Origin of the sequence: Variovorax sp. VaC1 (assembly GCF_043658315.1) — a bacterium.
In the GTDB taxonomy this organism is placed as follows: Bacteria; Pseudomonadota; Gammaproteobacteria; order Burkholderiales; family Burkholderiaceae_C; genus Variovorax.
Genome location: NZ_JBIGLT010000010.1, coordinates 1 through 85,168, shown reverse-complemented (window position 1 = coordinate 85,168; position 85,168 = coordinate 1). Strand labels below are relative to the sequence as shown.

Genomic DNA, 85,168 nt, shown 5'->3' with positions numbered 1-85,168 from the left:
CGTCGCGGTGCTCAGGCCCGTAGACGTCGAGGTCGACAGGCTGCTGATCCCCGTGGAAGTCGAGGTCGACAAGCTGCCGATGCTGCTCGTCGCCGTGCTCAGGCCCGTCGATGTCGAAGTCGACAGGCTGCTGATGCTGCTGGTCGCAGTGCTCAGGCCCGTGGAAGTCGAAGTCGACAGGCTGCCGATGCTGCTGGTCGCTGTACTCAGACCGGTCGAGGTCGAAGTCGACAGGCTCCTGATGCTGCTGGTCGCGGTGCTCAGGCCCGTAGACGTCGAGGTCGACAGGCTGCTGATCCCGGTGGAAGTCGAGGTCGACAAACTGCTGATGTTGCTCGTCGTCGTGCTCGCCACGGAGTACAGCTGGCTGCCGTTGATCGCGTCGGTGCTGCTGGCACCAACCAGGCCGGCGGCGACGTTCTGAATGCGGCGCTCCGCACCCGGGCCGCCGACACTCACCACGCCTGCGGACGAGCTGGCGCCTGCAAAGCCGCCGAACGTCGTGCCACCGATGGTTGCGCTGCTGACAGTCGTGGTGCCACCGGTGGCAGCCGTGGCGGCGCCGGTGGTTGTCGCGCCCTGCCCAAGGGCAACCGATCCGGCGACGCTGGCGTTGGACCCGAGACCGATCGCGACACCCGAAGTGGCACCCGACGTGACCACGGATTGCCCGCCAATCGCGATCGCGTCGCTTGCGGCGGCCGAAGCGCCACCACTGCTGTTCGTACCGATCGCCGTGGCGCCATTGCCGGTGGCGGTTGCCGTCCGACCCAGAGCAGAAGAAAAATCGCCGGCCGCGGTGGCTCCGGAGCCGATGGCCACCGAGCGATTTCCGTTCGCGACTGCGGCCGTGCCAAGTGCCAGGGCATTCGCGGCGCCAGCCTGCGCAGCGTAGCCAAACGCCGCGGAAGTCTTTCCTGCGGCGTTGGAGAGGGTGCCGAATGCCGTAGAACCACCACCGCTGGCATTTGCAAGGTTGCCGAAGGCCGTTGAAGGTGCCAGGCCACTTGGATCACCAACCGCCGTTGCGCCGGTGCCGAAGGCCATGTCATTGCTGAAGGCAGCGTTGGCGTTGTTGCCGAACGCTGTTGCTCCTCCGCCATTTGCCCGGGCACCGCTGCCGACCGCGGTGGTATTTGCGCCGTTGGCAAAGGCGTTCAAGCCCGTGGCGATTGCACCGCTTGACGCAGCGTTCGCGCCGGTGCCAATCGCAACCGCGTCATCGCCAGCGGCCGTCGTTGCCGTTGTGCCGCCACCGATGGCCAGCGCACGCTGACCGGAAGAAGCGGCCAAGGTCGAGCTGCTGCCGATGCGCATGGAACCGTTGTTGGACGTGCCGCCGCCCAAGCCCAGGTTGCCGCTGTTCACGTACAGCTCTCCGCCCAGCGTCAGCGAGTTCGATCCGGTGGCGCTCGACGGGTTGTAGAAAAGCGCCCGGTTTGTTTGGGTTGCCTTGTCTGTCGGGGCACACATCGACGAAGGAGAGCCCAGTTGGGCGAGGGTGGGTACTGGCGTGCCCGATCCCAATCCCCCGAGAGACATCGAATTGGCGCCTGTCGGCGTGGGATTGCTGCCGCCATAGTTGCCCATGACGGACACGCCCGCGGTATCGAACGTCCAGGTACAGGCGGTGTCCGAACCGTCGTTGATGAAGATGCCGTAACCGGCCACTGCGGGCAGGCTCGCCCATCCGAGGCATACCGCGACGACGGCGCCGCTGACGCTCGCCACCCGGAATCGCTTTCGACCCTGGCTGTTGCCGCTCTGCTGGCTGGCACTCGGCTTGCCACGCGCGCTGAAGATTTCTGCGACAGCCACCCAGGCGCCAAGCGATTCGTTCCAGATGGAGCGGTAAGTTTTATTCATAGCCAGTTCTCTTTGAGTAATTTCCAACTCGCATCTGCTCGATGCCGGATTCGCCTGTCCCGCTCTCCATCGCGCGCCGGTTCGATGACATGCCATCGCCAGTTGCGGGCTCGACCTGCAGCAACCCCCGTGGCTGCAATCGATTGATGCCCGCAAACGGCTGAAATCGTCTCGATCCAGCTCGCGTCGTCGTGTTAACTTTTGTTATCTATTTTTTGAAAAGCGCGAGTCTAAAAGCCCTTGATTGCTTATGGGTGTTAACTATTTCTCAAGGTCTTCAGCGACTTTTGACAACTGCCCTGGTTTGTTAAATGACGGGTTGTTTGTGTGCGATTTGTCGCGCTCGGCGAACCGGGTCAATCGTCAGCTTCCACTCAGGATTCGCTGAATTTCTGTATGCGGAGCGATGGGTCTCACTCCCTCGATGCGGCCAAAGTTTTCGGCGACCGGCGGATTTATTTCGCCCGTTGCATCCAATCCAATGAGTTCCGTCGCGTTCTGAAACGATGTACTGAAAAAGGGCTCGTCAATTTGGACGCCGCCGGCTCAGATTGATGACATATGTGAACAATTTCCCAAGATGGCAGGCACGCCGGCGCATGCGCACGAGTGCAATCCCGACGTCTGTCCGGGCCGCGATGGGGCTTGAGCAATGACATTCATTGACATTCGTCCAGGCCCTGCCAAAGACCTCGCGGTTGGCAACTGAAGGAACCGCCTTCACATTCCGCAGGGTTGCGGTGCTTCGACGGCGGTTCGCCAAGACCCATGCGAGGCGCGGTGGCGATCGCCACTCTGGCGATAACAAATTCGGTTAGAAGTCGATTCGCCCCGCATCACTCCGGCCACACCATGCACACGCCAGACTCCTTGAAGGAAACGACGCTTCCGCGGCCCGGACAGCCCGAGCGCGACCCGCTTTCAGACCTGCTGGACCTTGTCCGTATCCGCGGCGAGATGGCGCTCACCTGCACGCCCGAGGTTCCTTTCGCGCTGTCGTTTCCCGCCAATACCGCCTGCATGCATGCGGTGACGCGTGGCACGGTGACCGTGCACGTTGAAGGCGTGGAGGCGCCCATCGAACTGAATCCCGGTGAGCTGGTCCTGCTGCCGCATGGCACGGCGCACGTCATGAAGGCCGGCCACGCGCGAACGATCGTCGGAATCGATGAGGCATTGCAAACGAGCTTCGACCGCCGCCGCGTCGTGTTCGGCGATGGCACCTCGACGACATGGTTCTGGGGCAGCTTCACTTTCGACGACGCCATGTCGCGGCGCCTGCTCGACACGCTGCCCACCGCGATCACCCTGCGCGACCTCAACGAACGGCCTCTCGAGTGGTTTCAGTTGTGCTGGGAAATCATGGTCGACGAATCAAGGCGGCGGCTGCCCGGCGGCAGCGTGATGGTGTCGCGATTGCTCGACATCGTGTTCGTGAAGATCATCCGCCGCTGGGCCGAGCAGGATGCCGCTGCGCCGCACTGGTTGACGGCGGCACTCGATCCGCGAATCGCGAAGGTGCTGTCTGCCATTCACGCCGCGCCTGCGCGTCCCTGGCAGGTCGCCGATCTCGCGGAGATCGCGGGGATGTCCAGGTCGTCGTTCGCCGCTCACTTCGAGTCGCTGCTCGAACAGTCGCCCGGCGCCTATCTGACCGCGTGGCGGCTCGACAAGGCGTCCGAGCGCCTTGGCAACACGTCCAAGCCGATCCGGTGGATCGCGGAGGATGTGGGGTACGAATCGGATGCGGCCTTCAGCCGCGCATTCCGGGAGCGCTTCGGCCTGTCGCCGTCACAGTGGCGCAAGCAGGCGTCGGCAACCAAGCTCTGAGCGCGCCGCCAGAGGCCGCCGGCCCGTTGGCGTTTGCGCAAATTTCTTTGGAGCCTGAATCATTTCAGCCTGAACCCGGCCTCCAATAATGGCCGCTCTCTGACCTGGCTTCATGTGCCGGCAGGCCGGGTCGCGCAGTTGTTGCCGGTGCGCAATTTCAATCAAGGAGAGCCATATCGTGAGCAAGACAACGAGCGTTATTCTGGTCCACGGTTTCTGGGGCGGCGCGGCACATTGGAACGGTGTCATCGCCGAACTTCTGCGCAAGGGCTACACCTCGCTGCACGCGGTCGAACTGCCGCTGACCTCGCTGGCCGACGATGCCGAACGCCTGCGCAAGATGGTCGTGCAACAGCAGGGCCCGGTGCTGCTGGTCGGCCATTCGTATGGCGGCGCGGTGATCACGCAGGCCGGCGACCTGCCGAACGTGACCGGGCTGGTCTACATCGCGGCCTTTGCGCCCGACGCGGGTGAAAGCCCTGGCGGCATCACGCAGGAACACCCGCCAGTGGCGGCCGCCAACCTCGCACCCGACAGCGATGGCTACCTGTGGGTGGTGCCCGAGAAGTTCCACGAGAGCTTCTGCCAGGACCTGACCGCCGAAGAAGGCCGCGTGATGGGCGTGACGCAGAAGGCACCGCTGGCCAGCACCTTCGGCGATGCGATCACGGCACCGGCATGGAAGAAGAAGCCGTCGTGGTACCAGATCTCGAGCGAAGACCGCATGATCGCGCCGGCCAACCAGGAGCGCATGTCTGCCCGGCTCGGCGCAAGGAAGGTCATCACGCTGGCGGCCAGCCATGCATCGCTGGCGTCGAAGCCGGTTGAAGTGGCCGCGCTGATCGACGAGGCTGCAAGCAGCTAGGTGCCACCGGAGCCTTGCGAAAGGCTCCGAACTCTTGCTGCGTTTTCAATGCAGTCGAGTCCGATGGACCACCGGCGAGTGGCAAAGCGGGCAGGCCATCTGCCGAGAGCGAGCCGTCGGACCCGCTCACGCCCGCACACCGGTTCGGCCGCTCGCTGGTGATGTGCGCGTCGGTTGTTGCTGCTACAGCCGCACGAATCAGCGCGGCTGTTGCTGCGTCGTGCAGTGAATGCCACCGCCACCCGCGGCAATGGCATCGATGTCGAGCTGCACCACTTCGCGTTTCGGAAACAGGTCGCGCAGCAGCGCACGAGCATTGGCATCGGCGCGCGCGTCGCCGAATTGCGGGCCGATGACGGCGCCGTTGCAGACGTAGAAGTTGATGTAGCCGGCCGCGAACTCGTCCGTCTCGAGTGCTTCGCGCACCGTTTCCGGTCCCGTGAGCACTTCCACGCGCAGGCGTTGCCCGCGCGCGTCGGTGGCCTGCCGCAAGATTTCCAGGTGGCGGCGCGTCACCGCGTAGTCGTAGGAGTCGGGGTCTTCATCGAGGCCCGCGACCACCACTCCCGGTGCGGCAAAGCGTGCATAGAAGTCGGTGTGCCCATCGGTGATGTCGCGGCCCGCGATACCGGGCAGCCAGATGATCTTGCTCAGGCCCAGCAAGCGCTTGAGCTCCGCCTCGCAGGCGTCCTTGCGCAAGCCGGGGTTGCGGTTGGGGTTGAGCACGCAGCTCTCGGTGATGATTGCCGTGCCTTGCCCGTCGACCTCGATGCCGCCGCCCTCCAGCACGAGCCTGGTGGCCAGGGGCTGCGCCTTGGCGGCGCCGGTGACGTACCCGGCCACCTCGGCGTCGCGCGCATGGGCCTGCTTGCCGCCCCAGCCGTTGAAGTTGAAATCCACGCCCGCCCATCGGCCCTCGGCATTGCGCACGAACACCGGCCCGGTGTCGCGCATCCAGAGGTCGTCGACCGGCTGCACTTCGAGCTGCACGCGGTTGCCGCACAGCCGGGCGGCGATGTCGTACTCCTGCTCGCGCACGAGCATGTGCACCGGCTCGAAGGCCGCGATGGTGCGGGCGATGTTGGCCAGGTTCTCGCGCGCGGGCTTCAGCAAGCGCCGGCCCCAGACTTTTTCGCTGGGCCCGAAGGACATCCAGGTGGCGCGGTGCGGCTCGCCCTCGTCGGGCATGCGCCAGGTCTCGGGTGCGGCAGCCATCGAAGGCGTGGTCCAGTTCATGGTCAGAGGGGCGAGGCTCAGTCCGCGCAGCAGATGGCGTCGGGTCAGGGGAAGGGACATGTCGGTCTCCGGAAGAGGCGCCGGATCAAACCGGCTCCTGTTGTGTCGTGCAGTGGATGCCGCCACCGCCCGCGGCGATGGCGTCGATGTTCAGCTGCACGATCTGATGGCTCGGCAACTGCGCCGCCAGCGCCGCGCGGGCGGCCTGGTCGGCTGCGGCATCGCCGAATTCGGGCAGGAACAGCGCCTTGTCGGTGATCAGGAAATTCACATAGCCGGCGGCGAAATCCTTGCGTGCATAAGCGGGCCGCACCTGGGTCGGCGTTTCCAGCGTGACGATCTGCAATGCGCGGCCGCGCGCATCGGTGGCCGTTCGCAGCAGTTCCAGATGGCGCCGCGTCACGTCGTAATCGGGGGTGTTGTTGTTCTCCAGCGCCGCGACGATCACGCCGGGCTTGAGAAAGCGCGCATAGAAGTCGGTGTGGCCGTCCGTGATGTCGCCGGGCTGCACGATGCCCGGCAGCCAGATGATCTTCTCGATGCCCAGCAGCCGCTGGAGTTCAGCCTCTACCTCGGCCTTGCCGACGCCCGGGTTGCGGTTTTTATTGAGCACGCAGCTCTCGGTGATGATCGCCGTGCCTTGCCCATCGACCTCGATGCCGCCGCCCTCCAGCACCAGGCGGCTGCGCAGCAAGGGCACACCGGCCAGCTCGGCCATGCGGGCCGCCACCGTGGCGTCGCGCGCATGCGGCTGCTTGTTGCCCCAGCCGTTGAAGTTGAAGCTCACGGCGGCCCGCGCGCCGCGGGCATCGCGCACGAAGACACAGCCCGTGTCGCGCGCCCAGAGGTCGTCGATGGCGTGTTCGATCAGTTGCACGTTGGAGCCGCAAAGCTGGCGGGCTGTGGCGAGGTCTTCGGCATTGACCAGCATCTTGACCGGCTCATAGACGCTGATGGCATTGGCAATGCGGGCCAGTGCCTGCTGCACGGGCTGGCGCATTTCGCTGGTCCAGATGGACTCGCGTGCCGCGAAGGCCATCCAGATTGCGCGATGGGCACCACCTTCGTCGGGCATCCGCCAGGAAGCATTGGGTGCGGTCGTGGGCGCTGGGGAAGGGGCAGGCGAGGGAGCCGGGGCCGGGGTCGGCGCAGGCATGGGCGGAAGGCCCAGTGCGCCGCTGCCACCGCCACCTCCGCCGCAGGCGCTCAGGAGGCCGCCCATCAGTCCGAGGCCGCTCAGGCCCAGGAGGGTACGTCGAGTTGTCATGAGAAATAAGGGTTACTACCAAGAGCCCCGAATTCTGGCGAGCTTCACCTATTTGCATAACTGATGTTTTTTGCCTCGATCAATCAATATGGCTCATGACAGGCGCGTCGGTCTGCGAAAAATGCAGCAGGCTGTCGAACACGTTGCGCACCAGTGGCAGGCGCGACGGGCCGTCGGTGCGCGATATCCACACCGTCCCCAGGCTCAGTCTCGGGCTGGCCGCCAGGTGCTGAAGGCTGCCATTGCGCAAGGCATCGTCGGCCAGCAGGCTCGACACCAGCGCGATGCCCCGGCTCCGCAGCGCCGCGTCGAGCAGGAGGCGCGGATCGTCGTAGATGGCGACCTTGCGCAGGTGGGCGAAGTGCGCCCGGATGAACGGGCCGACCCGATCGCTCGTGAGATCCCCTTCGAGGCACAGCAGCCCGGTGTCCGCACGCTCGGCCAGCCCGGGGACGCAAACGGCCACCAGTTCGTCGACCAGCAGCGGCACCTCGAACACGCCCTGCTGCCGGAGCGGTTCGCGCGTGATCGCGATGTCCACGTCCAGCTCGTCGATGTAGCGGGCGGTCTCGTCGATCGAAATGATCGGACACAGCGCGGGGTACGCCTGCAGCAGCCGCTCCACGCGGGGCTGCAGCCAGCCGCTGGCGACGGGGGCCGGGCAGACCAGCGTGACGAGGTTGTCGTCCATGTAGGTCTCGATGCGGTTGAGCCCGTTGCGAATCTGCTCGAGCGACTTGCTCACGCTGTCCAGCAGCAGGCGCCCCGCCACCGTCAGCTCCACGCCGCGCCCCCGGCGCCGGAACAGCGGCTGGCCGACCTGTTGCTCCAGCTGTGCGATCTGGTGGCTGACGGCGGACTGCGAGATGAAAAGCTCGTCTGCCGCGCGCGAGTAATTGCCCAGGCGCGCGGCCGCTTCGAAGCCGATCAGGAATTTGAAGGACGGCAGTCTGGCGTTCGACATATGAATTTCTTGGATGGGTAGACGCAAGAAATGTCGCTTTTTTATTAACTGGCTTCAAGTCAAAGTCGTCGTTCCTGAAATACCTTCCAAAAGGACACCTTGATCTCGAACGATTTCGACGCCCGCCGTGCCGGGCTGCGCATGCCCGCCGAATGGGAGCCGATGGCCGCTACCTGGCTGGGCTGGCCCGTGCTGGACAACCGCGAAGAACTCTGGGGCGCGCACTACGACGAGGTCTGCCGCGCGTTCGGGCTGCTGGCCCGCACGATCGCCCGCTACCAGCGCTGCATCGTGGCGGCGCACGCGCCGCTGGCGGCCATGGCCCGTGAAATCTGCGGCCCGCAGGTCACCGTCGTGCCCATGGCTGTCGAGGACAACTGGCTGCGCGACTGCGGCCCCGTGTTCCTCGTCGACGAAAACCGCCTCACCCAGACGGCGGTGGGTTTTCGCTTCAATGCATGGGGCGAGAAGTACCACCCTTACGACGGCTGCCGGCGCGCCGCCGCGGACATCGCGGCGCTGGCCCAGGTGCCGCTGGTGCAGTCGGACATGGTGCTCGAAGGCGGTGCTTTCTACGTGGACGGGCAGGGCACGCTGCTGACCACCGAAAGCTGCCTGCTGCACGACAACCGCAACCCTGGCATGTGCAAGGCGGACATCGAGGCCGAGCTGCGGCGCATGCTCGGCGTGCAGAAGATCGTCTGGCTGCCGGGCAACCCGGCCGAAGTCGAGACCGACGGCCACGTGGACGGCATCGCCTCCTTCATCGCGCCGGGCAGGGTTCTCTTCAATGCGGCCGACCCTGACCAGGGCGATTACTACCGCGCGATGCAGGAAAACCGCCGCGCCCTCGAACTGGCCACCGACGTGCAGGGCCGCCGTTTCGAGATCCTCGATCTGCCCGTGCCGCGCGGGGCGCAGAACCACGGCAGCGCGCGTTTCTGCGACATCTATGCGAACTACATCCTCGTGAATGGCGCGGTGATTTCCACCGCCTTCGACGTGCCCCAGGACGAACAGGCGCGCGAGGTGTTCGCCCGCGCCTTCCCGGACCGCCGGATCGAGCTGCTGCCGATCGGCGCGATCTCGCTGGGCGGCGGCGCCACGCATTGCGCTACGCAGCAGCAGCCGATGCTGGGGAGCCGGTTGGCTGTTTGCGAGCTGGCGGCGGCGCCATGCGCCTGATGTTGAGCGGGCCGCCGCGTCGCCGCGCTATGCCCGCCTACCTGCTCACAACTGGTCGGTAGGCACGAACCAGGAAAAGAGCAGCAGCTGCAGCCGGGTCAGCATGCTCGAATCGGGCTCGCTGTCGAGTACCTCGTTGTTGACGTCGCCGGTGCCGATCCACTGCACGTTCTGGCCATCGGGCTTGAGCACGACGCGGTAGACGCCCTCGATGTCGTCCAGCTGGTAGGCGAACAGCAGCGCCTGAGCAAGGTCGAAGCTGCGCACGCGCACGCCGAACTCGGTGTTCAGCCGGGCCGAGCGCGGGTCGAGGTTCATGGAGCCGAGCAGCACCCACTGGCGGTCGATCAGTGCCAGCTTGGCGTGCAGCCGGCCGCGCGCCTTCTTGAGCAGGTCGCGGAACTGCCCGCTGCGCTTGAGCTGCTGGGTGCTCACCTCGTACAGGTTCACACCCAGCTTGAGCATGTCGACGCGGTAGCGGTTGTAGTTGATGTTGACCAGCGGCTCGTCGCTGTCGGCCAGCGAGTTGGTGATCACGGTGATGTTCACGCCATGCTCGCGCCCCATGCGGATGCGCTCCATGCCCTCGTCGCCCGGAATGAAGTAGGGCGAGATCACCACCACGTTCGACTGCGCGGTGGCCGTCATCTCGTGAAAGCGCTGCGCCAGCGATTCGGTGGGGTGCGTCATGACGCCCAGCGCCTTGTTGGGGCTGTCGGCGGTGGCATGCGCTTCGGCGCGCATCCACTTCACCTCGTCGATGTTCGCAAGCTGCGCGCCCAGGGGCAGGTCGCCCAGCAGGTCGGTGATGGGGAGCGGGTCGGGCGCTGGCGCGTGGGCGGGGGAGGTGGCGCTGTCGAAGTCGGTCTTGAGCCGTTCCGGCGTCAGGCTGGTGCTGGCCACCCGTTGCAGGGGGTAGACCACGTCGCTGTTCCAGTAGGTGTCGAAGATGGCCGCCGCCTCGGGAACCACCGGGCCGGCCATGAGCAGTTCGAAGTCGATGAAATTCGCGCTTTCGCTGCGCAGGAAATACTCGTCGGCCAGGTTGCGTCCGCCCGCGATGACCATCGCGCCATCGGCCACGAACAGCTTGTTGTGCATGCGGTGGTTGAGCCGGCGGAAGTCGCCGAAGAATTCAAGCCAGCGTCCGGACGAGTGATCGCGCGCATTGACGAAGGGATTGAACAGGCGGACTTCGGCATTGGGCTCCGCCGCCAGGCCGAGCAGCAGGCGGTCCATGCCCGCCGTGTAGAAATCGTCGAGCAGCAACCGCACGCGCACGCCGCGCCGGGCGGCGTTGCGCAGCTCGCGCAGGATCAGCCGGCCGGTCTTGTCGTTGCCGAGCTGGTAGGTCTGGACGTCGAGCGACGACTGGGCGCGGCGCATCAGTTCCAGCCGCGCATCGAGCGCATAGGACGCCTCGATCAACGGCCGCATGCTGGTCAGCCCATCGGGCGGCGAGTTCAGGCTTTCGGCCGCGTGGCCGAGCGCCGTGGCGGGCGATGCCGCGATCGCCAGCGACGGTGGCTCGGGCGTCCTGGGCGGAAGGCCGGCGCAGCCCACCAATGCGAAGGCAATCAGCAGCAGAGCCGGACCGCGCAGCGCGGGAAAAAGAAAGGCAATGAGCTTGTGCATGAGGGCTGTCGATACACGGAGAAGCCCGTGCGGGCGGCATCGTAGCCGCTTCGCCCGTGATCGAGGACGCAATTTCGCAACGCAACGCCCCGCGCCAAAGGTGGAATTGGCCGGATTGAGACTTTGTGGCTACTAAAATGAGAATGGTTCTTAATTGTGTTGTTGGGGTGGCGCAGAACCGCTTCTTCGCGCGCCAGTGCGAAAGCGCCCGGGAAGGCCGGGTCTTCGACACCCTCGACATCTGCCGCCTTGTATCGGGGCACGTCGACCTGCCCGAGTGCATCGCCCGCCCGCCCTGACGTTTTCAACATTCATCCGCCAAGCACAGTCACGACATGAACAGCCGAAAGATCAAGACCTGGGCCTGGGTGCACAAGTGGAGCAGCCTCGTCTGCACGCTGTTCATGCTGCTGCTGTGCATCACGGGGCTGCCGCTGATCTTCACCCACGAGATCCGCCACCTGCTGGGCACCGAAGTCGAGGCACCGAAGATGGCGCCGGGCACGCCGCACATCAGCCTGGACCGCGTGCTCGAGATCGCGAAGGCCAGGCACCCCGACCGCGTGGTGCAGTTCGCCTCGCAGGCCGATGACGACGACAACCTGTGGTTCGTCACGCTCACGCACACGCCCGAGCCGACCGACGACTTCAAGTCGGTGGCGGTCGATGCGCGCACGGGTGTCGTGCTGGCGCAGCCGAAGTTCGACGAGGGCTTCATGTACGTGATGTACAAGCTGCACGTCGACCTCTTTGCCGGGCTGCCCGGCAAGCTCTTCCTGGGCTTCATGGGGCTGCTGCTGCTGCTGGCCATCGTCTCGGGCGTGGTGCTGTACTCGCCCTTCATGCGCAAGCTCGACTTCGGGACCGTGCGCCGCGACAAGCGGCCCCGCCTGAAGTGGCTTGACCTGCACAACCTGCTGGGCGTCGTCACGCTGGTGTGGCTCTTCGTGGTGGGCTCCACCGGCATGATCAACACGTGGGCCGACCTGCTCATCAAGTACTGGCAGCACGACCAGCTCAGCGCGCTGCTCGCGCCCTACAAGGGCGAGCCGACGGTGCCGGTGGCCGAGCGCGGCTCTGTGCAGCGTTCGATGGAAGCCGCCATGCAGCGCGCCCCCGACACCAAGCTGTCGTTCATCGCCTTCCCGGGCACCTCGTTCTCGAGTCCGCACCACACCACCTTCTTCCTGCGCGGCAACGAGCCCTTCACCTCGAAGCTGTACCAGCCGGTGCTGGTCGATGCGAAAACGGCCGAGGTCACCGCGGCGCCCAAGCTGCCCTGGTACCTCACGGCGCTCTTGGTGTCGCAGCCGCTGCACTTCGGCGACTACGGCGGCATGCCGATGCAGATCATCTGGGCGCTGCTCGACATCGCGACCATCATCGTGCTGGGCAGCGGGCTGTACCTCTGGCTCAAGCGAGGCAACCCCGTGCCTGCTTCCCCCAAGGCAGCGGCGCATGAAAAGCCCGCGCCCGACGCGTCGTCGCAACCCGAGCCTGCACCGGCGATGAAGGCACAGGCATGAAACAGCATCAGAGCTTCTGGCGCATGTGGCGCTGGCCGATCGTGCTCGGCCTGCTCACGACCTTCGGCCTGATCTCCGCGCTCTTCAGCGATGGCGGGCTGGGCGACATCCTGGCGTGGTTCGCTCTGGGCATCCCCGTGGTCGTGTGTGGGTGGTATGGCTGGCGCCGTCCTTCGCGCTAGCTAGCTAACCAGCGGGGTGTTTCCCGCCTCTGAGCGGGTTCTCGCTAGGCAGGCCGCCCGGCGCACCGAAGCAGAATCGGTGCGATGAATGTTGCCTTCGCCACCGCTGCCCGGCTGCTGATGCTGGGCGTTCCATTCGCCGCGCAGGCACAGCAGGAACCGCAGGCCGATGCGGCGGCGGGCCGGCTGCGCGAAGTGACCGTCTCTACTCCGCGCGGCGAAGTCACGCCTTTCAACGTTCCCGGCTCGGTGGACCGGATCGACGGCGATGAAATGCGCGACAGCCGCCTGCAGGTCAACCTCTCCGAAGGCCTGGGTGCCGTGCCGGGGCTGCAGGTGCAGAACCGGCTGAACTACGCGCAAGACCTGCAGCTGTCCATTCGCGGCTTCGGCGCACGCTCTACCTTCGGCGTGCGCGGTGTGCGCCTGTATGTCGATGGCATTCCCGCCACCTTGCCCGACGGCCAGGGCCAGACCTCGAACATCGACATCGGTTCGGTCGATCGCATCGAGGTGCTGCGCGGGCCGTTCTCCGCGCTCTATGGCAATTCTTCCGGCGGCGTGGTGCAGGCGTTCACCGCTTCGGGCGAGGGCGCGCCGCGCCTTTCGTATTCGCTCGCAGGCGGCAGCTTCGGCACCTGGCGGCAGTCGCTGCAACTCAGCGGCTCGCGGGGCGCTGTCGACTACCTGCTCGATGCGAGCCGCTTCCACACCGACGGCTGGCGCGAGCACAGCGCCGCGCGGCGCGACATCGCCAACGGCAAGCTCGGCATCGCGCTGGACAACGGCGACAAGCTCACGCTGATCCTCAACAGCGTGCGCATCGACGCGCAAGACCCGCTCGGCCTTACTGCGGACCAGTACGCGCTGGCGCCGCGCAACGCGCCGCTCGCCAACCAGTACAACACCCGCAAGACGGTCGAGCAGACGCAGGTCGGCCTGCTCTACGAGCGGCGCATCGACACCACCCAGGCGTTGCGCCTCATGGTCTACGGCGGCGAGCGCAAGACCACGCAGTACCAGTCGATTCCGGTGTCCGCCCAGCAGAACCCGTTGCACGCAGGCGGCGTGATCGATCTTTCGCGGCAGTACGGCGGCATCGACCTGCGCTGGAGCGCCGCATTGCAACTGGCCGACCGACCGCTCGACGTGGTCGCGGGCCTGGGCTACGACAGCCTGCGCGAGCAGCGCCGCGGCTACGAGAACTACCTGGGGCCCGTCGCGGCACCGCTGCTCGGCGTGCAGGGGCGACTGCGCCGCAACGAGCGCAACACTGTCTGGAACCTCGACCCCTACGCGCAAGCCACGTGGCGCTTCACCGACCGATGGACGCTCGAGGCCGGCGTGCGCCGCAGCAGCGTGCACTTCGACTCGCAGGACTATTACATCGTCGGCACCAACCGCGACGACAGCGGCAACGCGCGCTACAGCCGCACGCTGCCCGTGGCGTCGCTGCGCTACCAGGCCACGCCGGATCTGGCGCTGTACGGTTCCATCGGGCGAGGCTTCGAGACGCCGACGCTCAACGAGCTTTCATACCGCGCGAACGGCGCCAGCGGCCTGAACTTCGCGCTGCGGCCCTCGGTCAACGACAGCATCGAAGTCGGCGCGAAGGCCCGCCTTGCGGGTGGCCTGCTGACCGCCGCGTTGTTCCAGACCCGCACGCGCGACGAGATCGTGACCGACACCAACATCGGCGGTCGCGCGACTTTCCAGAACGCCGGGCGCACGCGGCGCAATGGCTTCGAGCTGGGCTGGCAGCACGAGACGGCCAACCATTGGCGAACGCAGCTGGCCTACACGTGGCTGGATGCGACCTACCGCGACGCCTTCTGCTCGCCATCGCCTTGCGGCGCCGCGAACACCGTGGCCGCTGGCAACCGCATTCCGGGGATCGCGCGCCAGTCGTTGTTCGCATCGCTGGGCTGGGTGCCTCCCGAAGGCTGGCGCACGGGTGTGGAGATGCGCGCGCTGGGCCGCATCCAGGCCAACGATGTCAACACCGCCGTCGCGGCGGGCTATGCGGTGGTGGCCGCCTATGCGGGCTATCTGAAGAAGTGGGAGCGCTGGGAGTTCAACGCCTTCGCGCGCATCGACAACCTGTTCGACCGGCGCTATGTGGGCTCGGTGATCGTCAATGAAGGCAATGGCCGGTACTACGAGCCGGCACCGGGGCGAAATTGGACCGTGGGGTTGAGTGGCGCCTACCGGTTCTGAACCGAGGTGTTGTGTTGCGGGTCGTTGTTCAGGGCGGCGCTCACGCTGACGGGGTGCCTTGCTCCGCGAATGTCCCCCGGCCTGCGGCCTCCTCCTTTATTTCGCTGCGCAAGGCACCCCGCCAGCGTGAGCGTTGTTCAGAGCAGTCGTTGATCGACCAGCACAACGACCGCGCTTCTTGTGCGCAGGGCATCGGGTGCTCCCCGCAGCGAAATAAAGGAGGAGGGGCGAAGCCCCGGGGGACATTCGCGGAGGGGAGTACCCGGTGTCCTGTGCACACATCCCGAATCGCGGCCCCAAAAGAAAAACGGCGGGTGGTGCCCGCCGTTCGTCAGTCGTCTCAACGCGTCGTCTTCAGAACGCAGCAGGCCGCCACTTCAACAGCCGCTTCTCAAGCGAACTCAGCAAGAAGTCCGCAGCAAGCGCCACCACAGCAAGAACGATCATCGCCGCGAACACGCCGCTCGCATTGAACGCGCCTTGTGCCGTCGAGATCAGCAGGCCGATGCCTTCCTTGGCGCCGAGAAACTCGCCGACCACCGCACCGACCAGCGCGAAGCCGAAGCTCACGTGCAGGCTGGCAAGAATCCACGACATGGCCGACGGGATCACCACCGACATCGTCACCTGACGCGGCGAGGCGCCCAGAATCTGCGCGTTCGCGATCATGTACTTGTCGGCTTCGCGCACACCCTGGAAGGCATTGCCGAAGACCACGAAGAACACCATCACCACGGCCAGCGCCACCTTCGACGCCATGCCCAGGCCCAGCGCGATCACGAAGATCGAACCCAGCACCACGCGCGGGATCGAGTTGGCGATCTGGATGTAGAGGCTGAACACGTCCGACAGCAGCTTGTTGCGGCCCAGGATGATGCCGCACAGCACGCCGGCCACCGAGCCGATCAGGAAGCCGATCACCGTTTCCTCGAGCGTCACCGCGACCTGCATCCACAGCGAGCCTTGCGACGTGCCGTCGCGCATCCACTCCACGAGCTGGTCGTAGATCATCGAAGGCATCGAATAGAAGAAGGGGTCGATCCACTTCAGGCGCGCCGCGATCTCCCAGCCGCCGAGCGCGACCACCAGCACGATCAGCCGCAGCGCGATGATCATGCGGCGACGGCCGCGAATGGCCGCCTGCGCAATTTCAGACTCGCGTGCCAGCGCGGCGTCGCTGAGCGAAGAGGGCAGCACGGCGGCCGCGGGGGTGGTGGAGGGCGTCATGGTCTTCGTTGTTGTCGTGATGGTTGCGGTGTTCATTGAATGACCACCTCCTCGCGCAGGTCGTCCCAGATGTGCTTCGAGAGTTCGATGAACTGCTTGTCGTAGCGCACCTCCGACATGACGCGCGGGCGCGGCAGGTCGATCTCGTACACCCGCTTGAGCGTGGCGGGGCGCGCCGACAGCACGAACACGCGGTCGGCCAGCGCAATGGCTTCTTCCAGGTCGTGCGTCACGAACACCACACTGCCGCCGTTGCCCGACCACAGCTGTAGCAGCTCGTCCTGCATCAGCGTGCGCGTCTGCATGTCGAGCGCCGAGAAGGGCTCGTCCATCAGCAGGATCTCGGGGTTGTTGATGAAGGTCTGCGCCAGCGCCACGCGCTTGCGCATGCCGCCCGACAGCTGGTGCGGGTAGTGCTTGCCGAACTTGGAAAGCCCCACGCGGTGGATCCACTCCTGCGCCAGTTCCATCGCCTCTTTCTTCGGCTTGCCGCGGAACACCGGGCCGGCGGCCACGTTGTCTTCCACGCTGCGCCACGGGAACACCGCGTCGGCCTGGAACACGAAGCCGATGCGCGGATCGACGCCGTTCACTGGCTGGCCCATCACCTTCACGTCGCCCACGGTGGGCTTGAGCAGGCCGGTGATCATGTTCAGCGTGGTCGACTTGCCGCAGCCCGTGGGCCCGACGATGGCGACGAACTCGCCGCGCGCCACCGACATGCTGAAGTTGCGCAGCGCCACGGTGGCGTTGCCGTCCTGCGAGATGAAGCGCAGCGACACGTCGTTGAAGTCGATGGCCGAGGTCACGGCGGTGCTGCTGCTGTTGCTGGAAGGGGTTCCGTTGCGCATGGTCACTTCGCCGCCGCTGCTGCCAGGTAGGCGTTGCTGTAGGTCTTGGACAGGTCGATGTTCTTGCTCTTGACCAGCGGCTTGTAGGTGGCGAGCACCTTCAGCACGTTCTCGGGGCCACCGGCCGGCATCTTCGCGTCGGTCGTGAACATCGGCAGCGAGGCCTTCAGTGCCTCGATGTACAGCGCCTTGTCGTTGCCGTAGTAGTCGCGCGGCATCTTCTCGGCGATTTCTTCGGCGCTGTGGGTGCTGATGTATTGCATGGTGCGCGCGAAGGCGCGGGCCAGCTTGGTGGCTTCGGCCTTGTGCGACTCGGCCCAGGTGTTCTGTACGTACAGGCTGGCCGCAGGGTAGAGGCCGCCCAGGGCCTTGACGGTGTCGGGCTCGGTGCGCAGGTCGACCAGAATCTTGGCGTCGCCGGTCTTGAGCATCTGCGACACGGTCGGCTCGGTGGTCATGCCGGCCTGGATGCGGTCCTGCTTCATGGCCGCGATGAAGGTGTTGCCGGCGCCCACGGGCAGCAGCGAGTATTCCTTCGAGGCCACGCCGGCGCGGTCGGCCAGGTAGCGGGTGAGGAAGTCGGTCGACGAGCCCAGGCCCGTCACGCCCAGCGTCTTGCCGCCCTTGGCATCGGCCATGCTCTTGAAGCCCGCGGCCGCAGCCTTGGTCGAGACCAGTTCCACTTCGCCCGGCACCTTGCAGAACACGGCGATGGCCTGGATCTCCTTGCCCTTGCTCTGCAGATCGATGGTGTGGTCGTAGAAGCCCACCACGCCCTGCACGGCGCCGGCGATCAACTGGTTCTCGGCGTCGACGCCGGCCGGCTGCGACTGCAGCTCGACGTTCAGGCCCTCGTCCTTGAAGTGGCCCAGCACCTCGGTGAGCTTGGCCGGCAGGTAGATGATCTTGTTGATGCCGCCCACCATGATGGTGATCGGCGCATCGGCGGCCTGCGCGAGCGGCGCGGCGGCGGCGAGGGCGGTGCACAGGGCGGCAGCCAGCAGGGTGCGGCGGGTGGCGAACGTCGACAGGGACATGGTGTCTCTCCGTGTTGGTATTGAATTGGAAGTCGGTCCGCGCACATCTGCCGCAGGACGGGGCCAGTCTAGAAAGCGGCATCCTTCGGCCAGCTTTCGGCGGCCCGCATGATTTGTCATGGTTATCCCTAGGGCCGCGCGATGCTTCCTAGAATCCACCGCCACCACCCCGCCCCTAATGAAGCTGCTGCTCATCGAAGACAACCCGCAACTCGCGCACTGGCTCGCGAGCCTGCTGCGCGAGCAGGACTTCGTGGTCGACCACGTGGACAACGGCGACGCGGCCGACCGCCTGCTGCTGCAGACGGCCTACGACGTGGTGCTGCTGGACCTGAACATCCCGCAGCTATCGGGCAAGGCGGTGTTGCGGCGGCTGCGCGAGCGGGGCGATGCGGTGCCGGTGATCATCCTCACGGCCACGGCATCGCTCGACCAGAAGGTGCTGTGCCTGGAGATCGGCGCCGACGACTACCTCGTGAAGCCCTTCGAGATCCGCGAGCTGGTCGCGCGCATCAAGGTGCTGGTGCGCCGCCAGATGCCGGGCAAGACCAACGACATCGCCTGCGGCGACCTGCAGTACGACCTGCGCACGCGGCAGTTCACGCTGGCGGGCGAAGAGCTGGCGCTGCCGCCGCGCGAGCGCACGCTGCTCGAAACGCTCATGCTCAAGGCGGGAAGCACCGTCTCCAAGCAGGCGCTGATCGACGCGATCTTCGGGCTGGACGACGAGCCGAGTGCCGATGCGGTCGACATCTACATCCACCGCCTGCGCAAGAAGCTCGAAGCCAGCCAGGCGACCATCATCACCTTGCGCGGCGTGGGCTACCTGCTGCGCACGCGCCAGGAAGACTGAGGGCGCACGGATGAAGCGCGCCAGCCTGCGCCTGCGCCTTGCGCTGTGGCTGCTGCTGCCGATGTCGGTGTTCGTCGCGATCTGCGGCTGGCTCAATTGGCGCAATGCCGCGGAGGTGGCCGACTACGTGCAGGACCACGACCTGCTGTCGTCCGCCAAGGTGCTGTCGGACCGGCTGATCTGGGAAGACGATGACATCAAGGCCAGCGTGCCGCCTTCGGCGCTGAGCCTGTTCGTGTCGTCCGACCGCGACCACGTGTTCCTCAGTGTGATGGGGTCCGACGGCGAGGTGCTGGCCGGCTCGGCCAACTTTCCGCTGCCCAAGGTGCGCAAGCCCGAGGGCACCGACCGCGCGCAGTGGTACGACACGCACTTCGCCGGCTGGCCGTTGCGCGCGGTGGTCACCACGCGCTCGATGTACGAGGCCGGCGGCGCGCGCGACATCACCATCGCCGTGGGCAAGACCGAGCGCAGCCGCGACCACATGTTGCGCACCTTGTGGTGGCCTTCGATGCAGTACCTGCTGATCGCGCTGGTGCTCGCCATCGCGCTGGCCGTGGCGGCGCTGACGCTGGAGCTGCGCCCGATCGTGCGGCTGAGCCAGCAGCTCGCGCAGCGCGATCCCCTGCACCTCGACCTCACGGTGGACCCGCAGGCACTGCACACCGAGCTGCGGCCGGTGGCCGACACCATCAACCGCTTCGTGGGCCAGCTCAAGGCGCACTCCGAAGCGCAGCGCCGCTTCATCGCCGATGCGGCGCATCAGTTGCGCACACCGCTGGCGATGCAGGCCTCGCAGATCGAGTTCGCGCGCTACACGCGGCAGCATCGCGGCGAATGGGACACGCGCCGCGCCGACATGGACGCGATGTGGCTGGCGATGCAGACCAGCAACCGCCGGCTGGTCGACGTGACCAACAAGCTCCTGCTGCTGGCGCAGGCCGAGCACGGCGACGCGCACACGCGGCTGGAGCGGGTCGATCTGGCGGCGGTGGCGTTGCGCTGCGTCGAGCAACTGGCCGCGCTGGCCGACCGGCGCGGCATCGACCTGGGGCTGGAGGCGGATGTGGGGCCGCAAGGCGCGTTCGTGCGGGCGCAGCCGGCGCTGCTCGATGCGTTGGTGACGAACCTGCTCGACAACGCGCTGCGCTACACGCAGGAGGGCGGTCGCGTGACCGTCGGCGTGCGGCAGGCGGAAGGTGCTGTCGTGGTGTTGACGGTGGAGGACAACGGCCCCGGCATTCCCGCCGAGGTGCGCGAACGCGTGTTCGAGCGCTTCTACCGGGTGTCGCAGGACACCGAGGGAACGGGGCTGGGGCTGGCCATCGTGCGCGAGATTGCGCGGGCCTTCGATGCGAACGTAGACCTGGCAGCCAACCCGCGCGAGGCGCAGGGGCTGCTGGTCACGGTGCAGTTTCCGCCGGTCGTCGCCTGAGGCGGCGACCGGGGATCAACCTTCTCGGGTCAGAGGCCGGCGGCTGCGCGCAGTGCGGCGGCCTGGTTCGTCGCTTCCCAGGTGAACTCGGGCTCTTCGCGGCCGAAGTGGCCGTAGGCGGCGGTCTTCTGGTAGATCGGACGCAGCAGGTCGAGCATCTGGATGATGCCCTTCGGACGCAGGTCGAAGTGCTCGCGCACGAGGGCCGCGATCTTCTCGTCGGGGATGAGGCCCGTGCCTTCGGTGTAGACCGTGATGTTCATCGGCTCGGCCACGCCGATCGCGTAGGCCACCTGGATCTGGCACTGGCGCGCGATGCCGGCGGCCACGATGTTCTTGGCCACGTAGCGTGCGGCGTAGGCGGCCGAGCGGTCGACCTTCGACGGGTCCTTGCCCGAGAAGGCGCCGCCACCGTGCGGGCAGGCGCCGCCGTAGGTGTCGACGATGATCTTGCGGCCAGTCAGGCCGCAATCGCCTTGCGGGCCGCCGATGACGAAGCGGCCGGTCGGGTTGATCAGGTAGCGCGTTTCCTTGAGCCACTCCTTGGGCAGCACCGGCTTGATGATCTCCTCGATGATGGCTTCGTTGAACGAGGCCTTCATCTTGGTCGAGGTTTCGCTCTGGTCGGGGCTGTGCTGCGTCGAGAGCACCACGGTGTCGATGCTGTGCGGCTTGCCGTCGACGTAGCGCATCGTGACCTGGCTCTTGGCGTCCGGGCGCAGGAAGGGCAGGCGGCCGTCCTTGCGCAGTTGGGCCTGGCGCTCCACGAGGCGGTGCGCGTAGTAGATCGGCGCGGGCATCAGTTCGGGCGTTTCGTCGCAGGCGTAGCCGAACATCAGGCCCTGGTCGCCGGCGCCGGTGTTCAGGTGGTCATCCGACGCGTGGTCCACGCCCTGGGCGATGTCGTTGGACTGCTTGTCGTAGCAGACCATCACGGCACAACCCTTGTAGTCGATGCCGTAGTCGGTGTTGTCGTAGCCGATGCGCTTGATGGTGTCGCGTGCGACCTGGATGTAGTCGACGTGCGCGTTGGTCGTGATCTCGCCGGCGAGCACCACGAGGCCGGTGTTGGTCAGCGTCTCGGCGGCCACGCGGCTGCGGGGGTCCTGCTCGAAGATCGCGTCCAGGATGGCATCCGAGATCTGGTCGGCGACCTTGTCGGGGTGGCCTTCGGAAACCGATTCGGAAGTGAAGAGGAAGTCGTTCGCCATTTGTTCAAAGCTCCTGTAAGTGACTTGGCGCGTTGCCAACTCTGCGGAGCCCTGGCGAACGCTTTAGCAGAATGCCGATGAATCGGCGGGGCACAATCGCTTTGCGCTTGTGTTTGTCGCCCTGCAAGTTGTTCCGTAACTCGGCGACAATTTGCATTCTATTCGAGCCGCGCAATACCATGCGCGCGCGTCCGCTTTTTGACCCCTCCCGTTTTCAATGATCACCCTGTTCCGCCTGCTTGCCCGCGTGCCGATGCCGTTGATGCATCGCCTCGGCGCCATGCTGGGCTGGCTGGTCTGGTGGTGCGCGCCCGACTACCGCCGCCGCTTCAAGGCCCACGCCGAGCGCGCGGGCTTCGCGCCCGACCAATACCGTCCTGCCATCTCCGCCGCTGGCAAGATGGCTTCCGAACTGCCCTGGCTCTGGCTGCGCCCGCAGGGCGAGACCGTGCTGCCGCGCGTGGTGCGCTGGGAGGGCGTCGAAGCCTTCGAAGCCGCCATGCAGGCAAAAAAGGGCGTGATCCTGGTGGCGCCGCACCTGGGCAGCTGGGAAATGTGCGGCCAGGCTATCGGCGAGCGCTTCCTGGCGGCCTATGGCCCGATCACGGCGCTGTTCCGCCCGGCACGCAAGAAATGGATGGCCAACCTGATCGCCGCGGGCTCGCGCGACCGGCCCGGCCTGCAGACATTGCCGACCAACAACAGCGGCGTGCGCGGCCTGATCCGCACGCTGCGCGGTGGCGGCTACACCGGCATTCTTCCTGACCAGGTGCCGCCGCTGGGGCAGGGCGTCTGGGCGCCGTTCCTGGGACGGCCGGCCTACACCATGACCTTGCTTCCGCGCCTGGCGCAACAAACCGGCGCCGCCTGCTTCCTGAGCGTGTGCGAGCGCCTGCCGCGCGGCGCGGGCTACGTGATCCGCTTCGAGCCGATCGTGGGCACCGCGTTGACCGATCCGAAGGCCTCCATCGAGGAAGCCACCGCCGCCATGAACGACGCCATCGGACGGCTGATCCACAGCCTGCCCGGCCAGTACGTGTGGGACTACGCGCGCTACAAGGAGCCGCGCGCCGAACGCGTGGCGGCCGCCACCGCCGGGGAGACGCCATGAGCCTCGGTTCCCAACTCGGCATCGGCTTCATGCGGGCGATCGCGCCGCTGCCCCTGCCGCTGGTGCGTGGCTTCGGCGCGTTCCTTGGCCGCATCCTGCACACCGTCGCGGTGCCCCGCCGGCGTGTGGTCGACACCAACCTGGCCGTCTGCTTTCCCGAGAAATCGGAAGCCGAGCGCCGCGCCATCGCACGCGAGACCTTCGTCTTCGTCGCGCAGTCGTGGCTGGACCGCAGCTGGCTCTGGCATGCGCCCGAGAAGGTGGTGGCGAGCCGGCTCAAGGTGATCGGCGCGGCCTCGGAGATCCACGAGATCGCCGAAGGCGATGCGCCCATGATCCTGTTCGCGCCGCATTTCTACGGCCTGGACGCGGCGGCCACCGCGCTGACCATGCACACGGCCCGGCCCTCGGCCACCATCTACACGACCCAGCGCGATCCGATGGTCGACGCCTGGATTCGCGAGGGCCGCACGCGCTTCGGCGACGTGGCGGCGCTGAACCGGGTGGACGGCATCAAGCCGGTGCTGTCGGGCCTGCGCAAGGGCGGCCTGCTGTACCTGTTGCCCGACATGGATTTCGGCCGCGACCAGACCATCTTCGTACCGTTCTACGGCGTGCAGGCCGCGACCGTGCCCTCGCTCTCGCGCTTCGCGCGGCTGGGCAAGGCCAAGGTGGTGCCGATTGTGTCGAAGCTCACGCCGGGCGGCTATGAGATCCAGGTGCTGCCGACCTGGCAGAACTTCCCGACCGACAACGTCGAGGCCGACACCGCGCTCATGAACAAGCGCCTGCAGGGCTACATCGACACGATGCCCTCCCAGTACTACTGGGTGCATCGCCGCTTCAAGACCCGCCCCGAAGGCGAGCCGCCCATTTACTGAGTGCGCTGCAGGAAGGCCTCGATCTCGCGGGCCACCAGCTGCGGTTGCTCGTGCACGATCCAGTGGGTCGCGTTGGGCACTTTCTTGATCTCGAGCCGGGGCACGTAGTCGTCGAGCCCTTCGAGCAGGCCGGGCAGCAGCGCCGCATCGTCGAGCGCCCAGAACACGAAGGTCGGCACGTTCACCGTGAGCCGTTCGCGCGGCAGCACCGGGATGCCGTCGATGCTCTGGCCCGGCAGCGGCGGCTTCATCGGCGTCACGCGGTACAGGTTGCACGCGCCCGTGAGGCCCGCGCCCCAGACCTCGCGGTACTTCTGCTTCACTTCTTCAGTGAGCCAGCCGTAGCCATCGGGGCCGGCCTTCATCAGCAGGAAGAAGGGCCACATGCGCTTGAAGTCGTCGGCCGCGAGCAGCGCCTCGGCGTCGGGGCGCGCGAGGAAATTCATGTACGCGCTGGCCTGCTGCTGCGCCGGGCTGTTGCGCAATTCGCGCGTGAAGGTGCCCGGATGCGGCGAGTTGATGATGACCAGCTTGCCGACCTGCGCCGGAAACGCATTGGCATAGCCCCAGCCGAAAGCGCCGCCCCAGTCGTGAGCGACCAGCGCGGCCATGGTGCCGTCGGCGCTTTCGGTGGCAACGAGCTGCTGGATGTCCTGGATCAGCAGGTGCGGCTTGTAGGCGGCCACGTCGGTCGGCGCGCTCGATTTCTCGAAGCCGCGCAGGTTGGGCGCGACACAGCGGTAGCCGCCGTGGGCGGGGTCCGAGAAGTGGTCGAGCAGCTCGTCCCAGATGAACGCGGCTTCGGGAAAACCGTGCAGGAACACCATCAGCGGCTGCCCCGGCTTGCCGGCGGCGCGGCAGCTCAGGGTGGTGCCGTTGGGCAGGCTGCGTTGGAAGGTCTCGATCATGCTTTTTTGTCTCCTTGGGTTGACTGTCGCTATTTTTTTGATAGTGAGCTTCGCAGATGGGACGGTCGATGCAGCCTGTTGGGTGTCAGGCCTCTTCCGGTTCCGCCGGGGGCTCCGGTGGCGCCGCCGGTGCGGCCGCTCCGTCGGGATGCACCCAGCGCCACAACAGTTCGGCGGCCTCGCCGACGCCCTGTTTCTTCAAAGCCGAGAACAGTTTCACCTCGCCGCCGCCGGCGTTCAGTCGCGTAATCGACAGCACCTTGGCGGCTTCGCTGCGGGTGAGCTTGTCGGACTTGGTCAGCAGCACGAGGAATTTGAGCCCTTGCTCCACCCGCGGGCGGATCACGTCGAGCAGGATCTCGTCGAGCTCGGTCAGTCCGTGCCGCGGGTCGCACATCAGCACCACGCCGCGCAGGCTTTCGCGCGTCATCAGGTAATTGCCCATCACGCGCTGCCAGCGCAGCTTGGCCTCTTTCGGCACGGCCGCGTAGCCGTAGCCGGGAAGATCGGCCAGCACGGCGTCGTCGACCTTCTGCTTGCCGATGCCGAACAGGTTGATGTGCTGCGTGCGGCCCGGCGTCTTGGAGGCGAAGGCCAGGCGCGTCTGCTGCGTGAGGGTGTTGATGGCGGTCGATTTGCCCGCGTTGGAGCGTCCCACGAAGGCGATCTCGGGCAGGTCGACGGGGGGTAGATGTTCCAGCTGGGGAGCGCTGGTCAGGAAGTGGGCGGTGTGCAACCAACCCAGTGCCACGCGTTCGCGCTCGGCGACCTGGGGGTCCGCGGCAGGCGCCGCGCGGGGAGGATAGGCAGCGGGCTTGGCGCGCGGGGAGGGCATCTACGGACTTTCGAAACTAGACCCACATTGTAGAATCGTGAGGTTTTGCGCCATAAATTCGAAGCCCCCGATATGAAGTTGTTTGCCAATATTCTGCTTGCAGCCCTCGTGGGCATCGCATCCAGCGTGAGTTTTGCAGCCGATGAGCATGCAGCGGCCTCGGCCGCCGCAGAGCCCGCGAAGCCGGCCAAGCCCGACCCCGCCAAGGGCGATGCGGTGTTCAATGCAACGCCGGCGAACAGCCAGAGCTGCGCTTCGTGCCACAACGCAGACGGCAATTCGGCCATTGCGGCGAATCCGAAGCTGGCGCAACAGCATCCCGAATACATCCTCAAGCAGCTTCAGGACTTCAAGTCCGGCAAGCGCAAGAGCGCGATCATGAAGCCGCTGGCCTCGGCGCTGTCCGATGAAGACATGCGCAACATCGCATGGTTCGTGGGCTCGAAGAAGGTCAAGCCAGGCTTCTCGAAGGACAAGGACACCGTCGCCCTGGGCGAGAAGATCTACCGCGGCGGCATCGGCGAGCGCCAGATCCCGGCCTGCGCCGGCTGCCACAGCCCCAACGGCGCTGGCATTCCGGCCCAGTACCCGCGCCTGGGTGGCCAGAACGCCGACTACACCGTGGCCCAGCTGACTGCTTTCCGCGACAACGTGCGGCTGAACAGCCTGCCCATGACCGGCGTCGCCGCCAAGCTGAACGACCGCGAAATCAAGGCTGTGGCCGACTACATCGCCGGCCTGCGCTGAAGATGGCGCGCTTTCGAGCGTGATGAACTAACCGCCGATAACAACCCCAAACAAAGGGCGGGCCGATCCAGGAGGATGGCCCGCCCTTTTGTTTTTTCCTCCATTCCTCTTCTTTTCCCCATCCGATGTCAGTTTCCACCCATGGCCTTCGCGTTCATCGCGGCCCGCAGGTGCTTCGCGCCACGGTGGAGCTGTTTTCGTCGATGCGCTTCGCGATCGCGCTGCTCACCATCATCTGCATCGCCTCGATCATCGGCACGGTGATCAAGCAGCACGAGCCGATCAACAACTACATCAACCAGTTCGGCCCGTTCTGGGCCGAGCTTTTCCGGGCGGCCCGGCTCGACTCGATCTACAGCGCCTGGTGGTTCCTGCTGATCCTGCTGTTCCTTGTGATCAGCACCACGCTGTGCATCGTGCGCAACACGCCGCGCATCTTGGTCGACCTCAAGACCTTCAAGGAAGACATCCGTGCGCAGAGCCTCAAGGCCTTCGGCCAGCGCGCCGAGGCCCGGCTCGATGAAGCGCCCGACGCGGCGGCCAACCGCATCGGCCAGTTGCTGGTCAGCGGCGGCTGGAAGGTCAAGCTGCAGCAGCGCGAAGCCACGGGCGACGGCAAGTCCGCCAGCGGCTGGATGGTTGCGGCGCGTGCCGGCGGCGCCCACAAGCTGGGCTACATCGCGGCCCACAGCGCGATCGTGCTGGTGTGCATCGGCGGCCTGCTCGATGGCGACCTGGTGGTGCGCGCCCAGACCTGGTTCAACGGCAAGAGCGTGTTCACCGGCGGCGGCATGATCGCCGACGTGGCGCCCGAGCACCGCCTGTCGGCCAGCAACCCGACCTTCCGCGGCAACATCCTCGTGCCCGAAGGCGGGCAGGGCAGCGTGGCCATCCTGAATCAGGCCGATGGCGTGCTGCTGCAAGAGCTGCCGTTTTCCATCGAGCTGAAGAAATTCATCGTCGACTACTACTCGACCGGCATGCCCAAGCTCTTCGCGAGCGAGGTGGTGCTGCATGACCGCGAGACCGGCGAGCAGGTGCCGGCGCGCATCGAGGTCAACCACCCGGCCAGCTACAAGGGCGTGGAGATCTACCAGTCGAGCTTCGACGACGGTGGCTCCAGGGTGAAGCTCAAGGCGGTGCCGATGGCGGCAGCGGCCAAGCCCTTCGAGGTCGAAGGCATCATCGGCGGCCCGAGCACCGAGATCACCAACGGCAAGGAAAAGCTCACGCTCGAATACGCCGCGCTGCGCGTGATCAACGTCGAGAACTTCGCCGATGCCGGCGCCATGAGCAGCGGCGCCGACGTGCGCAAGGTCGACCTGCGGCACGACATCGAATCGCGGCTGGGTGCTGCCAACAAGGTGAACAAGCCCAAGGTGCTGCGCAACATCGGCCCCAGCATCGGCTACAAGCTGCGCGACGCCGCGGGCCAGGCGCGGGAGTACCAGAACTACATGGTGCCGGTCGACACCGGCGACGGCCAACCCGTCTTCCTGCTCGGCATGCGCGAGAAACCCGAAGACCCGTTCCGCTACCTGCGCGTGCCGGCCGACGAGCAGGGCTCGATGGACGGTTTCGTGCGCATGCGCGCCGCGCTCGGCGATGCCGACACCCGCGCGCGCGCCATCGAGCGCTACATCGCCAAGGCGACCGATCCCAAGCGCCCCGAGATGGCCGAGCAGCTGCGCGTGTCGGCCACGCGGGCACTGGCGCTGTTCGCGGGCAGCGAGCGCGCCAAGGCCGACGCCACCACCGCGGGCGGCTGGCAGGCGATTGCCGAGTTCATGGAAGTCAACGTGCCCGAGGCCGAGCGCGAGCGGGCCGGCGGCGTGCTGGTGCGCATCCTCAACGACGTGCTGTTCGAAGTGCTCAACCTGAGCCGCGAAGGCGCCGGCCTGCCTGCCCTGCCGAACGACGAGAAATCGCAGGCCTACCTGACGCAGGCCGTGCTGGCGATCAGCGACGCGCACTTCTACCCGGCCCCCGTCGCGATGATGATGACCGACTTCACTCAGGTGCAGGCCAGCGTGTTCCAGGTGGCGCGTGCCCCTGGCAAGAGCGTCGTCTATCTGGGGTGCCTGTTGCTGATCGTCGGGATTTTTGCCATGCTGTACGTCCGCGAGCGCCGGTTGTGGGTGTGGCTGACACCCCAGGGCGCCGGTTCCGCAGACAACGAAAACAACAGCGCGACGGCCGCCACGATGGCGTTCTCGGTCAACCGCAAGACGATCGACAGCGATCGCGAATTCGAGCATCTCAAGCACAAGCTGCTCGCACTGAACAAAGAAGACCCGGCGACAAAATGAACACCACGACCCTCACCCTCAATGAAAGCTGGCTCTCGCGCCGCAACCTGTTCGACTGGGTGTTCGCGGCGCTGGTGCTGGCGGGCGGCATGTTCGCCTTCGCGCGCTATGCGGGGTCGATGGACTACTACGAGAAGCCGATCCTGGCCGCGGCGGTGATTGCGATGATCTCCATCGGCTGGTTCTGGCGTCCGCTGCGCGTGCTTGCCATCGTGGTGGCCGCGGCGTCGCTGCTGGCCATCAGCTCCTACCAGGGTGACCTGGCGCGTGCCGATTCGGTGTTCTGGCTCAAGTATTTCCTGTCGAGCCAGTCGGCCATCCTCTGGATGAGCGTGCTGTTCTTCATGAGCACGCTGTTCTACTGGCTCGGCTTCTTCGGTGGCAAGCAGTCCGACACCTTCGACGTGATCGGCTCGCGCCTGGCCTGGGCCGCCGTCACGATGGCGCTGATCGGCACCATGGTGCGCTGGTACGAGAGCCACCAGCTCGGCCCGGACATCGGCCACATCCCGGTCAGCAACCTGTACGAAGTGTTCGTGCTGTTCTGCTGGCTGACGGCTGCGTTCTATCTGTACTTTGAAGAGCGCTACAACACGCGCGCGCTCGGCGCCTTCGTGATGCTGGTGGTCAGCGCGGCGGTCGGCTTCCTGCTCTGGTACACGATCGTGCGCGAGGCGCACGAGATCCAGCCGCTGGTGCCGGCGCTGCAGAGCTGGTGGATGAAGCTGCACGTGCCGGCCAACTTCATCGGCTATGGCACCTTCTCGCTCGCGGCGATGGTGGCTTTTGCCTACCTCATCAAGGAGCAGGCCAACGAAACGCGCTGGTACAAGCTCACGCCGATCTGGTTGCTGGGCGTGGCGCTGTGCTTCGTGCCGGTGGCCTTCCGCCAGCGCGTGCAGGAAGCCGGCGGCAGTTACTGGGTGGTCTATGCAGGCATTTCCGCGCTCATCGCGGCGGGCATCCTGCTCGGGCGCAAGCGTATCGCGGCCCGCCTGCCGGCCAACGAGGTGCTCGACGACGTGATGTACAAGTCGATCACCGTCGGCTTTGCTTTCTTCACCATCGCCACCGTGCTCGGCGCCCTGTGGGCCGCCGATGCCTGGGGTGGCTACTGGAGCTGGGACCCGAAGGAGACCTGGGCGCTGATCGTCTGGCTCAACTACGCGGCATGGCTGCACATGCGGCTCGTGAAGGGGCTGCGCGGCACCGTGGCGGCCTGGTGGGCACTGGGTGGGTTGGCGGTGACCACCTTCGCCTTCCTCGGCGTCAACATGTTCCTGAGCGGCCTGCACAGCTACGGTACCTTGTAGGCACGGGCTCCGGGCTTTCGGCTTTTTGCGAAGAATTGAAACCGCGCGCTGCGATGGCGCGTAACCAAATCGGGGTGTGTCACGAACTACCCTGAGCACAACGATTCACGCGAAAGGCCTGTCATGTCGTTCCATTCCCGTCCGCAACGTCGTTCCACGGACAGCGGCTTCATCCATCCGCTGTCGAGTGAGATCACATCGCGCGCCGCGTACGAAAGTCGCCGCGACCTGCTCAAGCTGATGGCCGGTGGCGCGGCGGGCGCTGCACTGGCGGGTTTTGCATCGCGCGAGGCGCACGCCCAGACGCCGCGCCCCAACAAGCTCGCGCCGCTGCCGGGTGCCAAGTCGGCCGTGCCGGGCGCGATGTCGATGGACAAGCTCAGCGACTACAAGGACGCGACGAGCTACAACAATTTCTACGAGTTCGGCACCGACAAGGCCGACCCGGCCAAGAACGCCGGCACACTGAAGACGCGGCCATGGACCGTGGAGGTCGAAGGGCTGGTCAAGAAGCCGGGCAAGTACGGCATCGAAGACCTGCTCAAGCTCAGCGCGCAAGAAGAACGCATCTACCGCCTGCGCTGCGTTGAAGGCTGGTCGATGGTCATTCCGTGGGTGGGCTATTCGCTGGCCGAGCTGATCAAGAAGGTCGAGCCGCAGGGCAATGCCAAGTTCGTCGAGTTCGTGACGCTGGCCGACCCCAAGACCATGCCCTTCGTCGGCTCGCACGTGCTCGACTGGCCTTACACCGAAGGCCTGCGCATGGACGAAGCGATGCATCCGCTCACGCTGCTGGCCTTCGGCATGTACGGCGAAGTGCTGCCCAACCAGAACGGCGCGCCGGTGCGTCTCGTGGTGCCATGGAAGTACGGCTTCAAGTCGGCCAAGTCGATCGTCAAGATCCGCTTCGTCGAGAAGGAACCGAGCACGGCATGGAACAAGGCGGCGGCCAATGAATACGGCTTCTATTCGAACGTGAACCCGAACGTCGACCATCCGCGCTGGAGCCAAGCCACCGAGCGCCGCATCGGCGACGGCGGCGGCCTGTTCGCCAAGCGTCGCAAGACCGAGATGTTCAATGGCTACGAAGCCCAGGTCGGCCAGCTCTATGCGGGCATGGACCTGAAGAAGAACTACTGAGCCGGCCCCTTCGTCACACGGCCATCGCCCCATGAACAAGCTGCTCATGCACCCGGCGACCAAGCCGGTCATCTTTTTGCTGTGCCTGCTGCCGTTCGCTCGGCTGGGCTACGGCGCTTTCACCGACGGGCTCGGCGCCAATCCTGCCGAGTTCCTGATCCGCGCCACCGGCGACTGGACGTTGCGCTTCATCTGCATCGTGCTGGCGGTGACGCCGCTGCGCGTCATCGGCAAGTGGAACGCGCTGGCGCGCTATCGCCGCATGCTGGGGCTGTTCGCGTACTTCTACGTGGTGCTGCACCTGCTGTGCTACAGCTGGTTCGACATGGGCTTCGAGTGGGGCGACATCGCCAAGGACATCGCGAAGCGGCCGTTCATCCTGGTGGGTTTCTCGGCCTTCGTGCTGCTGACGCCGCTGGCCGCCACCTCGTTCAATCGCGCCATCAAGGCGATGGGCGCCAAGCGCTGGCAGATGCTGCACAAGCTGGCCTACGTGATCGCGGGGCTCGGGCTGCTGCATTTCTTCTGGATGCGCGCGGGCAAGAACAACTTTGCCGAGGTGTTCATCTACGTCGCGATCATCGCGGTGCTGCTCGGCTGGCGCGTGTGGAATTTCGCGAGCAAGCGAAAGGCGAAGCAGCCAGTGGGTGCGGCGCGTGGCGGCGAGAAGCCGCTGCGGAGCACCACAACCGGTTGAGCCTGCCCAGGCCGGCCGTTCAGCCGTCGATCTGCTCGTTGCGCAGCTGGTCTTCCATCGTCTCGCGACGGCGGATCAGCTTGGCGCTGGCACCGCTCACCAACACTTCGGCCGCACGGGCTCGGGTGTTGTAGTTGCTGGCCATGCTCATGCAGTACGCACCCGCCGACAGCACGGCCAGCAGGTCGCCGGCCACCACGTTGAGCGCGCGGTCGCGGCCGATCCAGTCGCCGCTTTCGCAGACCGGGCCGACCACGTCGTAGGTCGGCGCATCGCCCGCGCGGGTGCGCAGCGGAACGATGTTGTGGAAGGCCTGGTACATCGCGGGACGCGGCAGGTCGTTCATGGCTGCGTCGACGATGCAGAAATTCTTGTCTTCGCCGGGCTTGGTGTAGAGCACCTCGGTTACGCACACGCCTGCGTTGCCGACCAGCGAGCGGCCCGGCTCGATGACGAGCTTGCGCTGGCCGAAGCCGCGGGCATCGAGCCGCGCGAGCAACTGCTGCCAGAGCGCATCGGCCTTGGGCGGGGTTTCGCCGTTGTAGTCGATGCCCAGGCCACCGCCGAAGTCGAGATGGTGGATCGGCACGCCCGCGGCCTCGATGGCTTCGACCACGTCGAGCACGCGCTCGCAGGCGTCGAGATAGGGCGAGGCTTCCGTGATCTGCGAGCCGATGTGGCAGTCGATACCGACCACCTGGAGACCCGGCAGCCGTGCGGCGTGCAGGTAGGCCTCGACCGCGCGGTCATGGGCGATGCCGAACTTGTTGCCCTTCAGGCCGGTGGAAATGTAGGGGTGCGTCTTCGGATCGACGTTGGGATTGATCCGGATGCTGATGGGCGCGCGGCGGCCTTCGGCCAGCGCCACTTCGTTGAGCACGTCGAGTTCCGCTTCGCTCTCGACGTTGAAGCATGCGATGTTGGCCGCGAGGGCTTGCCGCATTTCCGCGCGGGTCTTGCCCACGCCCGAGAAGATGATCTTCTGCGGATCGGCGCCCACGGCCAGCACGCGCGCCAGTTCGCCGCCCGACACGATATCGAAGCCGCAGCCGGCTTCGGCGAACACGCGCAGAACGCCGAGCGACGAGTTGGCCTTCATCGCGTAGCAGATCAGGGTCTGACGGCCTTCGAAGCCACGCTGGTAAGCAGCGAGCGCATCCAGCATCCATTGCTTTGAATAGACGAAGAGAGGAGTGCCGTGCTCGCGGGCCAGCGCGTCGAGTGCGAGGCCTTCGATGTGAAGTGCGCCATCGCGCTCTGCGATGTGCGGGTGGCCGGGCAGGACGGAGGGGGATGCGTTGCTCGCCATCACTTGCGCGCTCCGTTGTCGGTGGTGGCCGCAGCGGGGGCGCTGCTGGCTGCGGCCGGTGCTGGAGCCGCTTCGGTCGAGGAGGGGGTTGAGTTCAACAAGCCGCCCGGTGTCAGGAGCTGCGGCAGCGTGGCGCGCTGGGCAGCGGCCGGATCGTTCGGCAGGTACAAGGCACCCTTCTGGCCGCAGGCGGCCAAAGTGGCTGTCCCAACGGCGAGGCAGACCATGAACGCAGTGCGGGCGCGAGCGCTCACTAGAATTTGGCGGAGATTCAACATGACGAAATTGTAATGACCGACACCGAGTACATGGACCGCGCCGAAGCCGCACTTGCCGCCATCGAGCAGGGCTGCGATCGCATCAACGACGCGACCGACGCAGACATCGACAACCAGAGGGTGGGCGGGATGATCACGATTTCATTCCCGAATGGCAGCCAGCTGATCGTGAATCTGCAGAAGCCCCTGCAGGAGATCTGGCTCGCCGCGCGCTCGGGCGGCTACCACTACAGACACGATGGCCGGGCCTGGATCGACACCAAGACCGGCGAGGAGCTCTTTGGCAACCTGTCGCGCGAGGCGACCCTGCAGGCAGGACAGCCGCTGTCGTTCGCGGCTGCCTGATCGCCATCGTCAGTTCCTGAAGAGATCGAGGATGCGGTTGCGCTCCTCGGGCGGCGCGGGCGGGCTCACTGGTGCGCCGACGGAGGACTCTGCAGGCGCGGCAGGTGTCGATTCGACGCCCAGGCTCGCGACGCCGCGGCCCGGTGCGTAGTCGTCGTAGTACCACTCGCCGCCCACATTCACGATGCCTGAAGGCGGCGTGGCAGACAGTTCCGTCACTGGCACGCCCTTGATGGCGGTTTCCATGTAGTTGATCCAGATCGGCAGGCTCAGGCCGCCGCCGGTTTCGCGGTCGCCCAGGTTGCGCGGTGTGTCGTAGCCGATCCACGAGATGGCTGTCATCGTCGGCTGGAAGCCCGCGAACCAGGCGTCGAGCGAGTCGTTGGTGGTGCCGGTCTTGCCGTAGAGATCGGGCCGCTTGAGCATCGCCTGCGCCTTGGCGGCAGTGCCGGCGCGCGCCACGGAATTGAGCAGCGTGTCCATGATGAAGGCGTTGCGCTGGGGGATGACGCGGTTGGCGTCGTTCAGCAGCGGCGGCTGCTTGTCGACCAGCACCTTGTCCTTGTGGTCGGTGATGCGGGTCACAAGGTAAGGACTGACGCGGTAGCCGCCATTGGCGAACACCGAGTAGCCCACCGCCATCTGCATCGGCGTGACCGAGCCCGCACCGAGCGCCATCGGCAGGTAGGCCGGGTGCTTGTCCTTGTCGAAGCCGAAGTTGGTGATCCAGTCTTGCGCGTAGTGCGTGCCGATGGATTGCAGGATGCGGATCGACACCAGGTTCTTCGACTTCATCAGCGCGGTGCGCATCGACATCGGGCCGTCGTAGCCGCCGCCGTAGTTCTTCGGTTCCCAGGGCTGGCCGCCGGTGGTGCCGGCATCGAAGAAGAGCGGGCCGTCGTTGATGACGGTGGCGGGGGTGAAGCCCTTTTCGAGGGCTGCCGAGTAGATGAAGGGCTTGAAGCTCGAGCCCGGCTGGCGCCACGCCTGCGTGACGTGGTTGAACTTGTTCTTGCCGAAATCGAAGCCGCCGACCAAGGCCTTGATGGCACCGTCGCGCGGGTCCATGGCAACGAAGGCGCCTTCGACTTCGGGCAACTGCGTGATTTCCCAGGTGTTCTTGGGCGTCTTCACCACGCGGATCACCGCGCCGCGACGGATCTTGATGTTGGGTGGCGCCTTGTCGGACAGGCCGGACTGTGCGGGCTTGAGGCCTTCGCCGGTGATCTGCACCGGGTCGCCGTTGCCACGCACGGCATCGATCTGCTTGGGCGTGGCCTTGAGCACCACTGCTGCCATCACGTCGCCGTTATCGGGGTGGTCGCTGAGCGCGTCGTCCACCGCTTCGTCGAGTTCCTTCGGGTCGTTGGGCAGGTCGACGAACTTCTCGGGGCCGCGGTAGATCTGGCGGCGCTCGTAATCCATGATGCCCTTGCGCAGCGCCTTGTAGGCGGCAGCCTGGTCGGCCGCGACCAGCGAGGTATAGACCTTGAGGCCGCGCGTGTAGGTGCTGTCACCGTACTGTGCGTACATCAGCTGCCGCACGGTTTCGGCGACGTACTCGGCGTGCAGGCGATTGGGGTCGGCGGCATCGCGCAGGTGCAGCTCTTCCTTCTTGGCTTCGGCAGCCTGCTCGGCGGTGATGAAGCCGGCCTCCTGCATGCGGTCGATCACATAGAACTGGCGGCCGCGCGCGCGTTGCGGGTTGTTGACCGGGTTGTTGGCGCCCGGCGCCTTCGGCAGGCCGGCCAGCATCGCGGCTTGCGCGATCGTGAGTTCCTGCAGGGGCTTGCCGAAGTAAGCCTCGGACGCCGCGGCAAAACCGTAGGCGCGGTTGCCCAGGTAGATCTGGTTCAGGTAGATCTCGAAGATCTGGTCCTTGCTGAGCAGGTGCTCCAGCTTGAAGGTCAGCAGCACTTCGTAGATCTTGCGGGTCAGCGTCTTTTCCGAACTCAGATAGACGTTGCGTGCCACCTGCATGGTGATGGTCGAGGCGCCCTGGCTCTTCACGCGGTTCAGGTTGGCCAGGCCGGCGCGGACCATGCCCTTGTAGTCGACTCCGCCATGATCGTAGAAGCGGGCGTCTTCGGCTGCGAGCACCGCGTCTTTCACCACCTTGGGGATCGCCGCGATCGGCGTGAGGTTGCGGCGCTCTTCACCGAATTCGCCGATCAACGTGCCTTCGGCCGAGAAGACCCGCAGCGGCAGCTTGGGCCGGTAATCGGAGAGCTCGGTGATGTCCGGCAGGTTGGGGTAGGCCACCGCGAGCGCCACGGCGACCACGCAAAGGACAGACAGCACACCGGCCGCGGCAATACCGAACCCCCAGAAAAAGAAGCGCAGCAGCCATCTCAGCCAGGCTGGGCGTGCGGGAGGAGGGGTCTTGGCTGGCCCTTTGGGGCTTGAAGTTTCTTGCATGGAGGGCCGGAGAGTCACCGGACATTATAAAAAGCCGCCCTCTTCGCACGATCCGATCTTTGCTGCCGTTGCGACGCCCTAATCCAAAAGTTACAGAATGCGGCTTTGACGTCAGGTTTTGACAACGATTGGCAGTTTTGCCCCCCGGCGCTGCTTGGTCGACGCTACGCCTGCTGCTAGCATGCAACCGAACGCAATTTTTTCCATTGGTTACAAATACAGGGGAAGAGGAACCTAGCTTGGCTGCTCTTGGATCATTGTTTCGTCGTCAGAATGCTCCCCTGCTGGGACTGGATGTCAGCTCGTCCAGCGTGAAGCTGGTCGAGCTCGGCCGTGAGGCCAGCGGCAAGCTGGTTCTGGAGCGCTGCGCCATCGAACCCCTGGAACGTGGCTGGATCACTGACGGTAACGTCGAGAAGTTCGACGAAGTCGCGGAGGCTGTCCGGCGCGTTATCCGCAAGAGCGGCACACGCACGCGCAATGTCGCGTTGGCGCTGCCGCCATCGGCCGTCATCACCAAGAAGATCATTCTTCCGGGTGGCATGAGCGAGCAGGAACTCGAGATCCAGGTCGAGTCCGAAGCCAATCAATACATCCCTTTCTCGCTGGACGAAGTCAGCCTTGACTTCTGCGTCACCGGGCCGAGCACCACGTCCGCCGGCGACGTCGAAGTCCTGATTGCCGCTTCCCGCAAGGAAAAGGTCCAGGACCGCGAAGGCCTGGCAGAGGCCGCCGGCCTGAAGGCCATGATCCTCGACGTCGAGTCCTATGCGTCCCGTCTTGCAACGGCCCGCCTGATCGAGCAATTGCCCGGCAAGGGCGTGGATTCGATCGTGGCGCTTTTCGAAGTCGGCGCTTTCACGACCAGCATGCAGGTGCTGCGCAACCAGGAAGTGCTGTACGACCGCGACCAGGCCTTCGGCGGCGCGCAACTGACCCAGTTGATCGTGCGCCAGTACGGTTTTTCGGCCGAAGAAGCCGAAGCCAAGAAGCGCAGCGGCGACCTGCCGGACGACTACGGCTCCGGCGTGCTCAAGCCCTTCGTGGAAAGCATTGCCCAGGAAATCGCGCGCGCATTGCAGTTCTTCTTTACGAGCACGCCGCACAACCGCGTGGACTACGTGCTGCTGGCCGGCGGCTCGTCGTCGCTGCCAGGGCTGACCAATGCCGTGACGCGCCAGACCTCGTTCGCCTGCTCGCTCGTGAATCCTTTCGACGGCATGGACTTCGGCCCCAACATCCGCGAGAAAAAGGTCCGGCGTGAGGCGCCCTCCTACCTGACCTCGTGCGGCCTGGCCATGCGGAGGTTTCTGCAGTGATCCTGATCAATCTGCTTCCGCACCGCGAAGCTGCGCGCAAGCGCCGGCGCGAGGCTTTCTATGGAACGCTGGGCGCTGCGGCAATCCTGGGCGTGCTGATCGCCGGTCTGGGCTACCTCTGGTTCGAGGCCCAGATTTCCTCGCAGCAATCCAAGAACAGCTTTCTTCAGGCCGAGATCAAGAAGCTCGAGGTCGAGATCAAGGAAATTTCGACGCTGCAGGAAGAAATCGCGGCACTGCGTGCGCGCCAGCAGGCCGTCGAAGACCTGCAGGGCGACCGCAACCTGCCGGTGCATCTGCTCAATGAACTCGTGCGGCAATTGCCCGACGGCGTGTACCTGACCAGCATGAAGCAGGACAACCAGACGGTCACGCTGCAGGGCATGGCGCAATCGAACGAGCGCGTGTCGGAACTGCTGCGCAACCTGGGCAACAACAGCCCCTGGCTGGTGAAGCCAGAGCTTGTCGAAATCACGTCCACAACGGTCAGCCTGAGCCAGCGCGATCAACGTCGCGTGGCGAACTTCACGATGCGCATTGGCCTGAAACGCCCCACCGACGCCCAGAAGGCGGCCGCCGACAAGGCGCTGGCCGCAACGGCGCAATCCAAGGGGTAACTGATCATGGCAAGCAATCGCCCCTCTCAAAAAATCGATGTCGCCGCTTTGCTGCAGAGCTTCGGCGAGCAGTTCCGTGGCCTGAATCCGAACGACCCGTCCGTCTGGCCGGCGGTGCCGCGCTATGCGTTGTGCCTCGCGGTCACGGCGCTGGTGCTGGTCGCCCTGTGGTTTGTCTGGCTGACCAATTCGAACGACGAGCTCGAAAGCGAGCGTTCGAAGGAAGTCACCCTCAAGGAAGACTACAGGAAGAAGGTGGCGCAGGCTGCCAACCTCGAGCTGCTCAAGAAGCAGCGCGAGCAGGTGCAGCAGTACGTGACCGTGCTCGAAAAGCAACTGCCCAGCAAGGCTGAAATGGATGCCTTGCTCTCTGACATCAACCAGGCCGGGCTCGGCCGCAGCCTGCAGTTCGAGCTGTTCCGTCCGGGACAGGTGTCGGTGAAGGACTATTACGCCGAGCTTCCGATCGCCGTGCGCGTCACGGGCCGGTATCACGACATGGGTGCCTTCGCTGCCGATGTCGCGGGACTCTCGCGCATCGTGACGCTCAACAACATCACTGTCACGCCGCAAAAGGACAAGGACGTGCTGACGATGGACGCCACCGCGCGCACCTTCCGCTATCTCGATGAAGACGAGCGGACCGCCCAGAAACGCGCCGCGGCGCCAAAGGCGAAGAAATGAAGGCCGTCGCCAAAGTCCTGTGGCTGACGCTGGCCACGCTGGGCCTGAGCGCCTGCGACTCCGACCAGGAAGACCTGCAGCGCTGGATGGCCGAGCAACGTGCCCAGGTCAAGCCCTCGGTGCCACCGATCACGGAGCCCAAGAAGTTCACGCCGCAGGTCTACACCGAGGCCTCGTCCTTCGAGCCCTTCAACATGCTGAAGCTGACGCAGGCGCTGCGCCGCGAATCAAATCAGCCCAGCACGTCGGAGTTGATCGCTCCGGAGCTGGCGCGCCGCAAGGAGGCGCTCGAAGCGTTTCCGCTCGACTCGATGGCCATGGTGGGCAGCATGAACCGCAACGGCCAGCCGGTGGCGCTGGTCCGTGTCGACAAGCTGCTCTACAAGGTGCGCGTCGGCGAATACCTGGGACTCAACTACGGGCGCATTACCCGTATCAACGAAACCGAAGTCGCCTTGCGTGAAATCGTGCAAGACGCCGCCGGTGAATGGATCGAACGCGTGGCAACGCTGCAGCTGCAAGAGAGTGCGAAATGAACCAAAAAAAATCAACGATGGCACAGTGGCTGCGCGCTGCAGGGCTGGGTCTGCTGGCGTTCGGTGCGTTGGCCGTAGCCCATGCGCAGAACGCGATCGAGGCCGTGACCAGTTCGACGCAGTCTGGCGCCGAGGTGATCCGGATCGACCTCGCACAACCGCTTGCCGCCGTGCCGGCAGGTTTTGTCGTGCAGAACCCGGCGCGTATCGCCCTTGATTTCCCGGGCGTCACGAATGCGATCGGACGTTCGGCGATTGAAGTGAACCAAGGCAATCTGCGCTCGGTCAACGTTGTCCAGGCGGGTGAGCGCAGTCGGGTGGTGCTGAACCTGAAGCAGTCCACCGCATACAAGGCCGAAATCCAGGGCAAGTCGCTGCTGGTCATTCTCGAGCCGGCGGCTGGCACTGCGCCGGCGACTTCTGGCGCGACCACTTTTGCGGAAAACCGCAACCGCGACACATTGCCTTTGCGGGATGTCGATTTCCGTCTGGGGGCTGACAGTACCGGCCGGGTCATCGTGGACCTGCCGAACAACCAGGTCGGCGTCGATGTCAAGCAGCAAGGCAAGAACCTCGTGGTGGAGTTCACCAAGTCGACCCTGCCTGAAGGCCTGCGCCGCCGGCTCGACGTGGCCGACTTCGGCACCCCGGTCCAGTTGATCACCTCGCAACAGTCTGGCGACCGTGTGCGCATGACGATCGAGGCCAAGGGCGACTGGGAACACAGCGCCTACCAGAGCGAAAACCAGTTTGTGGTGGAAGTCCGTGCCCGCAAGGTCGATCCGACCAAGCTGACGCAGGGCGTCGGCTACAACGGCGAGAAGCTCTCGCTCAATTTCCAGAACATCGAGATCCGCTCGCTGCTGCAGGTGATCGCCGATTTCACGAACTTCAACATCGTGACATCGGATTCGGTCACTGGCGCACTGACGCTGCGGCTGAAGGACGTGCCCTGGGACCAGGCGCTCGACATCATCATGCAGGCGAAGAACCTGGGCATGCGCAAGAACGGCAGCGTGCTGTGGATCGCGCCCAAGGACGAAATCAACGCCAAGGAAAAGCTCGAATTCGAGGCCAAGGCCGCGATCGAAAACCTGGAGCCGCTGCGGACCCAGTCGTTCCAGCTCAACTACACCAAGGCGATTGCAATTGCGCAAGGCTTGACCGGCACAGGCGCATCGGGTGGCGGTGGTGGCGGTGGTGGTACGACGAGCCGCATTCTGAGCCCGCGCGGCAGCGTGATTGCCGAGTCGCGCACCAACCAGTTGTTCGTGTCCGACATCCCCTCGCGTCTGGCGCAAATAACCGAACTGATCCAGAAACTGGACATCCCAGTGCGGCAGGTCCTGATCGAGGCCCGAATCGTCGAAGCCTCCGATACCTTTGGCAAGTCGCTCGGTGTGAAGCTGGGGGGCGGTGTGATCAATCGGAACAATTCGCTCGGAACCTGGCCGTCGGTTACTGGAGGTGGCACTACATCCTCGCAGACCTCAACTGGCGGGACTACGACCACGACGTCGACCACAACCAGCCCATCCGTCAGCTTCGGCTCGCCGACCAGCAGCAACTTCATCAATCTGCCGGCTGGCGACGCGGGCGGCACGGGTAACGCGGCTGGCTCGTTCGCGCTGTCGCTGTTCAACTCCAGCTTCTCGCGGATGCTGAATCTTGAAATCTCCGCGCTGGAAGCCGACGGAAAGGGCAAGCTGGTGTCGAGTCCCCGCGTCATCACGGCCGACCAGACCAAGGCGCTGATCGAACAGGGCGAGGAAATTCCCTACCAGCAGGCGACGTCCAGCGGTGCCACCTCCATCTCGTTCCGCAAGGCGGTGCTGAAGCTCGAGGTCACGCCGCAGATCACGCCGGAAGGCAACATCATCCTGACCCTGGACGTGAGCAAGGATGCTCGCGGCGTCAACACCTCGGCGGGCCCGGCCATCAACACCAAGCATGTGCAGACCGAGGTGCTGGTCGAGAACGGCGGCACGGTCGTCATCGGTGGTATCTTCGAGCTCACCGAAACCAATGACGAATCGCGCATACCGGTGCTGGGTGAAGTGCCCTACGTGGGAGCACTGTTCCGTAAGCGCGAACGCGTTGCCAACAAGACCGAAATGCTCGTCTTTATCACCCCGAAGATGATTACCGACCGCAACGCCGCGCGCTGACGCGCGGGCGTAGCAGCCACCGCGTGGCGGTCGCACTCGTCGGTTTGCCCGGCGCCGGAAAATCCGCAGTGGGCCGGCGCTTGGGTACGCGGCTGGATCTTCCATTCATCGACACCGATCACGTGATCGAGCAGCGCATCGGCTGCTCGATCCGCGATTACTTTGAACGCGAAGGTGAAACAGCCTTCCGGGATCTCGAACAATCCGTGATCGCCGACCTCGCGGCAAACGCGCAGGGCGTGCTGGCCACCGGCGGCGGCGCCGTGTTGCGGGAGGCCAACCGCAGCCAGCTGCGCGAGCACTTCCACGTGATCTACCTGCGCTCCTCGCCCGAAGACCTGTTCCGGCGCCTGCGCCATGACGTCAAGCGGCCTTTGCTGCAGGTTGCCGATCCGCTGGGGCGGCTGCGCGAGCTGCACGACGCACGCGATCCGTTCTACCGGGAAACGGCCCATGACGTGGTCGACACCGGCCGCCCCTCCATCGCCATGCTGGTGAGCATCATCGTGATGCAGCTCGAACTAGCCGGCATCGTCGAGCCCGGCGCTCACCCGGAAGAGCCCTCCGCCTGAACGGTCCCGGCGGCAGCGCCTAAACTCGCGGCCATGTCCTTGCCCGTACTTTCCGCCTCGCCAGAACGCGTCGACATCCAGCTCGGCGACCGCAGCTACCCGATCCTGATCGGCACTGGCCTGCTGGACGACCCGCAGAGCTTTGCCGCCACGCCCGCGGCCGCTTCCGCACTGATCGTCAGCAACACCACGGTGGCGCCGCTCTATGCCAAGGCCCTGCGTAGCGCCCTGGCGGGCCGCTTTCGCACCGTGCACCTGCTCGAATTGCCCGACGGCGAGGTGCACAAGAACCTGCAGACACTCAACCTGATCTTCGATGCCCTGCTCGGCCACGGCAGCGACCGCAAAACCGTGCTCTTCGCCCTGGGCGGCGGCGTGGTGGGCGACATGACCGGCTTCGCTGCCGCGAGCTACATGCGCGGCGTGCGTTTCGTGCAGGTGCCGACCACGCTGCTGGCGCAGGTCGATTCCTCGGTGGGCGGCAAGACGGCCATCAACCATCCGCTGGGCAAGAACATGATCGGCGCGTTCTACCAGCCACAACTGGTGCTCTGCGACCTGAACACCCTGCAGACCCTGCCGCCGCGCGAGCTCAGTGCAGGCTTGGCTGAGGTCATCAAGTACGGCCCGATCTACGACATGGCTTTCTTCGACTGGATCGAAGCCAACGTCGACGCGTTGACGGCGCGCGACCCCGCCGCCCTGGCCCATGCCGTCAAGCGCAGCTGCGAGATCAAGGCGCTGGTGGTCGGGCAGGACGAACGCGAGACGGGCCTGCGCGCCATCCTCAATTTCGGCCACACCTTTGGCCATGCCATCGAATCGGGTCTTGGCTATGGTGAATGGCTGCATGGCGAAGCGGTCGGTTGCGGCATGGTCATGGCGGCGCACCTGTCGCAACGGCTTGGCGGCGTCGACGCCGCTTTTGTCGAGCGCCTCACGCGGCTGATCGAGCGCGCGGGCCTGCCCATCGTCGGACCGGCACTCGGTGCGGAGCGCTACCTGGAGCTGATGCGCGTCGACAAGAAATCGGAAGCCGGCGAGATCCGCTTCGTGGTGATCGACAAGCCCGGCTCGGCCGTGGTTCGCAGCGCACCCGATGCGCTTGTGCGCGAAGTGCTCGCGCAGTGCTGCGCGGGATGAGCGCCGCGCCGGTCTGCCCCGAGCAAGCTCGCTCCCGCTTGGCGGGAAGGCGCGCAGCGCCAAGGGTGCACCAATGAGCCTGGCGGCCTATGCCTGCCACCCCGCGCAGTCGCGCGGGAGGCGCCATGCCGAACCGCCCGCGCCTACGCGCGATGCCTTCCAGCGCGACCGCGATCGCATCGTCCATTCCACCGCCTTCCGCCGACTGGTCTACAAGACCCAGGTTTTCCTGAACCACGAAGGTGACCTGTTCCGCACGCGCCTGACGCATTCGCTTGAAGTCGCCCAACTGGGCCGCTCGATCGCACGCGCCTTGCGCATCAACGAAGACCTGGTCGAGGCCATCGCGCTGGCGCATGACCTGGGCCACACGCCATTCGGCCATGCCGGCCAGGACGCGCTCAACGCCTGCATGACGGGGCACGGCGGCTTCGAGCACAACCTGCAGAGCCTGCGCGTGGTCGATGCGCTCGAGCACCGCTATCCGCAGTACGACGGCCTGAATCTCAGCTTCGAGACCCGCGAAGGCATCCTCAAGCACTGCTCGCGCGCCAACGCCGAGCGCATCGAGGCGACTGAGCCGCAAGGCGTGGCGCGGCGTTTTCTCGACCGCACGCAGCCGGCGCTCGAAGCGCAGTTGTGCAACCTGGCCGACGCCATCGCCTACAACGCCCACGACATCGACGACGGCGTGCGCTCGGGCCTCATCAGCGTCGAGCAACTGGCCGAGGTGGAGCTGTTCGAGCGCTACCGCCGCGAAGCGCTGGCCGAGCATCCGCAGTTGCAGGACCGGCGCGTGCTCTACGAAACCATCCGGCGCATGCTGAGTGCACAGGTCTACGACGTGATCGACGCGACGCGCGCGGCGCTCGAAACGCTCGCGCCGGTCGACGCCGATGCGGTGCGCAAGGCCCCGCCCGTTGTTGCTTTCAGTGCGACCATGCAGGCCCAGTCGGACGAACTCAAGCGTTTCCTGTTCCGCAATCTCTACCGGCATCCGCAGGTCACCCAGACCACCGACCAGGCGCAACAGGTGGTGCGCGAACTGTTCGAGGCCTACCTGGAACGCGGTGACGAGATGCCGGCCTCCTACGGCGACCGCCACGACCGGCACCGTGCAGTGGCCGACTACATCGCCGGAATGACCGATCGCTTTGCGATGCGCGAGCACGAGCGGCTCACCGGCCGCCGGGGGATCGCATGAGCACAGCCACCAAGGCACGCGTGCCCGCTGCCGTCTTCGCGGTGCTGCTGGGTGGGGTCAGCGGTGCCCTGCACCTCGGCAAGTTGCCGCCAGCCGTGCCGGCGTTGCAGGCCTCGCTCGGCATCAGCCTCGTGGAGGCTGGTTTCCTGCTGTCGCTGGTGCAGGTGGCCAGCATGACCCTGGGGCTGATCGCCGGCCTCGCGGCCGACACCATCGGGCTGCGTCGCAGCATGCTGACCGGGCTGGTGGTGTTGACGGTCGCCAGCCTGCTGGGCGGTGCGGTCGGCGCGGGGCTTGTGGGCGGCGCCCATGCGGTGCAGTGGCTGCTGGTTCTTCGTGCCGTCGAGGGCATCGGCTTTCTGCTGTCGGTCATGCCGGGGCCGGGCCTGATCCGTGCGCTCACGCCGCCGGGCGCGGACAAGGCCGCGCTGGGGCTGTGGGGTGCCTACATGCCGCTCGGCGTCGCGCTTGCGCTGCTGCTCGGGCCGGCTTTGATCGCGTGGGGCGGGTGGGCCGACTGGTGGTGGCTGTTGTCGATGGTCTCGGCCGTGGCGGCCATCTGGGTCTGGATGGCCGTGCCTTCGGACCGCTTTCGTCCGGCCGCAGCGGGCAGTGTGTCCACGGGCTGGGCGCCGCGCCTGCGCGCCACCGTCGGCGCTCGTGCGCCCTGGCTGATCGCGCTGACATTCGCCGTGTACTCGGCGCAGTGGATGGCGGTGATCGGCTTCCTCCCGGCCATCTATGCCGGCGCGGGCGTGCCGGCCGGGTGGAACGCCGTGCTCACGGCGCTCGCGGCCGCCATGAACATCGTCGGCAACATTGCCGGTGGACGCTGGCTGCAGCGCGGCATAGCGCCCGAGCGCCTTCTGCAATGGGGTTTCCTGGCGATGGCACTGGGTGGCGTGGCGGCATTCGCGCAAGTGGGGCAGGGCGCCGATGCGGCGGGCCTGCCGCCGGCGCTTCGCTACATCGCGGTCTGTGTCTTCTCCCTGGGCGGCGGCATGGTGCCGGCAACGCTGTTCCTGCTTGGCGTGCGGCTGGCGCCCAGCCCGAACACCGTGTCCACGACGGTCGGGCTGATGCAGCAGGCGTCCTCGCTCGGCCAGTTCCTGGCACCGCCGGCGGTCGCGTGGGTGGCGAACCGTGTTGGCGGCTGGCACTGGACCTGGACCGCGACGCTGGCCTGCTCGCTGGCCGGCATGCTGCTCGCGCGGCGGCTGGGGCGGATTCACCCTGCGGCGGAGGCGGCATGACCGGTCCGACGACAATCACTGCCGCTCAGGCCGAAGCCGACACGCGGCGCTGGCTCGAGCGCGCGGTGATCGGCCTCAACCTGTGCCCGTTCGCAAAGGCGGTGCACGTGAAGGCGCAGATCCACTACGCCACCTACTTGCCCACCGAGGAGGCCGACCTGATGGATGCGCTCCTTTCCGAAGCCCGCGAGCTCGCAGCCCTCGACGCCTCCGTGCGCGACACCACCCTTTTGATGGCACCCAACACCTTGGCGGATTTTCTGGACTTCAACGATTTCACGGCGCGCGCCGAGCGCCGTCTTGCACGCGCGGGCTTCGACGGCGTGCTGCAACTGGCGAGCTTTCATCCGCAGTTCCAGTTCGGCGGCACAGAGCCCGATGACATCGGCAACGCCACCAACCGCGCGCCTTACCCGACGCTGCACCTGCTGCGCGAAGACAGCGTGAGCCGTGCGGTCGAGGCCTTTCCCGAGGCGGAGGCGATCTTCGAGCGCAACATCGACACGCTCGAGGCGCTGGGTGCGGCGGGCTGGGCCGCGCTCGACGTGGGTGCCGGGAGCGCGAAGCCATGAATGCCGCCAAAGCCGCCACCCATCCCGTGAAAACCAACAAGGCCGCCAAGGCCGACGCGGAGCTGGCCGAAGTCCTGCGTCCGGGCCAATCCATCGAGCTGCTGAAAGAGCTGCACATCCTCACGCGCGAGGGGCGACTCAACCAGGATTCACGGCGCAAGCTCAAGCAGGTCTATCACCTGTTCCAGTTCATCGAGCAATTGCTGCGCGAGCTGCCGGAAGAGGGCGCCGGCGCCACGCTGGCCGACCATGGCGCGGGCAAGTCGTACCTGGGCTTCATCATCTACGACCTGTTCTTCCGGGCACGCCAGGGCGGTCACGTCTACGGCATCGAGACGCGCTCCGAGCTGGTCGAAAAATCACGGGCGCTGGCGCAGCGCCTGGGTTTCGGCCGCATGTCGTTCCTGAACCTGACGGTCGCCGAATCGGCCCAAGCCAGCGAACTGCCCGATCAGATCGATGTGGTCACCGCGCTGCACGCTTGCGACACCGCCACCGACGACGCCATCGCCTTCGGCCTCGCCAAGAAGGCGCGCTGCATGGTGCTGGTGCCCTGCTGCCAGGCCGAAGTGGCCGCCTGCCTGCGCGAGACCAAGGCGCTGGCGTTGTCGCGCACGCCGCTGGCCGAGCTGTGGCGCCATCCGCTGCACACGCGCGAGATCGGCAGTCAGCTCACCAACGTGCTGCGCTGCCTGTACCTGGAAGCCAACGGCTACAGCGTGACGGTCACCGAACTGGTCGGCTGGGAGCACAGCATGAAGAACGAGCTGATCCTGGCGCGCTACACCGGCCAGCGCAAGGCGAGCGCGGCGACGCGGCTTGGCGAGCTGCTGTCGCAGTTCGGGCTCGATACGCTCGGCGACACGCGCTTCCGGCTCGGCTGAGCCGGCTTCTCCCGGTGTTACGCGGGGCGGGGCGCTGCGCCGCGTGACGCCAGCAGCTCTTCCAGTGCATCGCGAGACGGCCAGGCCACCACCTTCCAAGGGCTGAGTTCGTCTTCGAGCAGCTTTTCCGACACCGAGCCCAGGAGCTTGCGCCCGAGGATGTTGCTACCGGGCGCATTCCGCTCGCCTGCCAGGAAGCTCTGCGCGTAGTTGGGCCAACCGTCGAAGTGCTCGACCGCCAGCACCACGGCGGGTTCCAGCCAGTCGAGCGCCGTGCCGGCGCTGACGTAGCCCACGGCGGCGGCGCCCGTTGACAGATGGGCTGCGCGGGCGATCCAGAGCGCCAAATCGTCGTCGGAGGGCTGAGAGGGAAGGCCGTCGACGATTTCAGTCACCACTGATTCCGCTTCGTTCGCATTCGTGACCGAGAAGTCGCGCGCCAGCAACTTCTTCCAGGCCTCGACTTCATCGGGTGCGATGTCGACGCACAACAGGTGCACCGCGCTGCGCTGTGCTTCGCGCGCTTCTTTCAAGTCGGGGCCGAAGGTCTGGCGATACACGGCGGCCAGCGCGACTGCGAAGTTCTCGTAGCGCGAAGAAGCGGCGAGGCGCGCCTTCAGCGCGGCATTGCCCTCTTGCAGCGCGGCCTGTCGGGCAGCCTCTTCCTCGGCGAGTTCGGCCTTTCCCTCCGCGATGCCCTCCTTGACCGAATCGAGCATTTCCTTGAAGAACTTGAACATCGATGGCTCCCCCGTCACGTTGGTGAATGGCCGCTTAGGATACAAGCCCTGCGCCACAACCTATCCCATGGCCCGTCTCCCTCGTCTCACGCTGGCCGACATGCCGCACCACGTGATCCAGCGCGGCAACAACCGCCAGCCGATCTTTGTCGATCGCGCGGACCACGAAAAGCTGCTCGGCCTCATGGCCGAGAACGCCACGCGTTTCGGCATCGCGCTGCATGCCTATGTGCTGATGGACAACCACTTCCATCTGTTGGCCACGCCGAACAGCACCACCGGCCTGCCGCAGTTCATGCAGTCGGTGGGGCGCAGCTACGTGCGCTACTTCAACGACCGCCACGGCCGCAGCGGCACCCTGTGGGAAGGGCGCTACCGGTCGACGCTGATCCAGACTGATCGCTACCTTCTGACCTGCATGGCCTACATCGACCTCAATCCGGTGCGGGCGGGCATGGTGGCCGACGCGCGCGACTTCCCCTGGTCCAGCCACGGCCACTACGCCGGATTGCGGCACGACCGGCTGCTCACGCCGCATCCGCTGTACTGGGAATTGGGCAACACGCCCTTCGCGCGCGAGGCGGCCTACGTCGACTTGGTGCGCAGCGGGGTGCGCACGGCGGACCAGACCGCGCTGACCGAAGCCACTTTGCGGGGCTGGGCGGCGGGGGACGGCGATTTTCTCGACTCGCTGCAAAAGGCCACGGACCGCCGCGTGATCAAAGCGAAGGCCGGTCGGCCGCCTTCGAAACCGTCTTCTGAGTAATCAAATGGCCTAGAGCCATTGCAGTAGTTGGATCTTTTGCTCCTGTTTTTAATGTGTCCCTAATTTAATTCTGACCAGAAAACCCGGGATTTAATAAGAGTCTGACCCCTATTAAAGTGTTTGGCATTCTTTGTGCATCGCAATATGCTCCCTTTCCCTGCGAAAACTGAAGGAGCGCGCCATGACGACGGCTGCCGAGATCGAACATCTCCAAAAAAACGGTCTGTATTCCGGTGCTGATGAGCACGATGCCTGCGGCGTCGGCTTCGTGGCCCACATCAAGGGCGAGAAAAGCCACGCCATCGTGCTGCAGGGCTTGAAGATTCTTGAAAACCTCGACCATCGCGGCGCAGTGGGCGCTGACAAGCTGATGGGCGACGGGGCCGGCATCCTGATCCAGTTGCCCGACCACCTGTACCGCGAAGAGATGGCCAAGCAGGGCGTCACACTGCCTCCGCCCGGTGAATACGGCGTCGGCATGATCTTCCTGCCGAAGGAACACGCCTCGCGCGAAGCCTGCGAACAAGAGATGGAACGCGCCATCAAGGCCGAAGGCCAGGTGCTGCTCGGCTGGCGCGACGTCCCGGTCAACCGCGACATGCCCATGTCGCCCACCGTGCGCGCCAAGGAGCCGCTGCTGCGCCAGGTCTTCATCGGCCGCGGCAACGACGTGATCGTGCAGGACGCGCTCGAACGCAAGCTGTATGTGATCCGCAAGACCGCCAGCGCCAACATCCAGCGCCTGAAGCTCAAGCACAGCAAGGAATACTACGTTCCGAGCATGTCGAGCCGCACCGTGGTCTACAAGGGCCTGCTGCTCGCCGATCAGGTCGGTACCTACTACCTCGACCTGCAGGACAAGCGCTGCGTCTCGGCCCTGGGCCTGGTGCATCAGCGCTTCTCGACCAACACCTTCCCCGAATGGCCGCTGGCCCACCCGTACCGCTACGTCGCCCACAACGGCGAAATCAACACGGTCAAGGGCAACTACAACTGGATGAAGGCGCGCGAAGGCGTGATGTCGTCGCCTGTGCTCGGCGCCGACCTGCAGAAGCTTTACCCGATCAGCTTCGCCAACCAGTCCGACACCGCCACCTTCGACAACTGCCTCGAGCTGCTGACGATGGCTGGCTATCCGATCAGCCAGGCCGTGATGATGATGATCCCGGAGCCCTGGGAACAGCACGCCACGATGGACCCGCGCCGCCGCGCGTTCTACGAATACCACGCCGCGATGCTCGAGCCGTGGGACGGCCCTGCCTCCATCGTGTTCACCGACGGCCGCCAGATCGGCGCCACGCTCGACCGCAACGGCCTGCGCCCCTCGCGCTACTGCGTGACCGACGACGACCTGGTCATCATGGCTTCCGAATCGGGCGTGCTGCCCGTGCCCGAGCAGAAGATCGTGCGCAAGTGGCGCCTGCAGCCCGGCAAGATGTTCCTGATCGACCTGGAGCAGGGCCGCATGATCGACGACGAGGAGGTCAAGGCCACCCTCGCCAACAGCAAGCCCTACAAGCAGTGGATCGAAAACCTGCGCATCAAGCTCGACAGCGTGAAGGCCGAACCGGTCTCCGCGCCGCTCAGCCAGGTCGCGCTGCTCGACCGCCAGCAGGCCTTCGGCTACACCCAGGAAGACATCAAGTTCCTGATGAGCCCGATGGCGCAGGCTGGTGAAGAAGGCATCGGCTCCATGGGCAACGACAGCCCGCTGGCCGTGCTCTCGAACAAGAACAAGCCGCTCTACAACTACTTCAAGCAGCTGTTCGCGCAAGTGACGAACCCGCCGATCGATCCGATCCGCGAAGCGATCGTGATGTCGCTGGTGTCCTTCATCGGCCCCAAGCCCAACCTGCTGGACATCAACCAGGTCAACCCGCCGATGCGGCTCGAAGTGAGCCAGCCGATCCTCGACTTCGCCGACATGGCGAAGCTGCGCGACATCGGCAAGTACACGCAGGGCAAGTTCAAGAGCTACGTGCTCGACATCACCTACCCGCTCGCCTGGGGCGACGAAGGCGTCGAAGCCAAGCTGGCTTCGCTGTGCGCCGAAGCGGTGGACGCCATCAAGGGCGGCCACAACATCCTGATCGTGAGCGACCGCGGCGTGAGCCCGACGCAAGTGGCGATTCCGGCGGTGCTCGCACTGTCGGCCGTCCATCAGTACCTGGTCCGTGAAGGCCTGCGCACCACCGCCGGCCTCGTCGTTGAGACCGGTTCGGCGCGCGAAGTACATCACTTCGGCGTGCTCGCCGGCTACGGCGCGGAAGCCGTGCACCCGTACCTCGCGATGGAAACCCTGGCCGCCATGCACGCCGACCTGCCGGGCGACCTGAGCGCCGACAAGGCGGTCTACAACTACGTGAAGGCCATCGGCAAGGGTCTGTCGAAGATCATGTCGAAGATGGGTGTCAGCACCTACATGAGCTACTGCGGCGCGCAGCTCTTCGAAGCCATCGGCCTGAACAGCGAGACCGTCAACAAGTACTTCACCGGCACCGCCAGCCGCGTCGAGGGCATCGGCGTCTTCGAGATCGCTGAAGAAGGCATCCGCATGCACAAGGCCGCCTTTGGCGATGACCCGGTGCTCGCCAACATGCTCGACGCCGGCGGCGAATACGCCTGGCGCACGCGTGGCGAAGAGCACATGTGGACGCCCGACGCCATCGCCAAGCTGCAGCACAGCACGCGTGCCAACAACTGGAACACGTACAAGGAATACGCGCAGCTCATCAACGACCAGAACCGCCGCCACCTCACGCTGCGCGGCCTGTTCGAGTTCAAGATCGATCCGGCCAAGGCCATTCCAGTCGATGAAGTCGAAGCGGCCGCTGAAATCGTCAAGCGCTTCGCCACCGGCGCGATGTCTCTCGGCTCGATCAGCACCGAGGCGCACGCCACGCTCGCCATTGCCATGAACCGCATCGGTGGCAAGAGCAACACCGGCGAAGGCGGCGAAGACCCGGCGCGCTACCGCAACGAACTCAAGGGCATCCCGATCAAGCAGGGCGACACGCTCAAGAGTGTGATCGGCGCGGCCAACGTCGAGGTCGACCTGCCGCTCGCCGATGGCGACTCGCTGCGTTCGCGCATCAAGCAAGTTGCGTCGGGCCGCTTCGGCGTCACGGCCGAGTACCTGCACTCGGCCGACCAGATCCAGATCAAGATGGCGCAAGGTGCCAAGCCGGGCGAGGGCGGCCAGCTCCCGGGCGGCAAGGTCACCGAGTACATCGGCAAGCAGCGCTATGCGGTGCCGGGCGTGGGCCTCATTTCGCCGCCGCCGCACCACGACATCTACTCGATCGAAGACCTCGCGCAGCTCATCCACGACCTGAAGAACACCGCGCCGCACGCCAGCATCAGCGTGAAGCTGGTGAGCGAAATCGGCGTCGGCACCATCGCGGCGGGCGTGGCCAAGTGCAAGAGCGACCACGTCGTGATCGCCGGCCATGACGGCGGCACGGGCGCATCGCCCTGGTCGTCGATCAAGCATGCGGGCAGCCCGTGGGAAATCGGCCTGGCCGAAACGCAGCAGACGCTGGTGCTCAATCGCCTGCGCAGCCGCATCCGCGTGCAGGCCGACGGCCAGATGAAGACCGGCCGCGACGTCGCCATCGGCGCGCTGCTGGGCGCGGACGAATTCGGCTTCGCCACCGCGCCGCTGGTGGTCGAGGGCTGCATCATGATGCGCAAGTGCCACCTCAACACCTGCCCGGTGGGCGTGGCCACGCAAGACCCGATCCTGCGCAAGAAGTTCTCGGGCAAGCCCGAGCACGTCGTCAACTACTTCTTCTTCGTTGCGGAAGAAGTGCGCCAGATCATGGCTCAGCTCGGCATCCGCAAGTTCGACGACCTGATCGGCCGCGCCGACCTGCTCGACATGCGCAAGGGCATCGAGCACTGGAAGGCTTCGGGCCTGGACTTCAGCCGCCTGTTCGCGCTGCCGAACGTGCCGGCCGAGGTGCCGCGCTTCCACGTCGAGAACCAGGACCATGGCCTCGAACGTGCGCTCGACGTCAAGCTCATCGAGAAGTCGCGTCCCGCCATCGAAAAGGGCGAGAAGGTGCAGTTCATCGAAGTGGCACGCAACGTCAACCGCTCGGTGGGCGCGATGCTCTCGGGTGCGCTGACCAAAGTGCATCCGCAGGGCCTGCCCGACGACTCGATCCGCATCCAGCTCGAAGGCACGGGCGGCCAGTCGTTCGGCGCCTTCCTGGCACGCGGCATCACGCTGTACCTGATCGGCGACGCCAACGACTACACCGGCAAGGGCCTCTCGGGCGGCCGCGTGGTGGTGCGTCCCAGCCTCGACTTCCGCGGCGAAGCGGTGCGCAACACGATCGTCGGCAACACCGCGCTGTACGGTGCAACCACCGGCGAGGCCTACCTCTGCGGCGTGGCCGGCGAACGCTTTGCGGTGCGCCTGTCGGGCGCCACGGCGGTCATCGAAGGCACCGGCGACCACGGCTGCGAATACATGACCGGCGGCACGGTGGCCGTGCTCGGCAAGACGGGCCGCAACTTCGCAGCCGGCATGAGCGGCGGCGTGGCTTTCGTCTACGACGAAGACGGCCAGTTCGCCTCGCGCTGCAACCTCTCGATGGTCTCGCTCGACAAGGTGCTGACCTCGGCCGAGCAAACGGCGAGCGTGCATCGCAAGATCTGGCATGGCGGCGAGACCGACGAAGCCCAGCTCAAGAAGCTGCTCGAAGAGCACCACCGCTGGACCGGCAGCAAGCGCGCACGCGAGCTGCTCGACACCTGGGCCGTGTCGCGCACCAAGTTCGTCAAGGTGTTCCCGAACGAATACAAGCGCGCGCTTGCCGAGCTGCACGACCGCAAGGTCGAGCTGACCAGCAGCGGCAACAACGCGCACGTGGGCCTGGAGCCGCACGCACTGGCCGCACCCGCTGCCACGGCCGCCGTCTGAGCGCGGCACAGCTACGAAGAACAGAGGACATCACGATGGGAAAGATCACCGGCTTCATGGAGCACGAGCGCATCGAAGAGGGCTACAAGCCCGTCGACGAGCGCGTCAAGCACTACAAGGAATTCGTCGTCGGCCTGAACACCGAGCAGGCCAAGGTACAGGGCGCGCGCTGCATGGACTGCGGCACGCCGTTCTGCAACAGCGGCTGCCCGGTCAACAACATCATTCCGGACTTCAACGACCTCGTGTACCGCAACGACTGGCAGAACGCCTTCGCGGTGCTCGACTCGACGAACAACTTCCCCGAGTTCACCGGCCGCATCTGCCCCGCGCCCTGCGAGGCAGCCTGCGTGCTCAATGTGAACGACGACGCGGTCGGCATCAAGTCGCTGGAGCACGCGATCATCGATCGCGCCTGGGACGAAGGCTGGGTCGCGCCGCGCGTGGCCAAGCACAAGACCGGCAAGAAGGTCGCCGTGGTCGGGGCCGGCCCCGCCGGCATGGCTGCCGCGCAGCAGCTGGCGCGCGTCGGCCACGACGTGACGCTGTTCGAGAAGAACGACCGCATCGGCGGCCTGCTGCGCTACGGCATTCCCGACTTCAAGATGGAGAAGACCCACATCGATCGCCGCGTCGAGCAGATGAAGGCCGAGGGCGTGAGCTTCCGTACCGGCGTCATGGTCGGTGCCGCGAAAGATCCGCTGGGCAAGGGTTCCAAGGTCACCAACCTGGCCAAGGAAACCATCACGCCCGAGCAACTGCAGAAAGAGTTCGACGCCGTGCTGCTCACCGGCGGTGCCGAGCAGTCGCGCGACCTGCCGGTGCCCGGCCGCGATCTCGACGGCATTCACTTCGCGATGGAGTTCCTGCCGCAGCAGAACCGCGTCAACGCAGGCGACAAGGTCAAGGGCCAGCTGCGCGCCGACGGCAAGCACGTGATCGTCATCGGCGGTGGCGACACAGGCTCCGACTGCGTGGGCACCAGCAACCGCCATGGCGCGGTCAGCGTCACGCAGTTCGAACTGATGCCGCAGCCGCCCGAAGAAGAAAACCGCCCGCTGACCTGGCCGTACTGGCCGATCAAGCTGCGTACCAGCTCCAGCCATGAAGAGGGTTGCGAGCGCGAGTTCGCCATTTCCACCAAGGAGTTCATCGGCGAGAAGGGCAAGGTCTCGGGCCTGAAGACCGTTCGCGTCGAATGGAAGGACGGCAAGATGCAGGAAGTGTCCGGCAGCGAGCAAGTGCTCAAGGCCGACCTCGTGCTGCTGGCCATGGGCTTCATCAGCCCCGTGGCCACCGTGCTCGATGCCTTCGGTGTCGAGAAGGATGCACGCGGCAACGCGCGGGCCACGGTCGACTTCATCGGCGGCTATGCCACGAACGTGCCCAAGGTGTTTGCCGCCGGCGACATTCGCCGCGGCCAGTCGCTGGTTGTGTGGGCCATTCGCGAAGGCCGTCAAGCCGCGCGTTCGGTGGATGAATTTCTGATGGGTTTCAGCGACTTACCTCGCTGATTTTTGTTTCAATTTCGCGGCCGCGCTCGCGGCCCCGTTATCATCCGCTGGAAAACCGCGCGCCGGGATGCTTGAAAAAGCGCCCGGCTTTTTTATTGAGATGGACCCAGCCACCACGCCACATCCCTTCGTAGAGTTTCGAGACGTCACGTTCGGCTACGGCGCGCGCGCGATCCTCGATGGCGTTTCGTTCAGCGTGCCGCGCGGCAAGGTGACGGCGCTGATGGGAGCCTCGGGCGGCGGCAAGACCACGGTCTTGCGATTGATCGGCGGACAGCAACGCGCGCAGCGCGGCGAGGTCCTGTTCGACGGTCAGGATGTCGTCAGGTTCGACGCCAAGGCGCTCTATGCGGCGCGGCGTCGCATGGGCATGCTGTTCCAGTTCGGCGCGCTGTTCACCGACATGAGCGTGTTCGACAACGTGGCGTTTCCACTGCGCGAACACACGCAACTGTCTGAAGCGCTGGTACGCGACATCGTGCTCATGAAGCTCGATGCGGTCGGCCTGCGCGGCGCGCGCGACCTGATGCCCAGTGAAGTGTCGGGCGGCATGGCGCGTCGCGTGGCGCTGGCGCGTGCGATCGCGCTCGACCCCGATCTCGTGATGTACGACGAACCCTTCGCGGGCCTCGATCCGATTTCGCTCGGCACGGCCGCGCGGTTGATCCGTCAGCTCAACGACACGCTGGGGCTGACCAGCATCATCGTGTCGCACGACCTCGAAGAAACATTCCGTATCGCCGACCACGTGATCATCCTGGCCAACGGCGGCATCGCCGCGCAGGGCACGCCCGACGACGTGCGCCAGAGCAACGACCCGCTGGTGCACCAGTTCGTGAATGCCTTGCCCGACGGGCCCGTGCGGTTCCATTACCCGGGCGTCAGCATCGAAGACGATTTCGGCAATGTCGAAGGAGGGCGCTCATGAGCTGGTGGAAGCCCGCCGATATCGGCTTTGCCGTGCGCAGCCATCTGGCGAATCTTGGCTACGGCGCCAAGCTCTTCATGCGGCTCGTCGGCCCGGGCGCGCAGATCATGCGTCGCTTCGGACTCGTGCGCGACCAGATCCATTTCCTTGGCAATTACTCGCTCGCGATCATTGGTGTGTCAGGGCTGTTCGTCGGCTTCGTGCTGGGCCTGCAGATGTACTACGCGCTGCAGCGCTACGGGTCGTCCGAGGCGCTGGGGCTGCTGGTCACCCTGAGTCTCGTGCGCGAACTCGGGCCCGTGGTGGCCGCCTTGTTGTTCACCGGGCGCGCGGGCACTTCGCTCACCGCCGAGATCGGTCTCATGAAGGCCGACGAGCAATTGAGCGCCATGGAAATGATGGCGGTCGATCCGGTGCAGCGCATCCTTGCGCCGCGCTTCTGGGCGGGCGTCATCACGATGCCGCTGCTGGCGGCGGTGTTCAGCGCGGTCGGCATCATGGGCGGCTACGTGGTGGGCGTGCTGATGCTGGGCGTGGACCCGGGCGCGTTCTGGGGGCAGATGCAGGGTGGCGTCGATGTGTGGCGCGACGTGGGCAACGGCGTCATCAAGAGCATCGTCTTCGGTTTCACCGTGACCTTCATCGCATTGCTGCAGGGCTACGAAGCGCAGCCCACGCCTGAAGGCGTGTCGCGCGCAACCACGCGGACCGTGGTCAGTGCATCGCTGGCGGTGCTGGGTCTGGACTTCCTCCTGACCGCCATGATGTTCAGTATATGAACGGGCACACCCCCAGGCTTGCCCACTTCGCGTGGCCGCCAACTCCCTTGCCGGGGGCAACACCAGCAGCCCGGCAAGGCCGGTTCTGCGGTGTTCCCCGAATGAGTCAATCCGTAGGAATTTAGGAAGAGTCGATATGCAACGTTCCAACAATGACATCTGGGTCGGCCTGTTCGTGCTGATCGGCGGGGCCGCATTGCTGTTCCTTGCGCTGCAGTCGGCCAACCTGCTGAGCCTGAACTTCCAGAAGACCTACGCGGTCACTGCGCGCTTCGACAACATTGGCGGCCTCAAGCCGCAGACCGCGGTCAAGAGCGCGGGCGTGGTGGTCGGCCGTGTGGAATCAATCTCCTTCGACGACAAGACCTTTCAGGCCAGCGTGACGCTGGCATTGCAAAACCGCTACAGTTTTCCCAAGGACAGTTCGCTCAAGATTCTGACCAGTGGCTTGCTTGGAGAGCAGTACATCGGAATCGAGGCGGGCGCCGAAGAGAAGAACTTGCAAGCCGGCGACACCATCACCGCGACCCAGTCGGCCGTGGTGCTGGAAAACCTGATCAGCCAGTTCCTGTACAGCAAGGCAGCCGAGGGAAATACGGCGCCTGGATCAGCCAATAAAAAATGAAAACACGATCGAATCTGTCATTTGCTATGAAAAATATAGCTCAATACGCCCGTTGGACGGGCGCTGCAGCCGCCTTTGCGCTCGTGGCCGGTTGCGCCACGGGCCCCAATGCCAATCCGGCCGATCCGTTCGAGTCCATGAACCGTGGCGTTTCGCGCTTCAATGAAACTGTCGACGACGCAGTGCTGGTCCCCGTGGCCACCGCTTACCAGCGGGCCTTGCCCTCGATGGTGCGTTCGGGCGTGAATAACTTCTTCAACAACATCGGCGACGTCTGGAGCCTGGCCAACAACGTGGCCCAGCTCAAGCTGCAGGGCAGCGCCGAGACCTTCATGCGGCTCAACGTCAACACCTTCTTCGGACTCGGTGGACTGCTCGACGTCGCAAGCGACGCGGGCATCTCGCGCCACGAAGAAGACTTCGGCCAGACGCTCGGCTATTGGGGCGTAGGCCCTGGTCCTTACGTGGTGCTGCCGCTGCTGGGCCCGTCGACCCTGCGCGATACCGTGGCGAAGCCGCTGGACTACTACGGCGATCCGCTGGCGCACATGGAAGACGTCCGTTGGCGCAATTCGCTGACCGCCCTGCGCGTGGTCGACACGCGCTCGCAGTACCTGCGCGCGGGCCGACTGCTCGGCGATGCGGCGCTCGACAAGTATTCGTTCACGCGCGATGCGTTCCTGCAGCGCCGCCGCAGCCAGGTCTACGACGGCAATCCTCCGGACGACGGCGCCGGAAAGTAAAGAGGAGCGCGCCAAAGGCGAGCCATGAAGCCGCTTGCATCCGGTTGCAAGGCTTCACCTGCGAGACAGGAACCCGGTCGGCCCCGTGTCGCTCGAATCCGTTTCTGTCTCAGTACTTCGCTTCCTGCGTGTACTTCGTAGATTTTCAAACTTGATTGAGGGACTCACCATGAACAACAAGACCTTGCAACGACGCGATCTCGGCCGCCTGGTGCTGGCCGGTGCCTTGCTGTTCGGCGCCGCCGTCGCCTTCGTGCAGCCTGCGCGTGCGGCCGACGAAGCGCCCGATGCGCTCGTCAAGCGCCTGTCGACCGACGTGCTGGACACGATCAAGGCCGACTCGTCCATCAAGGCGGGCGACGTCAACAAGATCATGCTGTTGGTCGACAGCAAGATCATGCCCAACGTGAACTTCCAGCGCATGACGGCTTCTGCCGTCGGCCCGGCCTGGCGCCAGGCCACGCCCGAGCAGCAAAAGCGGCTGCAGGAAGAGTTCAAGACGCTGCTCGTGCGCACCTACGCCGGCGCGCTCGACCAGGTGACCGACCAGACCGTCACGATCCGTCCCTTCCGCGGTTCGCCCACCGACACCGACGTGCTGGTGCGCACCGAAGTCAAGGGCCGTGGCGACCCGGTGCAGCTCGACTACCGCCTCGAGAAGACGCCCGGCCAGGGCGCCGGCTGGAAGGTCTACAACCTGAATGTGCTGGGCGTATGGCTGGTCGACACCTACCGCACCCAGTTTGCGCAGGAAATCAACAAGAGCGGCATCGACGGCCTGATCGCCGCGCTGGCCGCGCGCAACAAGGGCAACAGCAAGGGCTGACGGGGCGAACGCCATGCTGGTCCTGCCCACCAAGCTCACCCACGACGAGGCCCCCGCCTGCATGCGCATGCTGCAGCAGGGGCTGAAAGGCCAGACCGACTCGTCGTCGACCGTGGTCGATGCCACCGCGCTGGCGCAGTTCGATTCGTCGGCGCTGGCGGTGCTGCTCGAATGCCGGCGCGAGTCGAGCGCGCTGGGACGGGGATTCGCGGTCAAGGGCCTCTCGCCGCGGCTGCGTGAACTGGCGACCCTCTATGGGATCGCGGGCCTTTTGCCCGCCGCGCCCTGACACTGTTGGCCCCCGGCTTTTCACTTCGCTTCGCTGCGTGTAATTCGCCACCCCCCGAGGGTGAGGCGCGGCCCGCCTTGGGGCGGCCCGGCAGCGGCCGCTTGAGGGTATCAGGCCGCTGCGCGGCAGTTTGTGAAGGCGCCCCGTAAAATCACGGGCTCCCATGCCCGCGATCTCATTCCAATCGGTCTCCAAGACCTATCCCCCCTCCAAGCAGCAGCGGGCCCAAGGCAAACAGGGGCTGCGCGCGGTCGACGAGGTCAGCTTCCAGATCGAGCCGGGCGAGTTCTTCGGCCTGCTCGGCCCCAATGGCGCCGGCAAGACCACCCTGATCAGCATGCTCGCAGGGCTGGCGCGCCCCACGTCCGGTGCCATCAGCGTGCACGGCTTCGACGTGCAGCGCGACTATGCCGAGGCGCGGCGCCAACTGGGCATCGTGCCGCAGGAGCTGGTGTTCGATCCCTTCTTCAATGTGCGCGAGTCGCTGCGCATTCAGTCGGGCTACTTCGGCATCAAGAACAACGACGACTGGATCGACGAACTGCTGCACAGCCTGGGCCTGGCCGACAAGGCCACGGCCAACATGCGACAGCTTTCCGGCGGCATGAAGCGCCGTGTGCTGGTGGCACAGGCGCTGGTGCACAAGCCACCGGTGATCGTGCTCGACGAGCCCACGGCCGGTGTTGACGTCGAGCTGCGCCAGACGCTCTGGCAGTTCGTCGCCAAGCTCAACAAGCAGGGCAGTACCGTGCTGCTGACCACCCACTACCTCGAGGAAGCCGAGGCGCTGTGCAGCCGTATCGCGATGCTCAAGCTGGGCCGCGTGATCGCGCTGGACCGCACCAGCGAGCTGCTGAAGTCGGCCGCCAGCAACGTGCTGCGCTTCAAGACCGACGCCATGCTGCCCTGGGCCATCGCCCAGCACGCGCGCATCACCGGGCGCATCGTACAGCTGCCGGCGCAGAACGCGCATGAAGTCGAACAACTGCTGGCCGCGATCCGCGAAGCCGGTGTCGCGGTGGAAGATGTGGAAATGCGCAAGGCCGATCTGGAAGACGTGTTCATCGACCTGATGGCGGGCGAACAGACGCCGCTGGAGGTCGCAAGATGATGGCTGTCACCGGTTGGCGCGCGCTGCTCTACAAAGAAACGTTGCGCTTCTGGAAGGTTGGCTTCCAGACCGTCGGGGCGCCGGTGCTCACTGCGCTGCTGTACCTCATGGTCTTCGGCCATGTGCTCGAAGGCCGCGTCACGGTCTACGGCACCGTCGGCTACACGGCCTTCCTGGTGCCGGGCCTGGTGATGATGAGCGTGCTGCAGAACGCCTTTGCCAACAGCTCGTCGTCGATCATCCAGAGCAAGATCATGGGCAACCTGGTCTTCGTGCTGCTCACGCCGCTGTCGCACTGGGGCTGGTTCTTCGCCTACGTGGGCTCGTCGATCATCCGCGGGCTGGCCGTGGGGCTGGGCGTGTTCGCCGTCACCGTCTTCTTCGCGGTGCCGAGCTTCGTGGCGCCGGTCTGGATCCTGGTGTTCGCGTTGCTGGGCTCGGCCATGCTCGGCACCCTGGGCCTGATCGCCGGCCTCTGGGCCGAGAAGTTCGACCAGATGGCCGTGTTCCAGAACTTCCTGATCATGCCCATGACCTTCCTGTCGGGCGTGTTCTATTCGATCGGCTCGCTGCCCCCGTTCTGGCAGAAGGTGAGCCACCTGAACCCGTTCTTCTACATGATCGACGGCTTCCGCTACGGTTTCTTCGGCGTGAGCGACGCCTCGCCCTGGCTCAGCCTGGGCATCGTCGGCATCGCCTGGCTGGCGGTGAGCGCCATCGCCGTCCACTTGCTGCGCATCGGCTACAAAATCCGAGGCTGAGTCATGGCTCTCCCCCAGTCTTCGCGCACTTCGTGTCGCTTCGCCAACCCCCTTCCGGGGGCAGCGCCAGCGGCCCGGCAAAGCCGGTTCCGCGGCGTTTCCCGATAAATACCCATCTCCATGACCGCCGAACAACTCAAGGCCCTGATCCAGTCCCACCTCCCTTGCGAGCACATCACGCTCGAAGGCGACGGCCGACATTGGTACGCCACCATCGTCTCGGCCGAATTCGAGGGCAAGCGCGCCATCCAGCGCCACCAACGGGTCTACGCCACCCTCGGTGCGAAAATGCACACCGACGAGGTGCATGCGCTTTCGATGAAGACCTACACGCCGGCCGAATGGGCGGCAGTGGAAAAATGACTTTCCGGCCCCTGCGGGCCCCCTGATTTCGCTGGAACTTCGATGGACAAACTTCTGATTCGCGGCGGGCGCCAGCTTCGCGGCGAAGTACTCATTTCCGGCGCCAAGAACGCCGCGCTGCCCGAGCTGTGCGCGGCGCTGCTGACCGACGAGCCCGTGACGCTGCACAACGTGCCGCGCCTGCAGGACGTGTCGACCATGCTCAAGCTGGTGCGCAACATGGGCGTGACCGCCGAGCGCGACGACAACGGCACGGTGAGCTTGAACGCCGGCGACCTGACCAACCCCGAGGCGCCCTACGAACTGGTGAAGACCATGCGCGCCTCCGTGCTGGCGCTGGGCCCGCTGCTGGCGCGCTTCGGCCATGCCAAGGTGTCGCTGCCCGGTGGCTGCGCCATCGGCTCGCGGCCGGTCGACCAGCACATCAAGGGCCTGCAGGCGATGGGCGCCGAGATCGTGGTGGAGCACGGCTACATGGTCGCGCGCCTGCCCGAGGACCGCACGCGCCTGAAGGGCGCGCGCATCCTGACGGACATGGTCACCGTCACCGGCACCGAGAACTTCCTGATGGCTGCCGCGCTGGCCGAGGGCGAGACGCTGCTCGAAAACGCCGCGCAGGAGCCTGAGATCGTCGACCTGGCCGAAATGCTGATCCGCATGGGCGCCAAGATCCAGGGCCACGGCACCAGCCACATCCGCGTGCAGGGCGTCGAAAAGCTGCATGGCTGCACGCACGCCGTGGTGGCCGACCGCATCGAAGCCGGCACCTTCCTGTGCGCTGTGGCGGCCACGGGTGGCGAGGCCTTCCTGCGCCACGCCCGCGGCGACCACCTCGACGCGGTGATCGACAAGCTGCGCGACGCAGGCTGCCAGGTCGCCACCGAACCCGATGGCGTGCGCATCAGCTCGAAAGGCCCGGCCTACGAGCACCTCAAGGCGCAGAGCTTCAGCACCACCGAGTACCCGGGCTTTCCGACCGACATGCAGGCCCAGTTCATGGCCCTGAACGTGATCGCGCGTGGCGCCTCGATGGTCACCGAGACCATCTTCGAGAACCGCTTCATGCACGTGAACGAGATGGTGCGCCTGGGCGCCAACATCCACGTCGAAGGCAAAGTCGCGATGGTCGAGGGCGTGCAGCAGCTCTCGGGTGCCACCGTGATGGCCACCGACCTGCGCGCCTCCGCCAGCCTTGTCATCGCCGGCCTCGTGGCCGAAGGCGAGACGCTGGTCGACCGCATCTATCACCTCGACCGGGGCTACGACCGCATGGAATCGAAACTGCGCGGCCTCGGTGCCGACATTGAACGCGTGACGGGAGCCGCCGCATGATCACCCTGGCGCTTTCCAAGGGCCGCATCTTCGAAGAGACGATGCCCCTGCTGGCAGCCGCCGGCATCGAGGTCACCGAAGACCCCGAGAAGTCGCGCAAGCTCATTCTCGAGACCACCCGGCCCGACGTGCGCGTGGTGCTGGTGCGTGCGTCCGACGTGCCCACCTACGTGCAGTACGGCGGTGCCGATCTCGGCGTGACCGGCCTCGACGTGCTGCTCGAAAACGGCAACCAGGGCATGTACCAGCCGCTCGACCTGCGCATCGCGGCCTGCCGCCTGAGCGTGGCCGTGCGCGCCGATTACGACTACGCCTCGGCCGTGCGCCAGGGCTCGCGCCTGCGCGTGGCGACCAAGTACGTCGGCCTGTCGCGTGACTTCTTTGCCAGCAAGGGCGTGCACGTCGACCTCATCAAGCTCTACGGCAGCATGGAGCTGGCACCGCTCACGGGCCTTGCCGACGCCATCGTCGACCTGGTCTCGACTGGCAACACCCTCAAGGCCAACCACCTGGTCGAGGTCGAACGCATCATGGACATCAGCGCCCGCCTCGTGGTCAACCAGGCCGCGCTCAAGCTCAAGCGCGAGCCCATCCGTCGCATCATCGACGCCTTCGCGTCGGCCATTCCTTCCGCCTGACTTCCTCCTCTTCCATCCGAACCTCATGACTCTGAAAGCAGCCCCCGCCCGTCTGTCCACGACTTCAGCCAGCTTCGACGCTGAATTCAAGGCGCGGCTGCATTGGTCTGCGGATGCGGACGCTGCGATCGAGAAGGTGGTGGCCGACATCCTGACCGATGTGCAAAAGCGCGGCGACGAGGCGGTGCTGGAGTACACGCGCCGCTTTGATGGGCTCGGTGCCGCTGCGGTGCCGGAACTCGAGTTGACCCAGGCCGATTTCAAGGAAGCCTTCGATTCGCTGCCCGCTTCGCAACGCGATGCGCTGCAGGCTGCGGCGGATCGCGTGCGCAGCTATCACGAGGCGCAGAAGAAGGCCAGCGGCGAGAGCTGGAGCTACCGCGACGCGGATGGCACCTTGCTTGGCCAGAAAGTCACGCCGCTGGACCGCGTCGGCATCTATGTGCCTGGCGGCAAGGCGGCCTATCCGTCCAGCTTGTTGATGAACGCGATTCCGGCGCATGTGGCCGGTGTCGGCGAAATCATCATGGTCGTGCCGACGCCTGTGAAGGGCAGCGTCGCGACGGGCGGTGCGGGCGGGCAATCGTCGACGAAGGGTGAGCGCAACGTGCTCGTGCTTGCTGCCGCTTACGTGGCCGGCGTTACGCGCGCCTTCACCATTGGCGGCGCGCAGGCCGTGGCCGCGCTCGCCTACGGCACCGCCACCATTCCAGCGGTCGACAAGATCACCGGCCCCGGCAACGCCTACGTGGCCGCCGCCAAGCGCCGCGTGTTCGGCACCGTGGGCATCGACATGATCGCGGGCCCGAGCGAGATCCTCGTGCTGGCCGATGGCACCACGCCGCCCGAGTGGGTGGCTATGGACCTCTTCAGCCAGGCCGAGCACGACGAGCTGGCGCAGAGCATCCTGCTGTGCCCCGACGCCGCCTACATCGACCGCGTGCAGGCCGAGATCGATCGCCTGCTGCCCGCCATGCCGCGCGCGGAAATCATCGCCGCCTCGCTCAACGGCCGCGGCGCGCTGATCCACACGAAGAACATGGAAGAGGCCTGCGAGATCAGCAACCGCATCGCCCCCGAGCACCTTGAAGTGAGCAGCAGCGAGCCGAACCGCTGGGAGCCATTGCTGCGCCACGCCGGTGCGATCTTCCTCGGCGCCTTCACCAGCGAGAGCCTGGGCGACTACTGCGCCGGCCCCAACCACGTGCTGCCGACCAGCGGCACGGCGCGCTTCTCGAGCCCGCTGGGCGTGTACGACTTCCAGAAGCGTTCCAGCCTGATCGAAGTCAGCGAGGCCGGTGCCCAGGTGCTCGGCCCCATCGCCGTCACGCTGGCCGAGGGCGAGGGCCTGCAGGCGCACGCGGAAGCTGCCCGCATGCGCCTGCGTAAGATCTGAGGCTCCATAACTCGCTTCGGGAGGAGCAAAGATGATTCATCGTTTCTATCGCTCGCGCCTTTTCAAGTTCGCCACGGGTCTTGTCGCGGGCGCAGCCCTGCTGGCCGCCTGCAGCCAGCAACCGCTGGCATTGCGCGACACGGCAAGCACCTCCACGACCAGCGCAGCAGCACCCGCGCCGCAACTCGGCACGCAATGGGGCGAGGGCCTCGAATCGAAGACCCGCACGGTCGCGATCAAGCGCCTCTCCGAAACGCCGGATGACGTGGCCTCGCTGGGCTACAACGAAGCGAGCGCCGTGCGCCGCACGGTCGGTAACGATCCCGAGCGGCGCCTGAACCTGCAACTGGCGCAGGGCGACATCGAATGGTCGGTGCTCGACGAAAACGGCCGCCCGCTGCCGCTGCAGCGCGCACGCCGTGCAGAGGACATGTTCCGGCTGGCCGGTGTCGAAGGCTCGCGCTACACGCTGCGCTTTCGCAACCTCAGCGACCGCAGCTACGAGGTGATCGCCACGGTCGACGGCCTCGACGTGCTGAACGGCAAGCCCGGCAGCCTGCGCAACGGCGGCTACGTGCTGCGCGGGCAGGAGTCGCTGACCATCGAAGGCTTCCGCAAGAGCCAGAACGAAGTCGCCGCTTTCCGCTTTGCCGCGCCGGGTCGTGCCTATGCAGCCAACACCGAGGCAGGCGACGTGCGCAACATCGGCGTGATCGGCGCCGCGGTGTTCGAGCTCGAAGAGCCCAACGTGCCGCGCCGCGCCCGCCGCGATACGACGTCTTCGCAGCCGAACGCCTTCCCGGCCGACGGCTCGTATGCGCCGCCGCCGCGCTACCGCAAGTAGCCGTCGAAGCCCATGAAGCGCACCGCCGTCCTGATGCTGCCGCGCCTGTCGGTGCTGTTGCTCGCACTGGCGGCCGGTGCCGGCGCACAGGCCATGAGCATCCGCGAACTGCGCACGCTCGAAGCCACCGAGAAGGAGGGCAAGGCCTACGCCAGCTACTACCTCGTCGGCGTGCTCGAAGGCCTGCGCGAAGGCGTCGAATCGTCGCAGCGCAATGGCCAGAAGCCCTTGTTCTGCGTCGAGGGCCGCCGCCTCGAACCCTCTATGGCCCGCTCGCTCTACCAGACCGAGCTGAGCCGCAACGCCGACAGTTATGAAGCCGACATGCCCGTGCAACTGGTCATGTCCGGCGCCCTCCGCAACAGCTACCGCTGCACCCGATGACCGCTCCCGATACCGCCCGCTCCCTTCAACGCATCCGCGCCGACGTGCAGTCCATGCATGCCTATGCGGTGCAGGACGCGCGCGGCTTCATCAAGCTCGACGCGATGGAAAACCCCTTCGGCCTGCCGCCAGCGCTGCAGGCCGAGCTGGGCGCGCGGCTCGGCGCGCTGGCACTGAATCGTTACCCGGGCGACCGCGGCGCCGACCTGCAGAGCGCACTGGCCGCCCATGCGCAGATGCCCGAAGGCTTCAGCCTGATGCTGGGCAACGGCTCCGATGAATTGATCTCGCTGCTGGCCATTGCCTGCGACCTGCCCGGCGCCACCGTGCTGGCGCCCGTGCCCGGTTTCGTGATGTACGCCATGAGCGCGCAGCTGCAGGGCCTGCGCTTCGTCGGCGTGCCGCTCACGGCCGACTTCGAGCTCGACGAGGCCGCCATGCTGGCCGCCATCGCGTGCGAGAAGCCCGCCATCGTCTACCTGGCCTACCCAAACAACCCGACCGCCAACCTCTGGGACGACGCCGTCATCGAGAAGATCGTGCAGGCCCAGGGCGCGCAAGGCGGCCTGGTGGTGATCGACGAGGCCTACCAGCCCTTTGCCGCCCGCAGCTACATCGACCGGCTCGCCGGGCACGGCCACGTGCTGCTGATGCGCACGCTCAGCAAGTTCGGCCTGGCCGGCATCCGGCTGGGCTACCTCATGGGGCCGGCCGCGCTGATCGCCGAGATCGACAAGGTGCGCCCGCCCTACAACATCAGCGTGCTCAACTGCGAGTGCGCTTTGTTCGCGCTGGAGCACGCCGAAGTGTTCGAGGCCCAGGCGGCGCAGATCCGCGAGGAGCGCGAGCGCCTGATGACGGGCCTTGGCCGGCTGCCGGGTGTCAAGACCTGGCCCAGCGACGCCAACATGGTGCTTTTGCGCGTGCCCGATGCCGCCAAGACCTTCGAAGGCATGAAGGCACACGGGGTTCTGGTGAAGAACGTTTCTAAAATGCACGAACTGCTGGCAAATTGCCTGCGCCTCACCGTCGGAACGGCCGACGAGAATGCGCGGATGCTCGCGGCACTCGAAGCCTCACTATGACCACCCCCACCCCCCCGGGCAACGCCGATCGCACAGCGACGGTCACCCGCAACACCGCCGAGACGAAGATCACCGTCAGCGTCAACCTCGACGGCACCGGCAAGGCCAAGCTTTCCACTGGCATCGGCTTCTTCGACCACATGCTCGACCAGATCGCCCGCCATGGCCTGATCGACCTCGACATCGACTGCCAGGGCGACCTGCACATCGACGGCCACCACACGGTGGAAGACGTCGGCATCACCCTCGGCCAAGCCGTGGCCCAGGCCATCGGCGACAAGAAGGGCATTCGCCGCTACGGCCATGCCTACGTGCCGCTCGACGAAGCATTGAGCCGCGTGGTCATCGACTTCTCGGGCCGCCCCGGCCTCGTGATGCACGTGCCCTTCACCAGCGGCATGATCGGCACCTTCGACAGCCAGCTCACCTACGAGTTCTTCCAGGGCTTCGTCAACCACGCCTTCGTCACGCTGCACATCGACAACCTCAAGGGCGTGAACGCGCATCACCAGTGCGAGACCGTGTTCAAGGCTTTTGCCCGTGCCATGCGCGGCGCACTGGAACTCGATCCACGTTCCGTCGGCGTCATTCCTTCGACCAAGGGTTCGCTCTGAAACCCTCCAGCGAACAGCCATGAAATCTGCAGACAACACCGTCGCCGTCGTCGACTACGGCATGGGCAACCTGCACTCCGTCTCGCAGGCCGTGCGGCATGCGGCCGACCAGGTCGGCGTGCAGGTCTTCGTCACCTCCGACCCGGACGTGGTGCGCAAGGCCACCCGCGTGGTGCTGCCGGGGCAGGGCGCCATGCCCGACTGCATGCGCGAGCTGCGCGACTCCGGCCTGCAGGAGTCGGTGCTCGAGGCGGCGGCCAGCAAGCCGCTGTTCGGCGTGTGCGTCGGCATGCAGATGCTGCTGTCGCACAGCGACGAAGGGCCGACCGACGGCCTGGGCCTCATTCCGGGCGAGGTTCTCAAGTTCGAGCTGGCCGGGCGCCTGCAATCCGACGGCAGCCGCTTCAAGGTGCCGCAGATGGGCTGGAACCAGGTGCGCCAGGCCCAGCCGCACGCGGTGTGGGCGGGCATTCCCGACCAGAGCTATTTCTACTTCGTGCACAGCTTCTACGCCCGGCCGACCGACGCCCGGCACAGCGTGGGCGAGGCGGACTACGGCGCCCGCTTTACCGCGGCCATCGCACGCGATAACATTTTTGCAACCCAGTTCCACCCGGAGAAGAGTGCGGACCAAGGGTTGCAGCTCTATCGAAATTTCCTCCACTGGAATCCCTGATCATCCATTTCCGACCGGGCCGAACCTTTTGCAGCCCGGATTTCGCACACTCGCGCCACTTCCATGCTCCTCATTCCCGCCATTGATCTCAAAGACGGCCATTGCGTTCGCCTCAAACAGGGCGACATGGACCAGTCCACCATCTTCAGCGAAGACCCCGCCGCCATGGCCCGCAAGTGGGTCGATGCCGGCGCACGGCGGCTGCACCTGGTCGATCTGAATGGCGCCTTTGCCGGCAAGCCGCAGAACCACGCGGCCATCAAGGCGATCCTGAAGGAAGTCGGCGACGACATCCCGGTGCAGCTCGGCGGCGGCATCCGCGACCTCGACACCATCGAGCGCTACATCGACGACGGCCTGCGCTACGTGATCATCGGCACCGCCGCGGTCAAGAACCCGGGCTTCCTGAAGGACGCCTGCAGCGCCTTCGGCGGCCACATCATCGTGGGCCTCGACGCCAAGGACGGCAAGGTCGCCACCGACGGCTGGAGCAAGCTCACGGGCCACGAGGTGGCCGACCTGGGCAAGAAGTTCGAGGACTACGGCGTCGAGTCGATCATCTACACCGACATCGGCCGCGACGGCATGCTCTCGGGCATCAACATCGAAGCCACCGTCAAGCTCGCGCAGGCGCTGACCATTCCGGTGATCGCCTCGGGCGGCCTCTCGAACATGGCCGACATCGACCAGCTCTGCGCGGTCGAATCCGATGGCGTCGAGGGCGTGATCTGCGGACGCGCCATCTACTCGGGCGACCTCGATTTCGCCGCCGCCCAGGCGCGCGCGGACGAGCTGGCCGGCGCCTGACGCCTTCTTCCGGCCTGTACTTCCTGTAGCGCGTGCTCTCCGCGCTCGCCATCGCCAACTACCGTTCGCTGCGACAGCTGACGGTGCCGCTCGGCCGGCTCACGGTCGTAACGGGCGCCAACGGCAGCGGCAAGTCGAGCGTGTACCGCGCGATGCGGCTCTTGGCCGACATCGCCAACGGCGGCGTGATCCGTTCGCTGGTGCGCGAGGGCGGGCTGTCTTCGACGCTCTGGGCGGGGCCGGAGAGCTTCTCTGGCGCGATGCTGCGGGGCGAAATGCCGGTGCAGGGGACACGGCGCAACGAGCCGGTCGCGCTGCGGCTGGGTTTCGCGGGCAGCGAAGCAGAAGACTTCGGCTATGCGATCGATATCGGCCTGCCGTCGTCGTCATTGCCGACCAGCTTTTCGCACGACCCCGAAATCAAGCGAGAGGTCATCTGGAACGGCCCGTGGCTGCGGCCTTCTACGCAGTTGGTCGACCGCAAAGGCGCTGCACTCCGCTTGCGCGGTGACAACAACAAGAGCTGGCAGGCCGTCGGCCGCCCCATCCCCGCTTTCGCCAGCATGATGACCGAGTACGCTGACCCGCACGCGGCCCCCGAGATGCTCACGCTGCGCGAGCAGATGCGCTCGTGGCGCTTCTACGATCACTTCCGCTCGGACGCCGACGCACCCGCGCGCCAGCCGCAACTGGGCACCTACACGCCGGTGCTCGCCAACGACGGCGCCGACCTGGCCGCAGCGTTGCAGACCATCCGCGAGATCGGCGACGACGAGGCGCTCGACCGTGCCGTCGACGATGCCTTCCCGGGCGCCCGCATCGAGATCCGCGTGGCCGAAGACCGCTTCGAAACCCTGATGCACCAGCACGGCCTGCTGCGCCCGCTGACCGCCGCCGAGCTGTCGGACGGCACGCTGCGCTACCTGCTCTGGATCGCCGCGCTGCTCACGCCCCGGCCGCCGTCGCTGCTGGTGCTCAACGAGCCCGAAACCAGCCTGCACCCCGACCTGCTGCCCGCGCTCGGACGCCTCATTGCGCAGGCGGCGCGTGGGTCGCAGGTGATCGTGGTGTCGCACGCCGCGCGCCTGATCGCCGCGCTCGAAGACAGCGAAGACCTGCGGTCGGTGGTGCTCGAAAAGCAGTTCGGCGAGACCCGCATCGCGAACCTCGACATGAGCGAAATCCCGCGCTGGGAGTGGCCGGCGCGCTAGGGCGGCATCGGGCTGTTCGACGTTATCCGGCTCCCTATTCGGCCTTCACCTTCATCGTCTGGATGATCGTCTCGAGCTGCGCGCTCATCGGCAGATTGAGGCTCTCGCCCGAAGGCAGCTTGCGCAGGAACCAGCGCTTGTACTGCCGGTCGATCTCGCCGTCTTCCGCCAGCACCTGGAAGGTGTCGATGACGAGCTTGTTCAGTTGCGCATCGCCCTTGCGGTACATGATCCCATAGGGGTCGTAGGAGAGGAAGTCGCCGACCACCTCGTAGTCGGCCTTGGCGGTGTCTTGCGCGATCAGGCCATAGAGCAGCACGTCGTCGGTGGCGAAGGCATCGGCCTGGCCGCTCTTCACGAGGCCGAAGGATTCGGCGTGGTCGCGCGCCACCTGCAGCTGGATGCCGAGCTTGAACTTCTCGGACAGGTCGCGCAGCGTTTTCTCGTTGGTGGTGCCGGCCGTCACGGCCACCTTCTTGCCGGCCAGATCGCGGAAGGACTTGATCGGCGAGCCCTTTTTCACCAGCACCTTGGTGCCCGAGACGAACATCGTCGGCGAGAAGCTCACGTGCTTCTGGCGCTCGAGGTTGTTGGTGGTCGAGCCGCACTCCAGGTCGACCTTGCCACTGGCAACCGCATCGATGCGGGAGTCGGAAGTCACGGGTTCCCACTTGATCGCGAGGCTCTTGTTCACCGCGTCCTCGATGGCCGTCACCAGTGAGCGGCAGAGCTCGATCGAATAGCCGATGGGCTCCTTGCGCGCATTGAGGTACGAGAAGGGCACCGACGACTCGCGGTAGCCGATGGTGATGGCGCCGGTTTCGCGCGCCTTGGCCAGGGTGCCGGTCAGTGCGGCGAGGCCCTGGTCTTGCGCCTGCGCCGCCGCCCCCGCGATAAGGGCTGTGGCCGCCAGCAGCAGAGTGGCCAGGAAACGCGGCAGCGACAGCGGGCCTTGGCGCTTCATGGCGTGGCTCATGCGTGGGCCGGGTGGGCGAGGGTGGCTTCGCTTTCCGCGTCCAGCGCCCGAGCGTTGACCTCGGCATCGCTCTCGGAGAGCAGCTCGCCTTCCCACTTGGCGACCACCGCGGTAGCGATGGAGTTGCCCACCGCGTTGGTGGCCGAGCGGCCCATGTCGAGGAAGGTGTCGACACCCAGGATCAGCAGCAGGCCGGCCTCGGGGATGTCGAAGTGGTTCAGCGTGGCGGCGATCACCACCAGCGAGGCGCGCGGCACGCCGGCCATGCCCTTCGAGGTGAGCATCAGGATCAGCAGCATGGTGACCTGCGTGCTGATCGGCATGTGGATGTTGTAGGCCTGCGCGATGAACAGCACGGCGAAGGTGCAGTACATCATCGAGCCGTCCAGGTTGAACGAGTAGCCCATCGGCATCACGAAGCTCGAGATCTTGCGCTTGACGCCGAAGCGGTCGAGCGCCTGCAGGATCTTGGGGTAGGCGGCCTCGGAGCTTGCAGTGGCAAAGGACAGCAGGAAGGCCTCCTTGATGAGCACCAGCAGCTTGAACACGCGCGGCCCGAGGAACACGAAGCCCGCCAGCACCAGCACGCCCCACAGCACGAAGAGGCCGAGGTAGAAGTCGCCCATGAACACGGCGAACTTGATCAGGATGCCCAAGCCGTTCACCGCCACCGTGGCAGCCATGGCGGCCATCACGGCCAGCGGCGCGAGCTTCATCACGTAGCCCGTGATCTTGAGCATGGCGTGCGAGAGTTCTTCGATGGCCGCCACCAGCGTCTTGGCCTTGTCGCCAAGCGAGGCGAGGGCGACGCCGAAGAACATCGAGAACACCACGATCTGCAGGATCTCGTTGTTGGCCAGCGCCTCGATGAAGGAGCGCGGCACCGCGTGATAGACGAAATCCCGGAAGGTGAACTTCGAGGTGGCCAGGTTGGTCGAGGCCCCGATGTCCGGCAGCGGCAGCCCGAGGTTTTCGCCGGGCTTGAGCAGGTTGGCCATGACCAGGCCGATGATCAGCGAGATCAGCGATGCGGTGATGAACCAGCCCAGCGACTTGCCGAACACGCGGCCCACCGACTTGGCATCGCCCATGTGCGCGATGCCCACCACCAGCGTGGAAAACACCAGCGGTCCGATCAGCATCTTGATGAGGCGCAGGAAAACGTCCGAGATGATGGAGACGTAGTCTGCGATTTCCTTGGCGGAGCTCTTGTTCGGAAAGCTCGTGAAGATCATGTAGCCGATGAAGATGCCAAGCACCATGGCAATCAGGATCCAGGCGGCCATCGGCAGCTTTTTCTTCATGCGTATCCCCTTTTGTTGTGTCGGAGTGATTTTCTCGTATGCACGGGACCGACTTGCACGTTTGTCTCCTGATGCAAGCAGTCACAGGGTATCCAAGAAGGCCCCGTGCACGCAATGGCCTGATGCCAAATCCATGCCATGAAGCGCCCGCTGCCTACAATTCCTCACATGGAAATCAGCTCGATCGAGTTTCGCGGCCAGCCCGCATTGCGTGCCACGGGGGCCGACGGAAGCCACCTCACAGTGGCTCTGCACGGTGCGCAAGTGCTGTCCTGGACCACGGCCGACACAGTGGAAAGGCTCTATTTGAGCCCGCGCGCCGTGTTCGACGGGCAGGCCGCCATCCGCGGCGGCGTGCCCATTTGCTGCCCTCAGTTCAACCAGCGCGGCATGTTGCCCAAGCATGGGTTCATGCGCAATTTGCCTTGGGTGCAAGAGGCCGCGGGCACGTCCGATACGCTGCGACTGATGTTGCGCGACAGCGAAGCCACCCGAAAGATCTGGCCGCACGCTTTTGAGGCACGGCTCGACGTCACGCTGTCCGCAGGCCAGCTGCGCACGGCGCTCACCCTGACCAACATCGACCGCGCGCCCTGGACCTTCGCCGCGGCGCTGCACACCTATCTGCGTGTCGACGACATCGCCACGGTTCACCTCGAAGGCCTGCAGGGTGCCAACCGATGGGATTCGCTGCGGGACGACCGCCATGTGGAAACCGCGTCGGCTCTGCACTTCGATGCCGAGTTCGACAGCGTCTACGGCGCGCCGGCCACACCGCTGCGGCTGGTGCAGCCCGGCGGTACCCTCGAGATCGCACAAAGCACGAGCTGCAGCGAAACCGTGGTCTGGAACCCGGGCGCGCTGCTCGGTGCGAAACTCGCCGACATGCCCGAAGACGGCTATCGCCACATGCTGTGCGTCGAAGCGGCGCGCATCGACGAGCCGGTGCTGCTGGCACCCGGCGCCCAATGGCAGGGCTGGCAACAGCTTCGCGTTCTCTGATTTCTTACCGGTTCATTCCCATGCTTGCCAAACGCATCATTCCCTGCCTCGACGTCACCGGTGGCCGTGTCGTCAAGGGTGTCAACTTCCTTGAGCTGCGCGATGCCGGCGACCCGGTGGAAATCGCCGCGCGCTACAACGCGCAAGGCGCCGACGAGCTCACCTTTCTGGACATCACCGCCACCAGCGATGGCCGCGACCTGATCCTGCCGATCATCGAAGCGGTGGCTTCGCAGGTCTTCATTCCGCTGACCGTGGGCGGCGGCGTGCGCACTGTGGCGGACGTGCGGCGCCTGCTCAATGCGGGCGCCGACAAGACCAGCTTCAACTCGGCCGCGATAGCCGACCCGCGGGTGATCAACGACGCCTCGCAGAAGTACGGCGCGCAGTGCATCGTGGTGGCCATCGATGCCAAGCGCCGCAGCCCCGAAGACGCGGCCACGCGCGGCGCGGGCTGGGATGTGTACAGCCACGGCGGCCGCAAGAACACCGGCCTCGATGCCGTCGAATGGGCCACCGAGATGGTTCGCCGGGGCGCGGGCGAGATCCTGCTGACCAGCATGGACCGCGACGGCACCAAGAGCGGCTTCGACCTGGCATTGACCCGCGCGGTGAGCGACGCGGTCGACGTGCCGGTGATCGCATCGGGCGGCGTCGGCAACCTCGACGACCTGGCTGACGGCATCCAGACCGGCGGCGCCGATGCGGTGCTGGCGGCCAGCATCTTTCACTACGGCGAATACACGGTCGGACAAGCCAAGGCCCGCATGGCCGAGCGCGGTATCCCCGTGCGCAGCTGAGCTTCAAGGGTCTTTTTCTATCCCCGACAATATGCCGATGAATTGGCTCGATGAAGTGAAATGGGACGCGAACGGGCTGGTGCCCGTGATCGCGCAGGAACAAGGCAGCAACGACGTGCTGATGTTCGCCTGGATGAACCGCGAGGCGCTCGAAAAGACCGCCGAGCTGGGCCGTGCGGTGTATTTCAGCCGCTCGCGCAACAAGCTGTGGTTCAAGGGCGAGGAATCGGGCCACGTGCAGACCGTGCACGAGATCCGCCTCGATTGCGACAACGACGTGGTGCTGCTCAAGGTCACCCAGCTGGGCCACGAGCCCGGCATCGCCTGCCACACCGGCCGCCACAGCTGCTTTTTCAGCAAGTACGAAAAGGGCCAGTGGACCGTGGTCGAGCCGGTCTTGAAAGACCCGGAGTCGATCTACAAATGACGGCCGCCGTGAACACCTCCGACGCCCTCGCACGCCTGGCCGCGGTCATCGAGACCCGGCTGCCCGCGCGCGGCGGCGATCCCGAGAAGAGCTACGTCGCGCGCCTGCTGCACAAGGGCCCCGATGCCTTCCTCAAGAAGATCGGCGAGGAGGCCACCGAGGTCGTGATGGCCGCGAAAGACGCCGACCACGGCGGCGACCGCTCGAAAATAGTGAACGAAGTGGCCGACCTGTGGTTCCACACCATGGTGGCGCTCGCGCACTACGGCTTCTCGCCGGCCGATGTCGTCGCGGAGCTCGAGCGCCGCGAAGGCACCAGCGGCATCGAGGAAAAGGCCTTGCGCAAGGTGCACGCCCGCGAGGCTGGCAACGACTGAAAGGACGATATCCCATGGCCAACGACATCGTGAACGTGGAACCCGACGACTCCCTCAAGACCTGGGGCTGGGTGAGCTACATCCTGCACCTGATCGTGGCCATCGGTGCCGTGCTGCCCGGGGCGCAGGCCTCGGTGCTGCTGCTCCTGGTGGCGCTGGTCATCGACTTCGTGAAGCGCGAGGACGCGGCCGGCACGTGGCAGGCCTCGCACTTCAGCTGGCGCATCCGCTCGGTGCTGTGGGCCGGCCTGGCCTACCTTCTGACCGCATGGCTCTGGCTGCTGCTCTTCGTGCCCGGCTGGATCGCCTGGAGCCTGATTTCGCTGTGGTTCCTCTACCGGATCGTGAAAGGCATGATCCGCATGAACGACGGCCGCCCCATGGAACCCAAAGATGTCATCTGATCCGAACTGCGTTTTCTGCAAAATCATCGAGGGCAAGATTCCCTCGCGCAAGGTCTACGAAGACGACGACCTGTTCGGCTTTCACGACATCGCCCCCTGGGCGCCGGTGCATTTCATGCTGGTGCCCAAGAAGCACATCGCCTCGATGGCCCAGCTGACGTCCGACGACGCGGCGCTGATGGGCAAGATCATGACCCTGGCGCCCAAGCTGGCGCTGGAGCAGGGCTGCCGGCCGTATCCCGACGGCGGCTACCGGGTCGTCGTCAACACGGGGGCCGAGGGCGGGCAGGAGGTTCACCATCTCCATGTCCATGTCATGGGCGGTCCCCGGCCGTGGCTTCGCGGCTGAGCGGCATTAAGCCAAACTGTCACATTCCGCCCGACTAAAATCGGACACATTCTTAGGAGTCTTCCATGGGTTCTTTTTCTATCTGGCACTGGCTGATCGTGCTGCTCGTCGTGGTCATGATCTTCGGCACCAAGAAGCTGCGGAACATGGGTTCGGACCTTGGTGGCGCCGTCAAGGGCTTCAAGGACGGCATGAAGGACGGTGCCTCGTCCGATGCCCCCGCCGCCTCGTCGGCCCCCGCCCAGCAAGTGACCGGCCAGCCGGCCAACGGCGACAAGTCGGCGATCGACGTCGAAGCGCGTCAGAAGTCCTGAGCGCGGACCGCACGTGCTCGACCTCGGCATTGAGAAGCTGGCGCTGATCGGCGTCGTGGCGCTGATCGTCATCGGTCCGGAGAAGCTGCCGCGCGTGGCGCGCACCGTCGGCACCCTGCTCGGCAAGGCCCAGCGCTACGTGAACGACGTCAAGGCCGAAGTCAATCGTTCGATGGAGCTTGACGAGCTGCGCAAGATGAAGACCACGGTCGAGGATGCCGCGCGCGACGTCGAGCACAGCATCCACGCCGGTGCGAGCGAATTCGAGAAGCAGTTTTCCGGCTCGGGCGAAACGCTTTCGGCGCTGGCCGAGCCCGAGCCTTCGGTGCCCGAATACAGGCACCCCCGCAAGAACTGGCGCCTGAAGCAGGGCGCCACGCCGCAGTGGTACAAGGCGCGCAACGGCGTGCGCACCAAGGCGCTGTCGGGTGCGGCGCGGGTTGCCCGTTTCCGCCCCCACAAGATCAACTAGCGCACCCCCACCACCGCGTTGTTCGTGCGCCGCACGCCGGCCGACGTCACGCTTTCTTCTTTTCCAATGGCCGATTCCGACAACAAGAACAAAGACAAAGAAGACGAGCTGGCGGGCACCGAACAGCCGTTCGTGGCGCACCTGGTCGAGCTTCGCGACCGCCTGCTGTATTGCGTCTATGGCCTCGTGGTCGCGGGCATCCTGCTGGCCATCTGGCCCGGCCCGGGCGGGCTGATCGACCTGATCGCCATGCCGATCAAGGCCCACATGCCGCACGATGCGAAGCTGATCGCGATCGGCGTGTTCTCGCCGTTCTTCGTACCGCTCAAGGTGCTGATGATGGCGGCCGTGCTGCTGGCATTGCCCTGGCTCATGTACCAGGCGTGGATGTTCGTGGCACCGGGCCTCTACAGTCACGAAAAGAAGTTCGCGCTGCCGCTGATCTTCTTCGGCAGCCTGCTGGCGTATGCGGGCATCGCCTTCGTGCAGCTCTTCGTGCTGGACAAGATGTTCAGCTTCATCCAGCGTTTTGCGCCCGCCGCTGTGCAGGCGACGCCGGACATTTCTTCGTACGTCGAGGCCATCCTCTCGCTCTACATCGCCTTTGGCGTCGCCTTCCAGGTGCCTATCGTGGTGATGCTGCTGGTGCGCTTCGAGATGGTGACCATCGAGAAGCTGAAGTCCTTCCGCGGCTACTTCATCGTGGTGGCCTTCGTGGTGGCTGCGGTGCTCACGCCGCCCGACGTGGTGTCGCAGCTTGCGCTGGCGGTGCCGATGTGCCTGCTGTACGAGGTGGGCATCATCGGTGCCCGCTACTTCGCGAGCACGGGCAAGAAGCCCGAAGACGAAGAAAGCGCCGATTCGGCTTCCAGCTGAATCAGAGGGCAGGGCGCGTAACGGGGCACACCGCATGCCCCATCCGCTTGCAGCCCTGGCCCTGAAGTAGTTCCAGCCCAAGCCCCAAAAGCTGTTCCAGAAACACCGAGGAACCGGCTTTGCCGGGCCTCAGGTGTTGCCCCCGGTAGGGGGAGAAACAACACGAAGTGCGCAAAGCCTGAGGGCGAGCTTATTCCTGCTGGTTGGGAACTTGGCGAACCGGGCTCTTGGGCCGCAGGCCCGGTGTCACGTCCAATTCCATCTTGTCGCTGCCGCGCTGAAGCGCAAACCGCGAGGTGCTGCCGGGCTTCAGGCCTGCCACCGCGGTCAGCAGGGCCTGCACGTTATCGGTCTTCTTCTCGCCCACCGAGGTGATCACGTCGCCCGGGCGAATGCCGGCCTTGGCGGCGGGGCCGTTCTGCAGCACGCCGGTGATGATGACGCCCGCGTCCGCCTTCACGCCGAAGGTCTCGGCCAGTTCGGGCGACAGCTCGTTCGGCTCGACACCGATCCAGCCGCGGCGCACCTGGCCTTCCTTGACGATCCCTTCGAGCACGATCTTGGCCATCGACACCGGGATGGCGAAGCCGATGCCCATGCTGCCGCCCGAGCGCGAATAGATCGCCGTGTTGATGCCCTGCAGGTTGCCGTTGACGTCGATCAGCGCACCGCCCGAGTTGCCGGGGTTGATGGCCGCATCGGTCTGGATGAAGTTCTCGAAGTTGTTGATGCCCAGCTGGTTGCGGCCCAGCGCCGAGACGATGCCGCTGGTCACGGTCTGGCCCACGCCGAAGGGGTTGCCGATGGCCAGCACCTGGTCGCCCACCTGCAGTTCATCGGAGTTGCCCAGCACGATCACGGGCAGCTTGTCGAGCTCGATCTTGAGCACGGCCAGGTCGGTGTCGGGGTCGGTGCCGATCACCTTGCCGCGCGCGTGGCGGCTGTCGTTCAGCGTGACCTCGATCTCGTCGGCACCCTCGACCACGTGGTTGTTGGTGAGGATGTAGCCGTCGGGGCTCACGATCACGCCGCTGCCCAGGCCCACTTGCGGCTGGTCGTCCTGGTCGCCGAAGAAGAAGCGGAACCACGGGTCGTTGCTGCGGGGATGGCGCTGCGCAGCCTTGCTGGTGTTGATGCTCACGACCGCCGGCGAGGCCTTCTTGGCCGGCACGCTCAGGCTGCCGGGCGTCGGAATGGCCGGGTTGCCGGTGGGCGCCTCGACGATCGACACCACGCCGCCCAGCGAGGTCGCGCGCTTGTTGAGCCATTCGGGCTTGAGCGTCGCGACGACGAAGTAGGCCGCCAGCAGGACGGTCACGGCTTGGGCAAAGAGCAGCCAGGTGCGTTTCATGAAGCTTGAATGAAAAAGGCAGTGGAAAGCGCCATCCGGCGCGGTACTGCATGCGATTGTCCCTCAATGACGCGGCCTGGAAACGCCACCGCCCGGCCGGGATTGGGGTCGCGCGACAATGTCGCGATGAGCACCACCCGACATGAACTGCTGCACGCATTCGACCTGCTGTTGGCCCCCGGGCGTTTCAAGGACTACGGCCCCAACGGCTTGCAGGTCGAGGGGCGCACCGTGGTGCGCAAGATCGTCTCGGGCGTGACCGCCAGCCGCGCGCTGATCGAAGCCGCGATCCGGGCGGAAGCCGACGCCATCTTCGTGCACCACGGCCTGTTCTGGCGCGGCCAGGACGGCTGCGTCACCGGCTGGATGAAGCAGCGCCTGAGCCTGCTGCTGGGAAACGACATCAATCTGTTGGCCTACCACCTGCCGCTGGATGCGCACCCCGAGCTGGGCAACAACGCTCAGCTTGGCCTGCAACTGGGGCTCGTGGCCCACGCGGGTTCGGCAGGACGCTTCGGCGAGCAGGAGCTGGGTTTTCTCGGCGCGCGCAACAACGGCGAGAGCTTTGCCAACGCCAAGGCGCTCGCAGTGCATGTGGAAGGCGTGTTGAATCGGCCCGTAACGCTTGTGGATACGGCGAGTCGCGCTATTAAAAACATAGCTTGGTGCACGGGCGGTGCCCAAGGCTACTTCGAAGCGGCGATCGCGGCCGGCGCCGATGCCTTCATCACCGGCGAGATCTCGGAGCCCCAGGCCCATTACGCGCGCGAGATGGGCGTCGCCTTTCTCGCCTGTGGCCACCATGCGACCGAGCGTTACGGCGCGCCGGCGGTGGCCGGGCACGTGGCGGCACAGCTGGGCCTGGTGCACGAATTCATCGACATCGACAACCCGGCATGAGCGCTACGCAGCCTTCCCACGCCAGTGCGCACCGCAGCCATGCGGCGCACGAGGGCCATCCAGTGAGCGAAGCAGCCATCGCGATCACGCTGGGCGATCCCGCGGGCATCGGCCCGGAGATCATCGTCAAGGCGTTTCGCGATGCGCCTGATGCGACGCGTGGCGCTTTCGTCGCGGGCGACGTCGGCACCTTGCGCCGGGCATCGCAAGCCCTGGCCTCGCCGGGGCAACTGGCGTGGCCGGTGCTGGAGATCGAATCCGTGGCCGAAGCGGCGACGGTGCCGCCCGGCTGCATCCCCGTCTTGCAGGTGATTGCTCCGCCCACTCACATCGAATTGGGGCACATCAGCGCTGAGGCCGGGCGCGTGGCGGGCGAATGCGTGGTCTGGGCCGCGCGGGCCGCGCTACGCGGCGAAATCGCGGCCATCGTGACCGCGCCGCTGCACAAAGAGGCGCTCTCGGCCGCCGGCTTTCCGTACCCCGGTCACACCGAGCTGCTGCAGGCCGAAGCGGCTGCGCACCTGGGGCGCAGCGTGGCCGACGTGCCGGTGCGCATGATGTTGGCCAACGACGAATTGCGCACCGTGCTCGTCAGCATCCACATGTCGCTGCGCCATGCCATCGAGGCGGTGCGCTTCGAAGGCGTGCTCGAGACGCTGCGCATCACGCACCGGGCGTTGAGCCATGCGCTGGGCCGCGCGCCGCGCATCGGCGTCGCGGGCCTGAACCCGCATGCGGGCGAGGGCGGCCTCTTCGGGTCGGAAGAGCGCGAGATCATCCTGCCGGCCATCGAGGCCGCGCGCGCCGAAGGCATCGACGCCAACGGCCCGCATGCGCCCGACACGGTGTTCATGCGCGCGCGCGCCAAGGCCGGCGTGCCGTCCAGCGGCGAGTTCGATGTGGTGATCGCGATGTACCACGACCAGGGTTTGATTCCGGTCAAGTACCTCGGCGTGGAGAAGGGCGTGAACGTGACGCTGGGGCTTCCGCTGGTGCGGACCAGCCCCGATCACGGCACCGCGTTCGATATCGCAGGCACTGGCCTTGCCGATGCGTCGAGCCTCGTCGAGGCGCTACGCATGGCGCGCAAGCTTTCAACTAGCAGTTCTTGAGGTAACGCGGAACCGGCGCGTGGCCGGTCGGTTGATCCCCCTCGTCGAGGCGAAGGGAGTGAGAGGGCAACGCGACACGCAGTGCGCGTCACCCGGCTCACCCAAAGACCGGCGACAGTTATCGCTTGAGGCTGTCGCGGATTTCGCGCAGAAGCGTGATGTCTTCCGGCGTGGCGGCCGGTGCGGCGGGCGCCTCGGCTTCGGTCTTCCTCAGCCTGTTGATCTGCTTGACCATCATGAAGATGATGAAAGCGAGGATCACGAAGTTGACCGCGATGGTGATGAAGTTGCCATAGGCCAGCACCGGAACGCCAGCCTTCTTGAGGTCTGCCAGCGTGTTGGCCACGCCGGCCGGTGCAGTGCCCAGCACCACATAGAGGTTCGAGAAGTCGAGCTTGCCGAACACCACGCCGACCAGCGGCATGATGATGTCGGCCACGAGCGAGTCGACGATCTTGCCGAACGCGGCACCGATGATCACACCGACCGCGAGGTCGATGACATTGCCCTTGACGGCAAATTCCTTGAATTCACTGAGGATGCTCATGATTCAAAAGGCTGCTGGAGCTCTGCTGTTGAAGGAGTGCCGAGTATGCCCGCGATTGCTCACTTCTCCTGAGGACGCAGCGCAACGCTGACGTGATCCGCCGGCAGCCCTTCACGACTGCGCGTGGCAATTTGCCTGTAGCCGTCCTCGAGATGACGCACGAAGCGCGGCGTGTCGAAGTAGCCGCTGCGTGCATCCTTGGCCGCGACGAGCCGTGCGCGCAGTGCGGCCAGTTCGTCGGGATGCGTGGCGTAGTGGATGGCCTTGTGCACATATTCGTCGTGGTTCGTGGCCACCAGTTCCGGCAGCCCGATGGCGCCCAGCAGGCTGCCCGCCATGCGCGACACCATCGTCGTGCCCGTGAGCGCCAGCAGCGGCACGCCCGACCACAGCACGTCGTTCGCCGTGGCGCCGCTGCTGTAGGGGAAGGTGTCGATGAACAGGTCGGCCAGGCCGATGCGCGCCAGATGCTGGTCGACCGGCATGCGCGGCGACACGATCAGCCGCTCGGCCGCGAGGCCGGCCTTCTCCCAGTGTGCGCGCAGGTTGTGCTCGAAGCCGTTCGGCCCCTGTGCCAGCCACAGCACCGAGTTCGGGATGCCCTGCACGATGCGTACCCATGCCTCGAAGGTCTCGGGCTGGATCTTGAAGGACTGCGAGAAGTTGCACAGCACGAAGGCGTCTTCGGGCAGGCCGTGCTCGGCGCGCGTGGGCTTGTGCGGGTTGACGGGGCGCTTGGTGTCGATCACCTGGAAGGTCTCGGGCAGGCGCAGCAGCTTTTCGGAGTAGCAGTCTTCCGTGCCCGGTGGCGAGAGGTAGTTGTCGGACACCAGGTAGTCGTAGTTCGGCGTACCGCTGGTGCCCATGTAGCCCAGCCACATGAGCTGCGCGGGCGCCGCATGGTAGGCCAGCACCTGCGGCTTGGCACCGCGCGTGTCGCCCGAGAGGTCCACCAGGATGTCGATCTCGTCCTCGCGGATGCGCTCGGCCATCTGCTGGATCGACTGGCCCTGCAGGTCGACGAAATGCTCGACGGACGCCGCGATGCGTGCCCGCGCGGGATGGCCGTCGTCCGGGCCATAGGAGTAGATGAAGACTTCGAAGTCCTGGCGGTCGTGCTGGCCGTAGAGCTCGGCCGTCAGGTGCGCGACCGGGTGGTTGCGGAAGTCGAACGAGTAGTAGCCCACGCGGATGCGCGGCGAGGTGCGGCGGGCGCCCGCGCCGGCAAAAGGCCTGATGGCCGCGTTGCGATCAGCCAGCAGGGCGGAGCGCTGCGTCCAGTTCATGAGGCGGCGCGCGTCGTCGTAGTTCGACATCAGGATGAACGACGACACCGTGTGGTCGTTGCCCGGGCTGTCGAGCAGCGCCGCGATCCGCTCGCGCAGCGCGGGCACGCCGTTCCAGTCGGCGATGTGCGCCTTCTCGCCCAGCATCCACACCATGGCCGGCATGAAGTCCGGGTCGTCGCGCAGGCACTGCTCGAACTCGGCGATGGCCGCCTCGGACTGGCCGGCCATCACGTAGGTCACGCCCAGGTTGCAGCGTGCGAGCACCTGGCGCGGATGCACTTCGAGTGCTTTCTTCAGCACTTCGATGGCGGTGTCGAAATGGCCCAGCCGGAAATTGACCGTGCCCAGGTTGTTCAGCAGCAGTTCGTGCTCGGGCAGGCTTTCGAGCGCGAGCTTGTAGAGCTCGGCCGATTCGGCGAAACGCATCGACACGCCCTCGAGCGCACCGCACACGCCGTACAGCGCGGCCACGCCCTCGGGGTCGGCCAGCGCCTTGTGGCGCTCTTCGGCCGGCCAGTTGCGCATGGCGCGCTGCATGGGTTCGATCGCTTCTTCGGTGCGGCCGCAGGCCTGCAGCGCGCGCGAGAGCATGAATGCGGCCTCGCAATCCAGCGGATCGGCGGCGGCATGCGCGTACGAGTCGAGCGCGGCGGCCCAGTCCTTTTGGTGCGCGCGGATCTTGCCGATGTTCTTGTGCGCGGCGGCGTAGTTCGGATCGAGCCCCAGTGCCTGGCGGAACTGCACGATGGCTTCGTCGAAGCGGTCCTGCTCCATGTCGATCGCCCCGGCGTTGTTCCATGCCGCGGGCGCTTGCGGCGCGAGCCGCGTGGCTTCGGCCGCGGCCTCGCGCGCCTGGCGGAACTTCTTCTGCTGGCGGTAGACCGCCGACAGGTTCACGTAGGCCTCGGGGTAGTTCGGCAGCGCCTTGATGGCGCGGCGAAGGTCTTGCTGCGCCTCGGCCGCCAGGCCCATGTGCATGAAGATCGTCGCGCGGGTGTTGAAGTAGAAGGGGTGCTGCGACTGGGCGATGGCGCGGTTCACGTAGTTCAGCGCCAGCTTCGGGCGGCCTTGCCGGTACAGCGCCTCGCCCGTCAGGTGTAGCGCATCGGCGTGCTCCGGAAAGCGCGACAGCAGCGCCTCGTAGACCTGCAGGGCTTCGGCGAAACGACCAGCCCGGTGCAGCGTCAGTCCCTGTTCCAGAAGACTGCCGGCGTCTTCGGCCGGTGTGGAAGGAGCGGGGGCGAGAGAAGGTGAGTTCATGAAGCCGTGTGATGGACGGGTCAGAGGAGAGCGGCCGCTTGGATGCCGGCCTCCGCACAAGTGAAAAAGCCGGTCACCCAGTATAGGGTCCGGCCTTTCGTTTTCATCCGCTGGCATTCCCGCGGCGCGTGGGCGCCACGGGAATGCAAGAGCCGGATTACCAGGACCAGGAGGCGCCGATACCGCCGCCGACCTTGCCGCTGCTGCCGCTGCCGAGGTTCACCTTGATCTGCGCGCCTTCGCCGATGCGGAAGCTGGCAGCTGCGGCGATGGCCGAGCGGCCGTCGTAGGAGCCCACGCCCACCCCGATGCCGAAGCTCTTGCCCGCTTCGAGCGCCGGCACCGAGGCCGCGGCCAGTGCGATGGCCGCGCCGGTGCTGCTGGTCTTGCGCATGTCCTGCACTTCGTTGCGGACCTGGTTCAACTGCGACATGTTCGCGGCGTCCGTCGGCAGCACGCCAGGAGCCACGTTCTGCACGCGGCCGTTGGCAACCACGCCGTTGCCCGCCGTGATGGTGCCGCCCGCCGTCACGTTGCCTGTGACGTTGACCGTGCCCGCGTTCAGCGTCGTGACGTTGCCGGTCACGGCGTTGATCGTGGTGATGTTGCCGGTCTGCGTGTTCAGCACCGTAATGTTGCCGTTGGCGGCCGTGATCGTCTGGAAGTTGCCGGTGGTGGCATTCACCGTGCTGGCGTTCACCGTGTTCGCGTTCACCGTCGTCGCGCTGACCGTGTTGGCGGTCAGTGCGTTGATGGTGGCGCTGGCGGCCGACAGGTTGGTGGTGCTGACGTTGGTGGCGCTCAGCGTGTTGATCGTGCCGCGGCTCGCCGTCAGATTGGTGGTGCTGACGTTGGTGGAGCTCAGCGTGTTGATCGTGCCGGCGTTGGCCGTCAGGTTCGTCGTGCTGACGTTGGTGGCACTCAGCGTGTTGATGGTGCCGGCATTGGCCGTCAGATTGGTGGTGCTGACGTTGGTGGCGCTCAACGTATTGATCGTGCCGGCGTTGGCTGTCAGGTTCGTCGTGCTGACGTTGGTCGCGCTCAGCGTGTTGATCGTGCCGGCGTTGGCCGTCAGGTTCGTCGTGCTGACATTGGTCGCGCTCAACGTGTTGATCGTGCCGTTGTTGGCCGTCAGGTCCGTCGTGCTGACGTTGGTCGCGCTCAACGTGTTGATCGTGCCGTTGTTGGCCGTCAGGTTCGTGGTGCTGACGTTGGTGGCGCTCAGCGTGTTGATGGTGCCGTTGTTGGCCGTCAGGTTCGTGGTGCTGACATTGGTTGCGCTCAACGTGTTGATGGTGCCGTTGTTCGCCGTCAGGTCCGTCGTGCTGACGTTGGTCGCGCTCAGCGTGTTGATCGTGCCGGCGTTGGCCGTCAGGTTCGTCGTGCTGACGTTGGTGGCACTCAGCGTGTTGATGG

The 85,168-nt window shown here is 65.8% G+C and carries 81 protein-coding genes; 60 read left to right on the top strand and 21 right to left on the bottom strand.

What is annotated here, in order from left to right:
- Window positions 1–1,866, bottom strand: a 1,866-nt coding sequence (locus ACGLHS_RS31525) for an ESPR-type extended signal peptide-containing protein (protein ID WP_394485761.1), incomplete at its 3' end; no start/stop codon positions are given.
- An 852-nt stretch (window positions 1,867–2,718) separates the two neighbouring features.
- On the opposite strand from ACGLHS_RS31525, the gene ACGLHS_RS31520 reads away from it, so the two are divergent.
- Together ACGLHS_RS31520 and ACGLHS_RS31515 are read left to right on the top strand one after the other, a co-directional pair.
- A complete protein-coding gene (locus ACGLHS_RS31520; protein ID WP_394485758.1) occupies window positions 2,719–3,696 on the top strand; it encodes a cupin domain-containing protein in 978 nt (325 codons plus the stop codon).
- Between the two features lie 178 nt (window positions 3,697–3,874).
- Window positions 3,875–4,561 (top strand): alpha/beta hydrolase, encoded by a 687-nt coding sequence (locus tag ACGLHS_RS31515; RefSeq protein WP_394485756.1) that lies wholly within the window; start codon window positions 3,875–3,877, stop codon window positions 4,559–4,561.
- Between the two features lie 198 nt (window positions 4,562–4,759).
- Here the strand turns inward: ACGLHS_RS31515 and ACGLHS_RS31510 are convergent, their stop codons facing one another.
- The 3 genes from ACGLHS_RS31510 to ACGLHS_RS31500 all read right to left on the bottom strand — a co-directional run bounded on the left by ACGLHS_RS31510 (window position 4,760) and on the right by ACGLHS_RS31500 (window position 8,028).
- Complete coding sequence (locus ACGLHS_RS31510; RefSeq protein ID WP_394485754.1) at window positions 4,760–5,857, bottom strand: agmatine/peptidylarginine deiminase; 1,098 nt, start codon at window positions 5,855–5,857, stop codon at window positions 4,760–4,762.
- Window positions 5,858–5,882: 25 nt separating this feature from the next.
- Window positions 5,883–7,064, bottom strand: a complete 1,182-nt coding sequence (locus tag ACGLHS_RS31505) for an agmatine/peptidylarginine deiminase (protein ID WP_394485752.1) — start codon at window positions 7,062–7,064, stop codon at window positions 5,883–5,885.
- 79 nt (window positions 7,065–7,143) lie between these two features.
- Complete coding sequence (locus tag ACGLHS_RS31500) at window positions 7,144–8,028, bottom strand: LysR family transcriptional regulator (RefSeq protein ID WP_394485750.1); 885 nt, start codon at window positions 8,026–8,028, stop codon at window positions 7,144–7,146.
- 99 nt (window positions 8,029–8,127) lie between these two features.
- On the opposite strand from ACGLHS_RS31500, the gene ACGLHS_RS31495 reads away from it, so the two are divergent.
- Complete coding sequence (locus tag ACGLHS_RS31495; protein ID WP_394485747.1) at window positions 8,128–9,213, top strand: agmatine/peptidylarginine deiminase; 1,086 nt, start codon at window positions 8,128–8,130, stop codon at window positions 9,211–9,213.
- 45 nt (window positions 9,214–9,258) lie between these two features.
- Here the strand turns inward: ACGLHS_RS31495 and ACGLHS_RS31490 are convergent, their stop codons facing one another.
- Window positions 9,259–10,848: a phospholipase D family protein gene (locus ACGLHS_RS31490; protein ID WP_394485745.1), complete on the bottom strand. Its 1,590-nt coding sequence runs from the start codon at window positions 10,846–10,848 to the stop codon at window positions 9,259–9,261.
- 335 nt (window positions 10,849–11,183) lie between these two features.
- Between ACGLHS_RS31490 and ACGLHS_RS31485 the strand changes: the two genes are divergently transcribed.
- The 3 genes from ACGLHS_RS31485 to ACGLHS_RS31475 all read left to right on the top strand — a co-directional run bounded on the left by ACGLHS_RS31485 (window position 11,184) and on the right by ACGLHS_RS31475 (window position 14,773).
- Window positions 11,184–12,374, top strand: coding sequence for a PepSY-associated TM helix domain-containing protein (locus ACGLHS_RS31485; protein ID WP_394485743.1), 1,191 nt, complete (start codon window positions 11,184–11,186; stop codon window positions 12,372–12,374).
- Window positions 12,371–12,556, top strand: a complete 186-nt coding sequence (locus ACGLHS_RS31480) for a hypothetical protein (protein ID WP_394485741.1) — start codon at window positions 12,371–12,373, stop codon at window positions 12,554–12,556. The genes ACGLHS_RS31485 and ACGLHS_RS31480 overlap by 4 nt, the downstream gene beginning before the upstream one ends.
- Before the next feature lie 84 nt (window positions 12,557–12,640).
- Window positions 12,641–14,773, top strand: a complete 2,133-nt coding sequence (locus ACGLHS_RS31475; RefSeq protein ID WP_394485738.1) for a TonB-dependent receptor domain-containing protein — start codon at window positions 12,641–12,643, stop codon at window positions 14,771–14,773.
- Between the two features lie 354 nt (window positions 14,774–15,127).
- Here the strand turns inward: ACGLHS_RS31475 and ACGLHS_RS31470 are convergent, their stop codons facing one another.
- Genes ACGLHS_RS31470 through ACGLHS_RS31460 form a run of 3 tightly spaced genes read right to left on the bottom strand, consistent with a single transcriptional unit; the run spans window position 15,128 to window position 17,888 of the window.
- A complete protein-coding gene (locus ACGLHS_RS31470) occupies window positions 15,128–16,000 on the bottom strand; it encodes an ABC transporter permease (RefSeq protein WP_093246134.1) in 873 nt (290 codons plus the stop codon).
- A gap of 32 nt (window positions 16,001–16,032) precedes the next feature.
- The gene (locus ACGLHS_RS31465) at window positions 16,033–16,851 is read right to left on the bottom strand and encodes an ABC transporter ATP-binding protein (protein ID WP_093246132.1); all 819 of its coding nucleotides are present in this window, start codon (window positions 16,849–16,851) and stop codon (window positions 16,033–16,035) included.
- A gap of 2 nt (window positions 16,852–16,853) precedes the next feature.
- Window positions 16,854–17,888: an ABC transporter substrate-binding protein gene (locus tag ACGLHS_RS31460; RefSeq protein WP_394485735.1), complete on the bottom strand. Its 1,035-nt coding sequence runs from the start codon at window positions 17,886–17,888 to the stop codon at window positions 16,854–16,856.
- A 178-nt stretch (window positions 17,889–18,066) separates the two neighbouring features.
- On the opposite strand from ACGLHS_RS31460, the gene ACGLHS_RS31455 reads away from it, so the two are divergent.
- Entirely contained in the window at window positions 18,067–18,741 is a 675-nt protein-coding gene (locus tag ACGLHS_RS31455; protein WP_093246129.1) for a response regulator transcription factor, read from the top strand.
- A gap of 10 nt (window positions 18,742–18,751) precedes the next feature.
- Window positions 18,752–20,176 carry a sensor histidine kinase gene (locus tag ACGLHS_RS31450; RefSeq protein WP_176801227.1) on the top strand — a complete coding sequence of 475 codons (1,425 nt, stop codon included), beginning with the start codon at window positions 18,752–18,754 and terminating at the stop codon, window positions 20,174–20,176.
- A 29-nt stretch (window positions 20,177–20,205) separates the two neighbouring features.
- Here the strand turns inward: ACGLHS_RS31450 and metK are convergent, their stop codons facing one another.
- Window positions 20,206–21,387 (bottom strand): methionine adenosyltransferase, encoded by a 1,182-nt coding sequence (gene metK, locus ACGLHS_RS31445; RefSeq protein WP_093246126.1) that lies wholly within the window; start codon window positions 21,385–21,387, stop codon window positions 20,206–20,208.
- A gap of 217 nt (window positions 21,388–21,604) precedes the next feature.
- Here metK and ACGLHS_RS31440 point away from each other — a divergent pair, with 217 nt between their 5' ends.
- Window positions 21,605–22,498: a lysophospholipid acyltransferase family protein gene (locus tag ACGLHS_RS31440; RefSeq protein ID WP_394485731.1), complete on the top strand. Its 894-nt coding sequence runs from the start codon at window positions 21,605–21,607 to the stop codon at window positions 22,496–22,498.
- Entirely contained in the window at window positions 22,495–23,379 is an 885-nt protein-coding gene (locus ACGLHS_RS31435) for a lipid A biosynthesis acyltransferase (RefSeq protein WP_394485729.1), read from the top strand. The genes ACGLHS_RS31440 and ACGLHS_RS31435 overlap by 4 nt, the downstream gene beginning before the upstream one ends.
- Here the strand turns inward: ACGLHS_RS31435 and ACGLHS_RS31430 are convergent.
- Window positions 23,373–24,287, bottom strand: a complete 915-nt coding sequence (locus ACGLHS_RS31430) for an alpha/beta fold hydrolase (RefSeq protein ID WP_394485727.1) — start codon at window positions 24,285–24,287, stop codon at window positions 23,373–23,375. The two genes, ACGLHS_RS31435 and ACGLHS_RS31430, sit on opposite strands and share 7 nt — an antisense overlap.
- Before the next feature lie 85 nt (window positions 24,288–24,372).
- Complete coding sequence (gene yihA, locus ACGLHS_RS31425; RefSeq protein WP_093246121.1) at window positions 24,373–25,122, bottom strand: ribosome biogenesis GTP-binding protein YihA/YsxC; 750 nt, start codon at window positions 25,120–25,122, stop codon at window positions 24,373–24,375.
- A 72-nt stretch (window positions 25,123–25,194) separates the two neighbouring features.
- Between yihA and ACGLHS_RS31420 the strand changes: the two genes are divergently transcribed.
- The 5 genes from ACGLHS_RS31420 to ACGLHS_RS31400 all read left to right on the top strand — a co-directional run bounded on the left by ACGLHS_RS31420 (window position 25,195) and on the right by ACGLHS_RS31400 (window position 31,328).
- Complete coding sequence (locus ACGLHS_RS31420) at window positions 25,195–25,869, top strand: cytochrome c (RefSeq protein ID WP_093246119.1); 675 nt, start codon at window positions 25,195–25,197, stop codon at window positions 25,867–25,869.
- Window positions 25,870–25,994: 125 nt separating this feature from the next.
- A complete protein-coding gene (locus ACGLHS_RS31415) occupies window positions 25,995–28,178 on the top strand; it encodes a cytochrome c biogenesis protein ResB (protein WP_093246190.1) in 2,184 nt (727 codons plus the stop codon).
- Window positions 28,175–29,491 carry a c-type cytochrome biogenesis protein CcsB gene (gene ccsB / locus ACGLHS_RS31410; RefSeq protein WP_093246118.1) on the top strand — a complete coding sequence of 439 codons (1,317 nt, stop codon included), beginning with the start codon at window positions 28,175–28,177 and terminating at the stop codon, window positions 29,489–29,491. Before ACGLHS_RS31415 ends, ccsB begins: the two co-directional genes overlap by 4 nt.
- A gap of 123 nt (window positions 29,492–29,614) precedes the next feature.
- On the top strand, window positions 29,615–30,631 hold the full coding sequence (gene msrP / locus ACGLHS_RS31405) for a protein-methionine-sulfoxide reductase catalytic subunit MsrP (RefSeq protein WP_394485721.1): 1,017 nt from the start codon (window positions 29,615–29,617) through the stop codon (window positions 30,629–30,631).
- A gap of 31 nt (window positions 30,632–30,662) precedes the next feature.
- The gene (locus ACGLHS_RS31400; RefSeq protein ID WP_394485718.1) at window positions 30,663–31,328 is read left to right on the top strand and encodes a sulfite oxidase heme-binding subunit YedZ; all 666 of its coding nucleotides are present in this window, start codon (window positions 30,663–30,665) and stop codon (window positions 31,326–31,328) included.
- A 19-nt stretch (window positions 31,329–31,347) separates the two neighbouring features.
- Here ACGLHS_RS31400 and lysA read toward each other — a convergent pair whose 3' ends face one another.
- Window positions 31,348–32,637 (bottom strand): diaminopimelate decarboxylase, encoded by a 1,290-nt coding sequence (gene lysA / locus ACGLHS_RS31395; RefSeq protein WP_394485716.1) that lies wholly within the window; start codon window positions 32,635–32,637, stop codon window positions 31,348–31,350.
- Window positions 32,637–32,864 carry a lipoprotein gene (locus tag ACGLHS_RS31390; RefSeq protein WP_394485766.1) on the bottom strand — a complete coding sequence of 76 codons (228 nt, stop codon included), beginning with the start codon at window positions 32,862–32,864 and terminating at the stop codon, window positions 32,637–32,639. The genes lysA and ACGLHS_RS31390 overlap by 1 nt, the downstream gene beginning before the upstream one ends.
- A gap of 63 nt (window positions 32,865–32,927) precedes the next feature.
- Here ACGLHS_RS31390 and cyaY point away from each other — a divergent pair, with 63 nt between their 5' ends.
- Window positions 32,928–33,260: an iron donor protein CyaY gene (gene cyaY / locus ACGLHS_RS31385; RefSeq protein WP_394485714.1), complete on the top strand. Its 333-nt coding sequence runs from the start codon at window positions 32,928–32,930 to the stop codon at window positions 33,258–33,260.
- A 9-nt stretch (window positions 33,261–33,269) separates the two neighbouring features.
- Here cyaY and ACGLHS_RS31380 read toward each other — a convergent pair whose 3' ends face one another.
- Entirely contained in the window at window positions 33,270–35,678 is a 2,409-nt protein-coding gene (locus tag ACGLHS_RS31380; protein WP_394485711.1) for a penicillin-binding protein 1A, read from the bottom strand.
- 239 nt (window positions 35,679–35,917) lie between these two features.
- On the opposite strand from ACGLHS_RS31380, the gene ACGLHS_RS31375 reads away from it, so the two are divergent.
- The 11 genes from ACGLHS_RS31375 to ACGLHS_RS31325 all read left to right on the top strand — a co-directional run bounded on the left by ACGLHS_RS31375 (window position 35,918) and on the right by ACGLHS_RS31325 (window position 46,630).
- Window positions 35,918–36,997 (top strand): pilus assembly protein PilM, encoded by a 1,080-nt coding sequence (locus ACGLHS_RS31375; RefSeq protein ID WP_093246107.1) that lies wholly within the window; start codon window positions 35,918–35,920, stop codon window positions 36,995–36,997.
- Complete coding sequence (locus ACGLHS_RS31370; protein WP_394485708.1) at window positions 36,994–37,614, top strand: PilN domain-containing protein; 621 nt, start codon at window positions 36,994–36,996, stop codon at window positions 37,612–37,614. Before ACGLHS_RS31375 ends, ACGLHS_RS31370 begins: the two co-directional genes overlap by 4 nt.
- Before the next feature lie 6 nt (window positions 37,615–37,620).
- Window positions 37,621–38,298 (top strand): type 4a pilus biogenesis protein PilO, encoded by a 678-nt coding sequence (locus ACGLHS_RS31365; protein ID WP_394485706.1) that lies wholly within the window; start codon window positions 37,621–37,623, stop codon window positions 38,296–38,298.
- Complete coding sequence (locus tag ACGLHS_RS31360) at window positions 38,295–38,834, top strand: pilus assembly protein PilP (protein WP_093246103.1); 540 nt, start codon at window positions 38,295–38,297, stop codon at window positions 38,832–38,834. Before ACGLHS_RS31365 ends, ACGLHS_RS31360 begins: the two co-directional genes overlap by 4 nt.
- Window positions 38,831–41,002 carry a type IV pilus secretin PilQ gene (pilQ, locus tag ACGLHS_RS31355; RefSeq protein WP_394485704.1) on the top strand — a complete coding sequence of 724 codons (2,172 nt, stop codon included), beginning with the start codon at window positions 38,831–38,833 and terminating at the stop codon, window positions 41,000–41,002. The genes ACGLHS_RS31360 and pilQ overlap by 4 nt, the downstream gene beginning before the upstream one ends.
- A gap of 23 nt (window positions 41,003–41,025) precedes the next feature.
- Window positions 41,026–41,574: a shikimate kinase gene (locus tag ACGLHS_RS31350; protein WP_394485702.1), complete on the top strand. Its 549-nt coding sequence runs from the start codon at window positions 41,026–41,028 to the stop codon at window positions 41,572–41,574.
- A gap of 33 nt (window positions 41,575–41,607) precedes the next feature.
- Window positions 41,608–42,717, top strand: coding sequence for a 3-dehydroquinate synthase (aroB, locus tag ACGLHS_RS31345; protein WP_394485701.1), 1,110 nt, complete (start codon window positions 41,608–41,610; stop codon window positions 42,715–42,717).
- A 73-nt stretch (window positions 42,718–42,790) separates the two neighbouring features.
- Window positions 42,791–43,921 (top strand): deoxyguanosinetriphosphate triphosphohydrolase, encoded by a 1,131-nt coding sequence (locus ACGLHS_RS31340; protein WP_394485700.1) that lies wholly within the window; start codon window positions 42,791–42,793, stop codon window positions 43,919–43,921.
- Window positions 43,918–45,174 (top strand): CynX/NimT family MFS transporter, encoded by a 1,257-nt coding sequence (locus ACGLHS_RS31335; protein ID WP_394485698.1) that lies wholly within the window; start codon window positions 43,918–43,920, stop codon window positions 45,172–45,174. Before ACGLHS_RS31340 ends, ACGLHS_RS31335 begins: the two co-directional genes overlap by 4 nt.
- The gene (locus tag ACGLHS_RS31330; RefSeq protein WP_394485697.1) at window positions 45,171–45,746 is read left to right on the top strand and encodes a DUF1415 domain-containing protein; all 576 of its coding nucleotides are present in this window, start codon (window positions 45,171–45,173) and stop codon (window positions 45,744–45,746) included. The genes ACGLHS_RS31335 and ACGLHS_RS31330 overlap by 4 nt, the downstream gene beginning before the upstream one ends.
- On the top strand, window positions 45,743–46,630 hold the full coding sequence (locus tag ACGLHS_RS31325) for a class I SAM-dependent methyltransferase (RefSeq protein WP_394485696.1): 888 nt from the start codon (window positions 45,743–45,745) through the stop codon (window positions 46,628–46,630). The genes ACGLHS_RS31330 and ACGLHS_RS31325 overlap by 4 nt, the downstream gene beginning before the upstream one ends.
- A 17-nt stretch (window positions 46,631–46,647) precedes the next feature.
- On the opposite strand, the gene ACGLHS_RS31320 is transcribed toward ACGLHS_RS31325, so the two are convergent.
- A complete protein-coding gene (locus tag ACGLHS_RS31320) occupies window positions 46,648–47,370 on the bottom strand; it encodes a DUF1266 domain-containing protein (protein WP_394485695.1) in 723 nt (240 codons plus the stop codon).
- 67 nt (window positions 47,371–47,437) lie between these two features.
- Here ACGLHS_RS31320 and ACGLHS_RS31315 point away from each other — a divergent pair, with 67 nt between their 5' ends.
- The 22 genes from ACGLHS_RS31315 to ACGLHS_RS31210 all read left to right on the top strand — a co-directional run bounded on the left by ACGLHS_RS31315 (window position 47,438) and on the right by ACGLHS_RS31210 (window position 69,992).
- Entirely contained in the window at window positions 47,438–48,136 is a 699-nt protein-coding gene (locus ACGLHS_RS31315) for a transposase (RefSeq protein ID WP_394485694.1), read from the top strand.
- Window positions 48,137–48,317: 181 nt separating this feature from the next.
- Complete coding sequence (locus tag ACGLHS_RS31310) at window positions 48,318–53,066, top strand: glutamate synthase-related protein (RefSeq protein ID WP_093246089.1); 4,749 nt, start codon at window positions 48,318–48,320, stop codon at window positions 53,064–53,066.
- A gap of 35 nt (window positions 53,067–53,101) precedes the next feature.
- On the top strand, window positions 53,102–54,580 hold the full coding sequence (locus ACGLHS_RS31305; protein ID WP_394485693.1) for a glutamate synthase subunit beta: 1,479 nt from the start codon (window positions 53,102–53,104) through the stop codon (window positions 54,578–54,580).
- Window positions 54,581–54,647: 67 nt separating this feature from the next.
- Window positions 54,648–55,508, top strand: a complete 861-nt coding sequence (locus ACGLHS_RS31300) for an ABC transporter ATP-binding protein (protein ID WP_093246086.1) — start codon at window positions 54,648–54,650, stop codon at window positions 55,506–55,508.
- Complete coding sequence (mlaE, locus tag ACGLHS_RS31295) at window positions 55,505–56,287, top strand: lipid asymmetry maintenance ABC transporter permease subunit MlaE (protein WP_093246084.1); 783 nt, start codon at window positions 55,505–55,507, stop codon at window positions 56,285–56,287. The genes ACGLHS_RS31300 and mlaE overlap by 4 nt, the downstream gene beginning before the upstream one ends.
- Before the next feature lie 136 nt (window positions 56,288–56,423).
- Window positions 56,424–56,912 carry an outer membrane lipid asymmetry maintenance protein MlaD gene (mlaD, locus tag ACGLHS_RS31290; RefSeq protein WP_093246083.1) on the top strand — a complete coding sequence of 163 codons (489 nt, stop codon included), beginning with the start codon at window positions 56,424–56,426 and terminating at the stop codon, window positions 56,910–56,912.
- 26 nt (window positions 56,913–56,938) lie between these two features.
- Complete coding sequence (locus ACGLHS_RS31285; RefSeq protein ID WP_394485692.1) at window positions 56,939–57,655, top strand: VacJ family lipoprotein; 717 nt, start codon at window positions 56,939–56,941, stop codon at window positions 57,653–57,655.
- 169 nt (window positions 57,656–57,824) lie between these two features.
- Window positions 57,825–58,481 carry a phospholipid-binding protein MlaC gene (locus tag ACGLHS_RS31280; RefSeq protein WP_394485691.1) on the top strand — a complete coding sequence of 219 codons (657 nt, stop codon included), beginning with the start codon at window positions 57,825–57,827 and terminating at the stop codon, window positions 58,479–58,481.
- A gap of 13 nt (window positions 58,482–58,494) precedes the next feature.
- Window positions 58,495–58,770, top strand: a complete 276-nt coding sequence (locus tag ACGLHS_RS31275; protein ID WP_093246078.1) for a lipid asymmetry maintenance protein MlaB — start codon at window positions 58,495–58,497, stop codon at window positions 58,768–58,770.
- A gap of 163 nt (window positions 58,771–58,933) precedes the next feature.
- The gene (locus ACGLHS_RS31270; protein WP_093246077.1) at window positions 58,934–59,881 is read left to right on the top strand and encodes an ABC transporter ATP-binding protein; all 948 of its coding nucleotides are present in this window, start codon (window positions 58,934–58,936) and stop codon (window positions 59,879–59,881) included.
- A complete protein-coding gene (locus tag ACGLHS_RS31265; RefSeq protein WP_394485690.1) occupies window positions 59,878–60,642 on the top strand; it encodes an ABC transporter permease in 765 nt (254 codons plus the stop codon). The genes ACGLHS_RS31270 and ACGLHS_RS31265 overlap by 4 nt, the downstream gene beginning before the upstream one ends.
- A gap of 120 nt (window positions 60,643–60,762) precedes the next feature.
- Entirely contained in the window at window positions 60,763–61,005 is a 243-nt protein-coding gene (locus ACGLHS_RS31260) for a BolA family protein (RefSeq protein WP_394485689.1), read from the top strand.
- A 42-nt stretch (window positions 61,006–61,047) separates the two neighbouring features.
- The gene (gene murA / locus ACGLHS_RS31255; protein ID WP_394485688.1) at window positions 61,048–62,337 is read left to right on the top strand and encodes a UDP-N-acetylglucosamine 1-carboxyvinyltransferase; all 1,290 of its coding nucleotides are present in this window, start codon (window positions 61,048–61,050) and stop codon (window positions 62,335–62,337) included.
- Window positions 62,334–62,975, top strand: a complete 642-nt coding sequence (gene hisG, locus ACGLHS_RS31250) for an ATP phosphoribosyltransferase (protein WP_093246071.1) — start codon at window positions 62,334–62,336, stop codon at window positions 62,973–62,975. Before murA ends, hisG begins: the two co-directional genes overlap by 4 nt.
- Before the next feature lie 25 nt (window positions 62,976–63,000).
- On the top strand, window positions 63,001–64,371 hold the full coding sequence (hisD, locus tag ACGLHS_RS31245; RefSeq protein ID WP_394485687.1) for a histidinol dehydrogenase: 1,371 nt from the start codon (window positions 63,001–63,003) through the stop codon (window positions 64,369–64,371).
- A 31-nt stretch (window positions 64,372–64,402) separates the two neighbouring features.
- Entirely contained in the window at window positions 64,403–65,215 is an 813-nt protein-coding gene (locus ACGLHS_RS31240) for a hypothetical protein (RefSeq protein WP_394485686.1), read from the top strand.
- A 12-nt stretch (window positions 65,216–65,227) separates the two neighbouring features.
- On the top strand, window positions 65,228–65,599 hold the full coding sequence (locus ACGLHS_RS31235) for a hypothetical protein (RefSeq protein ID WP_394485684.1): 372 nt from the start codon (window positions 65,228–65,230) through the stop codon (window positions 65,597–65,599).
- The gene (hisC, locus tag ACGLHS_RS31230; RefSeq protein ID WP_394485683.1) at window positions 65,596–66,684 is read left to right on the top strand and encodes a histidinol-phosphate transaminase; all 1,089 of its coding nucleotides are present in this window, start codon (window positions 65,596–65,598) and stop codon (window positions 66,682–66,684) included. The genes ACGLHS_RS31235 and hisC overlap by 4 nt, the downstream gene beginning before the upstream one ends.
- A complete protein-coding gene (gene hisB / locus ACGLHS_RS31225) occupies window positions 66,681–67,298 on the top strand; it encodes an imidazoleglycerol-phosphate dehydratase HisB (RefSeq protein WP_394485682.1) in 618 nt (205 codons plus the stop codon). The genes hisC and hisB overlap by 4 nt, the downstream gene beginning before the upstream one ends.
- Window positions 67,299–67,317: 19 nt before the next feature.
- Entirely contained in the window at window positions 67,318–67,974 is a 657-nt protein-coding gene (gene hisH, locus ACGLHS_RS31220) for an imidazole glycerol phosphate synthase subunit HisH (protein ID WP_394485681.1), read from the top strand.
- Between the two features lie 63 nt (window positions 67,975–68,037).
- Entirely contained in the window at window positions 68,038–68,781 is a 744-nt protein-coding gene (gene hisA / locus ACGLHS_RS31215) for a 1-(5-phosphoribosyl)-5-[(5-phosphoribosylamino)methylideneamino]imidazole-4-carboxamide isomerase (RefSeq protein ID WP_093246059.1), read from the top strand.
- A gap of 32 nt (window positions 68,782–68,813) precedes the next feature.
- A complete protein-coding gene (locus ACGLHS_RS31210) occupies window positions 68,814–69,992 on the top strand; it encodes an AAA family ATPase (RefSeq protein ID WP_394485680.1) in 1,179 nt (392 codons plus the stop codon).
- Between the two features lie 34 nt (window positions 69,993–70,026).
- Here ACGLHS_RS31210 and ACGLHS_RS31205 read toward each other — a convergent pair whose 3' ends face one another.
- Both ACGLHS_RS31205 and ACGLHS_RS31200 read right to left on the bottom strand, forming a co-directional pair.
- Window positions 70,027–70,956, bottom strand: a complete 930-nt coding sequence (locus ACGLHS_RS31205; RefSeq protein WP_394485679.1) for an amino acid ABC transporter substrate-binding protein — start codon at window positions 70,954–70,956, stop codon at window positions 70,027–70,029.
- Between the two features lie 8 nt (window positions 70,957–70,964).
- The gene (locus ACGLHS_RS31200) at window positions 70,965–72,272 is read right to left on the bottom strand and encodes a dicarboxylate/amino acid:cation symporter (protein ID WP_394485678.1); all 1,308 of its coding nucleotides are present in this window, start codon (window positions 72,270–72,272) and stop codon (window positions 70,965–70,967) included.
- A gap of 168 nt (window positions 72,273–72,440) precedes the next feature.
- On the opposite strand from ACGLHS_RS31200, the gene ACGLHS_RS31195 reads away from it, so the two are divergent.
- The 9 genes from ACGLHS_RS31195 to tatC all read left to right on the top strand — a co-directional run bounded on the left by ACGLHS_RS31195 (window position 72,441) and on the right by tatC (window position 77,293).
- On the top strand, window positions 72,441–73,274 hold the full coding sequence (locus ACGLHS_RS31195; protein WP_394485677.1) for a D-hexose-6-phosphate mutarotase: 834 nt from the start codon (window positions 72,441–72,443) through the stop codon (window positions 73,272–73,274).
- A gap of 20 nt (window positions 73,275–73,294) precedes the next feature.
- Window positions 73,295–74,074, top strand: a complete 780-nt coding sequence (gene hisF, locus ACGLHS_RS31190) for an imidazole glycerol phosphate synthase subunit HisF (protein WP_394485676.1) — start codon at window positions 73,295–73,297, stop codon at window positions 74,072–74,074.
- A 37-nt stretch (window positions 74,075–74,111) separates the two neighbouring features.
- Complete coding sequence (gene hisI, locus ACGLHS_RS31185) at window positions 74,112–74,501, top strand: phosphoribosyl-AMP cyclohydrolase (RefSeq protein WP_013539725.1); 390 nt, start codon at window positions 74,112–74,114, stop codon at window positions 74,499–74,501.
- Complete coding sequence (locus ACGLHS_RS31180) at window positions 74,498–74,878, top strand: phosphoribosyl-ATP diphosphatase (protein ID WP_093246052.1); 381 nt, start codon at window positions 74,498–74,500, stop codon at window positions 74,876–74,878. The genes hisI and ACGLHS_RS31180 overlap by 4 nt, the downstream gene beginning before the upstream one ends.
- 14 nt (window positions 74,879–74,892) lie before the next feature.
- Window positions 74,893–75,282: a hypothetical protein gene (locus ACGLHS_RS31175; RefSeq protein WP_093246051.1), complete on the top strand. Its 390-nt coding sequence runs from the start codon at window positions 74,893–74,895 to the stop codon at window positions 75,280–75,282.
- On the top strand, window positions 75,272–75,631 hold the full coding sequence (locus tag ACGLHS_RS31170; protein WP_394485675.1) for a histidine triad nucleotide-binding protein: 360 nt from the start codon (window positions 75,272–75,274) through the stop codon (window positions 75,629–75,631). Before ACGLHS_RS31175 ends, ACGLHS_RS31170 begins: the two co-directional genes overlap by 11 nt.
- Before the next feature lie 65 nt (window positions 75,632–75,696).
- Window positions 75,697–75,945 carry a Sec-independent protein translocase subunit TatA gene (gene tatA / locus ACGLHS_RS31165; protein ID WP_093246048.1) on the top strand — a complete coding sequence of 83 codons (249 nt, stop codon included), beginning with the start codon at window positions 75,697–75,699 and terminating at the stop codon, window positions 75,943–75,945.
- A gap of 13 nt (window positions 75,946–75,958) precedes the next feature.
- On the top strand, window positions 75,959–76,417 hold the full coding sequence (tatB, locus tag ACGLHS_RS31160; RefSeq protein ID WP_093246047.1) for a Sec-independent protein translocase protein TatB: 459 nt from the start codon (window positions 75,959–75,961) through the stop codon (window positions 76,415–76,417).
- Window positions 76,418–76,483: 66 nt separating this feature from the next.
- Window positions 76,484–77,293: a twin-arginine translocase subunit TatC gene (gene tatC, locus ACGLHS_RS31155; protein WP_093246187.1), complete on the top strand. Its 810-nt coding sequence runs from the start codon at window positions 76,484–76,486 to the stop codon at window positions 77,291–77,293.
- Between the two features lie 190 nt (window positions 77,294–77,483).
- On the opposite strand, the gene ACGLHS_RS31150 is transcribed toward tatC, so the two are convergent.
- Window positions 77,484–78,644 (bottom strand): trypsin-like peptidase domain-containing protein, encoded by a 1,161-nt coding sequence (locus ACGLHS_RS31150; RefSeq protein ID WP_093246046.1) that lies wholly within the window; start codon window positions 78,642–78,644, stop codon window positions 77,484–77,486.
- Window positions 78,645–78,770: 126 nt separating this feature from the next.
- Here ACGLHS_RS31150 and ACGLHS_RS31145 point away from each other — a divergent pair, with 126 nt between their 5' ends.
- Window positions 78,771–79,544, top strand: coding sequence for a Nif3-like dinuclear metal center hexameric protein (locus ACGLHS_RS31145; protein ID WP_394485763.1), 774 nt, complete (start codon window positions 78,771–78,773; stop codon window positions 79,542–79,544).
- A complete protein-coding gene (pdxA, locus tag ACGLHS_RS31140) occupies window positions 79,541–80,656 on the top strand; it encodes a 4-hydroxythreonine-4-phosphate dehydrogenase PdxA (RefSeq protein WP_394485674.1) in 1,116 nt (371 codons plus the stop codon). Before ACGLHS_RS31145 ends, pdxA begins: the two co-directional genes overlap by 4 nt.
- Before the next feature lie 118 nt (window positions 80,657–80,774).
- On the opposite strand, the gene mscL is transcribed toward pdxA, so the two are convergent.
- From mscL to ACGLHS_RS31125, 3 genes are all read right to left on the bottom strand, one after another.
- Window positions 80,775–81,203 carry a large conductance mechanosensitive channel protein MscL gene (gene mscL / locus ACGLHS_RS31135; RefSeq protein ID WP_093246044.1) on the bottom strand — a complete coding sequence of 143 codons (429 nt, stop codon included), beginning with the start codon at window positions 81,201–81,203 and terminating at the stop codon, window positions 80,775–80,777.
- Window positions 81,204–81,262: 59 nt separating this feature from the next.
- Window positions 81,263–83,752: a tetratricopeptide repeat protein gene (locus ACGLHS_RS31130; RefSeq protein ID WP_394485673.1), complete on the bottom strand. Its 2,490-nt coding sequence runs from the start codon at window positions 83,750–83,752 to the stop codon at window positions 81,263–81,265.
- A gap of 157 nt (window positions 83,753–83,909) precedes the next feature.
- Window positions 83,910–85,168: YadA-like family protein (locus ACGLHS_RS31125; RefSeq protein WP_394485671.1), on the bottom strand; the 1,259-nt coding region annotated here is incomplete at its 5' end.

Bases quoted from the DNA above. Each gene is read 5' to 3' on its own strand.
- ACGLHS_RS31520 (WP_394485758.1), top strand. From the start codon at position 2,719: ATGCACACGCCAGACTCCTTGAAGGAAACGACGCTTCCGCGGCCCGGA.
- ACGLHS_RS31510 (WP_394485754.1), bottom strand. From the start codon at position 5,857: ATGTCCCTTCCCCTGACCCGACGCCATCTGCTGCGCGGACTGAGCCTC.
- ACGLHS_RS31505 (WP_394485752.1), bottom strand. From the start codon at position 7,064: ATGACAACTCGACGTACCCTCCTGGGCCTGAGCGGCCTCGGACTGATG.
- ACGLHS_RS31500 (WP_394485750.1), bottom strand. From the start codon at position 8,028: ATGTCGAACGCCAGACTGCCGTCCTTCAAATTCCTGATCGGCTTCGAA.
- ACGLHS_RS31490 (WP_394485745.1), bottom strand. From the start codon at position 10,848: ATGCACAAGCTCATTGCCTTTCTTTTTCCCGCGCTGCGCGGTCCGGCT.
- ACGLHS_RS31485 (WP_394485743.1), top strand. From the start codon at position 11,184: ATGAACAGCCGAAAGATCAAGACCTGGGCCTGGGTGCACAAGTGGAGC.
- ACGLHS_RS31480 (WP_394485741.1), top strand. From the start codon at position 12,371: ATGAAACAGCATCAGAGCTTCTGGCGCATGTGGCGCTGGCCGATCGTG.
- ACGLHS_RS31475 (WP_394485738.1), top strand. From the start codon at position 12,641: ATGAATGTTGCCTTCGCCACCGCTGCCCGGCTGCTGATGCTGGGCGTT.
- ACGLHS_RS31470 (WP_093246134.1), bottom strand. From the start codon at position 16,000: ATGACGCCCTCCACCACCCCCGCGGCCGCCGTGCTGCCCTCTTCGCTC.
- ACGLHS_RS31465 (WP_093246132.1), bottom strand. From the start codon at position 16,851: ATGCGCAACGGAACCCCTTCCAGCAACAGCAGCAGCACCGCCGTGACC.
- ACGLHS_RS31460 (WP_394485735.1), bottom strand. From the start codon at position 17,888: ATGTCCCTGTCGACGTTCGCCACCCGCCGCACCCTGCTGGCTGCCGCC.
- ACGLHS_RS31455 (WP_093246129.1), top strand. From the start codon at position 18,067: ATGAAGCTGCTGCTCATCGAAGACAACCCGCAACTCGCGCACTGGCTC.
- ACGLHS_RS31450 (WP_176801227.1), top strand. From the start codon at position 18,752: ATGAAGCGCGCCAGCCTGCGCCTGCGCCTTGCGCTGTGGCTGCTGCTG.
- metK (WP_093246126.1), bottom strand. From the start codon at position 21,387: ATGGCGAACGACTTCCTCTTCACTTCCGAATCGGTTTCCGAAGGCCAC.
- ACGLHS_RS31440 (WP_394485731.1), top strand. From the start codon at position 21,605: ATGATCACCCTGTTCCGCCTGCTTGCCCGCGTGCCGATGCCGTTGATG.
- ACGLHS_RS31435 (WP_394485729.1), top strand. From the start codon at position 22,495: ATGAGCCTCGGTTCCCAACTCGGCATCGGCTTCATGCGGGCGATCGCG.
- ACGLHS_RS31430 (WP_394485727.1), bottom strand. From the start codon at position 24,287: ATGATCGAGACCTTCCAACGCAGCCTGCCCAACGGCACCACCCTGAGC.
- yihA (WP_093246121.1), bottom strand. From the start codon at position 25,122: ATGCCCTCCCCGCGCGCCAAGCCCGCTGCCTATCCTCCCCGCGCGGCG.
- ACGLHS_RS31420 (WP_093246119.1), top strand. From the start codon at position 25,195: ATGAAGTTGTTTGCCAATATTCTGCTTGCAGCCCTCGTGGGCATCGCA.
- ACGLHS_RS31415 (WP_093246190.1), top strand. From the start codon at position 25,995: ATGTCAGTTTCCACCCATGGCCTTCGCGTTCATCGCGGCCCGCAGGTG.
- ccsB (WP_093246118.1), top strand. From the start codon at position 28,175: ATGAACACCACGACCCTCACCCTCAATGAAAGCTGGCTCTCGCGCCGC.
- msrP (WP_394485721.1), top strand. From the start codon at position 29,615: ATGTCGTTCCATTCCCGTCCGCAACGTCGTTCCACGGACAGCGGCTTC.
- ACGLHS_RS31400 (WP_394485718.1), top strand. From the start codon at position 30,663: ATGAACAAGCTGCTCATGCACCCGGCGACCAAGCCGGTCATCTTTTTG.
- lysA (WP_394485716.1), bottom strand. From the start codon at position 32,637: ATGGCGAGCAACGCATCCCCCTCCGTCCTGCCCGGCCACCCGCACATC.
- ACGLHS_RS31390 (WP_394485766.1), bottom strand. From the start codon at position 32,864: ATGGTCTGCCTCGCCGTTGGGACAGCCACTTTGGCCGCCTGCGGCCAG.
- cyaY (WP_394485714.1), top strand. From the start codon at position 32,928: ATGACCGACACCGAGTACATGGACCGCGCCGAAGCCGCACTTGCCGCC.
- ACGLHS_RS31380 (WP_394485711.1), bottom strand. From the start codon at position 35,678: ATGCAAGAAACTTCAAGCCCCAAAGGGCCAGCCAAGACCCCTCCTCCC.
- ACGLHS_RS31365 (WP_394485706.1), top strand. From the start codon at position 37,621: ATGGCAAGCAATCGCCCCTCTCAAAAAATCGATGTCGCCGCTTTGCTG.
- ACGLHS_RS31360 (WP_093246103.1), top strand. From the start codon at position 38,295: ATGAAGGCCGTCGCCAAAGTCCTGTGGCTGACGCTGGCCACGCTGGGC.
- pilQ (WP_394485704.1), top strand. From the start codon at position 38,831: ATGAACCAAAAAAAATCAACGATGGCACAGTGGCTGCGCGCTGCAGGG.
- aroB (WP_394485701.1), top strand. From the start codon at position 41,608: ATGTCCTTGCCCGTACTTTCCGCCTCGCCAGAACGCGTCGACATCCAG.
- ACGLHS_RS31340 (WP_394485700.1), top strand. From the start codon at position 42,791: ATGAGCCTGGCGGCCTATGCCTGCCACCCCGCGCAGTCGCGCGGGAGG.
- ACGLHS_RS31335 (WP_394485698.1), top strand. From the start codon at position 43,918: ATGAGCACAGCCACCAAGGCACGCGTGCCCGCTGCCGTCTTCGCGGTG.
- ACGLHS_RS31330 (WP_394485697.1), top strand. From the start codon at position 45,171: ATGACCGGTCCGACGACAATCACTGCCGCTCAGGCCGAAGCCGACACG.
- ACGLHS_RS31325 (WP_394485696.1), top strand. From the start codon at position 45,743: ATGAATGCCGCCAAAGCCGCCACCCATCCCGTGAAAACCAACAAGGCC.
- ACGLHS_RS31320 (WP_394485695.1), bottom strand. From the start codon at position 47,370: ATGTTCAAGTTCTTCAAGGAAATGCTCGATTCGGTCAAGGAGGGCATC.
- ACGLHS_RS31315 (WP_394485694.1), top strand. From the start codon at position 47,438: ATGGCCCGTCTCCCTCGTCTCACGCTGGCCGACATGCCGCACCACGTG.
- ACGLHS_RS31310 (WP_093246089.1), top strand. From the start codon at position 48,318: ATGACGACGGCTGCCGAGATCGAACATCTCCAAAAAAACGGTCTGTAT.
- ACGLHS_RS31305 (WP_394485693.1), top strand. From the start codon at position 53,102: ATGGGAAAGATCACCGGCTTCATGGAGCACGAGCGCATCGAAGAGGGC.
- ACGLHS_RS31300 (WP_093246086.1), top strand. From the start codon at position 54,648: ATGCTTGAAAAAGCGCCCGGCTTTTTTATTGAGATGGACCCAGCCACC.
- mlaE (WP_093246084.1), top strand. From the start codon at position 55,505: ATGAGCTGGTGGAAGCCCGCCGATATCGGCTTTGCCGTGCGCAGCCAT.
- mlaD (WP_093246083.1), top strand. From the start codon at position 56,424: ATGCAACGTTCCAACAATGACATCTGGGTCGGCCTGTTCGTGCTGATC.
- ACGLHS_RS31285 (WP_394485692.1), top strand. From the start codon at position 56,939: ATGAAAAATATAGCTCAATACGCCCGTTGGACGGGCGCTGCAGCCGCC.
- ACGLHS_RS31280 (WP_394485691.1), top strand. From the start codon at position 57,825: ATGAACAACAAGACCTTGCAACGACGCGATCTCGGCCGCCTGGTGCTG.
- ACGLHS_RS31275 (WP_093246078.1), top strand. From the start codon at position 58,495: ATGCTGGTCCTGCCCACCAAGCTCACCCACGACGAGGCCCCCGCCTGC.
- ACGLHS_RS31270 (WP_093246077.1), top strand. From the start codon at position 58,934: ATGCCCGCGATCTCATTCCAATCGGTCTCCAAGACCTATCCCCCCTCC.
- ACGLHS_RS31265 (WP_394485690.1), top strand. From the start codon at position 59,878: ATGATGGCTGTCACCGGTTGGCGCGCGCTGCTCTACAAAGAAACGTTG.
- ACGLHS_RS31260 (WP_394485689.1), top strand. From the start codon at position 60,763: ATGACCGCCGAACAACTCAAGGCCCTGATCCAGTCCCACCTCCCTTGC.
- murA (WP_394485688.1), top strand. From the start codon at position 61,048: ATGGACAAACTTCTGATTCGCGGCGGGCGCCAGCTTCGCGGCGAAGTA.
- hisG (WP_093246071.1), top strand. From the start codon at position 62,334: ATGATCACCCTGGCGCTTTCCAAGGGCCGCATCTTCGAAGAGACGATG.
- hisD (WP_394485687.1), top strand. From the start codon at position 63,001: ATGACTCTGAAAGCAGCCCCCGCCCGTCTGTCCACGACTTCAGCCAGC.
- ACGLHS_RS31240 (WP_394485686.1), top strand. From the start codon at position 64,403: ATGATTCATCGTTTCTATCGCTCGCGCCTTTTCAAGTTCGCCACGGGT.
- ACGLHS_RS31235 (WP_394485684.1), top strand. From the start codon at position 65,228: ATGAAGCGCACCGCCGTCCTGATGCTGCCGCGCCTGTCGGTGCTGTTG.
- hisC (WP_394485683.1), top strand. From the start codon at position 65,596: ATGACCGCTCCCGATACCGCCCGCTCCCTTCAACGCATCCGCGCCGAC.
- hisB (WP_394485682.1), top strand. From the start codon at position 66,681: ATGACCACCCCCACCCCCCCGGGCAACGCCGATCGCACAGCGACGGTC.
- hisH (WP_394485681.1), top strand. From the start codon at position 67,318: ATGAAATCTGCAGACAACACCGTCGCCGTCGTCGACTACGGCATGGGC.
- hisA (WP_093246059.1), top strand. From the start codon at position 68,038: ATGCTCCTCATTCCCGCCATTGATCTCAAAGACGGCCATTGCGTTCGC.
- ACGLHS_RS31205 (WP_394485679.1), bottom strand. From the start codon at position 70,956: ATGAAGCGCCAAGGCCCGCTGTCGCTGCCGCGTTTCCTGGCCACTCTG.
- ACGLHS_RS31200 (WP_394485678.1), bottom strand. From the start codon at position 72,272: ATGAAGAAAAAGCTGCCGATGGCCGCCTGGATCCTGATTGCCATGGTG.
- ACGLHS_RS31195 (WP_394485677.1), top strand. From the start codon at position 72,441: ATGGAAATCAGCTCGATCGAGTTTCGCGGCCAGCCCGCATTGCGTGCC.
- hisF (WP_394485676.1), top strand. From the start codon at position 73,295: ATGCTTGCCAAACGCATCATTCCCTGCCTCGACGTCACCGGTGGCCGT.
- hisI (WP_013539725.1), top strand. From the start codon at position 74,112: ATGAATTGGCTCGATGAAGTGAAATGGGACGCGAACGGGCTGGTGCCC.
- ACGLHS_RS31180 (WP_093246052.1), top strand. From the start codon at position 74,498: ATGACGGCCGCCGTGAACACCTCCGACGCCCTCGCACGCCTGGCCGCG.
- ACGLHS_RS31175 (WP_093246051.1), top strand. From the start codon at position 74,893: ATGGCCAACGACATCGTGAACGTGGAACCCGACGACTCCCTCAAGACC.
- ACGLHS_RS31170 (WP_394485675.1), top strand. From the start codon at position 75,272: ATGTCATCTGATCCGAACTGCGTTTTCTGCAAAATCATCGAGGGCAAG.
- tatA (WP_093246048.1), top strand. From the start codon at position 75,697: ATGGGTTCTTTTTCTATCTGGCACTGGCTGATCGTGCTGCTCGTCGTG.
- tatC (WP_093246187.1), top strand. From the start codon at position 76,484: ATGGCCGATTCCGACAACAAGAACAAAGACAAAGAAGACGAGCTGGCG.
- ACGLHS_RS31150 (WP_093246046.1), bottom strand. From the start codon at position 78,644: ATGAAACGCACCTGGCTGCTCTTTGCCCAAGCCGTGACCGTCCTGCTG.
- ACGLHS_RS31145 (WP_394485763.1), top strand. From the start codon at position 78,771: ATGAGCACCACCCGACATGAACTGCTGCACGCATTCGACCTGCTGTTG.
- pdxA (WP_394485674.1), top strand. From the start codon at position 79,541: ATGAGCGCTACGCAGCCTTCCCACGCCAGTGCGCACCGCAGCCATGCG.
- mscL (WP_093246044.1), bottom strand. From the start codon at position 81,203: ATGAGCATCCTCAGTGAATTCAAGGAATTTGCCGTCAAGGGCAATGTC.
- ACGLHS_RS31130 (WP_394485673.1), bottom strand. From the start codon at position 83,752: ATGAACTCACCTTCTCTCGCCCCCGCTCCTTCCACACCGGCCGAAGAC.